Below are 115,343 nucleotides of genomic sequence, written 5' to 3'. Positions count from 1 at the left end.
GAAGTAAAGGTATCGTCCCGAAGCGTCAATGGCAGGGTGCGCCGCCATACGTAGCGAGTCCTCCCAGATGGGCACGCGCTCACCTTTGCCCCAGCCCCCTTGGCTAGACTTGGAGGCTTTGTAGATTTGCACGGTGCGGTCGTAGGTGGAGCTTTGCTCAGCATAGGAGTAGTAGAGCGTGTTGCCGTCTGATGTGATGGAGGGCGTACCCTCATCTTCGGCGGTGTTGATACTGCCCGGCACGCTGTCTGGGCGAGACCACTTGCCCGAGGCGTCCTGCTTGATCATGAAGAGATTGTTCGTCCCCAGTCCCGTCACCTCGCTCTCCTGTAGCATATCACGGAGAGGCACCCGGCTACTGGTGAAGTAGAGTGTCGTGCCATCGGGCGCATAGCAAGGGGCAAACTCTGCATAGGGCGAGATCAAGAGACGATCCGTCTCAACCGTGTGTCCCGTGGGGTGGGCGAGGAGCGAATCGGCCTGACGCACGCTCGCCAGACCTATACGTCCGAAGTAGTCGTGCGGGTAGTACTCCAGGAATTGTTCGTAAGCTTTGCCCGCCTCCCGCCAGCGTGCTAACTGTTGTAGCTCCTGAGCAATGCGTAGGTGGAGGATCGAGTCAGGATAGTCGCCCGAGAGGGCTAGGTTGTAGCAGTTGAGCGCGCGGGGCGTGTTGCCCAGTCGTCGGTAGTTCTCCGCTGCTTTGAAGGCTAGGTAAGCCCGTCGCTCAGGCTTCTTGCGAGAGGTGCGGCGGTAGAGCGTGTAGTAGCTATCGGCAGCGAGAGCGTAGCGTCCCGTATGGTCGTACAGCTCCGCCTTGCTCAGCGTCACACTCTTGCAGCTCATCAAGCTACAGAGCGCCATAGCGCACGGGAGTAGCACGAGCAACCAGCGAATATGTGACGACGAGACCTTCATAGCAAACCGTTTACTTAGCGAAACCCTAACAACTTGTGTAGCTGTACGCTGAGCCGCCACTCGGGGTGGGCTAGAACGAAGTCCATACAGCGTGCCACAACGGCCGACATCTCTACGCCCGTCTCCTCTACGGGGCTGACATAGTAACGACGTGCCTCGGCCAACTGCTCAATGGGTGGGGGTAGGGGAGCGCCCAACTGTAGGGGCCAGCGCACCTCATCGATGCCGTCAGGGTAGTTGTCTACAAAACGCTCCCGCAGGCCACTTATTGCTTCTGGCTTGGGCGAGCAGGTGACATAGTCCAGCCCCTGAGGCATGGGGCGGGTGCCATTTGTCTCGATAGACTGACGATAGCCATGCTCGTGAAAGAATGCTATATGCTCCTCCCGCAGCGCTAAGGTCGGTTCGCCACCAGTCCAAAGAATGTCACGGCAGGGATAGCTCCCCAGCTGCGCTAAGATCTCCGAAGCGGTCATAAGCTGATGCCCCGCAAAGTCTGTGTCGCAGTAGTCGCAAGTGAGATTGCATCCCGAGAGGCGCACGAAGAGCATCGCGCGTCCCATCTGTCCTCCCTCGCCCTGGAGGCTGTAGAAGATCTCGTTGACCGGTAGCGGCTGCATATTATATAGGTAGTGAGTAGGTAGCGCTGCATCGTGCCGTCTCCTCGACACGGCAACTGACGAGCGTCACGCCCGTGCCAGCCAATTGTGCGGGAGCAACCGTCTCGACGAGGTAATGCGCCATCGCTTCGGCTGTCGGGTTAAAGGGCACCACGACCAGATCTTCCGGCACCAGCTCCCGTAGCGAAGGGAGTAGTGGGTCCTCATCGTAGATCATCATCTTGTGGTCCCAATGCTCCTCCAGCCACATGCAGAGGAGCTCCTTGATCACGCCAAAGTCGATCACCCGCCCCAGCTCATCGAGCTGTGCTGCGGAGCAAGTGAAGTGTATTCGGTAGTTGTGTCCGTGTAGGTGGCGGCACTTCGACTCGTGTCCCACGACACGATGTCCCATGCTTATATCGTGATATCTCTCTACTGTCGTCATAGTTAAGTGTCACAAAGGTAAGGAAAAAGAAGACTGTCGCAAAGATCCCTCACGCTACGAAGCTCCCGCAAGTCTCACGAGTAACGATGTGTAGGGACGCACGGCTCGTGCGTCCATCCCCATTAAGATACTGCGACGCTGTAACCTTTGATACAACGGACGCCCTCCAGCTAGACACTCCCGTGCGTCCCTACATATCGTTACACGTTAAGTTGCTACTCGTAGTGCTTTGACACAGCTTTCTTTATGCTAGCCCTTGGGGCTGAACAGCAGACTCAATAGGACACCTCTACCCATAGCCAATAAAGCGACCCGAGCAAGATCGCGATCGTTAGGGTGAGGAAAACTGCTTGCTTCCCATTGAATGTGCAATCAGCGCTATGGCAACGTAAGAGCTCCAGAGCCCACCCTGTAAAAAGTCCAGGCAGGAAGGTGTTACTTATAAGTTTATATCCCAGAGGTACCCCGACCTCGTATAGTGACAGCGAAGACAAAGCTCCTAAAGCAACAAGAGATAGCACAATCAATAAGACCCCGTCACAGATATCTGCGCACTTCAGTTTAGAGGTGAGCGAGTTCGATCAAGTCTTCCCCCTTTTGAGATCGCTCCAAGAGAGCCCGAACAAGCGTAAGGTGTTGAGTCCCCTCGCTAGTGTATAATATGGAAGTAGCAAAAGAAAAAACAGAGCCATAACTTAGGGATAGACTTACTGACAGGTATTGATCTCTTTCGTTGCTCGGCAAAGGTAAAAAAAACAGACGTAAGAGGAGTTGTACCCATTTCCTCAATTCGTTAAGTCGCTATTGGTGTAGCTTGTTTTATTGTGCTGAACGTGTGATAGATACGAGTTCCAAAAGTAGTTCCTCTTTTGGAACTTTAAAGTTCCAAGAGAGGAACTCTTTAGTTCCAAGGGAGGAACTTTTCAGTTCCAAGGGAGGAACTTTTCAATCCCTACGTGGGGAATGAAAAATAGCCACGTAGGGATTTCGAATTTCCTACGTGGCTATCGTCTGTAAGAGTCGCTTAACTATAAAATACGATGCCTTTGCGACCGACGGCTTGCCATGCGTGGTTAGAGCTTGACACTCACTCGCTGCCCCTCAGGCGACTGGATCGTGAATAGGTAGGGCGTAGCGGTCTGCTCGGCTGATAGGGGGATCGTGACGGTGCTCGTGGACGTAGTGAACTCTTGCAGCGTGCGGCCCTCCATATCGTAGAGCGTGATGGTGCTGTGCGGCTCTAGCGCATCTAGTCTGATCGCTCCAGGCGTACGGCTGTAGGTCGGCAGCTGAGACGAGATGGGAGTGATGCCCACAGGCGAACCTTCGTAGGGGACTCCAGTCCAGTTTTGGGTATCTCCTGCTAGATCGTAAACGGCCCAGCCAAGGCTCTTGGCATGAGCCACGGCATTGACGTTGCATACGTTGCCCTCATGGTTGCTGTGCGTGTCGATCACCTGAATGGTCGGCTCGGGGATCTCTAGCTCGGGATCAGCAACGGGTGCTGCGTGCTGCAAGGTGCTAAAGGCCTTGGTCATAGCCTGCTCTGAGATCTGATTGTTGTAGAGCTCGATGAACCATAGCTTGCTACAGTTGGAGAAGTCTATCCCCTGCAGCTTGTTGTCTGCCAGCCAGAGATCTCCTAGTGGTAGACCAGCCGGTGTCGTGATCGAGGATATCTCATTGCGGTAAGCCTCTAGAGTCTTGAGTGCTGTGGCGTGTGTTAGGTCTACGTTGGTCACTTTGCAGTTAGGGATGAGGAGCTGGTCTATCTTGCCATAGATCGTGATCTGAGGTGATGTGACCTGAAAGGATACGAGGAAATGTCCTGGATCATTGAGGTCATCTTCAGGGTTGCTGGCCATCTCTTCTCTTTGGAACTGCCCATCGCCATTCTGATCTACCCAGACGCCATGCTCTATAGGACGTATGGTGAATGTGATGTCGTCAGCACGCTCTATGGCGGTGGTTAGGACGATGCGGTCGCCATCGGTAGAGACTGGCTTGAAGGGGTTCTGCCCGAGGGCTGGTAGTGCCAGTAGCGAGAGCAGGCAGATGAGATATGTGATATGATGTCGAGACATAGTGGTGTGCGGGTATGTGGTCGTAGTGGGTGGGGCATGCCACATTTAGGAGACACGCCCCACGTGGATCACTTCTCTGACCTAGATGTGGTAAATCTTGAAACTCTCGCCTCCGAGGTTGAGGATATAAGCTCCATCGGGATAGGCGGTCATCGCTATCTGACACTGACCGCTAGCGTCTAGAACCCCAGAGGTCAGCAGTAAGCCTGTCTCCGAGTATAGTGCGTAGGGAGCACCGGTGTTGCCAGCCAAGACTAGCGCATGAGTAGCTCCGTCGTAGTAGACGATGGGGGCGTCAGGAAGTAACTCATGGAGCGCTGAGGGAGAGCCTTTGTAAGGCACGCCTGTCCAGTTATCCTTGTCCCCGTGGAAGTCATTGACCTCCCAGTTCTTGTCTAGAGCGACCTTGACGGCATCTACTGAGCAGACGTTTTGCTCCTCCGGATTGGTCGTGTCGAGTGCTATGATGAATCCTTTCTTCTTTGTAGCACGGTCGGGGAGACTACGCATCAGGGCGTTCATCTCTCCCTCTCCGATTTGATTGTAGAAGCAACGTATGTCGCGTATCTCTTTACATGCAGAGAGGTCTAGCGAGGAGATCTGATTTTGAAAGCAAAAGAGCGTTTGTAGTCCTGTGCTCCCAGAGAGGTCTAGATGATCAATCTGATTGTTGAAGCACTGGATCTCTTTTAGCTTAGGCATCTTGGTGACATCGATCCCTATGAGGTCTAGGCCTCCAAAGCGGATGGCGTCTACGGGACCATAGATCGTGACGCTCGGCTTGACAAGCGTGATGATCATGATGTTTGTCTTACCAACGTTGTCCTTGGCTCTGCCCTCGCCTCTGTCGCAAATGCCGTTGCCATTGACATCTACCCAGACGGTCTCATCGTGCGGTATGAAGGCTATACCCAGCTGGTAGCCAGCGGGGTGGGTGGTCGTCAAGGTAAGACGAGGTCCGTCGATAGGTGCTGGCGTCACTTGAGCACGCAGCTGGGTGCTGAGCGGTAGCAACAAGAGCAGTGTGAGGGGTATGAGTCGTGTAGCTAGTTTGTTCATAGCTTAATATGCTTGATTGGTTCGATTGTGAGAGATAAACTTATAGGACTTGCAGTGTGGCTGTCGCTCCGCAGTGGGTGATGATGTAGCTACCTGCAGGTAATGCTATGGGATAGGTGGTCGTCTCCTGATCCCCTGCGAAAGTGGCTAGGAGGGCTCCCGAATAGTTGTAGATCTGTATAGGCTCATCGAGTGTAGTACCTATGAGAACGAGTGCCGAGCCTGAGTAGAGGGCTCTAAGCGCCGTCGGAGCGGCAGCTACCGCTGTGATTGCTGTAGGCTCGCCCATGTACTTGACCCAGTCATTACGAGACTTGTCCCAGGCCTGCACGTTCCAATACTTACCGTCAGCTATGGCGGCCTGGCGGTCGGTCATATAGTTCTTTTCGGTAGGCTCATTGAGCGTGAAGACGTATAGCTGGCCTTCGTTGAACTCGCCCTCACTACGCATCGGTAGCGCATTGACCAGTAGATCCATCGCCTCGTCTCGTATCGCATTGTGCGCTACTCCGACGAAGTAGAGATGCGGCTTCTGCCTAAGGTCTAGAAGGGTGAGCTCGTTGGAGATGACCTCTACTAGCTCTAGGTCGGGCTGGTGCGATAGGTCTAACTCGGCAAACCGGTTGTTGCGTCCCTCGAAGTTTTTGAGCTTGGTCAGTGCCGATAGATCGATCTGCTCCAGCTTACTATAAGGTACGCCTAGGTAGGTGAGCTGTGTCATACGACTGACGTCGATCTTGGAGAGTCTCCACTTACGTAGTATGATCTCGTTGAAGTTGCCATAGATCCTAAAGGTCTGTGCCGATAGGGTTACGGTAAATAGCTGTATGCCTTCGTCGGGTCCCTCGTCAATGGGCTTTAGCTTGAGCACCTCGCCTTCGTCTTGCTGTCCATTGGCGTTGAGATCAACCCAAGCATCTTTATTGATAGCGATAGGTACCTTCTCCCCTGCACCCAGCGTTGTGGTGAGCTCTATGTAACGGCTGGTGTCAAACGACTCTTGCCCATAACTGGTCACCGCTATGAAGGGTAGGATCAGGCATAGGAGTAGTGCCTTGTATGTAGTTGTCTTCATAATCTACAGATTTGCTGATGTATGATTAGGGTATGATGACAAGACGTGTCATCTCGCCGACTCTAAGTAGGTAGCGCCCAGAGGGTAGTGTGAGGCGTGAGGGGTGTGTCTCCTGAGCTGCGAAGTGGTAGAGCGTCTCGCCCTCCAGACTATACAGTGCTACGTCCGAAAGCGCACTCTCGGGGAGGAGGGTGATACCGGTCTCGTCGATCAGGCAGAGGCTCTCGGCACGCTCTAGGGACTCTACGCCGATGTTGATGCTACAGCCCTCTCCATTGCCGAAGATGTCTACGTTCCACCCTTTGTCGACGGCTAGGAAAGATTTGCTCGTTGTAGCGCCTGGATTGGCTGCAATGCGGAGCGGTGCGCTTTCCTCCTTCTCGGGAAGAGCTACGCAGAGGCTGTCGATAGCGCAGGCGGAGAGGTCATTCTTGACGATGGAGACTAGCTCTAACCGCGGCATGGAACTGGCTAGTTGTAGAGACTGCAGCTTGTTGTTGTCGCACTGTATCTCTCGGAGGTTGGGCGCTCCAGAGAAGTCTAGCGAGACGAGCTTGTTGTCAAAGCTGTAGAACTCCTCGAGGCTGGGCAGATCTCCTATCTTGATCTCTTTTAGTCCGCAGTCAGAGCAGAGTAGCGTGACGAGTCGCTTGAGTGATCTGATGTCTAGAAGACCTAAGTTGGGGTTGTGCTGTAGCGTCAGCTTGTCTAGGCTCTCGCAGCCCTTGAGATCTATGTTGTAGAGATCGTTTTGATAGCAGCTGAGCGTCTGAAGACTCTTACATCCACGAGCTTTGAACCGCTGGATGGGGGAGAAGGAAGTGTCTACGAAGATGAGATCTTCACACCCAGAGACATCAATATCAGTGATACCCGTACTAGCGCAGGTTAGTCCCACGAGCGCTTTGCAGGCGGAGAGGTCGAGGGTGGTGAGCTTCTTATTCATCTGTACGTTTATCTCGTTGAGCTTGGTGCATCCAGAGATATTGACCTTAGAGAGATCGTTCTTGCTACAGATGAGCTTGAGCAGGTTAGGGCATGGTGAGCAGTCTAGCTCACGGAGCACGTTGTACCCGACGTTGAGCTCTTGGAGTGCTGGCGTCTCAGCCAGAGAGAGCTCGGAGAGATTGTTCTGCGTCAGGTAGAGAGATCTCAAGCGGTCGCACCCCTTGAGATATAAGTCGTTAAGTCCACAGGAAAAAGCCGATAGCTCCTCTAGTGACTTCATACCGTCGACCTTTATCTCGTAAACCTTTTGGTCTACCATCTTGGCCGATACGATATTTCCATAGATCGTCGCTTCGTTGGTTGCCGAGGAGACTAAGAGTGTATAGTCCTCGCCCGCGGGCACTTTGTGCGTAACGAGAGAGCCGCGGTGCTCATCGACGTATACGGTTGCCTCCTTGTCTCCAGCGGTGATGACTATCGATAGTGCGCTCTGAGGTATGACTTGTAGCTCCATCTTCGGGAGGCTCTGCACGTCTTGAGAGAAGGCTCTCTGTGGCAAGAGAGCCACAGAGAGTAGTAGGGCGAATGCCCAGAAGTTGCGTACTATATTCATTGTATTGGTAGTAGACAGCGTTATGTTATTCCTTGACAATTGTCATAGCGGTGCTTGCGCTCGTGCTATCGGCAGTAACGCCAGTCACGACATATAGCCCAGCAGGTAGCTCAGAGAGGTCTGCACGGCTAGCGCCCTCTAGAGAGCGGATGAGTGTACCCGTAGCATCGTATATAGCTACGCTTGTGTAGCATGTCGGGATCAGTAGCTCCTGCGAGTCACTGAGGTAAATGATCTGCTCAGCGTGAGCTCGTGGTGCATCAATGGCTACATTTTCGGAGCCTGCGTAGACGTTTTTACCTTCGTTGGCACCGCTCTGGAAGTCGTAGCAGATCCAGCCTCTCTCGGCAAGAGTGGCTACCGCCTTCTTGCTGACTACGTTGCCGTCCTTTGGCTCGAGGGTTGTGTCGATGCCGTAAAACGCCTTCTTCTCAGCCTGCTCATTCTGTGGCAGTGAGCTAACCGTCTGTAGCATCTCCTCACTCTGTATCTGATTGCCAAAGAGGCTTACCTCTCTAATGACTTTACAGTTGGTGAAGTCGATAGCCGTGGCGATCTTGTTATTGTAGCAAGTCAGCTCCTCTAGGTCTGCGCAAGCTGTCAGGTCTAGAGCTGTGAGCTGGTTGTCTGCGCAAAGAAGGTTGGTCAAGTCCTCAGAGTGCGTCAGGTCAAGCGTCGTGAGCTTATTGCCTGTGCAGTCGAAGTACTTGAGCTGCGTAAGCATCGAGACGTCTAGCTGCGTCAGCTCGTTCCTACCACATCTGAGCTGTATCAGGTCGGGCGTCTTGGAGAGGTCTAGCTGGGTGAGCTTGTTCTTGTTGCAGTAGAATCGGAAGAGGTGTGGCGTGTGCGATAGATCCACCTCCGTAAGCATGTTGCCATGTAGAGTGAGAGCTCTGAGCTGACCATTTGCGCTCAGATCGATCGTGGCGAGTTTATTGTCAGAGGCGTCGAGGATCTCTAGGTCGGGGCACTGGGATATGTCGAGAGCTGTGAGGCTGTTGGCATAGCAGAAGAAGTTCTGTACGTTACCATATACCGTGATGACCTGTGCTTCGTGCGGGAAGTGTAGGCTCTTGTTGAAGTCTGTGACCTCCTCGCCCTCGTCGTACGCTCCATTCTCATTTCTATCGATCCAGACGGACTTCTTGTCGTCATCGTTTCTCATCTCGATCTGCAGATCCCACTGGCCCGAGGTAGCGTCACTCGTTAGGACGATCTTAGGCTGATCCGTGACGTATGGAGAGAGTGGCATGTCAGATGGTCTGAGTGGGTTGAGTCCATCCTTCTCCCCGTTTTTGTAGTCATAGGGAGCCCAGTTCTTGTCCATGATAGCGTGTAGCGTCTCGTCGTCGTAGGGGTTGAGTTCGCTCTTTTCGTAGCTATCGATGAGTATGAGGGTACCTTCTGATAGACCCGTGCGGTCATTGAGCGCCTCGACAAACTTCTTGATGCCATCGAGGAGCAAGTGGTTGTTGTGTATGTCGATGTACTCTAGCTGCGGATCTGTAGGCATATCTAGCTTCTTAAGCTGTGCGCGATCGCAGGTGAGCTTCTTGAGCTTGTTGTTTTGAGATATGTCTAGCGTCAGGATCATAGAGCCACTAGCGTAGAGCTCCTCAAGGTTGGGGAAGCCAGCCACGTTGAAGATGTCCAGCTTTGTATTGCTACAGTTGAAGACCTTCATACTCTCCGACTGCGGGCACTCTACATAAGTAAATGTAGATCCAGAGAAGTCAAGCTCCACCAGATTGGAGAGGTTAGATATCTGTAGCCCACCAGCGAATTGAGGTATCTGGTCCAGACCCCGTAGGTAGAGGTACTGAAGTGCTGTATTTTGAGATAGATCTATCGACTGCAACGAGTTTGCCGAGCAGTCTAGGAGGGTAAGCTGAGAGAGTGAGGAGAGGGATAGTGAGGATATAGCTCCGTTGTTACATCTGAGCTCTTTGAGTCCATCCGGTAGGTCTAGTCCACTCAGACTCTCATTGTAGCTACAGTCTAGCTTGGTGAGCGCTTCATTGTACGAGAAGTCGAGCCATTCGAACTGATTGTAGCTTACATTTACTACGGAGAGGCTCTCACACTCTGAGGCTTCAAAATCCTCGAGGTTGTTGTGAGCCAGGTCAATCTCAACGAGCGAAGTGGCCTGTGCGAGGTCTATACTCTGAATGTTGTTGCTCGGAGCACTCAACTTCTGAACCGCTCCATATATTTTGAGCGTGGCGGATGCGGTCGTTTGCTCAGCTGGCTGTCCAGAAGTGAGGAGCTCGTTGTCGTCCTTCTGTCCGTTGCCATTCCAGTCGGCCCAGACCTCGGTGTCGGCCTCTACGGTGATCTTCCACTGATTTTGCTCTGCGGCTGCAACGAGCATGATCTGCTCCTGAGCCTTGAGAGCTCCCATAGATGGAATGAGCGCGAGCGCTGTCAGTAAGCTCCCGATGAGCATTCGTCGAGCTTTGACTGATGATTGCCAAGTAGTAGTTTTCAAACCCATAGCGTTATTATAGTTTAGTGTTTATAGATTCGTGGTTATCGTCCTTTTTCAGGGCTATAAGGCTCTCTCTGAGGTTACTACCTTTAGGTGGAAAACAGCGCTACAAATATAGATAATAATTTATTCTAGCGCAATAGTCTCAGGGAATTGTGCTCCGCAAATCTCACAAGCTCGTGAGCTTTGCGGAGTTAAGAAACGACTTTTGCACGATAGCCACGTGGAAAATCTCAAATCTCCACGTGGCTATTTTTTATTCTCCACGTAGGGAAGAAAAATTTCCTCCGAAGTTTCATTTGATTCTTCCGAAGTTTTATTTCTCGCCTACGTAGAGATTTTTTATTTTCCACGTAGGGATTTGAGATTTTCCACGTGGGCATTCGCCCGATGAGCCGAGCAACGATGTCGAGGGTCGTGATACAACGGACGCACGATCCGTGCGTCCCTACATCTCGTTACTCGTTCCTTGCGTGGTACAAAAAAAGGTCACGGACTGATCCGTGACCTTTGTGGAAGATGCTTAGCTATGGTGAGCTTATTACAGAGTCAATGGACTCATAGTGTGTCGGCTCTGTGTAGAGGAGTTGTCGTGTCGTGGGTGCTAGAGGTCTATGGCTTGGCCGGTGGCGACGTTGACAGCGACCTGCGCTAGGCGCACAGCGACGAAGGTCTCGATGTACTGCATCTCCGACTCGAGCCAGTTGCGCTGTGCTAGTGAGAGCGTCTCAAGTGTGACGACGCCCTCCTTGTGTCCCTCGGTCGAGAGGTCGAGGTTGAGCTGCGCATCGGTCCGGATCTGCTCTGTCTCGGCGTAGCGGGCGAGTGCCTCGGTGAGCTGCCGTGAGGCTTGCTCGTTTTGCATCTGGATAGCACGCTCAGCATCTTGTAGCTCTAGCTGACGTACTTGCTGATTGGCAAGCGCTGCAGTGCGACTCTGCCAGCCTTGGTAAATGCCGGTGATGGGGATCTGCACGGCTACGCCAACCATCCAGGTAGAGCCAAACTGCTTCTTAAAGCCGTCCATAGGGTTGGGCGACATGGTGAGCAGCTGTGCTGTGAAGCCTACCTCGGGGAGCATCTCGCCGAGAGCCATCTGGGCACGCCGCCGCTCCGCCTCGACGGCTAGGTTGGCAGCTTTGATCTCGACACGCTCCATAGGATTGATCGTGCTGTATAGCTTGGGTTGGCATGGATCGATCGGTTGCTGGCTGGCGAGGGTGAAGTCGGGCGCAAGCTCTATGGCTTGGTCGGCTGGGATACGGCACTGATGCTTGAGTAGGATAAGCAGTGCCTGCAAGCCCTCTCGTAGCTTGCCCTCTTGTAGCTTGGCGTTGTTGCGATTGACCCGTACGGAGACCACCTCACGATCCGCTACGACCCCTTGCTCCTTCATGGCTGAGACGTCTGCGAGTGTTTTGTCTAGCATATCGTTGAACTGAGCGATCGCCTTGAGCTGCTCCTGTAGCTGGACTGCCTGCCAATAGGTCTTGGCGATCTGCTCCTCCTCGCTGCGCTGCTGTATAGTCCACTGGTACTCAGCCGCACTCTCTCCGATCCGTGCTAGGCGTACACCGTTATAGATGCGACCACCGGCGAAGATGGGTTGACGTAGCGAGAGGGAGCCGTAGAAGACGTGTCCTAGCTCGAGGCTCATCTTATCATCGAGCCAAGACTGAGCTTCGCCTAGAGTGGGCACTCCTGGTAGGTTTGGTGTCTGCATCGGTGGAAGCCAGGAGGAGAGGTCGACGGAGAAAGGCTTAAGCTTGGCTGGTGTGTAGAGCCATCCGCCCGAGAGGGAAATCTGGGGGAAGAAGTTACTCTGAGCCTTGAGCTGTGTAGCATGCGCTGCTTGTCGCTGTGCCTCTAGTTGTGCCGATGGTACTGGACTCGTCTGATGATAGCGAATGCAGTCATGTAGCGACAGCTTGAGTGAGTTGCCTTGCGCATAGAGGGAGCTGCTGAGTATGCAGCTGAGTGCGAGTACAAGCAAGCCTCGCAGGGGCGTCAATAGATATCTCATCATAAGGTAAAGGTGGTATGGCCAATGCGATGCCCATCGGCAAAAACGTCTGCTCGGTAGCTCCCTGAGAGGAGCGCCTGCGTAATCTGGTAGTAGATGGTGACGGGGGTGTCCTCACCTGTGTACTCGATGCTCTTGGAGGCTGTCGCCTGAAGGGTCTGCCCCTCGAAGCTAAAGGCGCCCCCCTCGCCACTCATCGGCATATCGTTGGGGTTGAGGATCCGTACGTAAATTGCTTTGTTGCCGACGGGGGCAGTGACATTCTTTTTGATCGTAAAGGAGACCGCCAGTGTCTCCACCTTGTCGATGCGTGAGGTGCGTTTGCCACGACCATTGAGCGAAGAGACTGTGAGCCCAGAGAGATCTAAGCGGGCTGCGATGGCGACACGGTCTGATAGCGCAGCCTTCTCCTCAGAGAGTCGTGAAGCTTCGCTGCTAATGCGGGAGTAGTCCTCCTTGACCTGCTGATTCTCGGCAACTAGTCGCTCATTGGTCGCATTGAGAGAGTCGATCTGTACGATGTAGCTACGGAGTAGAGCCCGGAGTGTGTTGATCTCGCCGGTTAGCTCACTGATACGCTTAGCGTTGGAGGCTTTGACGGTGGCTAGCTCTTGGCTTAGCTGCTTGACACGCTCCTGCTCGCTCTCAAGCTGAGCGAGTAGCTCATCATTGTCGAAGGAGAGGCTTGTCTCGCCTGACGATGACGCGAGCTTCTCGTACTGTAGCTGATACTGTGCTGCTAGCTCGTCTAGCTCTTGCTGCATGCGCTGCTTCTCCATGTCGACCAGTTCGCTCTGCACGCTCTGCATCTGCTGTCGCTCACTCCTTATATATATCCATGCACCTACGATGACGAGGAGCACCACGAGGGCAGCTCCTGCGATGATATACTTGATGTGCTTGTTGTCTAGTCTAGCCATGGGGTGATCTTACTTGATTCTTTTCAAGATGCCCCGCCGTGTCAATTGATAGGATAGGGGCGATGTACTGATGAGTGACTCGATGCGCTTGGTCTCCTCCTTTGTAGTCCAGCCCTCCAGGGAGGGAGTCGCACAGATCCTGACCGCTCGTCTGCCTTGCTCTGTGGCAAAGGTTAACACGAGCGGCATCTTTGCTAGCTGAGACAAAAGGGACTCGGAAGGGGAGAGGACGGGCTCTTTTTCCTTGGTGTGTATGAGCCAGTCTGTGTATGGGATAGTAGCGTCTAGCACCCACTGCTTCTCTTGCTTGGGGAGGAAGGCGGTGAGCTGACTCACTCGATAGGGCTGCTCGAGGGTGGTGATCTGTAGTAAAGGCTGCTCGCCCTGAGTGCGCCAGGGAGCGAGTAGTAGCTCGTAGGTGAGGAGACCTGATATGGAGATCGTGCAGCGGAGACGCGCTTTGTCTATCCGCATCTCCAGAGAGTCCTGTGCCTTGGTCTGCAAGGTGACGGTGGTCTCGGGGGCGTCTAGAGCTTTCTGTAGGAGTTGCTCCCAGACACTGTCGCTGACGGCGGGGGCTACGCCTAGCGGCCGCTCGAGGATCGGTTGATAAAGCTGCTCTAGAGCGGCTCGCTCCTGCGCTACGAGCGAACGACAAATGAATGCCAGTAAGACGATAAGAAGATATCTACTTTTGAGGTGCATAAAGCTTCAGAAAAAGTGCCACGCTAAGAGAAACTTAAACTAAGGCGAGACGATCGCATGACCTTGAATGGGCGCTATGTCTCTTTCCTACGCTCCGCAAAGGTAGTGAAATAAGCGATTGGAGCCTCTAGTCTTCAACTTCGAAAAGCTCATTATGAGCTGGCTTAAGATGCTAACGTGTAGCAATCTTCGTATGAACGCACGACTGAGTGTCTAGCAAGAGTGTGTCCGTTGTTGTTAAGTTTTTGACCTCATAGATACGAGGACGGACACTCTCCGACTCGACACGAGCCGTGCATCCTTACAAATCGTTACTCGTGAGATTTGTAAAGGAGGAGAGGTTTTTCAGAGCGCTTAGCGAAGGATGAAGCGAAGAGGCTTAAACTTTCTGCGAAGAAAGCCCTTTGCCATGCCTAGTCCTACGGTCCATAGGATTGGCTTAGCGAGAGACAAACCGGTATTGATGATTCGCTGTGTCACTCCTTGGGAGCTCTTTCCGTCTTGATCGCTCTGTGTCAGAGAACTATAGGTAGATTGCTTAGAGCCTCCAGTGAGCTTAGAGAGTAGAGAGTTCCCCTTACGTCGCTGCTTACGTGTCGATGGCGTGAGTAGGCGACCTAGTAGAGAGCCTGGAGGAGCTATCTGCTCTTTTGCCTCATTGATAAGTGTCTTCTTGATGCCTAGCCCTTTGATATATCCTAAGTCTCTCTGCCAGGCACGCTCAGCGATTACGAGATCAGCCTCGGCGAGTTTCTGACGTCTTTGGAAGTCTTGATATGATACTCTTTTCTTCATGTTAGATGGTCAGGTTAGCGGGTTTGCGTGGTGGATGCTTCGTCGGTAGGGGTGAGGGCTCCTTTGCTCTTAGGAGCAATGTAACTTGAGTCTTCCTCTTCGGATGCCATCGGCTGTGGGCGTAGTTTGTCATCTAGCTTGGCTAGCGAACTGTATACCTTGCGATAGATACTGGTACTGATGGTGCGCACGATGGCTTTGCGCAGTAACAGCGTGATGACTACTAATAGTAGTAAGACTCCAGCACCTATGAGGAAGCTCCACCCCCAACCTAGTTCTAGCCAGGCATTGATACCAGCTACTCCAGCGAAGAGTAGGAGGATCATCACGAAAGGCATTAACGACAGTACTAGAAGTATCGTAAGGAGATTTCCTGCGACCTTCATGCCCGCATCAGTGCTTGAGTAGATTACTCGGCGAGCGGATGCCTTGAGGTACTCCTTGGTATGGTAGATAAAGCGAGATATATTAAAGTCTTGCATAGGAAGTTAGAGCTTAGAGGTTAGAAGCTAGAGGTGAGAGGATAATGACCAAAAGGGTAGCGTACTCATCTGTCGTAAGTGACCTGCGGTCTCTTTGTGCGGATGAGCATGCTACCCTCTAAGTCCTATTGTGTATTCCTCAATGGAAATTGTCTCAGTCCGAGAACTTACTTGACCGCCTTCTTAGCTTCCTCGACAGTCTCCTTAGCTTTGCTGGCTGTCTCCTTAGCCTTGTCCACGGTCTCGTCGAACTGCTCCTCGACCTCTTCGGCAAACTTTGCGCCACGCTTTTGTAGCTTGTCGCGATAAGTCTCGAATCGATCCTTTGCCTCATAGTATCCCTCTACCAGCGAGTCACGCGTGCGATCTGCCGTGGTGCTGAGATCATCGTAGAGACGATCACGCTTGTCGCGGTCAGAGAGGTAAGTGATAGCTGCTCCTATGGCTGCTCCGAGAGCGATGCCTAATGCTATACGTCCTGTGTTATTCATATTTGTTCTGTTGTTTATATTGTGAATATAAGTTTGTTCTAGTTTGTGTAGTCTGTAAGTCTCTTCGGACCATCTCATAGTGTCTTGATGGACTCTCTTACCTCTACTACCATGTACTTAAGGACGAAGGTAGGAGAAATCATCCCGACACTCTAAAGGTACGAAAAAATAGTCATACGACAAGCAGAAAGGGTAGATTAACTTTTAGTTAAAGGAACCAATCCGCTGCTCTATTCGTCAGATACGCTCTAGAACGAGCTCGATGAGCCCATCGATACCTTGCTTGTAGTTGGTGTTCATATTCAGATTCTGACGTCCAGCGATGATGTAGCAGACGGTTAGCGTGTCGTGCCCGAGGAGGCTGCCGATACCACTGAGAGCAGCCGACTCCATCTCAAAGTTGGTGATGCGCTGTCCTTCGTACTCAAAGGCCTCGATCTTCTGATTCAGCGTTGGGTCAGCAAGAGGTAGACGCAGCTGTCGTCCCTGAGGTGCGTAAAATCCGTTGGCAGCGATCGTACAGCCACGCACGATGTCCCCATAGTCACCGACGATCTGCTGATAAAGAGACTCACTACAATTGACCACGTAGGGATCAAGTCCCTTGATCGGCCACTGTAGCTGCTCCTTGAGCGCAGCCTCAAAGGGGAGGTCTCTTATTGCCTCCGTATTGGCGTAGAAAAAGAGCGAACCCTCGAAGCCGATCGCCTTGTGTGCTGCGACGTAAGTGCCTATCGGGGTCTCAGGTTGCAGACCGCCACTGGTACCCACACGTACCATCGTCAGCTTACGGTGGTTAGGACGTACCTGACGGGTCTCTAAGTCGATATTGGCGAGTGCATCTAGCTCGTTGATGACGATCTCTATGTTGTCGCAGCCGATGCCGTGACTCTGCACGGTGATCCGCTTGCCGCGATAGGTGCCCGTGATGGAGTGAAACTCACGATTGCTTACCGAGCACTCCTGCGAGTCGAAGTGCGATGCGATCATATCCACACGCGCTGGGTCGCCACAGAGGACTATCTTGTCAGCTAGTTGTTCGGGTTTCAGGTGAAGGTGAAAGATCGAACCATCGTCATTGACGATCAGTTCGCTGGGAGGTATGATGCGGTTTTGTGTACTCATAGCTGTATTCCGTTTATAGTAAATGATGACTTCCCAAAAATACAAAAACTCCGCTACATCTCCTCGTCTTCTCGAAAAATCTTTTCGATAAACCGATGTTTGCGAAGTCTAAGAGATACGAGTGCCGCATACTTTCGATATAAAGTAAGAGAGCATAGATACAACGTCGTATCTATGCTCTCTGTATGGTATTCGCTCACCGAGTAGAGGAGGGTGTATGTTTGTAGCCCCGGCCTCTATGGTAGCGTCTCTATATGCTTATGCAGATTACTTCTTGAGGAAGTCTTGTACGTGGTCATTTGGTACCATCTCCTCTTGGAAGGTATAAGCACCAGTCTTAGGCGACTTGACCATCTTGATAACCTTCGAGTATGAGCGACCATCGCCCGTTCTAAAGGTTGCGACCGATTTCTTAGCCATTGTACTTAGTTCTTATTTTGTTAGTAGGAAGGGGAGAGATGATTACTTAATCTCACGGTGTAGTGTGTAGCGCTTGAGGATAGGATTGTACTTCTTAAGCTCTAGGCGCTGTGTGGTATTCTTTCTATTCTTTGTGGTGACGTAGCGAGAGGTGCCTGGCATGCCACTCTCTTTGTGCTCTGTGCACTCGAGTATTACCTGTACTCGATCGCCTTTACCTTTCTTAGCCATAGTAAATGAGTGTGATTAAAGGAGTGAGTGGTTTATTTGCTCTTGATGCTTAGGTAGCCCGCATCGCTAGCACGGCGCAGAGCCTCGTTGAGTCCTACGCGGTTGATGAGCCTGAGCCCAGCTGCTGAGACCTTGAGAGAGATCCAGCGATCCTCCTCGGGCCAGTAAAACTTCTTGCGGAAGAGGTTAACGTCAAAGGTGCGCTTTGTGCGACGCTTTGAGTGGGATACATTATTGCCCACCATAGCCTTCTTACCGGTGATCTGACATATCTTAGACATGACGGTGTGGTATTTCTTTTATACTTCTACGATGTTTCTGAGATCGACACAGCCCAGCCATTAGCATCATCTGGTGTGGGTCTGCAATCAGACTGCAAAGTAACGCAATTATTTTGACAAAAGCAAATGCTCATCGAATCTTAGCCCCGAAAATCGCATCGCAAGGCTAATTCCTATTTTGAGGTGCTGGGGGAGAAGCCACACGCAAAAAACTAACTGAAGTGAATTGATTAACTTGCACCCCCAAATGAATGAGGAGAGCTTTTCGCCCTCCCCCTTACCACCTCAAATATGACTAAAGAACTAGATTGGATTGAGCTATTCGCTCCACAAGAAATTCTCCGAGACTTTAACTTCGAGAAGTTGGTTGAAGAAAACGGCATTTACCGCATCTTTATGGTAGAGAAAGATGACGCTGCCCATATCCCCGCAGAGTTGAAAAAAGAGGTCAACGGAGATCTTTCAAAGATAGTCCTAGACGGCTATACGAACTACATTGAGTTGCAGACCTTCCCAGCTATGGGCAAGGAGGTCTTCCTCTACCTCAAGCGTCGTCGCTGGAAGGTAAAACAGGACCAGCGACAAGAGGAAAAGAGCTACTCCAACAGCTACTCATACAATGAAAAAGGCATGAAAGCGACCAAGGCTTTCGGCAATTTTTTAAAAGAAATTGATTGGGTCTAAGCCCACCAGTATCGGGCAAGTCGCCTACTGTATGGGGATGAGCTCGAAGAAACTCTTTCGCTGGTACAAAGATGTCTTGAGCGGATACAAAAGCCCAGGGCACCAACGCCATTTGCAGAAGACTGGAGCCTCACGATCTCTAGGGTCTTCTGCTAAAAGCCCTGTAAGTTCTGATCTAAAGATCCCCATTCTCAATGAGAAGAATATGGGATCCACCATCTGCATAGACGAAAAGAACATCAACGGGGATTGCTACACCATCGTGTCGAACCCAGAGACGAATAAAATCGTCCTGATGGTCAACACGCTCCGAGCCTCCCAGATCGTCTATCTAATGAGATCAAACATCTCCCAAGAAGCACTTTTCGCAGTCTCTTGCGTAACCCGTGATATGGCTCCAAACTACGACTGGGTGGCTCGTGAACTCTTCCCCAATGCCTATCAAATTGCGGACAAATTTCACGTTGTCAAAAACATCATTGATCAAGTCCAGTCAGTAAGAATACGCTACCGCCAAGAGCTTCTACGCAAGCAACGGGAGCTGGAGGAGGCGAGTCGCAAACGGTCTAAACTGCAGCCCGCCCCCAAAATCCAGCAAGAGCTCAAAGAGTTCAAAAAAGAGCTGTCCAATGGAGATACCCAGCTACAGCTCCTCCAGCGCAGCAAAGGGTTACTACACAAGCTTCACAACGAGCAGACAGCCAGTCAAAAGCTACGCGCTCGGCTACTCTTTAGACTTTTCCCAGACATCAAAGAAGCGTACAAATTCTCCGTAGCGCTACGGAAGTGGTACCAACGTCCTATGCGAAATGGTACCTCCATAACACCCTCCCGACACCTGTTGGAGTGTAAGAAAAAAGCACTTCTAGAGATCATCACTAATCACCTCAGTAGTCCATGTGAAGAGGTCAAGAACATCGCTCACTTTATGGTCAAGCACATAGGAGAGATCTGCAACTACTTCCTCGGCTATAAGACCAACGCTTCAGCAGAAGCACTCAACCAGAACCTCCAACGCTTTATCGCCATCAACTATGGAACCCGAAATAGTGACTTCTTCCTCTACCGCATCGCCGTTCACTTCAGTTAGTTTTTTGCGTGTGGCTTTCTCCCCAGCACCTCAAAATAGGAATTAGCCCATCGCAAGCAAGCTTAACGTGCTGATGTGTAGCAATGTATAGGGACGCACGGCTCGGATGCAGACCGTCGATACGTCCGTCCTCGCTGAAGTAATACGAGATACAATTTGCGGAATTGAGATGAGACCTAGAGAGTTACTACGTACCAAAATTGTATTACATTTGCTCTCTAGATAAAACGCCATATAATATGATCCAACGCTTTTCCCTCTTCCTAGTCCTAGGACTGGCTCTCTGTGTGAGTACGCTATGGGCTAAGCCTCGTACAGAGCAGCAGGCTCGTCTCATAGCCGAGCAATATACCACACAGCACTTTAGCCGTAGCGATTTGGCTGCACTACGCTCAGCAACCACGCCCTTGCTAACGCTCGTGTCCGCTCCAGCCGCTGACGCTGGCGAGGGGTCCGTACGTCACCAGACGACGGCTCCAGTCGTGCAGACGCTAGCCTCCGCCTATTACGTGTATAATATAGGTAGTAAGCGAGGCTATGTGATGATCTCGGGTGATGATCTACTGCCTGAGGTGATCGCTTACGCTGACGAGGGCGCTTTTATTCCAGACGAAAAGCAGCCAGAGCATATCGCCTCGTTTCTCGCTCAGGTACGTGCAGCGCTGCACGCTCTGGTAGAGCGTGGCAAGCCCGTAGTGAAGCCACGCACCTCACAGCTACGTCCTGATGGGGTCGCTCCTCTCCTTGGCGATATTCAGTGGGGGCAGGGTTACCCCTTCAACGCGCTTTGTCCCAGCAAGGAGGATGGTCGTGCTGTCGTGGGCTGCGTAGCGACGGCACTCTCACAGATCCTCCGCTATCACCAGTGGCCTAATCAGGGCGAGGGCATCTGCTCCTATACCGAGAAAGACGGCACCACCCATCGTGTAGACTTCTCACAGTACGTCTACGACTGGGCACATATGCCCGCACAGCCCGATCCAAACTTCCCAACTCAAGATGTCATCAGTGCACTCTCCACGCTATGCTATCACGTAGGAGTCATCTCACAGATGCAGTATAGTGCTCAAGGGAGTGGCACTTTCTCTCAGTATCCTAAAGAGGGACTGCAGAAGTACCTTAAGTATAAGAAAGGCATTCGGCTACTCAGTCGTATGAACTATACGATAGAGGACTGGATGGACATCATCGCTACAGAGCTCAACGAGGGACGACCTATCTACTACGCTGGTGCTAGTAGTACGGTCGGTCACGCCTTCGTCTGCGATGGCTATAAGCAGGACGGCTACTTTCATATCAATCTCGGCTGGGACGGTATGGCTGATGGATACTTCCTCCTTTATGCGATCAACCCCGATATGCTAGGTACTGGTGGCGGTACTTCATACGATGGGTTCAATAACTATCAAGAGATTATGGTCGGTATAGAGCCTGACCGTGATGGCTCCTCTAAGCCCGCTGGTGGCGAGTCTATATCGGCTCACTACCTAGAGGTGTCGTGTGAGGATAATGCAACTATCAAGCTCCAAAACGTAGTCCTCGAGCTAACCTCTGCACTGAGGTACAAGACGAAGTTCTGCCTCTCCATAACGCCCTCTGAGGAAGGTGCTCAGACCTATTACGGAGCCCTCAGTGATGAGCAAGAACTGGCGAATTTCAACTATTATGTCTACGTTCTCAAGCAACTACACAACATCTCCTCCGTTAACCTACCCGACCTGGGACTCCCCACACGGAGTGCGAGCTACGTTGTGTCCCTTGCTTACGAAGGCAATGACGGTAAGATGATCCCCGTACAGCACTACAACGGAGGTATCTCCGAGGTGCTCGTCACCTTCGATGCTGAGGGCAAGGCTAGCTACGAATTGCGAAATCTGGAGCCACAGCTTGCTTTGACAGATGTCCTAGATCCTGACCTGCGAGGTTACAGCAAGAGTTCGCTTACGCTCGGCATCGACAACCTTAGCAAGGAGGAGTACTACTCCACATGGACCTGCTACTTTGAGGATATGAAGGGCGATCTTACCCCTATCGGCTCCCTCTCAGCCTTGATGTCTGCCCAAAAGCAGCAGCAGGTGCCACTAAAGATCTCCAAGCTACCTCTCCCCGCTGGCACTAAGGGCAATATCATCCTCAAGGGGACCTATCTAGATGAAGCTGGCTTTGACAGTGACTACTCTTTACGCTCTTCGCAGCGTCTGGAGGTACTCCCGTCTCAGAGGTCGATCTCCGCTGCCACGCTCAAGTGCCTCGCTAGGCGATCCTTAAGGGGGGCAATAGAGTATACCCCTGGGATGACCTCTATGGATTTCGAGATAACCAATCAGGGAGATCAGACGAGAAGCTATGTCGTGCTAGACTGGGCACTCTTACAGCTTGCGAATGGAGGTACCTATCTACGGAGTAAAGGTCAGAATCTCTTTAAGGATCTAGAGGCTCATGGGTCGGTCCAGTATAGTATAGATCCCTCTCTTTGGGAGTCGATGATCGAAGGGAAAAAGTACTCCCTCCTAGTCCGACTGTCTGATGTCGTAGAGGATGATGGTCAGTTCTACTATGGAGAGCGAGAGTCCCAGTTAATCCTGCCCATAGTTACTGTAGACCAGCTCTCACCAGCTATTGACGAGGAGCATTACGTCTCTCTCGAGAAAGAGTTTGAGAATCCGTACATCCTCTCTGCACAGATCGCAGCTCCCGGTATGATCCGCATCTACGGGTGGCAGCCCTCGTCCATATCACACGAGGGTGGTGTCTACAAGATCTATGGAGCTGTCGATAAGGGGCGTACCGCTATCATCGGAGCTTTCACATCGCTGGTCTTTGACGATGAGATGGAGGCCAAAGAGATCGTCGAGGCTGACTTCTCGCACGCTTCGCCCGATCTAGAGCACGTCTCGCTCTGTCGCAGCAAGATCAGAGGTCAGGCGATGACCGAGATGCTCCAGTCCCTCCCCGATCGCTCAGCCACCACTCGTGGTACCATAGCACTTATCGACACCTCTAGGCCTGATCTAGAGGGCAACGTCTGTACAGCAGAGCAAGTAAAGATAGCTGCACGGCGTGGTTGGACGGTCACCGATCAGAGTGGCAACGCTTACCTAGCAGTCGATGACCCAACCTCACAGGACGACTGGATGCTCTACCCCATACCGGTACGTGATCAGCTCACAGTGGTAGGGCTACCTACTGCTAGCCCCGTGACGCTCTACACGCTGCAGGGAGAGCGACTGCTGCAAGCTGTCACACCCGTCAGTGGTCAGCTCCAGATCAGCCTGGCACATCTACCCAGTGGCACATACATCCTCACCACAGTACTGGGGAGCCGTCGTGTAGTCGTGGCGCACTAGACGTATCAGCGCTCAGCAAAAACAACTTCGACTGAACTGGCGTTAAGGCTTAGCCTTACTTTGAAAAAATGACTCGCAAGCTAGACAAGCTTGCGAGTCATTTTTTTAGCAAACGATAAGTTAGAGACTAGATATTAGCGGTTAGAAAGTAGGAGTCAGAGGTTTTAGTTGTTTTCCACGGGGCAAATCTCAAATCTCCACGGAGCTATTTTTTATCCTCCACGTGGAGACGAAATAAAACTTCGGAGGAATCAAATGAAACTTCGGAGGAAATGTTTCTCGCCTACGTGGAGAATAAAAAATAGCTCCGTGGAGATTTGAAATTTTCCACGTGGAGATTGCGAAGAGTGTCGGCGGTTAGCTAAAGAGTAGGCTCTAACATCTTTTTCGTACCTTTGGAGTGGAGTTGCGAGAGCGACTCCAGTTTTTAGAGTTAGACACTATAATATATAGCATAACAGATGCAGCAGATAGAGGGTCCGATCGGGGTTTTTGACTCAGGGTACGGAGGATTGACGATCCTACGTAAACTGCAGGAGCAATTACCTCAGTATGACTTCGTTTATCTTGGCGACAATGCGCGCTCGCCTTATGGTTCGCGGTCTATGCGTGTGGTCTACCAGTTTACGAGAGAGGCGGTCGAGAGGCTCTTTGACCTAGGCTGTCCGCTGGTCATCCTCGCTTGCAACACCGCCTCGGCGAAGGCGCTCCGACAGATACAGCAAGAGGATCTGCCTAAGCTCGATGGAGGCTCGATGCGTCGTCGTGTGCTGGGGATCATCCGCCCTACAGTCGAGTGCATCGACACGCTCACGGGTACCAAGCATGTGGGTATCCTCGCCACTGAGGGTACTGTCTCTAGTGAGAGCTATGTGACTGAGATACACAAGCTCTACCCCGATGTGACGGTCGTCCAGGAGGCTTGCCCGCTGTGGGTGCCTATCGTGGAGACGGGCGAGAGCGATAGTCCGGGGGCCGACTTCTTCGTGCGCAAGCATCTAGAGCGACTCTTGGCACAGGACGAGAAGATCGATACGATCATCCTGGGCTGCACCCACTACCCGATACTAATGCCTAAGATACGGCGTCTGCTCACTCCCACGATCAAGGTGGTGTCTCAGGGCGAGCTCGTCGCTAAGTCTCTCGAGGAGTACCTCGTACGCCACCCCGAGATGGCGGCTCAGCTCACACGTGGTGGCACGACACGCTACTACACGACGGAGCAGACGGAGCGATTCTCCCGTACGGCATCTATATTCTTTGACACACCCATATCGGTAGAGCATCTGTCTCTATCACAGTACTAATGAATAACAAATAGCAAACGAATCACTATGAAGAGAATCTATTTTGTAGCATTACTCCTGCTGACCTCGCTACTCTGCGTCAGCTGCGGTACTTGCAAGAACAGTAGCAAGATCAATCTGGCCTCGCTCGATGGCAGCTCTTGGGAACTCACTCATATGGATGGTATCGAGATCAATAAAGACGCAGTCCAGACAGCTACTATCAGCATCAGCAAAGCACGCATATCTGGACAAGCAGCCTGCAATAGCTATGGTGGCGAGTGTATGATGTACCCCGATGGTCGTATCAAGATCGGCGACATGATGTCGACTCGCATGGCCTGCTCCAACATGATGTATGAGCGGATCTTCCTAGCGGCTCTGCAGGAGGCTAAGGCCTTTCGTATGGATGGAGCAAACAGGCTCAAGATCTACTCTACGCACGACGCTTCGGGTCAGCCTAGCCTAACTTTCAAGCGCAAGTAACCCCTTCACTACATATCGCCATAGCGTAGATCCCCTCTCGCGGGGTCTACGCTGTGGTCTTGCCTCTAATCTCTAACCTCTAACCTCTCTTCCCCATGCGTAACCGTATCCTCTTTACCACCCTCATACTCCTCTGCTCGCTCACACTCGTTGCCCAGCAGCAGCGAGAGATCACCCTTCCTGAGGTCACCTCAGGCGCATTTGCTGCTCGTGGTGCTGGCAACGGCTTTCGCTCGCTACCCGATGGTAAGCACTACACGCTCATCAGCGATGACTACCAGCGTATTGTCAAGTACGAGTACGCTACGGGACGGGCCGTCGATACGCTCTTTGACATAGCGACTGCTCGTGAGTGCGATCTCAAGGCGATCTGGGACTACGACATTGCACCCTCGGGACATCATATCCTGATCTACACTGACATACAGCCTATCTACCGTCGCTCCTACACGCTACGCGCTACCCACTACGATGTGCGTCGCAACCTGTGTGAACCACTCACAGAAGGTGAGATCATGATCCCCACCTTTAGTCCTGACGGGCGGATGGTCGCTTTCGTCAGAGACAATAATATATACATCAAGAAGTTTGATTTCAACTCAGAGGTGCAGGTCACCACGGATGGTAAGCGCAATGAGGTGATCAACGGTACCACCGACTGGGTCTACGAGGAGGAGTTTAGCACGACACGCCTGATGGAGTGGAGCCCCGAGAGCGACTTCCTCGCCTTCGTACGCAGTGATGAGAGCCAGGTGAAGGCCTACTCGATGCCGATCTACGGAGATGATCTCTACCCCACGGACTATGTCTATAAGTATCCGAAGGTGGGAGAGCAAAACTCGACCGTCTCACTACACCTCTATAACCTCGAGCTCAAGCGCATCGACCGTGTGGAGCTACCGCTGGATGCGGACGGCTACATACCTCGCATCGTCTTCACTGGCTGGGGCAGCGATCTAGCCGCTGTCACGCTCAATCGTCTGCAGAACGATCTCAAGGTGTACCGCATTAATCCGAAGAGTCGTACGCCTCGGCTGACCCTTCGTGAGCAAGACCCGCGATATATCAACAATGAGTTTATCAACTCCATGCGCTTTGTCCCCGATGGCATCGTCATGCTGAGCGAGCGCGATGGCTCTACGCAGCTCTATAAGTATGGTACGAATGGAGCACTCCAGCAGCGCCTGACTCAGGGTGACTGGGACATTATCAACTTCTACGGCTGTGACAGCGAAGGCAACGTCTACTACCAAGCTGCCGACGAGACACCTACCCAGAGACGAGTCCTCAAGACGACCCCACGGGGCAAAACGACTGTCTTAGCGGGAGAGGCTGGCATCAATCGTGCTAGTTTCACGCAAGACTATAGTTACTTCATCAATAGCTATAGCAATGCTAAGACACCTACCATCACGACAATCCGCACGGCAAAGGATGGCAAGGTGATCCGTACGCTCGAAGACAATGCGCAGCTGGTCGCTAAGCTCAAGGGGTATGACTACAACGACAAGGAGTTCTTTACCATTGAGGTGGCTCCTGGACGCACGCTCCATGGCTGGATGATCCGCCCGCCACACTTTGACGCGAGCAAGCGTTACCCCACGGTGATGCATCAGTACAGTGGTCCCGACTCGCAGGAGGTGTTGGATCAGTTTTACATCGGCTGGGAGTACGCCCTGGCGCAGGCTGGCTATGTCGTAGTCTGTGTGGACGGACGTGGCACAGGTGGCCGTGGCACCGAGTGGCGCAAGTGCACCTATCGTGAGCTAGGTCTGCGCGAGAGTAGCGACCAGATAGCTGCAGCTGAGGCGCTGCCCAAGCAGTTTGCTTATATCGATGGAGATCGGATCGCTATCTTCGGCTGGAGCTACGGCGGGTACAATACGCTCATGTCGCTCTGCCGTGGCAAGGTATTTCGTGCTGGTGTAGCTGTGGCTCCTGTGACCGACTGGCGCTTTTACGATACGGTTTACACAGAGCGCTTCATGGCGACTCCACAGGTCAATAACAAGGGCTACGAAGCTTCTTCTGTCCTACCTATCGCACACAACCTACATGGTGATCTGCTGGTCATTCACGGCACGGCTGATGACAATGTGCATCTGCAAAACACGATGCGCCTAGCCACCGAGCTGGTTAAGGCGGACATTCCCTTTGAGATGGCGACCTATACAGACAAGGATCACAGCATCTACGGGGGCAACAACAGGCAGCACCTCTACAGTCGCATCATCGAGTTCCTCGATCGTAAGCTTAAATAACTTCTAGAGATAGAGCTGATGAAGCAACCCCACATACGTAAGCCTGAGTGGCTCAAGATCAAACTCGGTAGCGATGTAACCTACGACGAGACGCGTGCGGTGCTGCAGCAGCATTGTCTGCACACAATCTGTACGAGCGGTCGCTGTCCTAATCAGGGTGAGTGCTGGTCACGAGGTACCGCCACCTTTATGATCGGGGGAGCGGTCTGTACGCGAGCTTGTAAGTTTTGCAATACAGAGACGGGTCGCCCGCTACCGCTAGACCCTGAGGAGCCTCGTCACGTCGCTGAGAGTGTCCGTGCGCTAGGACTCAAGCATGCGGTGGTCACCAGTGTGGATCGCGATGATCTGCCCGACAAGGGGAGTGCCCACTGGGTCGAGACGATACGACAGATACGAGAGCTGTGCCCTGGCGTCACGATCGAGGTGCTGATACCCGACTTCGACGGGCAGGCAGAGCTCATTGCGCCGATCCTACAGGAGCGCCCCGAGGTGGTGGCGCACAATATGGAGACGGTGCGACGGCTCACGCCCGTGGTACGTAGCCGAGCTACTTATGACTGTAGTCTCTCCGTCTTGGCACAGATCGCTGAGGCGGGACTGCCCGCTAAGACGGGGCTGATGCTCGGTCTCGGCGAGACGCAGGAGGAGATCCTCGAGACGATGGACGATCTGCGTCAAGTAGACTGTAGTATTCTCACGTTGGGTCAATACCTCCAACCCACCCGTCGTCACTATCCCGTGCAGGAGTATGTGCATCCCGACCGCTTTGCCGAGCTTCGGGAGATAGCTCTAGGCAAGGGCTTCCGTCATGTGGAGAGCGGTCCTCTTGTACGCTCCTCCTACCACGCTGAGCGCCACCTGCTCTAGCGTCGTCGCTTCCAGAGGGTGCCCAATTCCGCACTGTCTAACCCTGTAAAAAGTAGACTCGTAAGTAAGATAATTATGAGTAGTACGATGAAACAGATAAAAGAGACGAAGGCAACGCCCGAACATTTATTGAAGAGACGCCCTTCCAAGGGACATGCCACAAACACCGAATGGCTGAGGATCTAAAGCGGCAGACAACTTCTACTCCCTAGCTTCGCTACAGCTACTTTTTGTTGCAAGGGGGCTTGGATGGTATAAAAAGAGAAGGCTCAATCGCTAGATAAAAGCAATTGAGCCTTCTCTTTTTCGGTCGTATCCCCAAAAGTGTGTATTTCGACCTTTCTGACTTTTATCGATCCGCTTTGTGGCGCAGACGGCGCAAGATCGGCGCAAACGCCTTGACCAGGTGCTCGCGCCAGACGATATACCCAGTGAGTGCGACTAAAACCACGGTACTGAGTAGCAGACGCATCCACATCGCAGGTATCGCACCATAAATCCACAAGACGAGCCCTACGGTGATGGCGCCCACGACGAAATAACCTGCCGTCGCTCCTAGTTGGTACGGCACGGGGTAGTACTTGCGCCCGAGGAAGTAGGAGACGAGGACCAGTAGGAGGTTGCTCACCACCGAGGCGTAGGCACACGCCATAAAGCCCCAGTGCGGTGCGCCCCACACGATGATCGCCACCGTCAGCAGACAGCCGGCCGTGGAGATGATACCACCCCAATAAGTGCGGTCGGTCAGCTTGTACCAGAGCGATAGATTGTAGTAAATGCCGAAGAGCACCTCCCCAAGCATTACGTAGGGCACGACCCGTAGCCCGTCGTAGTAGGCGGGGCTGATCAGCACCTTGAGTAGGTCGAGGTAGCACATCACAGCGACGTAGATAAAGATCGCCGAGAGCAAGTAGTAGTGCATCGCTTTCGCATAGGTGATGCGTCGCTCTTGCTCTGCAGCTGCCTCTTCGTCTGCCGAGAGTTCGCCCTCCTTACCTCGCTGGAAGATAAAGGGCTCGTAAGCAAAGCGGAAGGCTTGCGTAAACATGACGATGACGACCGCTATCTTGTACCCCGCACTATAGATGCCAAGTTGTGTATTGGCAAAGGTTTGATCCTCAAAGAGCATCGGGAAGATGATCTTGTCCGCCATCTTGTTGAAGTTGCCCGCTATGCCGAGCAAGACCATCGGCAGCGAGTAGTGGAGCATACGACGAAGCAGCCCCCAGTCGAAGCGTCCTCCACCACGTGCCTGCTTCATATAGGGTATCAAGACCAGTAGGAGGATGATATTGGCGATCATGTTCGAGAGGAAGATATATTCGACACCTAGCCCTGGTTCGTACCACCAGTCGACCGCTCCAGGCGCCACCCTCTGGAGCCAAGGGCAGACTAGTAGGAAGAAGAGGTTGAGCGCCACCGTGAGGAGTACGTAGCCTATCTTGATCAAGCCATATCGCAAGGCTTGATTGGTATAGCGCAGATAGGCAAAGGGGATACTGGTGAAGGCATCGATCGCGACGATCACGATCAGCATCGCCACGGGGCGCAGCATGTCGGCATACCCTAGAGCTGCTCCGATTGGCTTGACAAAAAGCAAGCCCAAGATGAGGAAGAGGAGCGAACTGGTGCCTAGCGTACGCAAACTATTGGCATACACTTTGCGCCCGTCACCCTCACGACTGAAGCGGAAGAAGCCCGTCTCCATCCCATACGTTAGGAGGATCAGGAGCAGCGCCACCCACGCATACAGATTGGTCACGATACCATAGTCGGCAGGCGAGGGCAGCTGATACACATAGAGCGGGAAGAGCGCCCAGCCGAGGAAGCGACTGAGCATAGTCGTCGCTCCGTAGATGACGGTATCCTTAAAGAGACTCTTGATACGGCTACTCATGGTTCTGTCAATTGCGTTTTGAGCAAAGCTTTATACTTCGTATAGATCCCCCTCTTGGGTTGTAAAGCTATTGGGAAAGACCTCTTGAGCCTCACTAAGCAACTTCGACAGGTCGTCATAGCGACCTGAGTAGTGCCCCAAGAGCAGTTGACCCACCTCGGCCGCCCGTGCCACCTCTGCGGCTTGTCGTGCTGTCGAGTGCCCATAGGTCTCCGCACGGTCACGAAACTCCTCACTGTAAGTGCTCTCGTGGTAGAGGAGGTCTACACCTCGTATCTGCTCTACCAGATGCCACGCTGGGAGCGTGTCTGAGAGATAAGCGTAGGAGCGAGATGGGCGACCCGGCTTCGTCAGTTCACGATTGGGGATAATGCGCCCTCCACCTGAAGGTACGTAGTCTAGCCCCATTTGTAGGGCATGCATAGCCGTGTGGGGAATTTGATAAAAGTCGGTAGCCATAGGATCTATCCGCCTCGGCATACAATGCTCACGGCAGAGGAAGCCGATGGCGCTCGTACGGTGCCGTAGTGGCAACGTGTCGACTTGTAGCCAAGGGTCGGAATAGATAGCCTGGGAGACCTCATCACTCGGAGCTATGACCACAGAGAGCTCGTAAGGACTCTCCTCGATGTGATGCTCCTCGATGTAGCGTATGTAGTCAGCCACCTCGGCTGTCGTCACGATGGTGAGCGGCTTTGTGCGCCCTACGTGTGCCATCGAGGTGAGTAGCCCTGGTAGTCCGAAGCAATGATCCCCATGAGCGTGAGAGATAAAGAGCGCCTCCAGCTGCGTGATCTTATAGCCCGCTAGGATCAGCGAGTGCTGCGCCCCTTCGCCAGCATCTATCAGGTAATGATGCCCTGCGACGGTCAGTACTTGTGCCGAGGGAAGGTGATGCCGTGTGGGACGTGCAGAGCCACAACCGAGGATCTTGACTTGCATCTCAAGCGTGTTGCTATAAAACGAGACTACTGTTACGACTGTTCCTCTTCCTCTGGGGTATAGCGGTAGAAGCCCACGCCTACCTTGCGCCCGAGCTGTCCGGCGCGTACCTTCCTACGTAGTAGTGGGTGCGGACGATACTTGCTATCCATAAACTCAGCGAAGAGCCCCTCCAAGATCTCCAGACAAGTGTCTAGACCGATCCAATCTGCCAGCTCTAGCGGTCCCATCGGGTGACTGGCGCCGATGCGCATCGCACGGTCTATATCTTCGATAGAGCCGATGCCTTGAGCCAGCTCGGTGATCGCCTCGTTGATCATCGGTATGAGCATACGATTGACGATGTATCCTGGCGAGTCCTCGACGTAGACCGTATCCTTGCCCATCGCATCGCACAGCTCTTGTATCTGCTCTAGCGTCTCTTGCGAAGTGTGCTGTGACGAGACGATCTCGACAAGGTCAATGAGCGGTACAGGGTTGAAGAAGTGCATCCCTGCCACAAGCGATGGACGCTGTGTAGCGTTGCCTAGCTCCGTGATGCTGATCGATGAAGTGATCGAAGCGATGATCGTCCCTTCGCTGAGGACAGCATCGAGGTCGCGGTAGAGGTCTTTGTGCTCCTCTAGGGTGCCACTGGTCGCCTCTATGACGAGGTTGGCGGAGACAATGTCTGCATTGTCCACAGTCACCTTGATGCGGCTGAGCAACTCCTGCTGCTCCTCTTCGCTCCAGTCGAAGAGCTCGCCACACTCCGCCAGTGACTGCTCGAGGAGTGGAATAGCCCGCTTCTGACGATCCAAAGATCGTGCCTGTATGACGGTAGGTATATGATGCATGGCCAGGCAGATGGCTATGCTGCGCCCCATGGAGCCGGCGCCTACGACGGCTACCTTCTTATCGTAGCTGACCGCAGCGGTATCGCGCTGGGTAGAAGTATTGTTTGTCATTTCTTTATAGTCTCTCTTGTAGGATCAAAGGTACGAAAAAGAGGTTAGACCTTAGAGATTAGAGATTAGATCCTAGTAGCACTAGAGCCAGCGCTAAGTCTTTTTTCGAACTAGCTACGCATAGGTTGGTGTAGCACAGCCTAGCACCAGCTCGGCAGAGAGTCCCAGTGCTTGACAGATGCGCCCCGCTAGCGAGAGCGATGGCTCGCTCTTGTCATTGACGAAGTCACTCACACGAGATGGAGAGATCCCCAGTTCACGGGCTAGCTCTGCCTGAGACTTGCCCTGTTCCTTGAGGGCATAGCTGATTAGTTCGCCTAGCGTTAGGCTCTCTAGCGGATAATGCTCCTCTTCGTACGAGGCGACCACATCACTCATAATCGCCAACTCCTGCTCTTCGGGCGCACTCATTGTCTCATCCTCCATACGAGGCAGGAGTGCCTCCACACGAGCTAGAGCATATCTATATTGTTCTTCTGTATACATGTCTCAAAGCGGTTAGATAGTTAGACAATCCACCTTGTCGTATCCTCTATAAACGACAATAGAGCGGCAATTGCCACTCTACTGTCGTTTTAAGCTGTCGTTTTAAGCTTTTCTGTCGGGGTACCAGGATTCGAACCTGGGACCCCCTGCTCCCAAAGCAGGTGCGCTAACCGGACTGCGCTACACCCCGAAGATTCTGATCGGTACATCGTGGGGAAAAATGCCCCCTTCGTGCCGTTCGTGGTGCAAAGATACGACATTTAATTGAATAAACAAGCAGTCCCACTTCAGAGTTTTCGAAATATTGGGGGAAACAGCAGTTGCTAGAGGGGCACTAGACGATTATTGGGAAGCGTTTGGCGATCTTTTAAGTGAAAGAGACCATCAGCTTCAGCTATTCAGCCGGTAGGACGGCACCTCCTGTGTCTAGCACATAGGTGAGGTGGTATGGTGCTGTCGTGATGCTACGAAGGAGGTAGCCTGTGAGGAGGGTGGGGCGGTCGCCCCCATCGTCGGCATAGATGGTGTAGCGGGCGATCGAATCGCCCCTCTCGTCACTATACAGGCTCGCAGAGACGGAGCCTTCGGGCGGTGAGACGATGTAGTTGGTCGCTAGGTGTCGCTTGACCTTTGGCGGGTAGGCTTTGTAAGCAGCCTCTTTGAGTCCCCACACCGTGTAGAGCCATTCGCAAGCAACCTGAGGCTCCTCGGGTGCAAGCAGGTGATGATAGTGAGTTAGCTCAGCGGGAGACATAAACCTCGGAGCTATCTGTGGCAACTTATCACTAGCAATTTGTAGATCTACGCCGATACCGTGCAGCCCCTCGCAAATGACGAGGGCAACGTAGCTACCGCTGTGGGATATAGAGATACTGTAATCACGGTCAGGCGAGACAAGACGGGGAGCACCCGAGGGTAGGTGCATCAATCGCCAAACTGTCTCTCTAGGAGCGATCTCGTTGAGGAGCTGCTGCGTCAGCGTACGGTAGTTAGATAGGCAGGGCGCGATGCCAGAGGGTAGCTCTGCGACGTAGAGTGCCCCGCCTAGCGGGAGGTCTAGCTGTGAGTAGGTCACGCCTGAGGCTCTGTCTGACTATCGCCCTGCGTCTCGCCTTGCTCTTTGGGATGCAGACGCATCTTGAGCTGCATGATACGGTGGCGATCCATGCGCGTCACGGTGAAGTCAATGTCTGAGATCGTTATCTGCTGACCCACCTGGGGAATCTCTTGTAGCACCTCTAGAAACAAGCCCCCGACCGTGTCGACCTCCTCGTAGTGTGGCGCAAAGTACTCAGGCTCTACATCGAGCAGCTTGCAAAGATCGATCAGCGACATACCTCCATCGATCAGATAGACCCCCTCAGCGAGACGTACGTAGGGTGGATCCTCATCGTCGTACTCATCGACGATCTCACCGACGATCTCCTCGAGGATGTCCTCTAGCGTGATCAGTCCTGATGTCCCGCCAAACTCGTCGATTACGATCGCCATGTGGATACGCTCCTGTTGTAACTCCTCCAGCAGCGTGTCGATCTTCTTATTCTCCGGTACGAAGTAAGCTTGCCGGATGATCTTCTGCCAGGGAAAGGTGTCCTCCTCGTGCATGTGAGGGAGGAGATCCTTCACATAAAGCACCCCACGGATACTGTCTTGCGACCCATCGTAGACAGGCAGTCGTGAGTAGCCCGTGTCGACCGCATAGCTCAGCGTCTGATGATATGCCCAGTGATAGTTGACGCCGACCATATCGACACGTGGCACCATGATCTCGTCGGCCGTCTTGTGGTAAAACTTGACAATCTCATGGATCATCTCCGTCTCCTTATTGTCCCCCTCGGTAGTCAGCGCGACAGCCTCCGAGAGATCGTCGACAGAGAGCTCGTGCCCCTTTTTCGCATTAGAGCCGAGGAGCTTAGAGGTTTTGATCAAGCCCTTGGAGCACCAAGCGATCCCTTTGTAAAGCCCTGATACGGCAGGAGCCGTCATACGTATGAAGGAGAGTGGGTGGCGCTGAGCGTAGATCTTAGGGATGATCTCGCCAAAGAGTAAGAGGAGGAAGGTGATGAGTACCGTCTGAATGATGAAGCCGGCAGCACGATTTGCCGAGAAGTCCCAATGCTCCCCCACGAACCACGCACAGAGGATCGTGATCGCCACGTTGACCGCGTTATTGCCGATCAGAATGGTAGCTAGTAGCTGCTCCGAGTGTGATAGGAGCTGGAGTAGTCGTGGGTCGTTCGGGTGCTCCTGCTCTTTGATCTGCTGCACCTCTTGCGGGGTGAGCGAAAAGAATGCCACCTCATTGCTCGACATAAAGGCGGAGCAAAGCAGTAAGAAGAGGATGATCAGGAGCGGTATAGCATCTATCCAAACGATTGGATTGCTGTACACAATTCCCCCGAAAAGGCTTAATAAGAAGGCATCACCCATTGCTGCTACTGTTGTGACTTATGCTGTTGCTGACCACGGGCGCTTGCTCCACTCGGGTCAAGCTTCGATGCAGGTCGCTCGGTAGCGGGACGAGCAGAGGCACTCTCCTGACTACCGCTCTGCTTGGGACGATCCACAAAGGTGACCTTGTCCGCCCAGATCTCCGTACGCGCCTGCGCCTGTCCCTGGCGATCCGTATAATTATTGTAGCGTATCTCACCCTCCACGAGAAGGTGAGACCCCTTGCGCACCCAGCGCTCGACAAACTGTGCCAGCGTGCCGAAGGTCACCACCGTGTGCCACTCTGTGCGATCAGGTATCTGCGTGCCATCACGCTTCGTGTAGCCTGATACAGAGGTCGCTAGGCGTAGTGTAGCCTGGCAGCTCCCCCGACGCGAATAGTGTACGTTGGGGTCTGCGCCTACGAAGCCTATCAAGATCGCTTTGTTGTAGTACATAGACCGAGCGGGGTGGATGACTAAGGCTGACCTTATATACGAACGAGAGAGACTTGTCTTACGTATGAGCAAGGCAAGCCCTCAACGATAGCCTTGGGACTGTATGCTAGGTCAGGAGTCCGTGCCAAGTCAGGCACTTGAAGAGAAGTTACTTCTTGATAGTTGTGATCCGCTTATTGAGGAAGATGTGGAGGAAAAATCCAGCAATCATCACGATACATCCGATGAGATTGTACACATTTCCTCCCTTGTCGAGCAGAGCGGGGATGATGAGTACGAGAGCCCCAACGAGGACTACCAGACTACCTACGGGATTGAAACTTTTCATATACTTGTGATTACTATCTAAGGTGATACTTGACAACGGAGGGTAGGGGAAGTCACCCCATAGGGCAACGCACCCTCGTACCGCAAAGGTAATACAAAATCAAGAGATAGCATACGACCGAAGCCTCGCATGGGGCTCACGCATATTGAAAGCTACTGAAAGAGATCTCGGGCTGACACCCTGTCTTCGAGCGCCTCTGACCCGATAGCCCCGTGGAAATTTCAAAATCTCCACGTGGAAAATGAAAATTCTTCACGTAGGCGTGAAATGAAACTTCGGAGGAATCAAACGATAAGTCCGAAGAATTTTTTCTTACCTCCGTGGAGAATAAAAAATAGCCACGTAGGGATTTGAAATTTTCCACGGGGCTATCGGGTCGGAGATTAGAGGTCGGAGATTAGAAGTCGGAGATTAGAAGTTAGAGACATGCATCCCTGCTGACGACTTGTGGCATCTAGATGCACGTGTAGCATAATTGAGATGAAATATCTATATTAGCAGTCGAAAACTATTAGGGCTTACAAGCCTACCTAGATCTATTGACGCCTATCCTAAAGGTATGAAACGAATTCTATCCCCTCTTCTGCTCATTGGCTTGCTGCCACTGAGCCAATTTGCGCAGACCCCAACCGAGGAGTCGCAGTACGTCTATTCAGTAAGCAGATCGAAAGGATATGAAGAGTAGAGTATCATATTGGAGTGGATTGATTCTGTCACTTTTATTTTGTTGTCTGGGAGCGAAGGAGCTGGCAGCTCAGGAGGAGATCTCCTTTGTGACTGCTCTTCCTGTGAATAGTGAGATCAGACTAGAGATCAATGCCGATGGGGAGGTGGTGACAGAGGGACTGCGCTTCGTGCGCGGTGAGCAGATGCAGGGGATTACGTTTTCGTATTACACGCTTCTCTCACAGGAGGTTAAGCTCAAGGGAGCAATATTGGAGCTTGACTGTAGTGACCAAGAGATTACACAGCTAGACTTATCGCAGGCTGCGAGGCTGCAGACACTCTTTGCGTACAAAAATAAGTTGACCTCCATAGATCTAGGCTCAAGCAGTGCATTAGACTTTGTAGATCTCTCATACAATGAGCTGACCACCGTGGAGATCCCAGCATTACCACACCTACAACGACTGGCTCTTTACAACAATCGGCTGGAGGAGCTATCTATCGGGAGCTGCCCACAGCTTAGCTACTTGGATATACATGGTAACCAACTTGCTCAGTCGGTGTGCGAAGCACTACCTAGTCACTTGCCACAACGGGACCAAGCAGGGACGCTCGTAGCAGTCGATAATACACAGCAAGAGGGAAATAAGTATTCTAAGCAAGCTGTCGAAACGGCTAAGGAGAAAGGTTGGGAGGTCTTTGATTATAACGGAAGCCCGTTTAGTATGAAGCCATATAGGGGCTTCGACTATGTGCCTCAAGTGTCGGATCGCTTGATCACGCTATCCTCGGCAAAGCCGCAAAGCAGTGAGATCTCTATCACGATAAGAAGTGACGAACCTTATCGCATTGAGGGAGCTGAGATCCTTTCGGAAGAGAAGTACTTCTCAGGAGAGGCTCACCTTAAGTTACGACTAGGGGGGAGTGGCACGATCCTGCTCTATGGAGACATCCTCTCTTTGGACTGCTCTCAGGCTGAGCTAACGCAGTTGACCTTCTCCACGGAGTCACTGATATCTTCGCTGATCTGTAAGGACAATGCTCTAGAGCGGTTAGATCTTACGGGCTTAAAGCTCCTGAAGCAGCTAGACTGTCGCAACAACAAGCTGGTAGAGATACAATTAAGTGCCGACCTGCCCCTGCTCCTCCTAAGTGTGGCCAATAATAAGTTGTCGGAGGCTAAGGTCGCATCGCTTGTTAGTGCATTGGCGACGAGCGATGACGAGAACCTATTTAGGAGAGCGATCGTCTTCGACAGCCGGGAGGCGGTAGGAGATGGTAATCGCTTTTCGGCAGATATCGTAAGCCAGCTCAAAGACAAGGGCTTTACGCCACTAGCCATCGTCAATGATGAGGAGCAGCTGATATACTACAAAGGCTGGGACTACACGCCACAGATTGCTTCGGGAAGGGGAGTCACCTTTAAGACGAACCGAGCTGTCGGGGAGATGCTCCTCGTGGAGATTACTCCCGTGGCGGGAGAGGATTGCTCCGTATCTGGGGCGACGCTACTCTATCTAGACGCACCTGGAGATACGCCCTACGAGGTCTATCGGGTAGATAAAGAACTGATAACCATAGCCGGTAGTGTCGCAAAGCTGGACCTTGGCGACTGTGGCGTGACCATGCTAGACTGCTCTCAAGCGCCCTCGCTGACGGAGCTGTTATTGGTAAAGAACCCACAGCTACAAGCTCTAGATCTCACTGCAAACAAAAAGATAGAGACGCTTCAGATTGTAGGGTGTGGTATCGCAACGATCGATGCGCGCTCACTGACAAACTTGCGACGGCTATACGCTGGTTATAGTGCGCTTAGGGAGGTAGACCTATCTCAGTGTGAGAAATTGGAAACGCTGAATATGGATAAGCTACAACTGACAGAGCTCTCGTTAGCGAGCAATAAGCGACTGAAGTCTCTCTCCTGCTCTGAAAACAACCTGACAGAGTTAGATCTCTCTGCACTTCCACATCTAGAGGATCTAGACTGCAGTCGCAATGCTCTAACGCGATTGACCCTGCCCCAAGAGGCTCCTCTCTTAAGGCTCGAAGCTTCGCACAATAAGCTACAAAGCATCCCCTTAGGAACTTATCCTAACCTACAGCAACTCGCTTGCTATGATAATAAGATCGATACGCTTCATGCCTCTAGTCTCTTCGCAAGCCTACCCAGTAGACCCGATGGAAGTCGTGGGCGACTACTCTTTTGCGATAGCTCGATAGAGACCGAGGGTAATAGCGCCTATCAGAGAGATGTAGCGCAGGGAGAGACAAAAAATTGGCTCGTCCTAGACTTCAATGGAAGTCCCACGAAGGCCAAGAGATACAAGGGAGTCCCCAATCCTAATCCCATAGAGCACCCCCTACAACAGAGCTGGGTGGTGGCACAAGTGGGACGAGAGCTTCAGATACGCCATATGCCCATAGGCGAGGAGCTCTTCATATTCTCTCCGATGGGAGCCCTACTCTATAGGACTACTGTCCGAGAGGAGGTCACTTCGATAGACATCACAGACTACCCGCCACAGATCGTACTCTCAGCCATGGGACATAGTCGCGTAGTCGCTCTTTCAAGAGGCGAGTAATCAGACGTACAACATGCATTAAACATCTATAGATATGAGAAAAGAACTACTAGCTATCGTATATGCCCTACTAGGGATCTGTATACCTCAGGCACTCCTCGCCTCAGAGGGAGAGGAGGTTACGCTCTCCTTCGAGAGAAACATCGGCACGGAGGTCTCCATAGAGATAGAGTGTGATACCGATCCAGCTGTCGAGGGCGCTTACTTCCTCCGTATCGAGCAGCAAGATGGGGTAAAGAACTATATCTACCAGCTCAAAGACTACACCATCAAGCTCTCTGGGGGCAACATACGAGCTATAGACTGCTCACACTCTGATCTAGCTCAGATTGATGTGACCCGACTGCCTTACCTACGAGAGCTACGTATCGAGGGAAACAATGTCGAGGCGCTTGATCTCTCTGCCTCTAAAGAGCTAGAGATCCTAGACGTCGGAGACAATCGCCTTTACGACCTGAACCTCGCAGGACTCAACAAGCTCAAGACCTTGCTCGTGAATGGAAATGGCCTTGCTCAACTCAACATCGCCGACTGTCCAGCTCTGACGCTTATAGCATGCTACAGCAATGAGATAAATTCGGACAATATGAAGCTCCTTGTAGAGTCTCTCCCACTCATATCGGACAGCAAACCTGCGCGCATGATAGTCATCGATACAGAGAGTGCCCTAGAAGGTAACAGTTGCTCGATGAGTCACGTAGCTATTGCTAAGGAAAAGAATTGGGAGATGTATGACTACAAGGGTAGTCCCCAAAAGATGGAGCCATACTACGGAAACGATTATGTCCCTGTCGTCTCATCAAACTATATAACCCTCAAGACAAACCTGATCGCTGGGGACCAAGTCAAGCTAATGTGGACGACCAAAGAGACGAATACACACGTAGAGCTAGAGGGCGCCACCATCGTGCGTACAGACAACTACGGCAATGGTCCCGTCTACGTATGTGAACTCTCAGGCTCTGAGGTCAAGGTCAAGGGGGATCTCACCATGCTTGACTGCAGTGATAATCTCATCTCATCACTAGACCTGTCTCACTGCACCATACTCGAAGAGGTGTACTGCCACAAGAATGGTTACCTCAAGAGTCTTGATGTCTCCATGCTACCAGCTCTAAAGCATATAGTTACTACAGACTGCTCGCTAGAAAAGCTAGATCTCACACACGCACCACTGCTAGAGACCGCTTACCTTGCCAATATGCCTCTTACGGAGATAGATCTATCTAACAATCCGCTGCTCAGAGTACTCAGTCTCAACTGGACACAGTTACAGCAGATAGACCTCTCTCATAATGCTAAGATCGAAGACTTACGACTGAATGGAACGAACATTCAGACCATAGATCTAAGCGCCCTGCCCCTCCTCAAGATGCTCTACATCAGTGAGGCTAAGCTTACGTCACTAGACGTAAGTCATAACCCGTTGCTCAGGCGTGTCCGAGTTGGTAAGAATGCACTCACAGAGGTGAAGCTGGGGACACATCAGCAGCTACAAGAGCTGGACGTGAGAAGTAATAAGCTCTCTGCCGCAGCTTTTCAGGAGATTGTCTCAGCGTTGTCTCCAAACAGCAACTCTACAGATCGTCGCTTGATCGCTGTCGACAAGAGTGATCCTCAGGAGGCAAACGTATGTACCGTAACTTGCGTCTCTAATGCCAAGGCTAAGGGATGGACGGTATACGACTTCAATGGAAGTAAAGACGAGATGAAGCCTTTCGAAGGTGATCCCGAGGAGGTCAAGCCGTATGCTCTCTTTAAGACAGAACTACCCAAGGGCGAAAAGCTCTTTATAACGGCCGTTACCAAAGATGGATCTCCCATTGAAGTAAAGGGGCTCACTTATCAAGGTAGCTTTACCGAGGGTGATCAAGAGATCGGCATTTATCTAGTAGCTGACTCGGTACAATACATCTACGGAGATGTCGTGCTACTGAATCTGCAGGAGAACTATCTCACCGCTCTAGACATTACCCATCTGCCTTCGCTAGAGAGCCTTACGGCAACAATCAATGAGCAGCTGACCGAGCTGGATCTCTCACACTCTCCACAGCTTAAGGAGCTTTATCTAGCTTCTACTGGGATCTCTAGCTTACTCTTCCCAGAGGGAAGTCAGCTGGAGCAGCTAAGCGTCCCTTCGACAGCTATCACTTCCCTCGATCTGACTCCTTGCACTGTTCTAAAAGGTCTCAACATCAACGCAACAAGCATCTCCGAGCTAGACCTAACACACTGTCCTCAGATTACTTACATATCGATGACACGTGTCCCTGTGACTGCTCTAGACCTCTCTCAGTGTACCTTGCTAGAGAGACTATATCTCGATGATTGCAAGCTCAGCACACTCGACCTCTCTCACAATGCCCAGCTACAGCACCTTTACTGTGGCAACAACGCCCTCACGCAGCTCATCATGCCTGTCTCTCAAGCACTAGACAATCTCTTCTGCTATGGCAATAAGCTGAGCAGTGCTGCTATGCATGCTATCGTAGAGGCTCTACCCGATAGGAGTGGTAAGGAGCAAGGGCGATTTGTCGTAGTCAATAATAAGGCAGCGACTGAAGCAAATGAGTGTACTAAAGAGCAGGTAGACGCCTCTAAACAGAAGAACTGGGCTGTCTACGACTACAATGGCGACTCTCTGAATATGCTACCTTACGAAGGGATCACCAGCAACACCCTCCTAACCGATCAAAAGGTGAAGGTCTACAGAGATCCTACTACGCAGATGCTCTACGTCACAGGACTAGAGCCTCTCGAGGAGGTGTCGCTATATCTTGCTACGGGTGAGCTCCTCGTGCGCACGCTTAGCGACGTGGAGGGCTCGAGCACGATCTCTCTCGCCACAATCCAGTCTACGCCGCTCATTATGGCGACAGCTCACCACACCATTCGGGTGATGTAAATGAATCCTCACGTGGAGATTCTCAAATCTCCATGTGGGGAATGAAAAATCCCTACGTAGGGAAGAAATGAAACTTCGGAGGAATCAAATGAAACTTCGGAGGAATCATTTCTCCCCTACGTAGGAAATAAAAAATAGCCACGTAGAAATTTGATGTTTTCTACGTGGCTATTCAGTAAAAGAGCGTTAGAAGAGATCTGAATGATCGGGGAAACTGTCAAATGGGTAGCACTATGACGGTGTATCGATCAGCTGATTCAGTGCCTGTGCAAGTAAAAAGCGAAGGATTATGCGTGAGCCTTGCGGGTGGACTAGAGCTCGCGGAGGAGGTGCTTGAGGGCGGCGAGGGGGTGGTGGAAGAGCATACGTGGACCGGCCCAGCGCATCACCGCCTGAATGCGGGCTTTCATATCGGGTCGGTAGCAGTGTATAGGGCATTTGCGGCAGGTGGGTTTCGTCGCACCATAGCGACAGCGCTCTAGTCGCCGTGTGGCGTACTCGAGTAGTTCGCGACAGCTGTCGCAGAGCGTCTCATTTCCCTCTTTCTGCCTGCAGTAGAGCTGGATCATCTGCCGAATGACCTGCTGCTCCTCTGCGATACGTCCCTGTCTCATACTACTTGCCGATGCAGAAGTGGGAGAAGATGAAGCCGAGCACCTCGTCGGAGGTGATGGAGGCGCCTGTGACGAGGCCGATCTCTTCGATTGCCTCGCGGAGATAGGGGGTAATAAGGTCGCTGGTCAAGCCGTTGTGGAGTCCCTCGGAGACTAACTCTAAGGCACGACTCGCCTTGGTGAGCGCCTCGTAGTGGCGCAGGTTGTAGAGCATCACGGTCTCCTCATCGCTGTGAAGGGTTTGGGTACTGGTGACCATCAGCTCTTCGAGGGTTTCGATGCCCTGAGCAGCTCGTGCTGAGATGGCTAGCGGAGAGGTAGTGTGCGGTTTGCCATTGGTGCGTTGCAACAAGGAGGAGCAGTTGCTGAGCCAGTCTGTGACCTCACGCTCGGTGAGTAGGTCCCGCTTGTTGAGCAGGAGCATGAGGGTACTCTCGGGGGAGGTAAGCCGAAGGATCTCGCTGAGCTGTGCCTCTAGCTCGTCCCACGTGGGTAGGGGCGGGGCGATGACCCAAAGGATGAGCCGTGCCGAGGATATCTGCTGGTAGCTGCGCTCGATGCCCAGCTGCTCCACAAGGTCGGTCGTCTGGCGCAGACCGGCGGTGTCGATGAGTCGGAAGAGTGTGCCTCGGATGGTTAGTCGCCCCTCGACAGTGTCGCGGGTGGTGCCAGGGATGTCGCTGACGATGGCTCGCTCGTGCTGGAGGAGGGCGTTAAGGAGGCTGCTCTTGCCCACATTGGGTGCACCAATGATGGCGGTCGGGATGCCTTGTTGTAGCTCTTGCCCTGTGCTAAAGCTTTGCGTGAGCAGGCGGAGCTGGTGCTGTATGGTGGCTAACGTTTCAACTAGAGTGGAGCGATCGGCAAAGGCGACATCCTCTTCGCTAAAGTCTAGCTCTAGCTCGAGAAGGCCGGCGAAACGTAGGAGTGTCGCCCGCAGTTCGTTGAGTAGATGACTGAGCCTGCCCGTATGCTGCTCCATAGCCATCTTGTGCTGTGTGGCAGTGGTCGCAGCGATGAGGTCAGCGACCGCCTCCGCCTCGGCCAGGTCTAGCTTGCCATGCGCTAAGGCACGACGGGTAAATTCGCCAGGATCGGCCATACGGCACCCCTCTTGCTGAGCGATCCACTCTAGTATGGAGCGTACGATGTAGGGGGAGGCGTGGCAGGAGAGCTCGACGACCTCCTCACCAGTGTAGGAGTGTGGCGCGGCGAAGTAGGTGGCTACGACGAGGTCTATAAGTTGCCCGTCAATTCGTAGTCCAGCGGTCGTAGCTTCACGAGGTGTGAGCCTTTTGCCAAGCAGCCTTTCGGCGATCTGCGGGGCTAAGCTTCCCGAGATGCGTATGACGGCAAGCCCTCCGCCTAGTGCGGTGGCCGGTGCGCAGATCGTTTCGCTCAGATCATGTATCATGAGGGCAAGGCTCCTAGTAGCTGAGCCACGGTAGCCCCCGTCGTGGGGATGGTGAGCTCAGGCGCTATGTCGCTGAGAGGCTGCAAGACGAAGGCTCGCTCACACATACGAGGGTGCGGGATCGTGAGCTCAAGTGTGGTCACGACCGACTGGTCGTAGAGCAGTATGTCTAGGTCTATGACTCGGTCGGAGTAGATGCCGTCGTGCGACTTGTGCCGTCGCCCCATCTCACGCTCGATAGCCTGGAGCTGTGCTAGAAGCTCTTCTGGCGTTGCTGTCGTGTGCACCGCCACAACGCTATTGAGGAAGAGATGCTCCGAAGCGAAGCCCACGGGGCGAGTCTCCATAAAGGGGGCTATGCTGTAGACTTGGAGTCCACCGAGACGCATCCGCCTAATCGCCTCTAGCAGCTGGTGGCGAGGATCGTCGAGGTTGCTACCGAGAGCTATGTAAGCAGTAGGCATAGGGTAGGGAGCAGGAGTTGCTGAGCGTGATACGGCTAGTCCATGATGAGGAGCGCATCTCCGTAGCAGCCGAAGCGGTACTTCTCCTTGACCGCTACATTCATCGCATTCATCACATTCTTCTCTCCGCCCATGGTGGCAGCGCACATGAGGTTGATGCTCTTCGGCGCATTAAAGTTGGTCAGCATGGCGGTCGGCAGGTGAATGTGGTAAGGCGGGTAGATGAACTCGTTGGTCCAGCCGCTGAACTCCTTGAGGTAGCCGTCCGTGCTGACGCCTGTCTCGAGGGCTCGCATGACGGTTGCTCCGACAGCAACGATCTGCGCCTTATCGTCGCGCGCTTGATTGACGATGTCGCAGCACTCAGCAGAGATATACATCTCCTCGTTTTCTACCTTATACTTGCTGATCGCCTCTACCTCGATCTCCTGGTAGCTGGAGAGGTTGTGGTGCAGTGTGAGGAAAGCGAGGTTGCAGCCCTGTAGGCGCAGCTTGTGCAGGATAATGTCGCTAAAGTGCAGGCTCGCTGCGGGAGCGCATACGGCTCCAATGTGCTTGGCGAAAACACTCTGATAGCGCTCTAGGTCGCTAGGCTCGGCAGGTCGCTTGATCTCCTCAGGCAGCGGAGCTTCGCCTAGGCTGTAGAGATCCTTGAGGAAGTCTTCGTGAGAGCCGTCGTAGAGGAAGCGCAAGATACGACCGCGCGAGATGGTATTGTCAATGACCTCGGCGACCAGCACAGGGGCACCGCCCTCCTCGCCAAACTCGAGCTTGTTGCCGATGCGGATCTTACGTGCTGGATCTACGAGGACATCCCATAGACGCAGCGACTCATTGAGTTCGCGCAGGAGAAAGACCTCGATCTTCGCTTGATTCTTCTCCTTGAGGCCATAGAGCCTTGCGGGAAAAACCTTCGTATCGTTGAAGACAAAGGTGTCCTTCTCGCCAAAGTAGTCGATGATATCCACAAAGTTCTTATGCTCGATAGAACCATCGGTACGGTGTAGCACCATCATACGAGACTGATCTCTGAAGGTGGTCGGGTACTGGGCAATGAGCTCCTCGGGGAGCTTGTAGTCAAAGTGTGATAGCTTCGCTTTATGTCGCATATTGGATCTTGTTTCTAATGGGATAGAGTGGGGATAGTAAGGGTGTTAGTTAGGGAAGCTTTTCCTCGTCAGGCGTTAGGGCGAGTAGCTCGTCCATCTGATCGAGGCTAAAGCAGTCCGCCTGAGAGATCTCGCCAGAGCGTGTCCGCACCAGCTTGGTGAGATAAGCTCCCGAGTCGAGAGCCGTGCCTAGGTCACGTGCCAACGAACGAATGTAGGTGCCTCTACTACAGACGATGCGTAGCTGTAGAGTGGGGGGCGTGAAGCTTACCAGCTCCAACTCGTGGATGGTGACACGCTTGTGTGCCAGCTCTACCTCTTGCCCCTGACGGGCTAGATCATAGGCTCGTATGCCGCCCACCTTGATCGCCGAGAAGCTCGGAGGTCGCTGATCGATCTCACCCGTGAACTGGCTCAAAGCGCTTCGCACCATCTCCTCCGTGATATGCTCGTAGGGATAGGTTGCGTCAATCTCGTGCTCGCTGTCGAAGGAAGGTGTGGTGGCTCCGAGCTGGAGCGTGGCGCAGTACTCCTTGTCGTGGTCCATCAGCTGCTCGATGAGCTTCGTGGCACGACCCGTGCAGAGCACCAGCACGCCTGTCGCCTGCGGGTCGAGTGTCCCAGCATGTCCCACCTTGATGCGCTTGATACCCGTCACCTGGCGCACCATGATACGCACCTTATTGACCACATCAAAGGAGGTCCACCCCAATGGCTTGTCCAGTGGTATGATCGCTCCCGTACGAAGTGTAAGGGGGCGATGGGCCTGTAGGTCAGCAGGCGTATAGAGCTTGGAGGAGACTTCCTGATTCATCTTAGTGCATTGCTAGAGGTACTCCGCAGAGTAGAAGGATGAGTACCAGTAGTCCGACCACGATACGGTAGTAGCCGAAGAGCTTGAAGCCGTAGCGGGTCACATAGTTGATAAAGAACTTGATCGCCAGCAGTGCCACCACGAAGGCAACCACGTTGCCCACGAGTAGTGCCGTCCAGTTTTCCTGAAGCATCTGACTAGAGACGGGATCAGCGAGCAGCTTGTAGCCCTTGAGCAGGGTGGCGCCTAGCATCGTCGGCACTGCTAGAAAGAAGGAGAACTCGGTCGCTGCTCGTCTCGTGAGTCGCTGCTGCAGTCCACCTACGATCGTCGCCATAGAGCGTGACACCCCAGGGATCATGGCGATGGTCTGAAAGCAACCTATGACGAAAGCGTTGCGGTACGACGGACGCTCCACAGTTTGTTTTTTAGCAGGCCAAATGCGATCGATGAAGAGCATAAAGATGCCACCCAAGAAGAGCATCGTGGCGACCACGTAGACATTGTCCAGAAGCTTGTCTATCTGCTCCTCTAGTAGTAGCCCGATGACGGCTGCAGGGATCAGACCGACGAGGAGCTTAATATAAAAAGAGAAGCGTCCTACCCACTGCCAGCGCTGAGGCAATGGTCGTGCGCCTTCCTCCACCCGAAAGGTGAAGAAGCGCTTGTAGTATAGTACCACGACCGATAGGATCGCACCAAACTGGATCATCACCGTAAAGGCTCGTAGGAAAGGGGTGCTCTCCATCCCGAGTATACCTTGTGTGAGGATCATATGCCCCGTGGAGCTGACTGGGAGAAACTCCGTCAGTCCCTCCACGATGGCTAGGATAATGGATTCGAGTAGCGTCATTTTAAGAGTATCGGCACAAGAGGGTTACTTGTTCTGTAGGGTTGTATCGCTATTCTTGCCTTTGCTTTTGTTGGAGCTTTTGGGCTTAGCCATGATAGCATAGATGATCATGAGGAAGCCGATCAGCGTGACGATAGGAGCTACCACGATACGACGTGTGCTAAAGATCTCAGCCGTAAACTCTGTACTGTCTGCACTACCTCCTCCCGACATCAAGAGGAGACCCAAGATGATGATCCCCACGGAGACCGCTAGGAGGATATAATTCTTCTTGCCAAATACCATAATAGATAAGTTGTGATGTATAAGATAATGACTAAGCCATGACGATACGTCCGCCATCCATACGAATGTATTTGCTCGTCGAGATCGAGGCCGTGATCCACGAGAGCAAGATGCCGAGACAGATGATCCCCCCAAGGATGATAGCCACCTCGCTGTAGCTGAGGTAGCTCTTGAGGAGTAGAGGGTTGCGCTGCGTCATGTAGCAGAGCGTGCCTAGGATCATACAGACCGCCAGCAATCCGCCCCACAGACCATTGAAAATGCTGTAAGTAGTGAAGGGCTTACGTATCAAGCTAGGCTTGGCGCCCAATAAGGTCATAGAGCGGATCAAGAAGCGTCGGCTGTAGATCATAATGTGGGTCATACTATTGACCTGTATGATAGCGATGATCAGCAGGATTAGTGAGACGATCAGTAGGATTGTGGAGAGATGCTGCATATTCTCATCGATCATGTGGAGCATATCTCCACGATAGCTCATCATCTGTACATTGCCCCACGAGGCAAAGTCTTGCTCTATCTGAGCCATACTATCGGCCACCGCATAGTGCGACTTGAGATGCACTTCCAGAGAGGGTTGTAGGGGGTTGAAGCCGAGGACAGCCACAGGGTCTTCGCCTATCTCCTCCTCGAGTTGTCGTGCAGCTTCGGCGGACGTTATGTAGGTCACATCCTTGACGTATGGAGCCTGGCTCACTTGCTGCATCAGTCGTATGCTATCCTGAGCGGTAGTCTCAGGATCTAGTAGGACGGTGAAGGTCATCTCCTCACGCACTGACTGCTCTAGGTGGCACTTGCCTACCTCCAGGAGAGCTATAGATCCCAGCAGAAAGAGTGGCAAGGCGATACATACGATCGCAATAATCCTTGAGGAGGGCAGTAACGATCGGCGCCGTGGACGAGGTGTGTGATGCGACATAGGCATGCGTGAATCTTAGCGGTGAAATGTGCGGGCTGCAGTATATACAGATAAAACAGGTCAAGCAGCAGTATGCGCTCTCCTCTTAGTCCCTATCAGAGACTATACAAAGAGCATCATACTGTATTTATGCAAAGGTACTCAAATATCTGAAGCGGAGCTAAGGTTGGCCGTTGGCTGTTGACTAATGTCACTGCGTCCCTATAGTAGTTGTATCGGCTTCGCCCTTTAGCTATTGGCTAGCTAAAGGCTAACAAGCAAAGGCTAACTAGCTCCCTCGATGGGACGCAAGTCTGAAGGCGAAGTTAGCATACAAAAAGCCCCTTGTCGATTTGAACAAGGGGCAGTAATTAGAATGGGTTTTATGCGTTACAGAATAGCGTCAAGTTCCCACGCCGAAATATGGTCAATCCCTTCATTTGTTGGAAGCTTGAAGTCATCCAAACTGACCACATACTTCTTGAAGTTGTCTTCTATCGACAGAAGAGAGCGGTACTCTCGCTCTATTGTCTCTTGCTCCGTTAGTTGTAGCGTGACTTGGAAATATAACCTCTTGCTACCTTTGACAGCGACAAAGTCTACCTCAGCCTCTTTGTTCGTGCCTACATAGATTTGATATCCAGCTCGTCTAAGGCTTAGATAGACGGCATTCTCCAATAAGTACCCCATCCCATAGCCAAATCCTGAATAGAGGTAATTGTGGTAGCACAAATCATTCAGATAGTACTTGTTATTGGCCGAAATAGTCTCCTTGCCCTTGATATTATATCTTTCTACCTTATGCACGAGGAAAGTACTCTCGAGATGAGAGATGTAGTTGGAGAGTGTCTCGTAGTTGGTTTTCCTATTTCGAGACTTAAAGAAGTTGACAATGTTGGCGATGGAGATAATGTTGGAGGCGTTATTGACTAGATACACAAAGAGGTCGTCTAGGAGCTTCACATCCTTTACTTTATACCTAGCGACAATGTCACGAAGCATAACAGTGTCCTTTATCGAAGAGACGTAGTTTTGCTTCATCTCATCATTGGGGAGGTTGAAAAGCTCTGGCAGGGCTCCAGTTTGAAGGAAATCAATATAACTCTCTCTATTAGGCACTCTCTGAGTGATGCCACAGAACTCTGAAAAACTAAAGGGGAGTATCTCAAACGCTACATATCTTCCCGATAGTAGCGTCGCAAGTTCACCAGATAGCAGACTAGAGTTGGATCCACTGATAAATACCTCACAAGGCTCAGCATAGTCTTGAGCATGTGAGTTGACAAACCGCTCCCACTCTTCAATGCCTTGTATCTCATCGATGAAGAGGAATACTTTCCCTTGCGGGTTGAGATCCTTCTTGTATTGCTGAAATAGGTTCTCGAGGTCTTGATAGTCAAGAACGTCTGAAAACTCCAGGTATTCCTTGTTGATGTAAAGAATGTTATTGGGACAAGTGCCGTTGGCAATTAGCTGTGAGGCTATTTGCCTTAGGATGTAGCTCTTCCCAGCACGTCTCTGACCTACCAATACTTTGATCAGTTTGTTATCAATGTATTGCCCTATCTTATCCGTGTAGAATATGCGTGGATGCCCTAAGTCTATAGGGTTCTCATCCCAAAAGTTGTATTTCCTTATCGGCGTGAGCATTTTCAGGTGTACTTGAAATTCTTCTGCAAATGTAGGTATTTTCAAGTACACTTGAAAACTCTGTCTACTTGAAGACGCTCAAGTAGACAGGCTAGCTCCTCTGTTGAGCTGCTGGAAAGAGAGCTAGGCTGGCGTATGCTAATCAACAGAGAGGATAAGAGACGACCTCTATGCGGGGACTGAACGTTTCCCCTTGTGGCTATCATCGATACCACAAGCTGCAGCGTCTAAGGGTAGAGTGGTCATACAAACAAAGGAGAGGAGCACCATACAGTGTCCATACTGTATGGTGCTCCTCGTATGTAGCGTGCGCTAGCTAGTGACGATCGCTACTGAGCGATGGTCGTCTCTGAGCTTAGCGACGGCGTAGCTGCTGTAGCTTGTGCTGCTTAAAGATCTTGCGAGACTGCATCTTCTCGTACTGCTTCATAGCTAGACTGCGCATCTGAGCTGCAGACTGAGTCTCCGTATCCTCGAAGATTTGAAGCATAGCTGCATCACCCTTTTTGTTGATGAAGACCTGAGCTATAATCTTGCCTGTAGCATCGTAGCCGTATGCGTAGCCATTCTGACTATTAGCTGTGAATTTGTCTCCATATCCGTTAGCTGTGAACCACTCCTTGAGCTTAGGATCATCGAAGTCTTTTGCATTCTTGACGAAGTTTACGACACTGTTGATGAATGGGCCACCTCCAGTAGGTGTGCATACGTAGAATACAAGATGGAAGTTGCTCTGAGCCATAGAAGACTCCGTGGTTACGAACATTAGGTTCTTCTTAGCTTCATCACTCTCCTTAGCGTAGAACTCGCGGAAGCCGAGTTTGGTTTCGAACTCCTTCATCTTAGCAACATCGCCTGTCATTAAGGTCTTGTAGTCAGGGAAGTCCTTAGCACCAGGGATGACAGGGTGTGCGATCTCAATATCCTTCTTAGGAGGTGTCTGGACGAACATAATTTGCAGCGTTGCGCCGTAATCATCTGTCGTACCAAGGTCTTGGAGTATTACAGTTACTGTCGGATCATCATCCTTCTGTGCTGCTTTGTATGACGTTCCATCGTCGAACTGTCCTTCTTGTAGATTCGTAAAGCCATACTCAGCAAGCATAGCAGTCGTCTTAGGACAGTCTGCTAGGGGCTCTTTACCGAGAGCGACGATGACTTTCCTGCCATCATCGAATGCGAGTCCATAGACAACGGCTGGTATCGTTAGATCTCTATTGACAAAGCCTCCGAACGGGCCCTGAGCTCCGATCTTAACATCTTCAGCCACACGACCGATCTTATTCTCGTGAGCGAGAACGTCAGCGTCCTCATCACTCTCTATGTCAAACTTAAGTAGAGGTAGCTCGTTACCTTCCGTGGTAGAGGAGCCTCCACCATCTTTTGTGACTGTTACGACACACTCTGCAGCAATCTTGCCTACAGTGGCGGTAACCTTTGCCGTACCCTCAGCAACAGCCTTGATGAGACCATTGGTATCGACTGTGGCTACTTCGGGCTTGTCGCTCTTGTAGTTGACGGTAAACTTTTGACCCTTAGGCTCTACGGTAGCTGTGAGCTGCTTGCTCTCTCCGACCTTGAGTGTGACGGAAGTAGCGTCTAGCGTAATCTTCGTTGGCACTGGGGTAGGCTCGTTTTTGTCTTTCTTACAAGACGAAAGCCCTACGACCATCAAGAGCATGGATAAAACGATTGTTAGTTTTCTCATAGGATATCAATTAGTTTGATTAGTTAGTATGCGATATAAAAGAGTGCAGATATGAGGCTCTCCGAAGTCATCTCCTGCTCTCTGCGTGCTAAGTTAAGAAAAAAATAATTCATAGACAAGCGATCCCGTAACAATCAACTCCCGCAAATTGGGTAGCACGATGAGACGAGTAACAATTTGTAGGGATGCGCGGCTCGTGCACTCTCTGTTACAAATGACACAGTGTCAGGTATTTGATGCTAAAGCTCGTCTCGATTTACTACAAAGGACACTCAAGTTGTGCGTTTCCTACAAATCTCACGAAAGCTAATTTTTATTGTGAAGTGCTGAGCAAATTTAGATCCGATACGCTATAGATCGGCTTTCTCACATTACCCCTTGAGATGCTTTTGCTCTAGATGGTGCTGATCCCCACGTGGGGATTTTCAAATCTCCACGTGGAAAAAGAAAAATCCCCACGTGGAGGCGAAATAAAACTTCGGAGGAATCAAATGAAACTTCGGAGGAAATGATTCACGCCCACGTGGAAAAAGAAAAATAGCCACGTGGGGATTTGAAATTTCCCACGTGGCTATCGTGTGCCGGAGTCGTGTGACTATAATGGGTTAACCCTAGATTGTCTCCAAGACCCCCAGATAGAAATTAGTCATAAAGCATGTGGTGCCATGTATGGTGTGGCTAGTCTATGGATGCTTAGTGATAAAGGATTAGCGAAGCGCCTTGAGACCTCTCACTGGTATAGGACGATACAATACTCTGTCGTACTGCTCACTTGCTAGACGACGTGTCACTCTAGCAGACTCAGTTGTCTCATTTCCGAAGACCCGGAGGTATGCACGATTTCGACCTGTGTCAATGTAGATCTCGCAGGCTACCTTACCTGTAGCGTCTAGGCTAGTGGCTACTCCCTGCTCAACATCGTATCGATAGTTCTCGCCGAAGCCGTTGGCTGTGAACCACTCTTTGATCTTAGGATTAGATAGATCCTCCCGACGCTTGATGAAGTTAACCATACAATTGACAAATCGAACGCCTCTCGTAGGTGTATAGACGTAATATGCGGTTTTGATATTTGTCTGAGACTCGAGATTATCTTTGGTAGCGAACATGAGATTAGCCTCTGGCTCATCGCTGACGCCTGACCAATACTCCCGTAGCCCGATCTGCTCCTCGGCAGCTTTGATCTTGGCTACGTCTCCAGTCATGAGAGCCGCATAGTTGGGGAAGTCCTTGACAGCTGGTAGGATGGGGTGATCTGTATCGATCTCCTTCTCTTGCTCACTCTTTATGAATGCTATCGACAGGATAGACTGTGTCTGGGATATAGGCTCATCGTAGAGCTGCACGCTGATAGAGGGGTCGTCGTTTTTCTTGCCTACCTTCGCTGGAGCGCCCCCCTGAAACTGCTCGTCCTGTAGACTTGTAAATCCGTACTCGGCTAGCATAGCCAGGGTCTTAGGGCAGTCTGCTATAGACTCCTTGCTCAAGGCTAGGATGGCATCCTCACCATCCTCAGTGGCTAGTCGGTAAGCGACAGCCGTGATAGTTAGGTCGGTATTGACAAAACTGTTAGTGATCGTTATAGCCTGACCATACTCATCCGTTCCGATCGTTATGGGCTGAGAGACACGCCCTAGCTGAGCCTCGTGGTCTAGTATCTCTGGATCACTGATTAGACCATCTCCAAAATTATACTCAGGATTGAAGTTTAGAATGGGGAGCTCATTGAGTCCCTGAGGGGTCTTGCCACCGCCATTGTCTGTTACGGTGACTGCTACCTGAGCCTCCTGACCTGCGGCGGCAAGGGTGATGGTCGCACTGCCTGCAGCGATAGCAGTCACGACACCTTGTGCATCGACGGTAGCGATCTCGGTCTTGTCACTCACGAAGGTGACGGGCGTATCTGCTGGTGTGACTGTGTAGTCTATCTGCGCAGTCTTGCCCTTTTGTATAGTTAGCGTGGGGGTGCGTAGTTCTAGTTTTATGCTTGGAGCTGAGTTTGATACAGTTACGGCGCACTGCTCTGTGAGACTGCCCACTCTGGCGGTGATACGGGCACGACCCTCAGCAACAGCCTTGACGAGTCCCTTAGCATCGACCGTGGCTACCTGCTCATTGTCGCTAGTGAAGGTGATGGTAAAGGTCCGATCCCTAGGCTCGACAGTTGCTGTGAGCTGTGTCGTCTCGTCTACCTTGAGTGTGACTGCTGTGGGTGTCAGCGTCAGACTGACTGGCTCAGTGGGAAGTGGGTTGATTGGATCATCGTCACAAGACGCAAGTCCTAAGACTAATAGACCTGCGAATAGAATGGCTGATAGTTTTCTCATAGCACTATTGATGTTAGTTAGTATCTTGCTTAAGAGGGGTGAGAGCTATGTCTCGTTAGGGTTTTAAAACCTATCTGAGGTCTAAGGTAATAAAATAACAACTCAAAAGCAAGTATTGCTAATATCTCTTGGTGCTAATGGGAGACTGTTGCATAAAGGCGAATCGCTGTGTTGCTTTCGGGATTCGGCTTCGGTCACATACGGAGGTATGCTCCCTTCAGTCCTCACCCTCAGCGCCTTGCGCTTCATCCTTTCTGCAAAGTCTAGACAATCTTGCTCGCAAGATTGTGAGACTGTTGACTTTGCAACAGTCTCAATGGATACAAAAAACGGGCGAACCCATAGATCCGCCCGTCATAGTAGTGTGCTGGTATGAAATCAGAGTGACCCAGTCAAAAGAAAAGTCTGCTGGATCACTCTGACTATTTGTTAGGATGCTTCCCGTCGATGTGTGCTAGCTGAGATCGATAGCGTAGTACTTCATAGAGCCACCAGGGTAGAAGCCCTTGAGTAGTATCGCTTTGTCTCCGAAGCGGGTCTTCTGAGCTGCATCAACCAGCTTGCGTGCTGCAGAGACACTGCGTACAGCCTTATTATTGATCGAGAGGATGATAAAGCCCTCCTTGACTCCTGCCTCCTGGAGTTTGCCCTTGCCAACCTTGACGACCTCCAGACCATAGCTGACGCCTTGCTTGCGTAGCTGATCGCCCGAGATCTCTCGTAGGGAGGCTCCGAGGAGGCTACTGCTGTCTCTCTTGACGATCTCTGTGCTACCCTCATCGTTTTTGAGCGTTACCTTGAAGTCTCGCTTAGTGCCCTTGCGGTCTACGGTGACGATGATAGTATCTCCAGGACGGCAACGACCGATGCGCTCCTGTAGCTCGCCCATCTCGGTGATCTTGTTGCCATCGATGGCGATGATGACATCGCCCTCCTCGATACCAGCAGCGTAGGCTGCGCTGACCTCAGAGAACTCATTGACGTAGACACCCTGAGAGACTTTGAGCTTTTTCTCCTTTTTGATATCCTCATTGACCGTTCCTCCGACGATGCCTAGGACAGCACGCTGTACGGAGCCATACTTCTTGAGGTCGCTAACTACTTTAGCTGCCGTATTGATAGGAACAGCAAAGGAGTAACCAGAGTAATTGCCTGTCTCAGAGAAGATCATGGTATTGATACCTATGAGTCGACCCTGAGCATCTACGAGCGCGCCACCACTATTACCACGGTTTACGGCAGCGTCTGTCTGTATGTAGCGGGCTATCTGGGCCGTCCCCTGAGGACCCTCGACAGCGGTGCTACGTGCCTTAGCACTGATGATACCCGCTGTGACGGTACCTGTCAGGTTGAATGGGTTGCCTACGGCAAGTACCCACTCGCCGAGCTTGATCTTGTCACTATCGCCAAAGGGAATGGTGGGCAGATCCTTAGCATCGACCTTGAGCAGTGCTATGTCTACGGTGGGGTCTGATCCGATGAGCTTAGCCTCAAAAGTGCGGCTGTCATTGAGTGATACGGAGATGCTCTTAGCACCCTCGACTACGTGATTGTTCGTAATAATGTACCCATCGGTGCTGATGATGACACCAGACCCGAAGCTGGTGACGGTGCGTGACTGCGGACGGTCGAAGCCTCGCCCCCCGCCAAAGAAAAACTCGAAGGGATCTATATAATCAATAGTCTGCTCGCCCTCTACCTTGATATGTACGACTGCTTGTACTGCTAGCTCCGCAGCGGGAGAGAGATCGGGGGCATTGCCTACAGTACGACTGGAGGTGAGCTCGTAGTCGGACTGCAGGAAGCCGTAGTCGTTTTCTGAGCTTGGGTAGTTGCCCTGACTTAGGGCGGAGTAGGAGGATCCGTCTGTAGATGTTGCATTTCCGAGGGTGGCACGTACTACCCCCCACGAGACGAAACCACTGACGAGGGCTATGCCTAGCGTCAGGAGTAAGTATTTGAGGTATTTGTTCATAGTATTGAAGGGTTATATCTTCTTGCTAATAGGTTCATCGTATGGATAGTCCTCATAGGCTGATGAGCTGAGCTTACAGTCACCCGGGCCTGGGAGGCGCTATATCCAATAGACGATTGAAGTGGCTAAATGTTGCATTAGAGAGCTTGTCGAGCACAAGCTTTACAAGAGAAATTCGCTTGAAATGAGAAGACGCACACCCGCTTGTCTACAGGTGTGCGTCTACTATATATTATGGAAGCGTACTTAGGGACGCTTATCTGTCGGGAGTCTTACCAGAAACGGTAGCGTGTATCCTCGACAGGAGTCTTCATGATGAGCTCTTGCATAGCTCTGTATGCCATCTGCTGTCCATAGGAGCGACGCTTCTGAGCTGTAGCTGCAGGGGATGGCTTCGTGACAGAAGCATCTACGTTCTCCGAGATAGGCTGGAGGACAACTACCTCCGTGCCAGCACGGAATGGAGCAGAGAGCTGACCGATAGCCGTCGTCATAGCCTTGCCCACAAGTGCTGAGGGTGTACTGGGCGCAGTGACGTAGCTGATGTTGTAGAGCGTGTCTACGCTGGACTGCATCTCCGTGGCATAGCTGTTCAGGCTCTTCAGCTGCTTGCCTGCAAGGTTAGATGCGAGTTGGTCGCCACGCTGCTCCATCAAGACGATGTCACGTACTCGATCTGCCACCTGCTCGAAGGGCTGGAAGCCTGCGGGGTACTTTTTCTCTACTTGTGCTACGACTAGGTAGTCGTTTTCACCACAGCGGAAGAGCTTGTCTGATACTGCACCAGCCTTAGAGCGTAGAGCCCAGCTGATGATCTCTCGAGAGTTGGGGATCGAGGCGAGAGCTGCCGATGAACTATTGACATACTCGCCACGAACGACTGATAGACCAGCTGCCTGAGCGTCTTCCATCATTTTGTCAAAGCTCTTGTCACTCGTAAAGATCTCGTTGATCTTAGCTTGCTCCTTCCGGAAGGTCTCCTCGGAGAAGTTGATGGGTACTGTGAGCTGTGCGATCTTGTAGTGATTGACAGACGCTGTGGGGGCTGTCCTACGAACGAGTAGCGTAGCTCCTGGTCTCTCCATCTTGACAAACTGGTTGATAGGCGTCTTAGTTAGTGTGTCTAGCCCCATGCCGAAGAGCTCTGCCTCGGTAAAGGTGCTGTCGGGCATACCGGTGTAGCTATCCTGGTTGATGAGATAACCGCCATTTGCCTTAACCTGCTCATCCATAGAGTAGGTGGCTACGATCTGAGCAAGCGTGGCAGATCCACTCTGGATGGCCGCTATCAGACTATCAGCCTTTAGCGCATTGGTTGTATCGAGCGGGATCAGATTGACCTTTACCTCCTCGGGAGCCTGCTTGCGATCGATGAGCTTGATAAGTGTGTAGCTGTCATTGACAACGACAGGCTCGTTGACACTACCTATGGCACCTTCGCGCAGCATAGTCATGGCATTAGGTATGGTAGAGAGATATTGCTCTAGCTCCTTGTCTGTGAAGTAGGTCTCGTAGGCGTTGCCATTGTCATAGTTGCGAACAACCTTAGCGGGAGTTGTCGTGGCTAGTAGCTGAAGACGTGCGGTGTCTACCTCCGCCTTGGCAGCTGCATAGTCAGCTTCGCTAGGACGTACTAGAGTACTGTAGTAGTTGACCTTAGCCTGCTCAAAGGGGAATGCATAAAGCTGCTTGTGGCTATCGTAGTAAGCCTGTACTTGCTGGTCTGTTACTGTAACCTGATCATTAGGCAGGATGGTACTAGGTGTGCGTACGACAGCAACGGTACGCGTGCCTAGCCCTACGGTGTACTTCTCATCGAGTGAGTTGATGGCGTAGCTACGAGTGAGTAGTGCGTTGACCTTCTCAGAGAGTCGCTGTGTACGGATCTGCTTCTCTGTCTCCAACCACTGATTGCGTACAGAGATCATCATGCTTTGCTGCTCTGCTGGAAGGCTCTTGATCTTGTCCATGTCCAGCTCGCTCATGATGCTGCGGATCTGCTCAGGATCTCCCATGTCTACTCCAAACTGTGAGAAGAACTGTGTCGCCCACTGTGACGTGGGTAGCCCCTCGCCAAAGATGAGTGCAGAGACCTCTGCAGGGGTGACACGTAGACCGATCGCTTTAGCCTCCTGCTCTAGGACGTAGTCGGCTATGAGCTCCTGTGCTAGCTGATTGCTGATCTGTACACGATCTTGATCCGTTAGCTTGCCTTGGCGCTGACGCTCGTACGGCTCCGTGCGCTGGGTGAGAAGCTGCTGGTACTCGTCGTACTTGACTTTCTTGCCGTCAATTTTGAGAGCAACCATCTTGTTGTCCTGAAGCAGTGACGAACCTGATCGTAGACCATCACCGATGATAAATGCTAAGAGTGCGACACCTACTACGATGATGAGCAGGCCGGCACGATTTCTAATTTTCTGTAGCGTAGCCATTATATAGTACTATCTGTTTTTTCTTCTCTAGGAGTCTTGCTTTCCGACTATCCTCCGTTGGGTAGAATAGGGCGTGAAAGCTATCTAGGTGGCAAAGGTAGTTAAATTTCAGTTATCAGAGGTCTTTCCACATCTTCACAAGTTCTATACGGGTGTCTGTCGACTTGATAATGTCAAAGTGTAGCTTGCCAATAAGTATCTGCTCCCCTGGCACAGGGATGCGCTCAAGATGATTGATGATAAGCCCAGCGATGGTGATATATTCGTCGCTCGTGGGGAGTGCGAGCTCCCACTGCTCGTTGGCATCGTCGATCTCTAGTCGTCCGCTGAAGGTGTAGGAGCCGTCTGCGTTGTGCTTAGAGACGATTTTGTTTTGATCATGCTCGTCCTCAATGTCGCCGAAAATCTCCTCCACGAGATCTTCGAGGGTGATGAGTCCCGAGGTGCCTCCCAGCTCGTCGATAACGATTGCGATGGACTTCTTGCGCTGCATGAGGATCCCCATGAGCTTCTGCCCATTCATACTCTCAGGAACAAAGACAGCGGTACGTACACGCCCCTGCCAGTCAGGACCTTTGAACATCTCGGCCGAGTGAATGTACCCTAGTACATTGTCAATGTTTTCTCTATAAACGATGATCTTGGTCAGTCCAGTAGAGATAAAGAGAGAGGTGAGCGTCTCAGCATCAGTGCCGATCTCACAAGAGACGATCTCGTTGCGCGGGATCATGCAGTCTCTCACCTGTGTGGTGGAGAAGTCGATGGCGTTTTGAATGATCTTGACCTCTGTGTCGAGATCGCTAGATCCTTCTCCACTTTGACTCATGTTGAGGTAGTTGTCTAGGTCTAGAGTCGTAAGCTTGGGGTGCTCCTCAGTGGCTGGCATAGCGTCTTTCGGTAATAGCAGCATAAAGAGCTTCGAGAGCCCTGTGGAGAGGAGCGTGATCGGGTAGAGGAGTATGTGAAAGAATCCCGACGGCAGCGCTTTACGATACATCTGCTGGTTGGGATTCATCCGATTACGTGCTTTGGGCAGATACTCTCCGAAGATAACGATGATAAAGGTAGAAACGAGCGAATTGATCGTGATCTGAAAGACCACATTGCTACTAATGGGAGCTAGTAGCGGGGCAAAGAGTCTCGTCATGACCATTCCGTAGATGACCAGTACGATGTTGTTGCCTACGAGTAGGGTGGTGATGAAGCGGTCTGGACGACGATAGAGCATCGAGAGCGTACGCCCGATGATGCCCCCTCGCTTAGAGTCGAGCTTGAGACGCAGGCGATCTGCCGAGAGGTAGGCAATCTCAGTCCCCGAGAAGAATCCCGAGAGGAGTAAGAGCAAGACTATGTAGATCAGTAGCCAAATCGTGTCAGCCATGTAGTAGATGCTTCAAGTGTTTGCAAAGATAGTGGAAATATACAGATCTTTTCTACTCGCTCATTGCGGGATCATCCTTTACGAGCGTCTGGCCACTGCTCCCGTGGAAAGTGTATCTGGTGAACTGCTCGTCGCTCTCGAAGTCGCACCCTTTGATGCTCCGCTCTGGAGTATCTATCCATACACTGTCTGGGGTGTAGATGCGCTTCTCCTCTTGATCCCAATAGAGAAGGTGGGAGTAAAAGCGCGAACCGATGCGATTGCGTACGTTGACCTCTCCATGTAGCTCCCATAGCTTACGATCAGTCCAGTAGAAAGCGGAGTCAGCCTCTACGAAGACGGTCGTACTGTCTCGCTCGTCAAACTGCTCCGTGTAGAGCCCATGAGGAAAGTACCAGTGAGCCTCTCTGCCCACTTTGTCGTTTTTGCTGTACACATACCACTCAGGCGTGATTAGCCTGTACTGCGTGATACCTGAGTCAGCAACGAGTGCTCGCACATCACGGGTGTACATTGAGTAAGCGGTCTCAGGATCTAGTCCTACGTCGGAGAGTGGTGGTGGATCCTTGCGTTGACAACTAGTCACAGCGAGAAAAGCCGCAGCTAGTAAGCTGAAGCATAGTAAGAGCATCTGTCGGCTCTGGCACGTGTGTTTTATCATCTAAGAGTGATAAAGCTAGTAGGTCAGCCAGCTTAGTGAACTCATGAAGTCCCACTAGCTGGCTGACCTATTTGTATATATGAAGTCTACTTAGGTAGATCCATTGTCAGAAGCAGTCTTAGCGAATGCGTGTAGACTCTCCGATCCACCCACCTACGTAGAAGGAGTCTCCCACGTTCAGGTTAGGCTCGAAGAAGATTTCCTGCTGAGAGGGCAGATAGCTTGAGTATTGGCTGATCAGTCTACCAGCCTCACCGGCGACGCTGCTGTCTATGCTGCGAGCTCTCTGTAGTTTGTCAATAGCAAGCCCGTACACGAGACGCTGTCTGAGAGGATCATTGGGGAAGATGCTCTTAGCAGAGGCTGCGTACATTTGTGCGATCAAGATAAGCGGGGCTCCAAAAGAAGGATTGGCGGCCATAGCTTTGTTGCAGTATTGACGTGCCGATGCGTAGCTGTGCGCCTTCATGTCGATGACACCGAGCGTGTAGTACACTGTAGCTTGGAGACGCTTGTCCGAGGTGAGCGAGACAGCATCGTTGAGGTACTGCTTAGCTTGGCTCATTTGCCCCTTATTGATGCAGTCAGAAGCTAGTCCCATAGCAGCAGCTGCTGTCGGCTTGATGTTGTATAGGTAGCGGCTTGCGGTAGCGTAGAGAGGGCTGTTTTCGCACTTAGCATAGCGAAACATATCAAGCATTGCCTGGAGATACTTGATGTTGTCCTTGTTTTTCTCTAGGCCATCACCATAGATCTTGATCAGCATATCACAGTCGGCTAGACCGCTTGTGGCGAATAGCTCATCGAGCTGCCCCTTAAGCGCTTGTATGTTTTGTAGCTTGACTGTGTCGCCAGCTTGAGTGAGCGCATCGACATCGTTCTGTAGGATACCATTTCCTGTCATGTAGTCATCGACATAGTGCTCGTGCCAGTCAGGGTTACCGATCGCCTTATTCATCGAGGCGAAAACAAAGAAGTAAACTAGCTGGCTCTCAGTCTCCTCGCCCATCTCCTCTACGACAGGCTTTGCCCATTCGTAGATCTTGTCGTAGCTAGCCTTATCACCATAGAGGCGCAGATAGTCGTTGATCTTAGCGGTGGTTATATAGTCCTTACCATACTTAGGATCGTCGCCAAAGTACTTGATACGCATATCGTATAGCTTGAGGAGCTTCTCGATAGCGTCCTGACGAGCAGCGTCATCTTGGGCGGTCTCGATCTTCCAGTTCATAATCTGCACTCCGTAGAGGTAGATGTTCTTTGTCGATGCAGGGCACTTCTCTAGAGCCTCAAGCCAAAATGGGTAGGCCTCCTTAAAGTTATTTCCCTTGACATAAGAGGTGAAAAGGCTGATGTTTTGTCGGCACTGAATGCTGTCATCCCCAGAGCCAAAAGGAGTACCCGTCTCCACACCAGTCTGAGCCCCAAGCGTTAGCGAGGTCGCTAGGAGGACTAGTATAGGGGTTAATAGATTCTTCAGTTTCATCATGATCGGTATGTACAAAAGGTTTTTAATCAAGTTTGATGGGCTTGAACCACGCTTCGTTAAAGCGTAGTGCTACACTCAGCGTCAGATAGTGCTCCGCAAGTCCCGTTCCACTGGAAGGACGCAGGTAGGAGTATCCAAGATTTACGTCCACATGTGATCTCTTGTCCACGAGTGGTAGTCCGAGTCCTAGATTAGCTCCTATCTGGTAGTAGGAGTTGTAGCCCCCCAGGCTGTTTGGAATACGTAGGTACGCATTCTCACCTTGCAGACCAGCGCGATAAGCTATACGCTGTCCGTAGCGTGAAGAGCGATCGTTAGGTACCCACGACATGCCTAGAGCCACTTGCCACTGGTCTACCCCCTGGTAGTCTAGTGATTGGTTATTGGCTAGAGCTTCGCCCCATCTGCTATATTTGACATCCGCCCCAGCGATAAGTTTATTCTCTATTTGGTATGCTATACCAGCGCTAAAGACGTGTGGACGGGCAAAAAGAGACTTGCTAGAGATCGTGTCGGCATGGATGACCTGAGCCCCTTTTCCTGTTATAGCCTCCGTCTGGAGGGATAGTTGTCGGCTCCACATAGGTAGCTTAGGCTCGTAGGTGAAGCCTATATTGATCTTGTGACCATCTGTCGAGATAGGGATGATACCTTGCGATCCGATACGAATACCTAGCGAGCGGATGCGAAGATGATCGAGGAACGTCGGGTTGAGACTCTCCTTAATGTCGTATGTGATGCGACGCTCATGTTGTAGATTACCAAAGAGATAGGAAGCGTTGACGCCGAGAGACCAGTAGGGTAAGACCTTCCACGCGAAGCCTAGATAAACCTCCTGTAGGTTGCCTTGCCCTTTGTAAGCGTGTGCAGCGTAGTGATCTTGCGTGTTAGGTACAGGCACTCGAGTGCCGTAGCGATAGCCGACGGTCGAGTAGGGGACGAGTCCAGCGCTGGCAGCGAAGTGCTTGCCAAGAGGTATCAGAGCCGTAGCGTAGTCAAAGTTACCCACCATACGTGCGTCTCTCTTTCCAGCCTCAGTGAGCATATTCATCCCCATAGAAAGTCCAAAGTCAAAGAGGAAGGTCATCGAGTCTACCGCCGTGTAGGAGGCTGGGTTGGCCGGATTGATGATCATATTGTCTCGTATAGCGGTAGTCAGTCCGCCCATACCTCTGAGGGCATGGGGTGTCTGCTTGTCTAGTCTGCCTAGGCCGAAACGACTGTAGGGAGACTCTGTAGTATTACTCTGAGCGGAGAGAGCGACTGGAATCAAGAAGGTAGTCGCTAGGAGCGCCAGTATGGTAGTGATGCGTGCTATGTGTCGAGACATATATGCTGTATTATAATAAGGGGTGGTATCTGTGACGATCTCAAGTCACGGATAGCTAACTGTCACAAGAACGCGCTACTTGATATTGTAGTATGTCACGTAGCCCTCGTTCGACTAAGTTTGACTCTACAAAGGTCGGATATTTTAGCCACTTGACAAAATCCGAAGCATATCCTCCCGTAATCCATATCTCTAGACTAGGGTAGTGCCGGCGTAGGGTCTCTATATAGGAGTCAATCTCGTGTACGATGCTTCGTGCCACACCGAGCCATATCGCTTGATCCGTCTGCTCTCCTAGCTCTTGCTGCCATAGGTCTAGATGTGTATGAATGCCAGACCATGGCACACGAGGTAGCCGAGCCGTGTAGTCGTGTAGTGCTTGTAGTCGTAGCTCAGGACCAGGCGAAATGTTGCCACCCATGTAGCGTCTCTCGGGTAGAAGCAGATCGTAGGTAATGGCAGTCCCTATGTCGATGATTAGAGCGGGAGCCGTGGTGAGCTGCGCTACCCCGACGACACTGGCTATGCGATCTACGCCTAGGCTCTGCCTGTCGTACTGTATCTCAGCTAGTGGTAGCGGCGTCTTTGCGTCAAGCGTGACAAAGAGCTGGCAGATGCTTTTGATAGCGTTAAGCCAAGAAGCTTCCCGCTCTCCCACAGAGCTGTAGATGGCGAAGAGGGGCTCTGCTGGTAGCTGGTGGGTATGTATCAACTTCAAAAGTTGGTCGCTAGTGGGCGGCTCGGGGTAGAGTCGTGTCGGGTAGAGCTGCTCGTCGGTCGCTAATGCGATCTTAAGGCGACTATTGCCCTGATCTATGAGAAGGTATGTGGGAGACATAGTGTCATATACTGCTGCTTGGCTCGCAAAGATACAGCTTTTAGAGATTAGAGGTTAGAGCCAGGGCTGACGCATTATATACAATGAGCTCGTTTACCTTTCTATTCCTCGTCTATCGTTGTGTGTAGCTCTTGAAAATCCGATTATGATGCGTCAGCCCTGTCTGGAAAAATCCAACGTCGGCTCGTTACAATAATTTAGACCCGACTACAAATCGATATGGTGCTGTGTCGAGGAAAACTGATTTCCACGTGGATATTTCGAAATATCTAGGTGGAGAATTTTTATTTTCCACGTGGGGAAGAAAAAATTCTTCGGAGGAATGAAATGAAACTTCGGAGGAAATGAATGACGCCCACGTGGAAAATAAAAAATATCCACGTGGAGATTTGAGATTTTCCACGTGGATATTCGAGAAAGGAGGGAATCGGATGAATTGCCTCGTAAAGATATGTAAATAGAGATTGGAGACTAGAGGTTAGAAATTAGGGGGCAGGGGTGACATATTATAGTGAGCTCATCTATGCCTCACTTGTCGCTAATGTGTAGCTCCTGACAGAGCGATTATAATGCGTCAGCCCTGAGGTTAGAGTTGTTTCTAGTGACACTAGCCGATCGTCAACAGCTAACCACTAATCACGGCACTATTCGGAAGATCCACATGGAAAATGTTTTATTCTTTCCTGACCATTCAGAAATGTCTTCATAGAGGTGCTCTTGTCTAGCAGCATAATGAGTACTCCAGAGCTGAGACCTCTATTGATTGATATGGTAAGAGTGTTTTTGTCTAGCATTCATAAGGTGTTAAGAGCGATCTCTACTAGAGTAAATAGATGCTCCTTCGCAGGGTCTCTTTTAGAGCATCTACCTGAGTTCCCTTGCATTTTGTTTCCCTATTTAGTAGCTCAGTTCGTTTAGGTCGTGGAGTCGATTTCTTGAGAAGAAATGTAAGATTAGAGACTATGCGATAGTGCCCGCCTAGAGTCCTTGAGGGATAAAAAAAACATCTATCCCGTTCGCCATTTGGTTAAGTCGATAAATAATACTACTTTTGCAGTGTATTACGTGCTCATATAGATAATCCTAGGGGTACGAGCGATACACTAACATACTATAAACTAATCAGAAACAAACCAGTAACAAGATAAAGTATAATTATGAAAGTAAAGCTCTTTCTGATCTCCCTCTTGTTGGGAGTAACGACTCTAACGCTGAGTGCTCAGGAGACTGTAGCACCTCAAGCTGGCACAAAGCCTGTCTACAAGACAACCTTTGAGCGTGGCACAGCAGCAGATCATTGGTTCCTTACACTACAAGGTGGTGTGGGAGCTCAGTTCGTAGGAAGTAATGAGGAGAAGCCCTTTGGGGATCGTCTTCAGATGTCTTACTCACTCTCTTTGGGTAAGTACCACACACCTTCCTTTGCTACACGTCTCAATCTAGTTGGAGCACAGGCTCACACCTACTATAAGGTAGGCAACGAAGTGAGGAACTACGAGACTAGCTTCGTAGGAGCTCACTACGACTTCATGTTTGACATCGTCAATCACTTCAGCCGTTACAACGCTAAGCGTGTCTTCCACATCATCCCATTTGCAGGTGTGGGTTATAACATGAAGTTTAACAAGGCATTTGAGGATCTTCATCACACTGCAGCTCTCGATGCTGGTCTACAGCTCCAGTTCCGTCTAGGTCGTCGTGCTGATCTAGTTGTAGAGGCTAAGGCTATCTATAACAACTTCAACTTTAACTACACCAATGATCCTAAGGAGAAGGTATGGAATCCTAATGCTTACAACGGTCTCTACGGAGCCCTCACCGGCGGTCTTAACTTCCGCATGGGTGGTGTCGAGTGGACAGAGGTGGTACCTATGGACTATGCTCTGATCAATGACCTAAACAGCCAGATCAGCTCACTCCGTGCAGAGAATGCAGAGCTCAGCAAGCGTCCTGTATCTTGCCCTGAGTGCCCAGAGCTAACTGCCCAGACTACTACGAAAGAGGTTATGTCTGACAAGACCATCCTCTTCAAGTTCGATAGCTCACGCATCGACAAGAACCAGATGATCACGCTCTACAACGTCAGCGAGTATGTCAAGGCAAACAATACGCCTATCCTAGTCATCGGCTATACCGACACAACTGGTGATGCTAACTACAACCTGGGTCTATCAGAGCGTCGTGCTAAGGCTGTCGCAAATGCCCTCATCAATGACTTCGGCGTATCTGCTGATATGATCACGACTCAGTGGGAGGGTGCTACGGACAAGCTATTTGACACCAAGTCTTGGAATCGCGTTGTCATCATACGCTCTAAGTAAGTCGCATAGCTCACTCAAATCATCAATCTACGAATTAAACACACTAGAAATATGAAAGCAAAAGTATTTATGCTATCACTCGTTGTCGCCCTAACAGCTTTCGTGGCTCAAGCTCAGGAGGCTCCTGAGGTCGACAACCGCCCCGCATATAAGACGGAGTTTGAGCAAGACCCTGCTGCTCATTGGTTTATTGAGCTACATGGAGGTGCTGCTATGCTACCTTTTGGCAACAAGGCTAATGGAGACGCTGAGTTTGTAGACCGCATCTCACCCGTTGTCAGTCTCTCTTTAGGACGCTGGCACTCACCATACTTTGCTACCCGCCTACGTGGCTATGCATGGAATGTATATAGCTTTGAGAAGCCAGCTAACGAGGTCGTTCGCTATCAGAACGTCTTCGGAGCAGCTTCACTAGAGTTTATGTTTGACGTAGTCAACTATTTCGCTCCATACAGAGAGAACCGTGTCTTCCACCTCGTTCCCTTCGTTGGTCTGGGTGCACACATGAAGTTCTACTCAGCTGATGATAAGAGCGGTGATAGAGTTGGTACAGAGAATGATCTTAGTGGTCTGTTCAATGGAGGTCTTGCGCTCAAGTTCCGTCTAGGCAAGCGCGTCGACCTCAACCTCGAGGGTCAGATGATGGTCTCTAAGAACAACTTCAAGGGTACTCTAACGGCTCATAATCCTGCAGACGTTACAGCTCTTGTATCAGCAGGTCTAACCTTTAAGCTCGGTCGTGTAGCCTTCCAGCCTATTACTCCTATGGACTACGAACTCGTTAATGACCTCAATGGTCAGATCAGCTCGCTACGTGCTCAGAATGCTGAGCTCAGTAAGCGTCCTGTATCTTGCCCTGAGTGCCCTGATGCTCTAGCTCCTGCAACGGCTGTAAACGTTATAGAGAACGTCGTAGCTTTCCGTATCGGCAGTGCTAAGATCGACAAGAACCAGATGATCAACGTATACAACTCTGCCGAGGCTGCAAAGGCAAACGGTGGTAAGATCTACATCGTCGGCTATGCTGATGAGCAGACTGGTACGCCAGAGATCAACATGTCACTCTCAGAGCGTCGTGCTGAGGCTGTTAAGAATGCCCTCATCAACAACTACGGAGTCAACCCTGACAATATCGTCATCGACTTCAAGGGTGACACTGTACAGCCATTTGCTACAAACGAGTGGAACCGCGTTGCTATCATCAGCATCAAGTAAGCGACAGCAACGATAGTTACTTCTTACATCGTCATGGCATAACTCTTTGCTAGATAAGGCTTGACATGTAGAGGTACAAAAATCTAAATATAAAGAGAGGTGGTGACCATGGTTGCCACCTCTCTTTATTTATACGTGTCCTCTTTAGTAAAGGAGGCACTTGATGAGCAGTGATCGTTGTATCAAAACGAGTTGTCGCCCTGCTTTCTAAGTTCATATGCAAGTAAAAAGCGAAGTTTTTTCTCGTTTCGCAAGCTCGGTCGACTGCTCGGCGGGGAACCGCTCGGCGGGGTGGGGGCTCCCACCGTAGGGGCGGACCTGTGTGTCCGCCCGTCCTCACCTGAGCGCAGTCTATTCTGCGGGCGGACACGTAGGTCCGCCCCTACACAAGCTACGTCAGCACGACAATTCCATTCATCAAACGCTGTAACCTCGATCTGTAGGGACGCACGGCTAGCATCTAGAGGGGGGCTGTCTTCGTTAAAAACCACAACGCAGACAAATCGTTACACGTCTCTAACTTCTAATCTCTAACTTCTAATCTCTGACTTCTAACCTCTAACCTCAGACTCGATAGTCACGTAGGGATTTGACATTTTCCACGTGGCTATTTTTTATTCTCCACGGAGGCGCGGATCATTCCCTCGGACATATCATTTGATTTCTCCGAAGTTTCATCTCGTCTCTACGTGGGGATTTTTTTTGTTGCTACGTGAAGGATGAAAAATTTCCACGTGAGTACGTCTCTTCTCTGGAATCGTCTCGACAGATATGAGCATCGGATTATCATGCGTAGCCCTGGGGAGCTGAAGCTTTGCTGAGTCTGTCGCTTTTCTGTACCTTTGTAAGAGATTGTGGTTAGTGGATAGGCATACCGCTCACTACACCTATGCGAGGTGTAGCGTATGTCACGCCACTCTAAGAGGGAATCAGGTGCAAGTCCTGAGCAAACCCGTTGCTGTAAAGCTCCCCACAGGCTAAGATGACATCTACCTAGATGAGACCACTGCCCTGCTAACGTTACTAGGGGTGGGAAGGAGACACCTTAGCGAGCTAAGCCAGAAGACCTTCCATGATCGTTGTACACATCAGCCTGCAACGTGGACTTTGCAGTACGATATGCTTCGAACTAGGGGCTTATACTTCCTCCCTATGCACTAGACGACTAGGATAGATGCTCCTAGTCGGTGGCTCGTTGAGCTACTGAGTTGTTGAGTCGTAGAGTCTACTATGCGGTACTGAGATAGTATCTTGAATCCCCTAGACTCTATTGATATGAGACATATCTACTTGCTTGTACTGCACACCCTCACCGGTTTACTCCTCCTAGGTGTGGCGACACTCTCTGCGCAGGAGAGTCGCATCACGGAGGTGCTCGCTTACCATCCAGCTCCAGGACAATTTATGGGTAGCGAGGCGATGGCGAGCCAAGATGTCACCACTTATGCTGATCTTCTTCGCAAAGCGCAGAAGCGCCTTGTCGAGGAGCACACCTTCCTCTCTCTCGGTGGGTGGGGTGGGTACATTGTCGTACGCATTCAGCCTGCATTGGTCAACCAGCCTGGTCAGGCGGACTTTGCCATACTGGGCAATGCTTTCATTGGCAATGCGGAGCCGGGGATCATCTATGTGAGCCAAGATGTCAATGGCAACGGACTAGCGGACGACCCGTGGTACCGCATCCGTGGCAGCGAGGACTATCGTAGCAACCTTGACTACACAATCACCTACTACAAGCCAAAAGATCCATACAACGACCCCATCGCCTGGAGCGACTCGGAGGGAGAGTCGGGACTCATACCGCGCAATAAGTACCACACGACCAATAGCTACTATCCGCTCTGGGAGGGTGATAAAGTGACCTTCATGGGGGTCCTCCTGCCGGACTGTATGAAGCTAGACTCCGCAAGTGGACAGTGGCAATCTGAGCCTTACGCTTATGGCTATGCAGACAATCACCCCAACGACTCCTCCGGTAGTCACATTGATATAGACAGTGCGGTCAATGCAGCGGGTGAGTTGGTACAGCTAGATCGTATCGACTTTCTCAAGGTGCAGACGGGTGTCCATCAGCAAAATGATGTGACGGGTGAAGTGTCGACCGAGTTCGCGGGTATCAGACCTCTCGCCAAGGGCTCCAGCATCGTTTCTCCTACGGCTACGCCAGCAGTACGTCTCTCTTATAGCGACAAGCAGCTACAGATCGAGAGTGAGGTGACTGGTACGCTATACCTATATAATATAGATGGGCAACTGATCCTAACGCATCCACTCTCTGTGGGTAGTGCGAAGGTCGCTTTGCCCGCTATGGGCGATTGCTATATCGTACTTTTACGCCTAGAGGGCGGAGCTACGACATCGCATCGTATATGCAGACAATAACAAACTATATATTCACTCAATTACTATGCAAAGAACAGTAACGACAACGCTCCTACTACTCTGCTGGTTACTCCTGCCACCGATCGTGTGGGGACAAGAGGACAACGAACTCTTGATGCCCACAGAGACTTGGAGCAGTAACGAGCATAAGGTGGGAGATACCCCGCTGATCCTCTACGATAGTGGAGGAGCCGACGGCAATGCTTTGGCAAGCAAGACGGGGAAGATCCTCTTCACGCCAGAGCAAGCTGGCAAATGTATCGAGATAGAGATACAGGAGCTTGCCTTAGACAATCAAGACGAGCTTTACATCCTCGAGGGTGCCGCACCTTTCTCTAATTGGTCCTCTCCTAACGAGAAATTAATTATCAGGAAGTTTACTAAGGAGGATAGACCGACGCTCCCCCTTAAGCTTCGCTCCAGTGACAAGTCTGGTAAGCTAACAATCGGTAGCAAGACGAAAGTTAATCCAGGTGCCGGCTTTAAGATCATCGTACGCACGGTCGATCAGCCTGCGATCCAGGTCGCCTCTGTCCTAGAGGACAAGAGTGCTAGCCACGACCCCTACATCGGCGAGCAGTCGCTCATCGTCTCTAACCTCAAGATAACAACCGAGGGACTAGCCAAGGCTCCCCAGCTGACGGCTCTGCACTACAAGCTCAGCGAGACAAAGCCGAGCGACATCACGGCAATATACCTCTACGAGGCAAACAGTCGTAAACCCAAACAGCTAGACGCTGACAAGCTACTCGGCAAGACGACAGAAGTCTCTGCCGAGGGTACGATCACACTCTCTAAGGAGTACACGCTCTCTGAGCCTAACTATGATCTAGTTTTGGTCGTTGACCTCAAGAGCGATGTGGAGGCTGGTAGCCGTATCGATGTTGCTACGACAAAGCTCACAACGACTCTGGGCGACCACGAGGTAACGCTCCAAGAGCCTAAGGCGCTCACCGTAGAGGATGCCTACGCACTCTCTAAGACTCCGCAGACCTATACCATAGGTGATAAGTCTCTGACGCTATACGATGATGGCGGTAAGTATGAGCCAATCAGCGAGAAGTTTGACGGATACGCTGTCTTCAAGCCTGAGACTGCTGGCAAGGTGATCCAGGTAGACTTTACGAAGCTAGATCTCTTTAGCTACTCTTCGATCGGTCGTGCTGATCTCGTTGAGGTGTACAATGGCTCAGAGGTCAATGCGGACAACCTCATCATCAAGCTCAACAAGGAGACGGCTTACAAAGCAACTTCGACAGCCCCCGACGGTAGTCTGACGATCCGTCTTGTAACGAATACGGGGACTCCTAAGGCTGGTTTTGAGGCACTGGTCTCTCAGATCGCTCCTCTGCCTATGGCGGTCGACTCGCTCTCGGGTAGAACCATCGAGGTCGACACTTTTGCGATGCCTATCAATGCGGGCGTCCAGCAGGTTGGCATGGTTGCCTTCACGCTCGTTGCTAAGGGGACCAAAGACCCTGTCACACTGCAGCGTCTAGACCTTAGCTCAATCAGCAAGACGAAAGACGTAGCTCAGGTGGCGCTCTATTACAGCCCGATCGTAGATGACTTTACGAAGGCTAAGGAGATCGCACGCTGGGACTTTGCCGAGGCACTCACCGCCACGCTCCCCATGCCTCAAGTACTGCGTGAGGGGGCTAACTACTTCTACCTAGCTGTAGACCTCCAGGAGACTGCTCACAAGGGCAACAAGGTCAACCTATCCATTGACAAGCTCTACCTCTCAGCAGGCGAGAAGACGCTACCCGAGCAGGAGCGCACCCGCACGGAGGCGCTAGAGGTAATGAATAAGATGGTGCTCACCCTCGGTAAGCATCATATCAAGGTGTACGAGCCTTGGGACTTTACGCCTCAGCTCAAGCACAGCCTTACCACGGGATATGACACTGACGCAGGCGAGCGCAGCGTCACCTTTGAAGCTACCACTCCAGACAACGTTATACAGCTTGACATCAATGAGTGGGACTTCTACTACTCCTCTTGGGGTAGCAAGCCTACGCTCCGAATCTATGACGGAGAGGATGCCACGGCTCCTCTGCTCTTTGAGCTAAAGTCCGATAGGGAAGCCTACAAAACGAAGCCTGCCGACTACATTCGCTCTACGCAGAAGGCTCTGACCTTCGTCTTTGACGCTAAAGGTGCATCAGGTTCGCTAGGCTGGCGTGGTCAGGTCAAGCAGTACCTGCCACAGGACATGAAGGTTGACTCAGCCGCTGCAAAGCAGCTCGAGCTACCCTTCGTCGCTGTCGGCTCTGAGCAGAACCAAGTCTTAGCTCTTGACCTCCATACGACTGGAGACCGCAATCCGATCCATATCGATGGGCTCACCGTAGACCTCAAGGGTGGAGCTCCTCAGATCGAGCGGGTGGCACTCTATGCCGCTACGGTTGAGGGTACACTCGATGCGAACAAGCTCATCGCAGAGGCTCAGGTGGAGCCGACGATGCAAAGTGTCGACCTGCCGACCGACTCACTGCAGAAGTACGGTATGCTGAGGGAGTTTGCCAATAGCTACATTCTCGCACTAGACATTCGCAAGGATGCTCCCTTGGCTGACAGCATAGATGTGGCTATTGCCAAGCTATCGGTCGCTGGTCAGACGGTTGCTGTCCGCGACGCTGATCCTAAGGGATCGTACAAGCTGGTCAACATTTTCAACCACCCAGCATCGGACGACAATAAAGAGGTGACCGTTACCACGCCGCTATCCTATTACGATGAGGGTGGTCCCAATGGCAATACGCTCAAGAACACAGGCTCGTACGTGACCTTCCTCCCAGCCCATGAGGGCGAGGTGATAACCCTCACGATCGACTCAATAGCTCTAAGAAGTGCCACCTTCGGCATCTACTCTGGGCGTGACCATACAGATGAGAGCAAGCTACTCTCCACAGGAGACAACAATATGCTCAAGCAGACTGGTGTCAAGACCTTTGTCTCGCAAGAGCAGGACGGCTCGCTGACGGTCTACTACAAGGGCTCAAATACTTACGCTTACGGCTGGGCTGCTCGTGTAGAGAGTGTCAAGCCTCGCAATCTATTTGTCGAGAAGGTCTCTGCGGAGGCTCTCCCCGTAGATGAGCAGGGTGTACTCTCGGGTAGCTCACTGCCCGTAGTACGTATCGACCTAACCACCGCTGGTGAGCAGGGCAAGACGACCCTCGAGAAGCTACAGCTAGAAATCTCTAGCGAAGGCATCGAGGAGCTCGCACTCTACACTACGGGAGCCATCAAGGAGTTTGACGAGGCACGTCTGATAGCTACAGTCAAGCCACTAGCGACACAGACAGATGTAGTCTTTAAGCTCGATCCCGCCGATACACTTACGCTATCGCGTACGCAGTACTACTGGGTCAAGGCGCAGCTCGCTGGCGACCTCAAGGCAGGTACACCTATCTCAGTCTCTGCCAAGGGTGTTACCGCTGGAGGTGCCAAGTACGATGTGATCCAGGAGAAGCCCTTTGACACGAAGACGCGCGAGGGCGGACTACAAGGCACACTCCGTGTCGGCTCTAGTAGCTCTGCTACTTACAAGAGCTTAGCTGCCGCTGCTAAGGATCTGACCAAGCAGGGTGTCTCTGGTGCTGTCACCGTAGAGGTCGAGCCTGGTGAGTATCCTGAGGCGGTCCTTCTAGAGCGTGTCCCCGGAGCTTCTGCCAAGAACAGCATCACCATCGTTGGTCTCGGCAACTCCCGTGACGAGGTCGTTCTCTCTGCCAATGGCTATGACAAGCCTATTGGGGACGATGCCTACCGACGTGCTTATGGTGTGATGACCGTACGCAATACCCCCTACGTGACGCTACGCAATATGACGATCCACTCGACAGACCTAGGTTTCCCAACGATGGTCTACGTACAGGAGAACTCATCGCACTTCACGATGGACAATTGCTATGTCTACACCAAGAACACGAGCAATACTGGCTACAATATGTCTCCGCACCTTGTCAAGATAGAGGGAGCTAGCCGTCCACACGCGCAGAGCTGTGACGTCGTGGTTGAGAACTCGCTCTTTGAGGGTGGACACATTGCTCTACAGATCGGAGGTACAACGACCGTTGCCAACCCCGTAGGTAAGGGCTACACGGTACGCAACAACCGCTTCGTAGATCATAGCGGTAAGGCTATCTACGTCACGCGTGCCTCGGAGGTCCTTATCGAGGGCAACGAGATGGTACAGCAGATCGCTCCTCAGAGAGAGTACATCGGTATCGATGCAACCTTCCACACGGATGTGAAGATCATCGGTAACGACTTTGACCTGACACAGCCTGAGGCGTATAAACTCAGCAACCTCATCGGTATCAACGTTCGTGAGGTGCAGGGTGAGGGACTACTTGTCGCCAACAATGTGATACGCATCACGCGTGGATCTGCTACTAGTCGAGCTTTTGCAGCTAGCAAGGTGACGGGACTGAACTTTGTCTTCAACACCGCTATAGCTCGTGACGGCAAGTGCACAGCACTCCTCATGCTCAATAACACGATTGCCTCGTCTCAGCTCTCTGACAATATCCTGCAGAACCGAGACGGTGGAGGCATCCTCTTTAGCAATCAAGCACTTCCCAACGAGCAGCTCACTTGCGACCGCAATGCGCTCTACACTTCTGACAGTGAGGGTATACTGATCACCGCCAAGGGTAAGAAGTACGACGAAACCAACTATCAGGAGGCGACGAAGAGCACAGCATCTAAGGTCGTAGAGGTTGCCTTTGTATCTGACAAGGTACTCTATCCGAAGGATATGACCGTACTACCACAGGGAGTACAGCACGCTGCTGTCACGACGGACATCCTCGGAGCAACTCGTGACAAAGAGCATCCGACCGTTGGAGCTTATGAGCAAGATCCTAATGTGACTGATGAGGCTCCCAAGCTCATCAACAAGGAGGTAGTTCGTGCACTGCATCAGTCTGCTACGATCTCTGTCGAGCCAGATCAGATGACCGACGTCTACCTGATGACGATCGCACAGGGTGAGGAGACTACGACAGCTCCAGACGCTGCTACGATACGAGACAAGGGTACGCACTTCACGGCTCTTGCCAAGCGTACGACCGAGTTCACCATTATGGGGCTAAAGCCTGAGACCACTTATGAGGTCTACGGACTGCTCCATGGTACGCTCAATAATAAGGAGACCGAGCCTGAGCTCCTCTTCACCTTTACCACCACCTATATGCCTACACGAGTGGCTACCTTTGAGAAGGACAACCGCACCATAGAGGGTGATGTCGTCTACTCAGGCACCAACAGCTTTGTAGGTATCAAGGTCGTCGAGGACTTCACCCGCTCACTCAATCAGATTGCTGAGATGGCGGGCGACAAGGTGACCATCACCGTGACCAACTCTAAGGGCAAGATACCACAGCGAGGCTTCTCGCTCATGGCTGACCGCCCCGTCTATATGCGCATCGATGGCGGTACACGTATCACGCTCCCCGCTACTGAGCAGGAGTGGGCTTACGTAGACCTCGCTCAGAGAGGCGACATACGTGAGGTGACTCTCGAAAGCCGTGGCAAGCTATGGATCGACGACTACAACGGCGATGCCCTTGCTATGCAGCTCGCTATTGCTCCCGTGACCATCAGTCTCGGACAGCAAGCTCAGTTGACGGCTGAGGTGATCCGTGGTGTAGCGCCTTATAGCTACGAGTGGTCACAGGGCGACTCGCTGCAGACTGTCTCTGTAGCTCCCACGCAGACGACACGATACAGTGTCACTGTGACTGACGCTGCGGGTAGCCAGGTTACTGAGAGCGTCTATGTCTACGTCAATGGACTACACGGCGATGCGATGGTGGCAACCTTTGAGGAGGAGCCACTCTCTAGCGAGGAGCCTTACAATCAGAAGGCTCCATTTGGCAGCGGTTCATTTGCTTTCTCCAACAGTTACAATGCTGAGTGGAATAGCTGGAGCGGCTTTGCCCTAGCAGCTAGTGCCGATACAACCTACACGGGCGCCTTTACGACGCAGCAGTACAACAACGTCGTCGGTGGTGGTCAGGAACTGGAGGGTCACTCCAAGCAGTATGTCGTGGCTTACTGTCCTGGCGACAATCCGGCATGGGGCACCTACAACCCCATCGTCACGGTCATGCCCGGTAGCGACCGCAAGGTTCAGCTCGATGGTGTCTATCTGACGAACACAGCCTGGGTCAAGAGCTTTGCTACCAAGGGCGACAAGAACTTCGGTCGTCCCGCCTTTGAGGAGGGTAGCTTCTTTATCGTGACCATCACGGCTGACAATGGCAACAAGGTCGAAGTGCCACTCATCGACTATCGCAATAAGAAGCGCGAACTGGTCAACGACTGGAAGTGGATCAATCTCTCCTCTCTCGGTGAGGTCAAGACGCTCAAGTTCTCCATCGAGTCGAGCGACAGCTATGCGCCTAGCTACTTCGCTATGGACAACCTGCACATCAAGCAGGATGCCTCTACCAAGCCTGCTAAGGAGCAGATAGCACTTGAGGTGATGGCAACGACCGAGACCACAGCGCAGGTACGCTGGCAGGCACTCCCCACGCAGGTGAGCTACACGGTAAGCTATCGCCCTGTAGGTGCTGACGCTAGTGCGACGCAGACGATGCGTCTCGATCCTACGCAGCAGCTACGCTCGCTAGAGCTTCGTGACGGTTATGTCTACACCACCCTCGAGGGGCTACAGACTGGCACACGCTATGAGGTCACCGTCGAGGCGACCATTATGCCAGCTATGCAGACGGTCGCTCAGGGTAAGACCACCTTCACGACTCAGGCTATCGATGGTAAGCTAGATGCTAAGCTCGTCGCAGGCTCACTGCAGGCTCAGAGCTTCTCCATCTCCTTTGCTACGATTGACAAGGCTGAGCGCTATATGGTTGAGCTGGCTAAGGTGGACAAGGAGGGTAACGCTACAGCTGTCGATATCATCAGCATCGCTGCTGACGGCTCGCCTCTAGGCGAACTCTCACCGTTCCAGGGTCCGCCCACGCTACAAGATGGTCGCATCACGCTACCGCTCGCCAATCTTAGCGAGCAGACCGCTTACCGTGTGACCATCACAGCGCGTCAGGGCGAGACGAAACTCTGCTCTGAGCAGCTCATCATCGTCACTCCACAAGCGACGGCACTCGCTGACGTCAATGGCGAGACTGGACGTGTCATAGCGACCCCCGCGGGTATCCTCGTGATCGGTCTACAGGGTGCGACCGTCGAGCTCTACACAGCTAGCGGTGCTCAGATAGGTCACTACCAGATCACTGAGCCTGAGCAATTCATCGCTGAGCCATTCCAGTCCGGTGTCTACATCGTCGTGGCTCACAAGGCAGGCGAGGTCAGCACCTTCCGACTGATCCTCTAGCGATAAACTCTACACGGAGCTAGCGCTCTATAAACTTCGTAGCCCCACTCGGTCATCGTACCAGGTGGGGCTACTGCTTTGTAAAAAAGTGAGCTGTTAGCTAGAAGCACTAGAGTCACTAGAAAATCTCTAACCTCTAATCTCTAACTCTTCGTCCTTTTGCTCGACAATCTTATGGGTGAAGTCTTGCCACGGCTCACTTTTCTCGTAGAGCTTGCGGCTCCCCTTAGGCACACGGAGCGTGCGGGGCGTACCAGCAACACTAAAGAAAGCCATCAAACCGACCTCTATCTGTGAGGGATCTGACACACGGATCTCCACATCGCGGAGCTGATCGCAGAAGGCAAACGCCATATCCCCGATCTTACGTACCCCCTCAGGTATCTTTAAGACTTCGAGGTCCTGGGCGTCGTAGCAAGCGTTCTCAGCGATCTCTCGCACCGTGTCGGGGACTTTGTAGAAGTCTTCAGACAGCCCTGCAGGGTACTGGATCAATTGCGTCTGATCCTTATTATATAGGACACCATCGATAGAGGAGTAGTATGGGTTGCTCGGGTCTACCTCAATCTCGAGGAGCATGGTACAGTCGTGAAAAGGGGAAACCCCGAGACGAGTCGTCTGCGCTGGCAGAGACATAAAGCTGAGACTAGAGCAGCGAGCGAAAGCATACGCTCCCACTTCCTCTAGATGATCTCCGAGCGTTACTTCCGTTAGAAAGTAGTTGCTCGCGAAGGCTAGCCCCGCAATCTTGCGCACCTCCTCAGGCAGTGTAAACTCCTGCTCCTCCTTACCAGTAGGATAGTGTAGCAGTGTACTCAGATCCTTACTATATAGGATGTTATCCCGCACGACAAAGTACTCACTCTCAGGGGCTACGGCGATCTGCGTCATAGCCAGACAGTCCGCAAAGACCCCATCACCTAGACGCTCTACCGAGGCGGGGAGTAGCACCTCCTTGAGGTCACTACAATTGCTGAAGGCCATCTCCTCAATCACCCGAATGCCCTCCGAAAGCGTGAGACTGCTGAGCTGGATGCTCCCATTGAAAGCGTTGTCCCCGATCTCCTGCACATTGCCTGGGATGACCAGTTCGTGGAGTGCCATAGTGCCCGCAAAAGCACTGCGCTCGATCCGCTCCACCGTGTCAGGTAGGACGAGCTCCCTGAGAGCGACACATTCGCTAAAGGCAAACGCCCCCACACACTTCAGTCCCGAGACAAGCTCCAGCGCCATCATACTGTCACAAGACTCAAAAGCGCCCTCGCCAATCTCCGTGACGCTCCCTGGGATCGTCACAGACTCTAGGCTCTGGCAGCAAGCGAAGGCACTCTCTCCGATTTGCGTCACCCCTTCGGGTATCTCAACGCTCGTGAGTGCCGTGCAGTCATAGAAGGCGTAGTCACCGATACGGGTCACACCCTCCCTTAGCACGATCGATTTGATCTGCTTTCTAAGCTCATGCCACGGGGCTTTTGCAATAGGGTAGTCGGGTATAGCACCCGCACCCGATAGCGTAAGTGACTGCTCCTTGGGGTCATATCGCCACAAGAGTTGCCCCGTCTCACCGATCTGTGGCATCTTAATCTTACTCATTGATTTAGTTCTTATTTAAGTTGGGTGATCCACTCAGCGATCAGCTCCAGCACCTCGGGAGCGATCGTCTCACTGATCTGATAGTATTCGCTCACGGCTCCTGTCGTCGCATGCTGGAAGAGGTGGTTCAGCCCCTCCAGTTTGCGCACTTGGCGCAGTGTCTTCGTTGGGAGACTCTGCTCGATGATCGCTAGATGCTTGTCCGCCAGCACCTGCTGGTCTAGCGAACCATTGAGCGCCAGCACAGGGCAGTGCGTCTGCGCTATATCCCCCTTTGGATCGTATTGCGTGAAGTAGATAAGCCAAGGCGTCAGCCCTTCGGCAACCTTCTTGAGATCCAAAACCAACCCGATAGGAAGTTGGTAATGTCCCTCCGAAAGGACCTTGGTGACCAAAGCCTCGCCACGCAGGTCGCTCTGAGCCGCTTGGTCAAAGGTCGCTACAGCAGCTCGCAGATACTCTGCGCGAAGCTCTTCTGGCACCTCCGCCCGAGTAAGGGCAAGGTCCATCTGGTCTTGCAAAACCTCCTTGCCAGGTAGCGTGCTACCCGCTAAGCTAATGATGAAGTCAGGGACGCCTCGAGCTGCTAGCATGAAGGCGATGGTACCGCCCTCGCTATGCCCCAGCACGCCCACCTTGTCGAAAGTCTTCCGACCACGTAGGTAGCGAACCGCAGCTGCAGCATCGTCAGCTAGCGTTGCCGTAGTCGCCTCAGCGACACTAATCGAGTCTATATCGTCGTGGTAACCGCGGTCGTCGTAGCGCAACGTCGCTACGCCATGCCGCGCTAGGTAGTCCGCCAGCACGGCAAAGGGCTTATGCTCTGCAAGAGTCTCATCACGATCCTGTATGCCCGAGCCAGAGACAAAGAGAACGACCTGGCTCACACGGCTCCCCGCCTGATGTCCGACAGGGTAGGTGAGCGTGCCGTGGAGCGGTGCTGTGCCATTGTAAAAGGTCACCTCCTCCGTCTCGTAGGGGTAGGGGGGCTGTGGCGTCTGCGGACGATCAGCCTTGGCGGGCTTGCTGGCTCGTACGAGTGTGAGCGGTAGCAACATACCGCCCTGAGCGAAGGTTCCCACGATGGTGTCGCTACTCGTTAGCTTTCCCTCATAGCGAACGTATAGGGTCGGTATGGTGATGACGATGCCCTCGGCAAGCTCGATCGTTGCCTCGATGCCGGTCGCCATCTGTGACGGACTATCCATCGTGCAGCAGACACGCTCTTGCTGATCCTTGAAGATGTTGAAGCGGAGCGGTAGCTCCGAGCCTGAGACTTGCAGGGTACCCTCCCAGATGCCGAGAGGAGCCGTTTGCCCTGTCTCTTGCTGCGCTGATAGGAGCAGTGCGCCACAGAGGTAGCAGCAGAGGAGTGTGAGTAGTTTGCGGATTGAGGTCATAGGTTCCGTTATAGATGTTATTCTGTTTCGCTTAGAGTCCGTGCACTTTGTTGGGGTTGGCTTTGATAAATTCCTTCCAGCTCTTGGCACTCTCGTTGGACGTAGCCACCGCATTAGAGGTTTGCAGGAAGTGGCAGTAGGCTACTGCCAAGCCGTCGGTCGCATCGAGCTTCTCCGGCATCAGTTCGGCAGGAATGCGCAGCACCCTCTGGAGCATTGTCGCGACCTGCTCTTTGGAAGCTTGACCCGTACCGGTGATCGCTTGCTTGACACGCATCGGCACATACTCCGCGATGGGTATGTCTCGGCTCAGGGCCGCCGCCATAGCGACCCCCTGCGCCCGTCCCAGCTTGAGCATCGACTGCACATTCTTGCCATAGAAAGGCGCCTCTAGAGCCATCTCATCAGGTAGGAACTCATCGATCAGCCCCGCCACACGCTTGTAGATACGCCCCAGACGGGTGTAGTGATCCTCGTATCGGCTCAGCTCGATCACCCCCATGGTGAGCATTTCGGCATGCTGCCCCCGCACAGAGAGCAACCCGTAGCCCATCACAATGGTGCCGGGGTCGATGCCTATCAGGATGCGCTCGCCACGTGACTTGCTCATAGTGCGATCTGTCTCATCGGGGTGACATGGTATAGGACGCGCTCGCCAAAGGTCTTGCCCAGTAGCTCCAGGCGCTCGCCCAGTACTTCAGAGAGGTAGTGCTCGACATCTTGCTCCTGCTCTAGAGAGATGAGCAGAGCTAGGACCATGTCATCCATCGGCTGCGCCATCTCCACGACGGGGGCTTGTGCCATCACCTCCAGGAGATCCACCTGCGCCACGCCCTCATCACCACGGAGCTGTGGCACCAGCGTAGTGCGTAGGAATTTGTCGAGGAGCTGATACTCCTGAGCTTTGATAAAGAGAGAGACGTTGACTCGATACATAGGATATTGTCGTTGATCTATAGAGGAGCCCTCGAGAGCCACCCCATGGTATGATGCAAAGATAACAAAAATGCCCCTGCGGAGCGCAGAGCGCTATCCTATATCTCGCAAATCTCACGAGTAGCATCCCAGCGAGACGACTTCTGTAGGTGCGTGCCTTCCTATAGCGGGTTACACATTGGGGGTGGAAATACGACAAATAGTCCGGAAATGCCGTCCCATCCTCATGGGACAAAAATATTCCACCCGGCATGGAACGAAAAAATCCCAAGGGCGGGATGAAAAGATCCCAAGGGAGGAACGAAAAGATCCCAAGGGAGGGATCAGAAAATCCCCACGTAGGGATTTTCAAATATCCACGTGGAAAATAAAAAATCCCCACGTAGGGACGAAACGAAACTTCGGAGGAATCAAATGAAACTTCGGAGGAAATGTTTTGCGCCCACGTGGAGAATCAAAAATAGCCACGTGGAGAATTGACATTTCCCACGTGGCTATCGTGTCATACTTTCGTCTGACTAGAATACGCAGACGCTAGACCGCTCTCAAACTGTGTCCAAGCGAGACGAGTAATGATATCTATAAGCTAGGAGGTCAGAAGTTAGAGATTTTTCTAGTAGCACCAGTATTCCTAGTAGCACTAGTAGCCAACAGCCCACAGGCGAGATCTATGGCTGATTAGTAGAGTAACCCAAACATCCATAAGGGGATCCGGTTGCCGCTACCGATCTCTATGTCGTCTACTGCGAGGTAGCTGTCGGGGGTATCTTTGATCTGCTCAAAGGTCTTGCTAGCGCCCCCCACCTCGAAGAGGTATCGACCATCAACGAGGAAGTCTCCCTTCGGAGGCAAGGTAACAGTGGCTACTGCTTGGAGCTGGTTGTTGAAGAAGGTCTCCCGTTTGTTCCCTACATTGACTGGCACCCCTAGAGCAGCCATCAGATTGGTGTTGCCGAGGTATATCTTTTCGGGAGAAGAGATGCGCTTGTAGCTCTTCTCCTCTTTTGTCAAGAGCGAGATAATCTGCGCCTTGTCTAGTGTGTAGAGCATCCTCAAGCAATTATCACGAGTGGTCTCTAGAGCTTGTCCTAGTTTGTTGACATTGGGTACCAGTGGTACGCTTTGCGCTATGATGGCTAGTAGCTTTTTGGTCTTCTCGACAGTGGCATAGGAGACGTTTTCGACAGCAGGCATGTCACTCTCGATGACGAGGGTGGCGATCGCTGCCAGCTTGAGCAGGTACTCCTCACCTGCCTCCAGGCTAAAGGGATAGCACCCGCTCGTCAAGTAGTCGTTGAACGCCTTGATAATCTTACAGCGAGAGACGATATCCATAGATATGGCGACATGATCCCTGAGCAACTCCTCGAGCGAGAGTGCCTCCATATCAATCAGCCCATAGAGTCCTAGATACTCTCTAAAGGACATCACGGGTAGCGTGTATAGCGATTGACGGCGCGAGAGGTCGACCTGCGAGTTGTCTATCTCTAACATCGAGGAGCCTGTGTATACGATGTTGAGATCGGGGTAGCTGTCGTAGAGGTTCTTGAGGATGATAGCCCAGTCGGGGTACTTGTGGACCTCATCAATGTAGAGATGTCTCAGCCCATGATTATACAGATAGGCTACAAGGTCGGTGAGACTATGAGTCTTGAACCATATATTGTCTAGGGAGATCCATAGCGCATCGTCTACGTGGCTAAAGCGCTGCTTGATGTGTTGCAAGAGGAGTGTCGTCTTGCCAGCGCCACGAGTACCCCGTATCCCTATGAGCCTCGACTCCCAGTGTATTTGGGCGTGCAGAGCACGCACGAAGTGGGTCTCTATCAGAGCCAGTCGGCGATGATAGGTGGCTAGTAGTGGAAGTATCTCTTGCTGCTCCATACGTTAGTTGAGTCATTGATAAGTACAGAGCTAAGGTACAAAATAACTTTTGGAAAAGCGACTTTTCGCACAAAAGTAGCTTTTCGAAAAGTGTTTTTTTGAGCGAAAGTAGCTTTTCGAAAAGTGATTTGGACGGAAGGCGGGGGACGATGTGCGCTAGAGCTGGGCGATGAAGTTGTGCAGGTAGCGGCGTCCGTGGTCGGAGATGTAGCTCTCCGGGTGAAACTGCACGCCCCACAGCGGCAGGCTGCGATGACGTAGCGCCATGATGGTGCCGTCGGACTCTGCGTGTGCTGTGACTTGTAGCGTGTCGGGAAGGCTGTCGGGCTGCACGACCCACGAGTGGTAGCGCCCGATGCGGCTCCCTGTGGGGATATCTCGTAGCAGTTCGTCGTGATGATCGATGATGAGTCGGTCTGTATGCCCGTGGAGGGGAGCTCGGAGCTGCGCTAGCTCGGCACCGCAGTAGCTGGCGAGTGCTTGATGTCCTAGGCAGACGCCCAGCATCGGCAGCTCCGTATGGTAACTGTCTATGAGCTGCATCAGGTGTGTCTGCTCACTTGGTATCCCAGGCCCTGGAGAGAGTAGGATGCCGTGACAGTGCGCGACCATAGCAGGCGTGATCTGCTCCGTATAGTGTATCTCCAAGGTGCACTCGTCGAGCTGCCGCAGGAGCTCTACGAGGTTGTAGACAAAGGAGTCGTGATTGTCGGCTATCAGTAGATGTTTCATTACAAGCCACGAAGATAGTATATTTGCAGATACTAATGGTGCAAGTGGTCACACTTGACGAGTAATGATTTGTCCAAACGCATCTGACGTGTAATGATTTGTCCAAACGCACTTGACGAGTAACGATTTGTAGGGACGCACGGTCTGTGCGTCCGTTGTATCAAGTGTTATAGCGTTAGGGTTTTAACGGGGACGGACGCACGAGCCGTGCGTCCCTACAAAGGGTTACTCGTCTCGTGGAGCGGATACATAATGCAGAAAGAGTGAATGATATGAAGCAATCGATGATTGATAGGCTCAACGAACTGGGAGGGCAGGGCAAGCCCTTTGTCTTCTGCCTAGATTACGAGATGAGTGAACTGATCCTCCTCGAAGATCCTCTGGCGCAGCAAGAGCTGCTCTTCGATATCGGGGGTGTAACCAATCTCTTGGCACACTCTGTGAGCGACACGCCTGCCGTGCTACACGCCACACCGATCAGCGAGGAGGCGTATGCGGAGCGTTTTGCTGTGATCCGTCATGCACTGGAGCGAGGCGACAGCTTTTTGGCGAATCTGACGGTGGCGACCCCCATAGAGCTAAACATCTCGCTGGAGGAGGTCTTCCTTCGTTCGCAGGCACGCTATAAGTGCTATCTGCCGGGACGGTTCGTTTGCTTTTCGCCTGAGACCTTCGTGCGCATCGTGGGGCGTGAGATCAGCTGCTACCCGATGAAGGGGACGATAGATGCGACCCTGCCCGATGCTGCTGCGACCATTCTCAGCGACTATAAGGAGACGGCCGAGCACTACACGATTACCGACTTGATACGCAACGACTTGAGCCGTGTGAGTCACCATGTCGAGGTGAGACGCTTTAGGTATATCGATGAACTGGTTACTAGTCGTGGACACTTGCTACAGGTGAGCTCGGAGATCGTTGGGCAGCTTGATCCTGATTGGCGCGCTCATCTCGGGAGTATCCTAAGCGAACTGCTCCCGGCGGGCTCTATTAGCGGGGCGCCTAAGGAGGCGACCGTACGGGCTATCGCTGCGGCTGAAGGGGAGCCGCGAGGCTTTTACACGGGCATCTGTGGATATTTCGATGGTGAGACGCTAGATAGTGGCGTGATGATACGATTCATAGAGCAGGGGGCCGATGGTGCGCTGCGCTACCGTAGCGGTGGCGGGATCACGATCAATAGTCAATGTGCGGAGGAGTATCGGGAGGTGTGTCAAAAGGTTTATCTACCATTCGTATGAGTCGAGTCCCATTATTACTAGAGAGCATCCGCTACGTAGATGGCGAGCCTGAGCTGTTGCCACTACACCAAGAGCGTATCAACAGGTCGCTCGCTGCGTATGGCGTCACGCCTCGCTGGCGACTGGCGGACTATCTGGCGCAGCACCCTTGTCCAGCATCGCTCGTGGGGGTGGTCAAGTGCCGTCTCCTATACGATGCTGAACCCCTGGAAGTGGGCTACGCTCCTTATCATCGTCGTACGATCGGATCGCTGAGAGCTGTCGCTGCGCCGGCGCTGGACTACCACCTCAAGTGGGCCGACCGGGAAGCCTTGCAAGCACTACTGGAGTTGCGTGGTGAGGCGGATGATATAGTAATCGTTAATGAGGAAGGCTTGCTCACGGACAGCTCCTACACGAATATCGCTTTGCGCCGAGGAAACCGCTGGTACACACCTCGTGTGCCACTCCTCGAGGGGGTGCAGCGCGCTCATCTGATTGCTGAGGGCGTACTGATACCTCGCGACATACCGCTCGCCGAACTATCCACCTACGATCGCATCGCGCTCATCAACGCCATGATGCCGTGGTCGGAGCGTATTGAATTAGAGGTTAGATATTAGCGGTTAGAGCCGTGCGTCCTTACAGGAGTCGTGGGCGTGCATGCCCGTTCTCGACAAAAAACAAGCTCACACCTAGAGCGCAATGTGTACTCTAGATGTGAGCCTGCACATACGCTAGATAGCGGGGCTATCTAGAGCATGCAACCTTATGGATTAAAAAAGGGGTGCGACAGGATACTAGTACTCGTCAGATACGGATAGCTTGCTGCGACCCTTGGCGCGACGCATAGCTAGTACCTTGCGACCTGATGCAGTCGCCATACGAGCTCTAAATCCGTGCTTGTTCTTTCTCTTGCGGTTTGATGGTTGGAATGTACGCTTCATATCGGTATGTCTCTGATGCTTATGATTACTATGGTGAAGAACTCACTCGTATGAGTAAAGGCTTCGGTTGGCAAAGGTACAAAAAATATCTTTACCAGTCACTATCCCGCTGAGAATTTCAACGCCGTACATCTTACGAGGACAATATGTGTCGCTCCCTCTTGTGATAAGTAGCGATCCGTAGGATAGCCCAACAGATAAACCAATGAGTAGGAACTAGACTACGAGTCTTCAGTGAGGAGCTCTCTGTAAGACAATCTCTCAAAAAAAGTCCTCCGACCTCTATGCCGTAACATGAGAGGTCGGAGGAATCTTATGATTGTCTAGCTGTTTGTATCCCTAGTTCATACTGATAGCGTATGGGAGGGGATACATCTCGCTAGTGTACCTTAACGGTTAGATAGCTTCTCGAGAGAAGAGATCTTGTTTAGATTTAGAGTCACACTCTGAGCAGACTGTTGATCTGACTCTATTAACTTGATCATAATAACTATAGAGTAACCAGACTTACCCTTATTGCTAAATAGAACAGCTTGGTAAGGACCTTCTGGGAACTGCTTTGTGTTAACTCCAACAAAAACGGGCTTTCCGTTGTCCAGCTTAGTAGAGCCTATGTTGTCAGAAAATCCATAGAGCGTGAGAACACTCTCGAGAGACTCCTTCATCTCTGCATCACCGTCAACAGCTGCAGCTACAGGATCCTTCTCTGAGAAGGTCTTGGAGAAGAAAGCCATGAAAGACTCTTCTTTTTTCCCTGGGATGAAAAAGTAGCTTAATTGACTGCCGAATCGCTTGTCGGTATACTTATTGCCATCGTTGGGAGCCATAAAAACAGCAGCTTTATCACCCTTTTCGAATGTAGCAACCTCCTTGAATTGCCACCCCTTTGCCTCATTAGCTACTTTTATAAGATCAATTTGCTCCTCAATCTTTGGCTGCTCTGCAATATAGAATGGAGCGATAAATTCACTTGCATTATCCTTGCCTGCATAGCGACTCTCGTCCATAGTGCCTGCCTCGATGACCTCGACATCAGCGGTCTTGGTAACATTGCCAGCCTTGACGGAGATAACGGTCTTGCCGATCTTGACACCCGTGATGACACCCTTATCGCTAACAGTAGCGATGTCTGCATTAGCGGACTCGAAGGTGTACTTTGTGTCTGCTGGCTCAACGGTTACGGTGAGCTGAGCTGTCTTGCCGACCATAACCTTTACTTCCTTGGGCTCAACTCGGAGCTTGACATCAGTTTTGGGGTTTTTGCCATTACCATTGTCGTCCTTCTTACAAGACGAGAAGCTCAGTGTAAGAGCTACGAGCGCGGTGAGCGCTAGTAAGATTTTTTTTTGTCATATAGTATTTGTTGTGTTGGTTATTAGTGAGTGCTTACTACACGTGAATAGATCCCGTGACTTCAGGTTCTCAGTGCAAAGGTAGTTATTTCCCTTGAATTAACAATAGGTGAAGGGTGTCGTGATTAGAGTAGCCGACTCCCTACAGATCGCTACTCGTCCGTTCGTTTTCGTTCTGGTGAAAAGCTAAATAGAGACGGGGGCGGGGATGTGTGGGTAGGGGTTGTAGTCGGTTAGCGTGAAGTCGTCATAGACGAAGTCAAAGAGCGACTGCCCACGGTCCCGTAGGGTCATCGTGGGGAGCGGGCGTGGCGTGCGGGTGAGCTGCAGGCGTGCCTGCTCGAGATGGTTCTTATAGAGATGCGCATCACCGAGGGTGTGTATGAAGCGTCCGGGACGTAGCCCCGTGACTTGCGCTGTCATCATGAGGAGGAGGGCATAGGAGGCGATGTTGAAGGGGACCCCGAGGAAGATGTCGGCACTGCGCTGGTAGAGCTGCAGGTCAAGCTTGTTTCCCACGACGTAGTACTGCATGAGGCAGTGACAGGGGGAGAGGTGCATGAGGGGTAGGTCGGCAACGTTCCACGCTGAGACGACGATGCGGCGGCTGTCGGGCTGATGGCGTATGAGGTCGAGGGCTTGCTGCATCTGGTCGATGGTCTGTCCCGTGTGTGGGTCGAACCAATGTCTCCACTGCGCCCCGTAGATGGGGCCTAGGTCGCCAGTTTCGTCGGCCCACTCATCCCAGATAGAGACTTTGTTGTCGTGCAGGTACTGGAGGTTGGTATCGCCCTTGAGGAACCATAGTAGCTCGTGAATGATGCTGCGCAGGTGTAGCTTCTTGGTGGTGAGCAAGGGGAAGCCGTCGGCTAGGTCGAAGGTCATCTGATGTCCGAAGACACCGACGGTACCAGTGCCAGTGCGGTCAGTGCGTTCGTTGCCCTCGGTGAGGACACGCTCTATCAGGTCAAGGTATTGCTGCATAGTAGATTGGAGAGAATCGGAATGAGTAGACGAGTAACGATTTGTAGGGACGCACGGCTCGTGCGTCCGTTGTGTCAAAGGTTACAGAATCGTGGTTTTGACGGGGACGGACGCACGAGCCGTGCGTCCCTACAAAGGGTTACTCGTCTGTGACCCGCTACGCCTCAGCGGGTGTAGAGGTCTGCACAGCGTAGTGCTGGAGCTGCTTGGGATCGAAGCGACGTATCTGTCCCTCGCACTTGTCCATCTCCCCACTAGCGTACTGTATATATACGTGTGTGGAGTGCTCGTAGAGGTCGGGACGATCCTGCGCTGCGATGAGTAGCAGGTGTGCGAAGATGCAGTGCCCACACATCTCGACGAGACGACGAGCGTGGTAGTCGAGGAGGGTCTGATCCTTAGCTTCGGTGACCAGCTCGGTGCATGCCTTAGCACGCTCTATCCAGGATGCTAGTAGCTTCTTCGTCTCTTGCCACTCGGGCGAGACAGCTACCTGCTGGTACTCCTCTAGGCGTGCGAAGTATGTGCCGGTGGTGACGTGGCGGATAGCCGCTACGACTTGTAGCTGCGTGGTACCCTCGTAGATGTTGGTGATACGCACGTCACGATAGAGACGCTCGCAGGTGTAGTCCTTCATATAGCCTGATCCACCATAGATCTGGATGCAGTCGTAGACATTTTGGTTGGCTAGCTCGGTACTCATACCTTTGCCGATAGGCGTATAAGCGTCGGCCAAGCGACTGTAGTACTTCTGCTCCTTGCGCTCCTCGGGGGTCAGCTTGCGCTCACGAGCTATGTCGTCGTAAGCCTTGTACATATCTACGAAGCGGCTCGTCTCGTAGAGATGCGCACGGGTCGCATCAGCCTTAGCACGTATGAGGGCTAGCATCTCATAGACAGCGGGGAACCTGTCGATGGCGTGTCCATACTGATGACGGTCGGCTGCATAAGCCTTAGCCTCACGATAGGCAGCCTCAGAGATACCGACCGCTTGCGCCATGATGCCTAGACGAGCGCCATTCATCAGAGACATAACGTAGCGAATGAGTCCTAAACGTCGCTCACCACATAGCTCGGCAGGAGCATCCTTAAAGACAAGCTCGCAGGTGGGGACCCCCTTGATACCCATCTTGTTCTCTATGCGGCGGACGGTCACGCCCCCCTTCTTAGCATCATAGATAAACATGGAGAGGCCACGTGCATCCTTGGTCCCCTCCTCACTACGTGCCAGTACGAGGTGGATATTGGAGTCGCCATTGGTGATAAAGCGCTTGACACCGTTGAGGTACCACTGCTGGTCAGCCTCGTTGTAAGTAGCCTTGAGCATAACCGCCTGCAGGTCACTACCCGCATCAGGCTCGGTCAAGTCCATAGACATCGTCTCGCCCGCGCAGACACGGGGGAGGAAGCGCTCACGCTGATCCTCAGAGCCAAACTCGTAAAGCGTCTCGGCGCAGTCTTGTAGTCCCCAGAGGTTCTCAAAGCCCGCGTCAGCACGTGAGACCATATCGGCAGCCATAATATAAGGAGTGATCGGCATGTTGAGACCTCCGTAGCGACGGGGGAGAGCCATACCCATGAGTCCAGTCTGTCGTACGGTGTCTAGGTTTTGCGCTGTGAGCGGATCGTAAGAAACACGTCCCTCGTGAAGCGTCGGACCCGTTAGGTCCACCTCGGCAGCGTTGGGCGCTATCACCTCGCCACACACCTCACCTACGACCTCTAGTACACGCTGGTAGCTATCCAGCGCATCGGCATAGTCTGAGGGGGCATAGTCATACTGGTCAGCATCGGCATAGTCACGCTCCTTAAGCCGTGCAATGCGCTCCATGAGTGGATGCTGGAGGTGGTACTGTATATGTGGGTTGTCTGTATAGAAATTAGCCATGATTCAGTCGTCTAGAGGGAATTACTTAGAGTTTTGCTTATAGTACTTGATGAGCTTAGGGATGACCTCCTCGATACGCCCCGTGATGACGTAGTCAGCGATTGTGTTGATCGGCGCGTCGGGGTCCGTATTGATAGAGATGATCATCGAGCTCTCTTGCATACCAGCCACATGCTGTATCTGTCCGCTGATACCGCAGGCGATGTATAGCTTAGGACGTACGGTCACGCCGGTCTGTCCTATCTGTCGCTCATGCTCGGTAAAGCCCGCATCGACAGCTGCACGCGTAGCACCTACCTCTCCGCCTAGGAGATCAGCCAGCTCGTGAAGCAGCTCAAAGCTCTCAGCACTACCGACACCGTAGCCACCCGACACGATGATCGGGGCTCCGCCTAGGTTGATCTTGCTCTTGGCAACGTGGCGGTCGATGATCTCGATGACAAAGTCCTCGTCACGGACGAAGTCAGCTACGGCGTGGTTGATCACCTCGCCCTTGTGGTCTGCCTTGTAGATCTCCTTCTTCATCACGCCTGGGCGTACCGTCGCCATCTGTGGACGATGCTCGGGGTTGACAATGGTTGCTACGATGTTACCACCGAAAGCTGGACGGATCTGGTAGAGAAGGTTCTTGAACTCCTTGTCCTTGTCGGTATAGTCACCGATCTCTAGAGAGGTACAGTCTGCGGTGAGTCCGCTACCCAGTGACGAGGAGACACGGGGTCCTAGGTCACGACCTATGGTTGTCGCACCGAGGAGGCAGATCTGCGGCTTCTCCTGCTGGAATAGCTTGATGACGATGCTCGCGTGTGGTAGTGTCTGGTAATGCTCCAGACGAGGGTCCACGAAGAGGTGTAGCTTGTCTACACCATAGGGCATGACCGTGTCGGCGATCCCCTCAGCGCGGTCGGTGATAGCTATCGCCTCTAGTGCCACGCCCAGCTGGTTGGCCAGTGAGCGCCCCTTGGTGAGTAGCTCTAGGCTGACGTCGTGTACGCTCCCATCTTCGATCTCTAGGTATACGAATAGATTGTTCATAGTCTGTCTTATTATATGGGTGTGCAAAAGCGGCACTCTTTCAGCCGATGGTGTGGTTTGCTAATAGGGTTTGTATCAAAGTCTCTAGATCGGCATCGCTGCTGGAGAGGTGCATCACCTCCTTAGCCTTAAAGACGACGCTCTCGATACTCTTCACCTTCGTCGGAGAGCCCGAGAGACCGCACTGAGCGATGTCTGCGCCGGTGCTTTCAGCCGTCAAGATGTCGATAGTTAGCTCCTCGGGATTGCGCTCGATACGCTTGCGCCAGGTCTCGGGCAGTGCGTCTAGCTCTAGGACCGAGGCAGCATACTTGTACTTCTGTACACGCTTAGCATTACGCAGGCGGCAGGGTGCTGCGCTCCCCGTGACTGTCAGCAGGAGTGGCTTGTGAGCACGTACCGTCTCCACGCCATGCTCCAGACGGCGGGTGATGGTGAGCTGGTCGCCCTCTATCTGGTCTATCTGCTCGCAGTAGGTGACCACGTTGATGCCGAGCTTCTCGCCCACCTGCGGACCCACCTGAGCGGTGTCGCCATCGATAGCCTGACGGCCACCGAGGATGAGGTCGGGCAGTCCACCATTGTAGATATGACGTATAGCGCATGCCAAAGCGTAGCTCGTGGCGAGCGTATCAGCCCCAGCGAAAGCTCTATCGGTCAGCAGGTAACCATGGTCAGCGCCACGGTAGAGCGCCTCACGGATGATCTCAGCAGCACGGGGAGGACCCATGGTGAGTATGGAGACACGGCAATCTGGATTCTGCTCCTTGATGCGGAGCGCCTGCTCGAGCGCGTTTAGATCCTCGGGGTTAAAGATAGCGTCGAGGGCGGCACGGTTCACAGTGCCGTCAGCCTTCATAGCATCTTTGCCGACATTACGTGTGTCGGGGACTTGCTTGGCAAGTACGATGATATCTTTGATCATATTTAGGTCGTAGTTGTGGTTTATGCTTGTTTAGATAGTTTGAGTCGCTCGAGGACTTTGTTTTGTCCCACGACCGCCTTGTAAGGCTTGACATAATTAGGCTCCCAGTAAGCGGTGTCGACATATTGCTCTCTCAGCCAGTAGCTGCGCGCCACAGAGGCGAGCGTCTCGGCCGTTGGCGGGGCGACAACAGTACCTTCTACGGGCAGCGAACCGACATAGACGATACGGTTCTCGGCGGGTGCATGCCACTCCGATGAAATGGTGACAAAAGTTGCCTTGTCTCGAGGCGACCCCTCAGCGTCGAAAGTCTGTTGATAAGCGTTTCCATGCCCCGCATCGAGCAGAGCCACAGTCTCTCCAGCGAAGCTCGGCAAGCCCGCCAGCAGGAGCTGCAAGGTGGAGACGGCGATGAGTGGGATGCTTCGCCCGAAGGCTAGTCCCTTGGCAAGCGAGGCGCCTATGCGTAGCCCCGTATAGGAGCCCGGTCCATCGGTCGTCGCTATGGCTGCTATCTGGTAGCCATGCTCTTGGCACCAGCTGATCGCCTCCTTAGTATAGCTGCCGATGAGCACGGCATTAGATATCTCGGTCTCTTGGTATACCTTATTATATAGTATCTGCTCGCTGTCGGTCACAGCGACGCTACACCCCTGTAGGGCGGTGTCGATAGCTAGGAGTACAGGTTTCGTTGCGTTCATAAGCACTAGGGTGCCAGACGATTGATAAGCCACGAATTATCTTCCTGACGCTCATAGAGGAAGCGATCGTGCAGACGACTAGGACGACCCTGCCAAAACTCTATGCGACTAGGCAATACGGCAAAGCCTCCCCAGTTGCCGGGGCGAGGCACAGTCTGTAGGGCAAACTTAGCGGCCTCCTTGGCAAAGTGCGTATAGATATAGTTGCGGTCAGGTATCGGGTGGCTCTGAGGCGATATGCGTGCACCGACACGGCTCTTGTAGGGGCGTGTAGCGAAGTACTGATCACTGATCTCAGGCTCTAGGTGCCGCACCGTACCCTCGACATGTATCTGTCGCTCCAGCTCGTGCCAGAGGAAGGTGAGGCTGACATGCGGGTTGGCAGCCATCTGCTGTCCCTTACGGCTCTCGTAGTTGCTGTAGAAGATAAACTCCTCGCCGAGAAGCTCCTTGAGCAGTACAGTACGCGAACTAGGATGCCCGTCGGGCGTACTGGTGCAGACCAGCACCGCCGTAGGCTCTAGGACCTTGGGATCGTCCACCGCCTCCTGCAGCCATAGTCTGACAAGGTCAAAGGGATCGTCCGTTAGATCCTTACGACTGAGGCTCCTGCGGCCGTAGTCACGTCGTATGTCTTCGTAATGTAGATCCATAACTAATATATTATAGGATAGGTGTTGCGGAGCTCCTGACGAGCTCGCTCACTCTTCATTCGCTTACAAAGATACGGAATTTCGCTCTTAACGCTTCGATCCTGTGAGCGCATTTTAGTTTCCTAGGTATGAAACTCCAAGATCTGCTTCAAAAGCAGCTGATCCCCACGTGGAGAATATTGAACGCCCACACGGATACTTACGATTTCCTCCGTAGGAACCGAAAAGTTCCTCCGCTGGAACTAAAGATTTCCTCCCTTGGAACTAAAAAGTTCCAAGAGGGGAATTGTTTTTGGAACTCGTATATACTATGGAATCAGTACGATAGTGTGACGACTTCTTTAGGGACGCACGGCTTGTATCTAGCGAGAGGGCGTCCGTTGTATCAAAGGTTACAGCATCGTGGTTTTAACGGGGACGGACGCCCTCTGACTAGACACGAGCCGAGCGTCCCTACATGGCGCAGTGACGGAGTGCTACTCGTCTCGGTGTACTACAATGGACGATCAGACCGAGCGTCCGTTGTATCAAAGGTTACTGCGTTGTGGTTTTAACGGGGACGGACGCACGACCGTGCGTCCCTACACATCGGGGTTACAGCGTTTGATGAGTGGAATTGTCGTGCTGACGTCGCTTGTGTAGGGGCGGACCTACGTGTCCGCCCGCAGACAGAATAGACTGCGCTCAGGTGAGGACGGGCGGACACATAGGTCCGCCCCTACGAAGGGAGCATCCACCCCGCCGAGCGGTTCACCCGAAGAGAAGTCGACCGAGCTTCCGAAACGAGAAAAAACTTCGCTTTTTACTTGTATATGAACTTAGAAAGCAAAGGGCTACACGTATTATTGCTACTCGTCACGCTGTGCTACAACGGACGCACTCCCGCTTGGTCTAAAGGTTTCCGCCAATAGCTAACAGCTAACAGCCAACCGCCGTTACCTAAAGGTTAGCCTCTAATATTATTGTACCTTTGTGGCTAGCTATAATTACGACAAACTAGATGGGTATAGATACGATAGCACTCATGAGTACTCTGATGCGGATCGGGCAGTTGCTCTTGGCGTTGAGTCTCTTGGTCTTTATACATGAGCTGGGGCACTTTCTCTTCGCGCGACTCTTTGGCGTGCGGGTGGATAAGTTTTACCTCTTCTTTGATGTCAAGGGTAAGGCACTTTGGCGTTATCGTCCTAAGGGTAGCGAGACGGAGTACGGTATCGGCTGGCTCCCGCTTGGTGGCTACTGCAAGATCCACGGCATGATCGACGAGAGCCTCGACACGGAGCAGATCAAGGAGCCTATGCGTGGCGATGAATTTCGTAGTAAGCCCGCATGGCAACGCTTTTTCATTCTGATCGGTGGGGTGCTCTTTAACTTTGTCCTGGCTCTCCTCATCTATGCGGGCATATCGTACCACTGGGGCGATGTGGAGATGTCTTCACGGTCGGTCACGGCGGGGATGATCTTTAGCCCTGCGGCTCAGGAGGTGGGCTTTCACGATGGAGACATTATATGGTCTATCGACGGCAAGGAGCGGGATGTGCTGCGTGCTGACTTCATGCGTGCGGTGATCGAGGCGAAGGTGGTGACCGTGCAGCGCGATGGTGAGCTGATCGATATAGTGATACCTGACGATATGATGCAGCGTATCTTGCGAGGCAATGAGGGCCTGATGACGATGCAGGTACCCTTTATCGCGGACAGTATCGTGCCAGGTAGTGCAGCTGCTGAGGCGGGGGTACTGCGTGGCGACAAACTGCTTGCACTGGACAGTATCCCGATGCCTCACCTACCTAGTGGGCGTCGCTACTTCTACACCCATGCGGGTGAATGGATTAGCTCTGAGTGGCTTCGTGGCGGAGATACGGTGCAGCTAGCGATACGTCCCGATACGACGGGTGTAATCGGAGTGATGCTCCGTCCGCTGCAAGACATTTACGAGGTGCAACAGGTGCACTATTCATTGCCACAGAGCTTTGTCGTGGGGTGGCACAAAGGGATAGGCACCCTCTCGGGCTATGCGCAAGATATGAAGTATGTCTTCACCCCAGAGGGCGCCTCTTCCTTAGGGGGCTTGGTCTCGATGGGCAAGCTCTTCCCCGCACAGTGGGACTGGTTCACCTTCTGGCAAATATGCGCTCTCCTCTCGATCATTTTTGCCTTTATGAATATCATCCCCATACCGGGACTGGACGGGGGGCACCTGCTCTTCGTCATCTGGGAGATGATCACAGGGCGCAAGGTAAAGGACGAAGTGCTGATACGAGCGCAGATGGTGGGGATGCTGCTCCTGATAGCTCTGGTGATCTATGCCAATGCCAATGACCTCTTCAAGCTCTTCTGACACGATGCCTAGCGATATAACCTATCCCTCGGACTATTTAGATAAAGTAGGCTACTACGACCTACTAGATCTGATCGCCTTGGAGTGTCACAGCTCTATGGGGCGGGAGATGGTGGGTGCGCTGACCGCCTCGACCCGTCCTGATGCTATCCGTCATCGTCTGGAGCGTGTGCGGGAGATGAGACACTTGCTGAGCGTTACGATGGAGCTACCCACACGACGTGTCGCTGACCTGCGGCCTACGCTCGGCACGCTACGTGCTGAGGGAAGCTATCTGACGGAGGAGGAGCTGGCGCAGGTGGCTCAGGCGATCGTGAGCTATGAGGCGTGGTCGAGGCTTCTGACAAAAGTGCAGGACAATGGAGCGGGAGAGGTCTCACCGCTCTATCCCAGTCTGTCTCGCCTTGTGGTGGGTAGTGAGGGTCTGCAGGAGATAGCGCAAACGATCTTGCGCAAGCTGGATCCGCATGGACGACTGGTGGACAACGCTTCGCCACGTCTTGCTGAGCTACGACTAGCCCTCCAGCGTGAGGAGCGTGCCATTGCGAAGTTGATGCGAGGCCTGCTCACGGCGGCGCAGGCTGCTGGCTATGTCGAGGAGGATGCGCAGGCGACGATGCGCTCGGGACGTCCCGTACTGCCTGTGACCGCCATGCACAAGCGTCAGATACCAGGGATCGTTCACGACGAGAGTGCCACAGGCAAGACACTATATATAGAGCCGCTCGAGGTGGTCGAGGCAAACAACCGCATCCGTGAACTGGAGAGCGAGGAGCATCGTGAGGTGATCGAGATCTTGCGTCAGCTTACGGCACCTATTCGGGAGCGCCGTGAGACGTTGTCCCAGCTTTACCTCTCGATGGGGCGCATCGATGCGGTTTGTGCGATAGCACGCTTTGCCGATGAGATGCACTGCTCTATCCCTGAGGTGCGCAACAAGCCAACCATTCAGTGGTACCAAGCGGTTAACCCGATACTTCAGCACACCCTTAGCCAAGAGGGCAAGAGCGTCGTGCCGCAAGACATCTTACTACGCTATCCCAACGAACGTATCCTCGTCATCTCGGGCCCTAATGCTGGCGGTAAGTCGGTCTGTCTCAAGACGGTCGGACTCCTTCAGTACATGCTGCAGAGTGGCATCCCGATCCCCGTACACCCTGACTCGGTGGCGGGTGTCTTCAAGCACCTAGCGATAGAGATCGGCGACAATCAGTCTATGGAGGATGATCTGAGTACCTACTCCTCGCACTTGAAGCATATGCGGGCTATGTCGGCTGCTTGTGGAGCTAATAGTTTGCTTCTGATAGATGAGTTTGGAGCAGGTACGGAGCCGGAGCTGGGTGGAGCCATAGCGGAGGGGCTTTTGGCACTCTTTAATGAGCAGCGGGCGTGGGGCGTCATCACGACACACTATCGCAATCTCAAGGAGTATGCGACTACGCATAAGGGCATCGTCAACGGTGCTATGCTCTACGATCAGAAGGAGATGAAGCCGCTCTACGAGCTTTCCATCGGTCAGCCAGGTAGCTCTTTTGCCCTCGAGATAGCACGTCAGCAAGGGCTGCCGCGCCAAGTGCTAGAGTACGCCACCGCACTGGTTGGCGAGGAGGTGATCCAGAGCGAGCGTTACGTGCAGGACATCGTACGCGACAAGCAGTACTGGCAGCGCAAGCGTACCGAGATAGAGCATCGTGAGCAGAAGCTCGAGCGTCTCCTTGCAGACTACGAGGCGCGTCTGTCGAAGCTTAAAGAGCAGCGTCAGGATCTCCTAACGCAAGCACAGCAAGAGGCGGCTCAACTACTGGATCAGAGCCGTGCTCAGATCGAGCGCACGATCCGTGAGATCAAGGAGAGCCAAGCGGAGCGTCAGCAGACGAAGGAGGCTCGCCAAGCACTCAGCGCCTACAGCGAGCAGCTGGCGCAGGCTGAGACGGTAGAGCAGACGGGCAGTGTGGAGCGTGAGCTGGAGCGACTCAAGCGTCGCAAGGAGCGTAAGGAGCGCAAGCGCAAGCAAGGCGACTCCCCAGAGCGTGGTGCGCAAAGTCAGTCGCCGGTAAAACTCTCTATGCCACAGCCTCCCAAGGAGGGTGACGAGGTGCGGGTCACGACGATGAATGTGGTGGGCGTCCTCTCTGAACTCTCGGACAATAGTGCCACGGTGGTGGTCAATGGTCGCATACGTATCACCTGCAAGCCTAATGAGATCGTACGGCTCGGCAGTGAGCGTAAGGAGGAGCAGGCGCAGGCCACTGCGCAACCGGCTCGTACGACCAATGTGGTGGAGCATCTGCATGAGCGTCGGCTAGACTTCTCCGACCGACTCGATGTGCGGGGTATGCGAGCCGCTGAGGCGATCCAAGCGGTTCAGTACTTCCTCGACGATGCGATCAGTCTAGGCTTTAACCGTGTGGAGATACTGCACGGCACGGGAACGGGTGCGCTGCGAGTCTCTATCCGTGAACTGCTCGATCACTACCCTGGGGTCAGTCATTATCATGATGAAGATGTGCGGTTTGGCGGTGCAGGCATTACGATCGTTCATCTGCAAGAGTAGGAGACGGCTTTATCTACCGCTCTTGCTTCTCCTTCCGTTGGCGGGGTGGGCGCAGAGCGACTCGCTCGTGACGGACGAACTGCCACTTGAGTGGCTCGTCGAGAGCTTGCCGAGTGATGATCTCGCCGAGCTAGAGGAGGACGACTTGTTAGAGCTATTCCCACAAGAGCCAGAGAGGCAAGAGACAAAGGCGCTGCTCGACCTGAACCGTGCTACCCAGCAGGAGCTGGAGGAGCGCTTTCCCTTTCTCACAAGCTACCAGATCTATCAGCTCAGGCGCTACCGTGATGAGCGCGGAGGCGAACTGCAATCGGTCTATGACCTCAAGTGGGTCACGGGGTGGGATCGTGAGACGATAGCTCGTGTGGCACCCTATGTGATGGTGCGCCCCTTCGCTGGGGAGCCTTACGCAAAGCCCAAGGCGCCACTCACTGGCGAAGCTTACGTAGCGATGAGTTACCATAAAGCTTCCGAAGCTGTCTCTGATGCGTGGTACGATCCGCTCAAGCTGCGCTCAGCTATATCGCTCAGGCAGAAGGGACAGTGGCAGGTGGCGGCTCAGTATCAGAGACACCCACAGGAGCTAGCTAAAGATGGCACCTGGCGTTACTTCGCTATGTATGAACCTCGCCTGGCTTACCTCGATAAGGTGGTAGTCGGACACTTTAAGGTGGGGTGGGGCGCTGGTCTCCTCGCCGCTCGATCCGTCTGGGCAAGTGCTAGTGCGCTGCCACAGCTCGCTCGTCCTAAGTCGATGCTCTCGCCGTCGCTCAGTGCACTGCGTGAGCGGACCTTGCGGGGCATTGCGAGTGAGGGGCATTGGGGCGCGTGGCATTACTCTGCTTTTTACTCATACAGCCGACTCGATGGCTCGATCGATGAGCGACAAGGCTTGATCCAGTCTATCAGACCCAATATGCGCTACGACACGCCTGAGCGACGAGCCCAGCATGCGCTCATACCGATGCAGACGGTGGGGGCGCAGCTTGCTTACACGATGCCACGAGCCTCCCTATCGCTGCAGACGCTTTACGCCGACTGGATGGGATATGACTTAGCTTTTATGCCTGGTTACAAAGCTCTAGAGAGCGACACTCCGCTGCAGTCGCATTGGCTCACATCGCTTGCCTACCAGTGGCAGAGCCAGTCGCGTCGCCTAGAGCTGCATGGCGAACTAGCCACTGAGCAGCTAGAGCATCTGGGCTTCATACAGCACCTGCGCTACCACACCCCTCGGCAGCGAGACCTCGGCTTGACACTATATTATATGTCTCCACGCTTCGCCTCCTATTATGGTCGTAGCGAAAGCCACTACGCCCGCCTAGGCAACGATATGGGGCTACGCCTCTACGGCACCACGCGCCTGCTGAAGCACTCCACCCTGCGTGCTATGCTGGAGCTATACGAAAGCCTCGAACCGCGCTATCGCAAGCTAGAGCGTAGTCGTGGACTCCTGACACGTCTCTACCTCACCACCCGCTACAACAATCAGCTCGAGCAACTCTGGTACGGGCAGCTGGGACGCTCCAATGAAGAGGCTCTACGCTGGCGGCTCAGTAGTACGCTACGTTATAGCCTAGAGCCCCTCTCCATGCAGCTTGTCGGCACCATACAGCAGCGTCGCTTAGAGGGGCAAGATGAAGCGCAGTGGGGTAGGTCGCTCACGGTCGTCGGTCGCTATCGTGCGGGTGTGCGCCATCCGCTGAGCATCGCGCTCTCGGGACATTACTACCATGCCGATCACGTGCGGGTCGCGAGCTACGCTTATCTGCCCACCACTCGTTACGCTTTCGGGCTATACAGCGCCACGGGTCAAGGCTTTGCCACAGCACTACTCCTGCAGTGGCAGCTAGCGCCGCACTGGACACTCTCAGCCTCCGTACGTTACGATCGCAACCTAGATGAAGGTATACCTCGCTGGCGCGCCGACAGCTACCTCGCCTACCGCTTCTAAGGTTTTTGAGGTCTCTGGGGTGATCCTCTCCGAGACCTTTTTTGTACCTTTGTGGCGGATCTATGGCGGTCACCAAGGTGGATGCCTTGAGTTTGTCCTCGTAGACTACAGATTGGGAAGGGTAGTGCCCTCCTCGTGAATTGTTTGCTCCTACTATATTCATCTATTTCATAGAGTGATATGATCAATCGGTCTATCGTACGCATCCGCGTCTTCCAGCAACTTTACCAGTCTATCTCTAGCGGCCGTCTAGATGTGGCACTTGCGGACAAGTCGCTTACGACCTCCCTACGTCACACCTACTACCTCTATTACTACTTATTAGATCTGATACGTGCGCTCGCAGCTTATCAGAGGGAGCTCTTAGAGATACGTGAGCGACGCTTCCTCAAGTCCTCGGACGAGGTAGCGCCTCGTAACCTCTCCGATATGACTCTCGTCAAGGAGATCGCTCGCTGTACGGAGATACAGAATCCGCTCGATGAGCTGCAGAAGCGCTGGGAGCAGGACGAGCAGTTGCTCCGCACACTTTACAATATAGTTGAGCAAGATCCCTCGTATAATGCGCTACCTGAGGATGTCTCTACACTCTCTATGCAGGAGCAGTGTGACTATTGGAGCAATCTACTCAAGCAGCTCTTTCGCACCGCAGAGCTTAATGAGCATCTTGCGGCAAACTCTTTCTACTGGGCCGATGCGACTGCTATCTGCGAGCGTCTAGAGGTCGAGGAGATGCCTCCTGTGGAGCAGGTGGAGACGACGGTAGAGCGTCTCAAGGGGTCAGAGGACTATCGTGTCATCCCCTTTACCAATCAGCCAGTGGTGACGATACAGGACTTTGCTCTGAAGACTTTGCGTCGAGGTGCTAAGGATGGCTTAGAGCTACCGGGCGACTTGCTTCCCATGTTTCACAGTGACCGTGATCGACTCTATGCGCATCAGTTGCTCTCGGAGACGCTCTTACACCGTGAGGATTATGATGCGATGCTGACGCCGCGACTAGATAACTGGGAGCAGGATCGTGTGGCGCTAGTCGATATGATCTTGATGGAGATGGCGGTGGCGGAGGCTCTCAACTGCCCTGACATAGCGCTCGTGGTGACGATCAATGAGTATATCGAACTAGCAAAAGTATACGACAACTCCAAGAGTGCCTCCTTTATCAATGCCGTCCTAGACAGACTCTTCACTGACTTGAAGAGTGAGGGCAAGCTCCTGAAGTAAAGATTACTCCTTTCCAATCCTACGATCGTGCAAGTAAGAGGTATGCGTCTGCGACCGAAGATCATGTACATCTTTATGGTGAGGTCTTTCTTGCCTCTCCTTCTGATGACCCTGCTGATCTGCTGGTTTGTCGTCTTGATGCAGTTCCTCTGGCAGCATGTCGATGACTTGGTCGGCAAGGGAATGGATGTGGGGGTGCTGCTGGAAGTGATCTTTTACGCAGGCCTCTACGTATTGCCTACGGCTGTGCCGCTGGGAGTCTTGCTAGCATCGCTGATGACTTTCGGTAATCTCGGCGAGCGACTGGAACTACTGGCCATGAAGTCGGCTGGCGTGCCTCTGAGCAAGATCATGAAGCCGCTGGTGATCCTCGTGACCTGTATCGCTCTGGGGCTCTTCGTCTATCTAGATAGGGGGGTGCAGAAGGCTAGTGTGCGAGTTTATCAGATACTCTTCTCCGCACGCTATGCGCGTCCTGAATTGGAGATACCGAAGGGGATCTTTTTCAATGGGATCGATGGTTACAGTATCTATGTCGGGGACAAAGATGCTGCGACAAGTACCCTATACAATGTAATGATCTATGACCTCTCTGAGCAGCACACGCCTCGCATCATACTGGCCGACACGGGACGATTGCTGATGGACGAGAGCAAGCTCTATCTCATCATGTCGCTCAGGAGTGGTGAAAGCTTTGAGCAGCTCAGTAGTCAGACGACGCTGATCCCAGGCAGTCAAGCGTCGGATGAGCGACCAGCCTCCTATATTAAGGAGCACTTTACGGAGAAGGTGATCTTCATTCCCTTTGATGCAAACTTTGAGATGATGGGCGATGACTACCTCAAGTCTCAGTTCGTAGGTAAGAACCTTCGAGAGCTTATTGTCTATAGCGACAGTACCCGCATGGCAGCAGACAGTGTGGGTCGGCAGGTGGGGAGTGATGTGCTCTTTGAGATCCATACCAAGCTCTCTCCGCCTGTCTCTACGGGGGTGAGCGCGACAATGCCAAACGCTAACCTACAAGCTGCTGCTTGGTTAAAGCAGGATCAACTCTCACATCGTCCCTTTGCAACAGTAACAGCTCGTCGGTTGAGCCATGATGAGTTGCTCGGTGCTGAGTCTAGTCACGCCTCGCCACCACCCTATACGCTAGACTCGCTGATGGATAGAGCGACTGATCAGGATAAGTTGCTAGGCTACAAGCAAGCGCTAGAGTGGCTCGAGAGCCTCTCCTCGTCGGTGCAGATTGCTGACACTTACTATGACGATGCCGCCTCGGACTACCGTGTCAATGCGCAGGAGATGCATCGTAAGTTCACCTTCCCTGTGGCTTGTCTGCTCTTCTTCTTCGTTGGAGCTCCGCTGGGAGCTATCGTACGCAAGGGAGGCGTGGGTACGCCGATGGTCTTGGCGGTGCTTATCTTCATTATCTACTACGTCATCGATACCTTCGGACTCAAGATGATCAATAGTGGGCAGATCCCTGTCTGGGCGGGTATGTGGCTGTCGAGTGCCGTGATCCTACCGCTGGGAGCTTTCCTCACCTACAAGGCTTCGCGAGACTCAGCTACGCTCAATTCCGATGCCTATGTGGTCTTCTTCCGGCGCATCTTCCACCCGAACTACTCAAGACAACTGGAGTACAAGGAGATTATCATGCAGCCCGCAACCTCTGAGGAGGTGCTGTGCGAGGTTCGTGAGTTACAACGGCAGATGGACGCACTGCTCGGTATGACTTATGCCCAGAGTAGGGGGCTGAGGCTGGATTGCCTGCCCGACTTTGCCAAGGCGTACCAGCAGCTCTACGAGCAGCTAGAAGAGACTGTCGAGACGCTGCACAACTATCCTGACAAGTATATCTTTGCTCAGCTCCTGAGCCTACCTATGCTGGGCAAAACCTTTGCAAATCCTCTTTGGCAAAATAGGTTATGTGTCTGGATTTGCATACCTTTGTTACCAGTCTCTTTGTTGGTGATGCTATACCTCGGCATCGCTTTGCGGCGCAACAAGAGACAGCTGCATCAGATGCCGCCTATATTGAACCATATTGTCAAGCAGATCGAGTCACAGACAGAGTGATCTGCTCCTTATATATAGTATTCCTAGAATATGAACCAAGACTTCAAACTAAACTCCATCGAGGAGGCTATAGAAGATTTCAAAGCGGGCAAGTTTGTCATCGTCGTCGATGACGAGGATCGTGAGAACGAAGGGGACTTCATCACGGCTGCCGAACTGATAACGCCCGAGAAGGTTAACTTTATGATGCGCTACGGGCGTGGTGTACTCTGTACGCCTATCTCTGAGGAGCGTGCAGCCCAGCTCGAACTCAATATGCAGGTGCATGAGAATACGTCGTTACATGAGACTCCCTTTACCGTGACGGTCGATCTCATCGGTCACGGCTGTACGACTGGAGTCTCGATGTATGATCGTGCTATGACGATCAAAGCACTAGCAGATCCCAATACCAAGCCTACAGATCTAGCTCGTCCTGGTCACGTCAACCCTCTGCGGGCGCGCAATCGTGGCGTGCTGCGTCGTGCGGGTCACACGGAGGCGGCTATTGATCTAGCGCGTCTCGCTGGTCTTCAGCCTGTTGGTGCGCTCATTGAGATCATCAATGAGGATGGCACGATGGCGCGTCTTCCGCAGCTTGTAGAGATCGCTAAGCAGTGGGATATGAAGATCATCTCCATTGAGGATCTCATCGCTTACCGTCTCAAGACGGACTGCATCGTCGAGGAGGGCGTGAGAGCCAAGCTGCCGACAGAGTGGGGGATGTTTGATATCATACCATTTCGCCAGAAGAGCAATGGTCTAGAGCATATTGCCCTCATCAAGGGTGACATCTCAGCCAATAAGCCTACGCTCGTTCGTATGCACAGCAGTTGCGCTACGGGAGACATCTTCGGTAGTCTGCGCTGCGAGTGCGGAGAGCAGCTGCACAAGGCTATGGAGATTATTGAGCAGGAGGGCGCAGGCGTTATCGTTTACCTCAACCAAGAGGGGCGCGGCATCGGCTTGATGGACAAGATCAAGGCGTACAAGCTTCAAGATGAGGGGCTCGACACGGTCGATGCTAATCTGCACCTTGGACACAAGGTCGACGAGCGTGACTATGGTGTCGGTGCTCAGATACTCCGTGCTATTGGTGTGACCGAGATGCGCCTGATGACCAATAATCCAGTCAAGCGCGTCGGTCTCGAGGCTTACGGACTGAAGGTCGTGGAGACTGTGCCTCTAGAGATCAAACCCAATCAGTACAATGCCCACTACCTGCATACCAAGAAGGTGCGTATGGGACATGACCTGCACAACGTCAAGTAAACAACGTATAATCAAACCACAATAGAACTATGAAGAAACTCATCCTATCCACCCTGCTACTACTCGGTGTGATGACCTCCGTCTTCGCACAGGAGAAGTATGATCTGCGTCTGAACCTAGAGAAGGGGCAGACCTTCACCTATCAGGTGACGCTCAACAATCCTATGACCATCTCTATGATGGGTCAGCAGATGGATATCAAGCAAAACCAGACCATCAACTATACCTATAAGGTACTGGACGTCAAGGATGGCAACTACCTGATGGAGATCAACATCGATCGCATGCAAGTCTCTACCAGCTCTATGGGACAAGAGATGAATCTGGATACAGACTCAGACGCTAAGGACGAGGCGACCAGCCAGCTACGTAAGATGGTCAATCAGAAGGTCACTCAGTGGGTGGACGCTAAGTATAATCCCATAGGTGAGCTAGAGGGGGATGCGGTAGATGACCTAGTCAAGAAGGGTGTGATCTCTATGGCAATGTCTCCAGCATTCTTCCCTGCAGAGCCTATAGCACAGGGGGAGTCCTTCACGGTCAATACCCCTCTCTTCACTGGAGAAGATGCTAGTACAAAGTATGAGGGTGTCGTCACACTGGTAGCTGTATCTGATACAGACTATACTTTCCGTGCCAATGGTAAGACGACCGCTACTGTAGAGGGCTTAGTCATTGAGGGCAATGGCATAGACAACATCGTCCTCGACCGCAAGACCGGTATGATCAAAAACACATTTGGTACAGTAGCACTCAAGGGTTCTGGCAACGTACAGGGTACCCAAGCAGAGCTCTCCTCAAATACGATCACCTCGATCCGCCTACTCTAGCGCTTCTGTATAATGCCCACTAGCCGTATACTAAGAAGGTTTGTATAGGGCATACTGTACACGACGTTAAGCAATCACAGACAATCCACACTCAAACGCGATGAAGAAGTTTATTCTACACACGCTACTCCTCCTCGGTGTGATGACCTCCGTCTTCGCACAGGAGAAGTACGATCTGCGTCTGAACCTAGAGAAGGGGCAGACCTTTACCTATCAGATGACGCTCAACTATCCTATGACCATCTCTGTGATGGGTCAGCAGATGGAGATCAAGCAAGCCCAGACCATCAACTATACCAATAAGGTATTGGACGTCAAGGATGGCAACTACCTGATGGAGACCAATATCGATCGCATACAAGTCTCTACCAGCTCTATGGGACAAGAGATGAATCTGGACACAGACTCAGACGCTAAGGACGATGCAACCAGCCAGCTACGTAAGATGGTCAATCAGAAGATCACTCAGTGGATGGACGCTAAGCTTAAGCCTCTAGGTGAGCCTGAGGGAGAACTTGTGGATGACCTAGTCAAGAAGGGTATCCTCTCTATGTCGATGTTTCCTTCATTTTACCCCGCAGAGCCGATAGCACCGGGTGAGTCCTTCGCGGTCAATAGTCCTCTCTTCACAGGGGAGAATGCTGATACGCAGTATGAGGGTGTCGTCACACTGGTAGCTGTATCTGATACAGACTATACGCTTCGTGCCAATGGCAAGACGACGACAACTGTAGAGGGCTTGGTCTTAGAGGGCAATGGCATAAACAACATCGTCCTCGACCGCAAGACTGGCATGGTCAAGAACACCTTCGGCACGATGGCTCTCAAGGGTAGTGGCAACGTACAGGGTGCCCAGGCAGAGGTCGCCTCAAACGCGATCACCTCGATCCGCCTACTCTAGCGCTGCGCCCACGCTGCGGGCATCAACGCCCCTTCGTGTGTACATAATATAATAAGGAAGGCATCTGCTCCTCGTCTAGGGCAGGTGCCTTCATTCGTTACGCTGTGTAAGTCTAAAGAAAACATTACCTTTGCAATACCATATGAGGCTGTTACAGTCAACAGTCTCACAAGATTGCAAGCAATGCCTGCATGCAGATAGACTTAAGAGACGAGATATGCAATTTAACTACTATTCGGACAACGATCTGTTGATGCCACCCATTAGGCGACAAATCGCCAATCGTTGGATGCGTCGTGTATGCGGCGAGATGAATCGTACGGTCGGGGAGATCAACTTTCAGTACACTGACGATGAGGGTATCCTGAGGGCAAATAGAGCATTTCTCCAGCATGATTACTATACGGACGTCATCACCTTCCCTAGAGAGAGTGAGCAGGAGGGCGACGATGTGATCTATGGTGACATACTCATTAGCATCGACACCGTTGCGACCAATGCACAGGAGCTGGGTGTACCGTTCCAGCAGGAGCTATACCGAGTGATGATACATGGCATCTTGCACCTCTTGGGCATAGATGATCAGACTGACTCCGAGCGGGAGCTGATGCATATGGCCGAAGACAGAGCACTCATGCAGCTGGTCGAGATGCTGGAGGAACGAAACTACTTCCTAGAGCAGGGTGGTGCGAAGTTCTTCAAATATGTCGACAAGGTATGCGCTGACTACCAGGCTGCCAACTAATCTCACGACACAGCATCATGACATCTTCATCTTCTCTAATCTTAGGTATCGAGAGCTCGTGCGACGATACCTCGGCAGCTGTGCTACGGGGTGGACTACTCTGTAGCAATGTGATCGCAAGCCAAGAGGTACACAGCAAGTATGGAGGCGTAGTGCCCGAGCTGGCTTCACGAGCTCATCTACAAAACATCGTCCCCGTCGTACAGCAAGCGGTAGCACGTGCTGGTGTCACGCTGGCCGACCTTGATGCGATCGCCTATACACGTGGTCCGGGGCTTCTCGGGTCGCTTATCGTCGGGACCAACTTTGCCAAGGGACTGAGCTTAGCACTCCAGATCCCACTCGTCGAGGTCAATCACCTGCAGGCACACGTCCTCGCACACTTCATCGCTAAGCCTGAGGAGCCACACACGCCACCCCCATTTCCCTACCTCTGCCTACTCGTCTCGGGCGGTAACTCTCAGATCGTACAGGTCAATGCCCCTGATGATATGCGCATACTGGGTCAGACGATCGATGATGCGGCCGGCGAAGCCTTTGACAAGTGTGCCAAGGTGATGGGACTTGGCTACCCAGGGGGGCCAATCGTCAATAAGCTCGCCAATGAGGGCGACGCTGAGCGCTTTCACTTTAGCAAGCCACAGGTGCCGGGGCTAGACTACAGCTTTAGCGGGCTGAAGACTTCTTTCCTCTATACGCTAAGAGATGAGCTTGCCAAGGATCCGGACTTTGTTGCGAAAAACAAAGCGGATCTCTGCGCCTCTCTCCAAAAGACTGTCATCGATATCCTCATGAGCAAGCTACTACGCGCCAGTAAGGAGACAGGCATCAAGCACATAGCTGTGGCTGGTGGTGTCTCCGCCAATACGGGTCTGCGTGATGCTTACCATGCTTATGCCGATCGCTACGGTTGGCAGGTCTACATACCACCTTTTGCCTTTACGACAGACAATGCCGCTATGGTTGCCATGGCAGGCAGCTTTGCCTATGAGCGAGGAGCGTACGGATCGATAGATGCCGTCCCCTTTGCCAAGACGACTATCTAAAACCCACGTCTTATGCCCACCCCTCAGACGACAGAAGAGCAGCTAAAGCATCTCATCGCGCACTGGTTAGAGCAGCGCGAGACTGTCTCGACCTGCGAGAGCTGTACGGGTGGCTACATAGCGAGCCAGCTGACGTCACATGCGGGTAGTTCGCACTGGTTTCAAGGAGCTATCGTGAGCTATCAGATAGAACTCAAAGAGCGACTTGTCCACGTGCCAGCCGCCACTATCGAGCAGTATGGCGTCGTGAGCCGAGAAGTCGCTGAGGCGATGGCCAGCGGAGTGCGTCAGGCTTGTCGTAGCACCATCAGCATAGCGACCACAGGTGTGGCAGGCCCTGCCGGGGGAACGGTTGAGACACCCGTCGGGACTGTCTGTGTTGCTATAGACACACCTCGGGGCATCTACTCGGCACGCTTACAGCTCACAGGCTCTCGACAAGAGATCATACAGCAGACCTATGGCGAAGTGATCGATCGTCTCTACCACTTGGAGCTACAGTAACCCTTATTATAAACACACTCAACGAATTGACAACAATGAAGCGACTATACCACACGACCCTGCTAGTTATCCTAGCACTTTGCTCCTTTGCCCTGACCATGCAAGCCCAGAAAGCGTACGTCGGTCTAGAGTACCAGTTGAGCTACAACGACAACTGGGGAGCCAATCGCCCCGTCATCCTAACCGTCTATCCCAATAGCCCTGCAGCGCAGACTGGACTACGAAGCGGTGATATCATTGAGGCTATCAATGGACAGGAGACCCATACGATGCCCGAGGAGGAGATGATCCGCCTGCTGCAAAGCGAGGGAGGAGCCTCCGTCGACCTGCTGGTCTCTAATTTTGCTTATCATCGTGTAGAGCGTCATCTCAAGCCGATGGCTCAGCCAGCCGGTGCACTTACGGAGCGTGACATAGCTCGTGCCTTTGGCATGTACAGTCTAGAGGACGAGTCCGATATATTGATCTCTTACCCCATCAGCACAGGTACGGAGGGTAAGACAGACCTAATCAACTATGAGACCTTTGGCTTCGTACGCACCAATAAGCAGCACACCAATCGGGATGCACTTATTGAGCAGCAGATCACTGAGGCGCTACAAGCTCTGGGGCTAACTTACGATCAGAAAAACCCCGACCTCCTCGTAGATACATACTATAGTATTGTCGAAAACAGCTCTTACGATGCCTCCTCCGCTCGTCGCTCTGCTACCGTGCAAACGTCGCTACGCATCGACCCCAAGGCGCATAAGCTTGTCGAGCTACCGATCCTACCGGTGGGAAGCGACAAGACGTTGGCTCGGTTCTATCTCAAGTTTGGCATTACCATATATAGTGGTGTCAACGAGCACAAGATGCTATGGACGAGCGAAGCCGAGGAGCTACTCTCTGACGACTATCTGCTGACCGACTACACCGCCCTGACGGTGCCGGTGATGCTCTTGCAGTTTCCCTTCACCCGCTACTTCAATTCACTTGTCGTGCGCTTTGCCACCCATAGGTATCTGTCGTTAGGGATCAACTATCAGGCAAATAATATCTCAACCATCCACTCGCTGTCTCCCCACTCACCCGCTGCCGAGGCTGGGCTACGTGCTGGTGACGAGATTGTAGCTATCAATGGTCGTCATATAGGCACGGCCGACGAACTCTCTAAGGGTTATCTAGCATTTGTCAAGAAGAGCATGTCCTGCCGCACACATGAGCGTCCCTTTGCGATCAAAGATGGACCAACCAATTGTCGCTATTGGGATGCGGAAGACTACGCCCGAGTTGCTAAGCTACTGGACAAGGATAAGTACTTCGGAGGCTTTAGCTACCTCTTTGCCTTCAATCCCTGGATCACGACAGCTCCCCGCACTGGTGTCGTCATCGACTACTTGCGTGACGGCGTGATGCAGCGTGTCGTCGTTGAGCCTAAGCTGCAGGAGTCTTGCTACGTGACGCTTGAGTAGTACCGCAAAAACAAATCAGAGGATCGAGAGTATGTGTGACAAGCCTCATACGCAGCACTGGGTCGATATAGATATCAACGACTACGACTACCCCCTCCCCGATGAGCGTATCGCAGAGCATCCGCTGGCGGAGCGTGACCAGTGCCGGCTCCTCATGAGCGATGCCACAGGGAGGCTAGAGGATCACACCTTTGCCGAGCTGCCACAACTGCTCCCGCCTCATGCGCTCCTCATTCGCAATAACACGCGGGTCATCAAGGCGCGCATCTTCTTTGTCAAAGCCACGGGTGCCCGCATCGAGATACTTTGCTTAGACCCATACAGACCTGTCAGCTACGAGGAGAGTCTATCATCACTCGGCTCATGCTCCTGGCACTGCCTTGTGGGCAACTCGAAGAAGTGGCGCCCCGAGCAGACTATCTCCTGTACGCTCCCATTAGCTGGAGGACAAACTATCACGTTACAAGCGAGTAGGGCGGTGGAGACGCCAGACGTAGTCACCTTCAGCTGGAGCGACGAGACCAAGAGCTTTGGCGAGATACTAGAGCTGTGCGGTCAGTTACCCATCCCCCCTTACCTCAATCGAGAGACCGAGAGCAGCGATCTCACCGACTATCAGACCGTCTACGCGCGTATTGAGGGCTCCGTGGCGGCGCCGACAGCGGGCCTGCACTTCACGCCAGAGCTCGATGACAGGCTTCTAGCCGAGGGGCATCGCATCACTGAGCTAACGCTCCATGTCGGTGCGGGTACCTTCCTCCCAGTCAAGGGACGTCAGGTCGCTGAGCATCAGATGCACAGTGAGTATTGCAGCGTGCCGACCGCAACGCTGGAGACTCTCTTAGAGCATATTGATAGCCCCTTTGTACCCATTGGGACGACCTCTGTACGCACCCTGGAGAGTCTCTACTGGTATGCCGTTGCGCTGCAGCAAGCTGCGCAGGAGGGTGGGGACGTGGCAGAGCCCTTTCACCTAGATCAGTGGTATAGCTATCGTATGCGTCAGAGTTGTGGCGCTGCGTTGCCGTCACGTCGTGAGGCTCTGGAGATCTTGCTCTGCTATGCTCGCCACAGAGGGCTTGGTCGGCTCACCTTCTCCACGGCGCTACTCATTGCCCCAGGCTATCAGTATCATATGGTAGACATCTTGGTGACCAACTTTCACCAGCCGAAGAGTACGCTCCTGCTGCTTGTCTCGGCACTTATCGGTCCCCGTTGGCGTACGCTCTACGAGCATGCCCTCGCTGATGTGCAGTACCGCTTCCTCAGCTATGGCGACGCCTGCCTGCTCTATCGACAAGACCTATAAATAGGAATCAAATCATACACACCCTTTCAGTATATCACACGCAAATGAAAGTCATTACAACGGTTGCTGCGCTACAGCAAGAACTCTCTAAGCTACGCCAAGAGAACCCCTCAGCCCATGTAGGGCTAGTGCCTACTATGGGTGCCCTGCATGCTGGACACTTGAGCCTAGTGGCAGCTGCTAGAAAGCAGTACGACATCGTCGTCGTATCCGTATTTGTCAACCCCACGCAGTTCAATAATCCCGAAGATCTGCGTACCTATCCTCGCAAGCCAGAGGAGGATCTAGCACGCCTGAGTGACGCTCAGGTGGACATAGCCTTCCTGCCCACCGTCGAGGAGATGTATCCCGAGGCGGACACCCGTCAGTTTGACTTCGGCTTCCTCGGAGAGACTATGGAGGGGGCTCATCGCCCAGGGCACTTCAATGGTGTAGCGCAGATCGTGAGCAAGCTCTTTATGCTCGTGCAGCCTGATGGCGCTTTCTTTGGCGAGAAAGACTTCCAGCAGATAGCCATCGTGCGCGAGATGGTTCGCCAGCTCGCTCTGCCCGTAGAGATACACAGTTGCCCCATTATCCGTGAGGCTGACGGACTAGCCCTGAGCAGCCGTAACCTCCTCCTCACCAGTGAGCAGCGTGACGTAGCGCCACGTATCCACGATACGCTCGTAGCGAGTCTGGAGCTGGTCCCAGAGCACTCACCACGTGAGGTCGTCGACTTCGTTGTCTCACGCCTCGCAGAGCACCCGCTACTGCGTCCCGAGTACTACCAGATCGTCGACGGCAAGACGCTGCGTCCTCTCGAGTCGTGGTCAGACAGCAGCGATCCTGTCGGCTGCATCGTCTGCTACTGCGGCGAGGTTCGTCTTATTGACAATATTCACTACAAGACCTCGGCTAAATAGATCAGCTGACCATGGACTAGGTCTCCTAAATCATCGATAGCCACGTGGAAAATCTCAAATCTCCACGTGGCTATTTTTTATTCTCCACGTAGGCGAGAAAAATTTCCTCCGAAGTTTCATTTGATTCTTCCGAAGTTTCATTTCACGCCCACGTGGGGAATTTTTTTTCTCCACGTGAAGAATTTTCATTTCCTCCGTGGAGATCCTGGACGATCTCAAAAACAAACGAGGCATCCACACCGTAACGTGTAGATGCCTCGCATTGTATGATCTCCTTTTACGGACGCTTTATCGTGCAGAGACGATAAGCTTGATGCTCCTTAGCGTATGATACGCTCAGTGCGGGTGCTGTGAGCTGAGGTGCTACGGAGTAGGTAGATACCAGCTGTGGGGAGGGCGAGCTGTGCGGTAGCGTGTGGTGCTAGCTCTAGCGTGGCCATGTGTATGCCATCTGTGCTGTAGAGAGCTACCTGTATAGCTGCCGCGCTCTGGCTCTCGAGATGTAGCATGCCATCGGGCTGATAGCTCCAGATGAGCTCTGTGGTCTGCTGCTCAGGCGATGCAATAGCTCTAGGCTCCTCTCCCGTGAGGTCGTCACCATGTAGGATGAGCTGCCAGTAGGGAGCATTCATATACTTCTGCATAGCCTCTGGGTAGACGTGTAGTTGCACGGAGGGGAGAGCGAGACCCATGAGAGACTCCTCTGTGAGGACGGGTGGCTCTATGGCGTAGCTAGAGATATCCTTGAGCTCCTTGCATCCATTGAGCACGAAGGCGCCCATACCGAGGAGCGTCGAGGGCAGACGTAGTGAGCTAATCTTGTGACACCCTGCGAGTGCGTAGTCTGACACGTAGCTAGTGCCGTAGGCGACGATTGCCTCGCCCTCAGCCTCTGAGGGGTGTGCCATAAAGACAATCTGCTCGCCAGCGCTGGTGGTTGCTTTGTAGTAGAGCGAACCCTCTTCGAGCCAATACTTATCATTGCCAGGGAAGGTAAACTGACGCATCCCATTGTTCACAAGAGCTGCGATGCCGATGCGCTTGATCGTCTGTGGTATGGTGATACCTTGAACCTCGGGACACTCGTAGAAGGCGTAGTGGTAGATGGTCTCTGTCTCTGCTGGTATCTTGTAGTCCTCGCTCTTGAGCTTGGCGGGAGCCTCATAGAGTGTCTTCAGATCGGCTGAGTAGAGTATGCCATCACGAGAGATAAAGTGCTTGCTTCCAGAGGATACGGAGATAGTTGTGAGCTCAGAACAGCGGCGGAAGAGCTTAGCACCGACACGCTCTAGGCTGGCTGGCAGGGTGACGGTCTCGAGGTTTTCGCAACGCATGAAAGCACTATCAGCGATCGAGCGTACCCCCTCGGGGATCGATAGAGAGAATAGTCCAAGGTTCTTATAGAATGCTTTTGTCGCGATGGAGTCGAGGGTGCTAGGCAGCTTCACTTGCATCAGGTTCTCGCAGCCTGAGAATGCGTTCTCGGCGATGACCTTCATGCCTTCGGGCAGGCTCATCTTGCGCAGTGCTGTACAGCCTTGGAAGCAATACTTGGGTAGCGTGTCGAGGGTCGTAGGGAGTGTAACCTGCTTGAGCGACTCATTGAGCCAGAAGGTACGTACGCCCATTTGCTGAAGTCCCTCGGGAAGTGCTATTTCGACCAACTTAGGGCAGTCGCTAAAAACATCGTCTCCGATGCGCTCTAGCTTGGAGCCTGCGGCAAAGGTGATGCGCTCGAGGTTCATACAGTTTTGAAAAGCTGCGTTGCTGATCTCCTGAACATTCTTGCCGATTACCACCTCGGTAACAGACGAGGAGAAGAATGCGAAGTTGTCGATCTTGGTCACTTCGTCAGGTACGACATATCGTCCCGAGAGACCCATACAGCCAGATAAGACACCATCCACGATGGTCTGAGCTGAGATAGAAAGGGGTAAGAGTAGCACGCCAATGAGTGCGAGCAGGTAGTAATGTTTCATAAGCAGGTGGTTATGTATGAAGTTTGGAACTGCCAACAAAGGTAAGCTTTTGCGGTCACTTGACACTATAAGGGATAAGCGAGCAATAGGAGCGTGTGGAGCGACTGGATAAGTAAAGGGCTGAGCCCGTTGTGACGGACCCAGCCCTCTGCTTCGAAAGTCTTCGCTTTGCTTCGTGAGAAGCTTTATCTGATGATAAGAGGCAGAACCTCCTCACCGACAGATAGGTAGTAGATACCAGAGGGGATTGCGTCAGGGCTAATGACAGCGGTGCCTGAGCTAGCCGCTAAGCTATATACGATCACTCCCGACAAGTCGTATAGCGTGATGGTCTCTCCGTGTGGAATGCCCTCTATGCGGACTTCCTCAGGGGTTACGTAGAGAGATACGGCAGAAGTCGGGCAGAGTGATATGTGATCTCCTTGCAGTCCTGAGTAGGGAGACTTATTGTAATCCATATCTACGGATAGAACCGCCCAATTCTTTGCTGTAGCAATCTGTACGTCTGAGGTCATACAGCGGTTTTTGTCTGCTTCTGGCTGGTTGTCCGTGCGGAAGATTATGAGCTCGGCTTGCTCTGGTGCGTCTGGATCAGCTCCAGTCTCAAAGGTCGGGAGACTCTCTACCAGGTGGGTCATCTGCTCTCCGCTGATCTCATTGTCGAAGGCGATCACGCTATAGAGCTTGTCAGAAGCGAGAGGTAGCTCTCTAAGGTAATTGACATGTACCTGAACCTCACGAAGGTTGGGACAATGCGTGAGGTCTACTTTCAATAGTCCACACCCGGCTGCGAATAGCTTTTCGAGTTGAGTGGCTTGAGAGAGGTCTAGCGTGCTCCAAGCATTGCCCGAGCAGTTTAGCTCTTTGAGCTGTGTCAGAGAGGCCAGAGAGCGAGGAGGCACTTGACTATTTCTACAATAGAGGTACTCGAGGGAGGGGAGGAGTGAGAAGTCTATATCTCCGACGGGCGAGTCGGATGTGTTGAGCGTTTTCAGCTTATGGGGCGTCCCTAGGACGAGTGACTGAAGCTGCTTGTTGTCGTCACATAGGAGGGTCTCCAGCTCAGGATTGCCACTGATGTCTAGATGCGTCAGGTAGGTGCCTCCACAATTTAG

General features: G+C 52.6%; 89 protein-coding genes, 1 tRNA gene and 1 riboswitch (2 of these 91 running past the window's edge). Of the genes, 29 read left to right on the top strand and 61 right to left on the bottom strand.

The features are described 5' to 3' along the window. The 18 genes from porE to rpmB form a co-directional block, all read right to left on the bottom strand. A protein-coding gene (gene porE / locus PORAS_RS08360) for a PorE family type IX secretion system protein (protein ID WP_013760919.1) crosses the window boundary here: on the bottom strand, nt 1–918 show its beginning. The gene continues 1,080 nt to the left of window position 1, outside the view; the window shows 918 of its 1,998 coding nt (coding positions 1–918); it begins with the start codon at nt 916–918; the stop codon falls past the left edge of the window. A gap of 14 nt (nt 919–932) precedes the next feature. Beyond that, the gene (locus PORAS_RS08355; protein ID WP_013760918.1) at nt 933–1,538 is read right to left on the bottom strand and encodes a 7-carboxy-7-deazaguanine synthase QueE; all 606 of its coding nucleotides are present in this window, start codon (nt 1,536–1,538) and stop codon (nt 933–935) included. 1 nt (nt 1,539) lies between these two features. Further along, the gene (locus PORAS_RS08350) at nt 1,540–1,965 is read right to left on the bottom strand and encodes a 6-pyruvoyl trahydropterin synthase family protein (protein WP_004330923.1); all 426 of its coding nucleotides are present in this window, start codon (nt 1,963–1,965) and stop codon (nt 1,540–1,542) included. Between the two features lie 1,073 nt (nt 1,966–3,038). Then, the gene (locus PORAS_RS08345) at nt 3,039–4,049 is read right to left on the bottom strand and encodes a hypothetical protein (protein WP_013760917.1); all 1,011 of its coding nucleotides are present in this window, start codon (nt 4,047–4,049) and stop codon (nt 3,039–3,041) included. Between the two features lie 81 nt (nt 4,050–4,130). Beyond that, on the bottom strand, nt 4,131–5,108 hold the full coding sequence (locus PORAS_RS08340) for a hypothetical protein (protein WP_013760916.1): 978 nt from the start codon (nt 5,106–5,108) through the stop codon (nt 4,131–4,133). A gap of 40 nt (nt 5,109–5,148) precedes the next feature. Next, the gene (locus tag PORAS_RS08335; RefSeq protein ID WP_013760915.1) at nt 5,149–6,183 is read right to left on the bottom strand and encodes a hypothetical protein; all 1,035 of its coding nucleotides are present in this window, start codon (nt 6,181–6,183) and stop codon (nt 5,149–5,151) included. Between the two features lie 25 nt (nt 6,184–6,208). Beyond that, a complete protein-coding gene (locus PORAS_RS08330; RefSeq protein WP_013760914.1) occupies nt 6,209–7,744 on the bottom strand; it encodes a leucine-rich repeat domain-containing protein in 1,536 nt (511 codons plus the stop codon). 25 nt (nt 7,745–7,769) lie between these two features. Then, nucleotides 7,770–10,241 (bottom strand): hypothetical protein, encoded by a 2,472-nt coding sequence (locus tag PORAS_RS08325; protein ID WP_013760913.1) that lies wholly within the window; start codon nt 10,239–10,241, stop codon nt 7,770–7,772. 598 nt (nt 10,242–10,839) lie between these two features. Further along, nucleotides 10,840–12,261 (bottom strand): TolC family protein, encoded by a 1,422-nt coding sequence (locus tag PORAS_RS08320; protein WP_013760912.1) that lies wholly within the window; start codon nt 12,259–12,261, stop codon nt 10,840–10,842. Next, nucleotides 12,258–13,178 carry a hypothetical protein gene (locus tag PORAS_RS08315; protein ID WP_013760911.1) on the bottom strand — a complete coding sequence of 307 codons (921 nt, stop codon included), beginning with the start codon at nt 13,176–13,178 and terminating at the stop codon, nt 12,258–12,260. Before PORAS_RS08315 ends, PORAS_RS08320 begins: the two co-directional genes overlap by 4 nt. A 9-nt stretch (nt 13,179–13,187) precedes the next feature. Next, complete coding sequence (locus PORAS_RS08310; RefSeq protein WP_013760910.1) at nt 13,188–13,883, bottom strand: hypothetical protein; 696 nt, start codon at nt 13,881–13,883, stop codon at nt 13,188–13,190. Between the two features lie 354 nt (nt 13,884–14,237). After that, the gene (locus PORAS_RS08305) at nt 14,238–14,678 is read right to left on the bottom strand and encodes a hypothetical protein (protein ID WP_004331833.1); all 441 of its coding nucleotides are present in this window, start codon (nt 14,676–14,678) and stop codon (nt 14,238–14,240) included. Between the two features lie 14 nt (nt 14,679–14,692). Beyond that, nucleotides 14,693–15,160, bottom strand: a complete 468-nt coding sequence (locus tag PORAS_RS08300; protein ID WP_013760909.1) for a hypothetical protein — start codon at nt 15,158–15,160, stop codon at nt 14,693–14,695. A 167-nt stretch (nt 15,161–15,327) separates the two neighbouring features. After that, nucleotides 15,328–15,651, bottom strand: a complete 324-nt coding sequence (locus tag PORAS_RS08295) for a YtxH domain-containing protein (protein WP_004331864.1) — start codon at nt 15,649–15,651, stop codon at nt 15,328–15,330. 237 nt (nt 15,652–15,888) lie between these two features. Then, nucleotides 15,889–16,776: a nucleoside phosphorylase gene (locus PORAS_RS08290; protein ID WP_013760908.1), complete on the bottom strand. Its 888-nt coding sequence runs from the start codon at nt 16,774–16,776 to the stop codon at nt 15,889–15,891. 267 nt (nt 16,777–17,043) lie between these two features. Next, nucleotides 17,044–17,196, bottom strand: a complete 153-nt coding sequence (locus PORAS_RS08960) for a DUF4295 domain-containing protein (RefSeq protein ID WP_004331849.1) — start codon at nt 17,194–17,196, stop codon at nt 17,044–17,046. A gap of 42 nt (nt 17,197–17,238) precedes the next feature. Further along, nucleotides 17,239–17,427: a 50S ribosomal protein L33 gene (rpmG, locus tag PORAS_RS08285; RefSeq protein WP_004331841.1), complete on the bottom strand. Its 189-nt coding sequence runs from the start codon at nt 17,425–17,427 to the stop codon at nt 17,239–17,241. 32 nt (nt 17,428–17,459) lie between these two features. Further along, complete coding sequence (gene rpmB / locus PORAS_RS08280; protein WP_004331861.1) at nt 17,460–17,708, bottom strand: 50S ribosomal protein L28; 249 nt, start codon at nt 17,706–17,708, stop codon at nt 17,460–17,462. Between the two features lie 291 nt (nt 17,709–17,999). On the opposite strand from rpmB, the gene PORAS_RS08275 reads away from it, so the two are divergent. The 7 genes from PORAS_RS08275 (at nt 18,000) to lipA (ending at nt 27,732) form a co-directional block, all read left to right on the top strand. Beyond that, complete coding sequence (locus tag PORAS_RS08275; protein ID WP_013760729.1) at nt 18,000–18,392, top strand: ISAon1 family transposase N-terminal region protein; 393 nt, start codon at nt 18,000–18,002, stop codon at nt 18,390–18,392. A 37-nt stretch (nt 18,393–18,429) separates the two neighbouring features. After that, entirely contained in the window at nt 18,430–19,482 is a 1,053-nt protein-coding gene (locus tag PORAS_RS08270) for a transposase (protein ID WP_245528025.1), read from the top strand. Between the two features lie 239 nt (nt 19,483–19,721). After that, entirely contained in the window at nt 19,722–22,829 is a 3,108-nt protein-coding gene (locus PORAS_RS08265; protein ID WP_013760906.1) for a thiol protease/hemagglutinin PrtT, read from the top strand. 461 nt (nt 22,830–23,290) lie between these two features. After that, nucleotides 23,291–24,136 (top strand): glutamate racemase, encoded by an 846-nt coding sequence (gene murI, locus PORAS_RS08260; RefSeq protein WP_013760905.1) that lies wholly within the window; start codon nt 23,291–23,293, stop codon nt 24,134–24,136. Between the two features lie 27 nt (nt 24,137–24,163). Further along, nucleotides 24,164–24,601 carry an META domain-containing protein gene (locus PORAS_RS08255; RefSeq protein ID WP_013760904.1) on the top strand — a complete coding sequence of 146 codons (438 nt, stop codon included), beginning with the start codon at nt 24,164–24,166 and terminating at the stop codon, nt 24,599–24,601. Nucleotides 24,602–24,696: 95 nt separating this feature from the next. Continuing rightward, a complete protein-coding gene (locus PORAS_RS08250; RefSeq protein ID WP_013760903.1) occupies nt 24,697–26,862 on the top strand; it encodes a S9 family peptidase in 2,166 nt (721 codons plus the stop codon). Between the two features lie 18 nt (nt 26,863–26,880). Next, a complete protein-coding gene (lipA, locus tag PORAS_RS08245) occupies nt 26,881–27,732 on the top strand; it encodes a lipoyl synthase (RefSeq protein ID WP_013760902.1) in 852 nt (283 codons plus the stop codon). 349 nt (nt 27,733–28,081) lie between these two features. Here the strand turns inward: lipA and PORAS_RS08240 are convergent, their stop codons facing one another. From PORAS_RS08240 to PORAS_RS08200, 9 genes are all read right to left on the bottom strand, one after another. After that, nucleotides 28,082–29,629: a lipopolysaccharide biosynthesis protein gene (locus PORAS_RS08240; RefSeq protein ID WP_013760901.1), complete on the bottom strand. Its 1,548-nt coding sequence runs from the start codon at nt 29,627–29,629 to the stop codon at nt 28,082–28,084. A 30-nt stretch (nt 29,630–29,659) separates the two neighbouring features. Then, nucleotides 29,660–30,571 carry a ribonuclease Z gene (locus tag PORAS_RS08235; RefSeq protein ID WP_013760900.1) on the bottom strand — a complete coding sequence of 304 codons (912 nt, stop codon included), beginning with the start codon at nt 30,569–30,571 and terminating at the stop codon, nt 29,660–29,662. A gap of 32 nt (nt 30,572–30,603) precedes the next feature. Next, on the bottom strand, nt 30,604–31,518 hold the full coding sequence (locus PORAS_RS08230) for a 3-hydroxyacyl-CoA dehydrogenase family protein (protein WP_004331839.1): 915 nt from the start codon (nt 31,516–31,518) through the stop codon (nt 30,604–30,606). A gap of 114 nt (nt 31,519–31,632) precedes the next feature. Next, nucleotides 31,633–32,004: a helix-turn-helix domain-containing protein gene (locus PORAS_RS08225; protein ID WP_004331867.1), complete on the bottom strand. Its 372-nt coding sequence runs from the start codon at nt 32,002–32,004 to the stop codon at nt 31,633–31,635. 115 nt (nt 32,005–32,119) lie between these two features. Further along, nucleotides 32,120–32,194 (bottom strand) — tRNA-Pro (locus tag PORAS_RS08220). 204 nt (nt 32,195–32,398) lie between these two features. Further along, nucleotides 32,399–33,079: a 4'-phosphopantetheinyl transferase family protein gene (locus PORAS_RS08215; protein ID WP_013760899.1), complete on the bottom strand. Its 681-nt coding sequence runs from the start codon at nt 33,077–33,079 to the stop codon at nt 32,399–32,401. Then, entirely contained in the window at nt 33,076–34,434 is a 1,359-nt protein-coding gene (locus PORAS_RS08210) for a hemolysin family protein (RefSeq protein WP_013760898.1), read from the bottom strand. Before PORAS_RS08210 ends, PORAS_RS08215 begins: the two co-directional genes overlap by 4 nt. A 5-nt stretch (nt 34,435–34,439) precedes the next feature. Beyond that, on the bottom strand, nt 34,440–34,892 hold the full coding sequence (locus PORAS_RS08205) for a single-stranded DNA-binding protein (protein ID WP_013760897.1): 453 nt from the start codon (nt 34,890–34,892) through the stop codon (nt 34,440–34,442). Between the two features lie 148 nt (nt 34,893–35,040). Further along, nucleotides 35,041–35,220: a hypothetical protein gene (locus PORAS_RS08200; RefSeq protein ID WP_004331828.1), complete on the bottom strand. Its 180-nt coding sequence runs from the start codon at nt 35,218–35,220 to the stop codon at nt 35,041–35,043. 788 nt (nt 35,221–36,008) lie between these two features. Between PORAS_RS08200 and PORAS_RS08195 the strand changes: the two genes are divergently transcribed. After that, the gene (locus PORAS_RS08195) at nt 36,009–38,468 is read left to right on the top strand and encodes a leucine-rich repeat domain-containing protein (protein ID WP_245528024.1); all 2,460 of its coding nucleotides are present in this window, start codon (nt 36,009–36,011) and stop codon (nt 38,466–38,468) included. A gap of 34 nt (nt 38,469–38,502) precedes the next feature. After that, the gene (locus PORAS_RS08190) at nt 38,503–41,373 is read left to right on the top strand and encodes a leucine-rich repeat domain-containing protein (RefSeq protein WP_013760895.1); all 2,871 of its coding nucleotides are present in this window, start codon (nt 38,503–38,505) and stop codon (nt 41,371–41,373) included. Between the two features lie 311 nt (nt 41,374–41,684). Here the strand turns inward: PORAS_RS08190 and PORAS_RS08185 are convergent, their stop codons facing one another. From PORAS_RS08185 to PORAS_RS08100, 18 genes are all read right to left on the bottom strand, one after another. Then, nucleotides 41,685–41,987 carry a nitrous oxide-stimulated promoter family protein gene (locus PORAS_RS08185; RefSeq protein ID WP_013760894.1) on the bottom strand — a complete coding sequence of 101 codons (303 nt, stop codon included), beginning with the start codon at nt 41,985–41,987 and terminating at the stop codon, nt 41,685–41,687. 1 nt (nt 41,988) lies between these two features. Continuing rightward, nucleotides 41,989–43,401, bottom strand: a complete 1,413-nt coding sequence (gene mnmE / locus PORAS_RS08180; RefSeq protein WP_013760893.1) for a tRNA uridine-5-carboxymethylaminomethyl(34) synthesis GTPase MnmE — start codon at nt 43,399–43,401, stop codon at nt 41,989–41,991. Further along, complete coding sequence (gene folK, locus PORAS_RS08175) at nt 43,398–43,865, bottom strand: 2-amino-4-hydroxy-6-hydroxymethyldihydropteridine diphosphokinase (protein WP_013760892.1); 468 nt, start codon at nt 43,863–43,865, stop codon at nt 43,398–43,400. The genes mnmE and folK overlap by 4 nt, the downstream gene beginning before the upstream one ends. Before the next feature lie 35 nt (nt 43,866–43,900). Beyond that, on the bottom strand, nt 43,901–44,974 hold the full coding sequence (gene queA / locus PORAS_RS08170) for a tRNA preQ1(34) S-adenosylmethionine ribosyltransferase-isomerase QueA (protein WP_004331863.1): 1,074 nt from the start codon (nt 44,972–44,974) through the stop codon (nt 43,901–43,903). A gap of 49 nt (nt 44,975–45,023) precedes the next feature. Beyond that, entirely contained in the window at nt 45,024–45,788 is a 765-nt protein-coding gene (gene truB, locus PORAS_RS08165; RefSeq protein WP_004331869.1) for a tRNA pseudouridine(55) synthase TruB, read from the bottom strand. Nucleotide 45,789: 1 nt separating this feature from the next. Next, the gene (locus PORAS_RS08160; protein ID WP_013760891.1) at nt 45,790–46,641 is read right to left on the bottom strand and encodes an undecaprenyl-diphosphate phosphatase; all 852 of its coding nucleotides are present in this window, start codon (nt 46,639–46,641) and stop codon (nt 45,790–45,792) included. A gap of 24 nt (nt 46,642–46,665) precedes the next feature. Next, the gene (locus tag PORAS_RS08155) at nt 46,666–46,926 is read right to left on the bottom strand and encodes a DUF3098 domain-containing protein (RefSeq protein ID WP_004331857.1); all 261 of its coding nucleotides are present in this window, start codon (nt 46,924–46,926) and stop codon (nt 46,666–46,668) included. A gap of 31 nt (nt 46,927–46,957) precedes the next feature. Next, nucleotides 46,958–47,845, bottom strand: coding sequence for a cell division protein FtsX (locus PORAS_RS08150; protein WP_013760890.1), 888 nt, complete (start codon nt 47,843–47,845; stop codon nt 46,958–46,960). A gap of 369 nt (nt 47,846–48,214) precedes the next feature. Continuing rightward, on the bottom strand, nt 48,215–49,474 hold the full coding sequence (locus PORAS_RS08145; RefSeq protein WP_013760889.1) for an ATP-binding protein: 1,260 nt from the start codon (nt 49,472–49,474) through the stop codon (nt 48,215–48,217). 355 nt (nt 49,475–49,829) lie between these two features. Next, the gene (locus tag PORAS_RS08140; RefSeq protein WP_013760888.1) at nt 49,830–51,182 is read right to left on the bottom strand and encodes an Ig-like domain-containing protein; all 1,353 of its coding nucleotides are present in this window, start codon (nt 51,180–51,182) and stop codon (nt 49,830–49,832) included. Between the two features lie 707 nt (nt 51,183–51,889). Further along, the gene (locus PORAS_RS08135) at nt 51,890–53,509 is read right to left on the bottom strand and encodes an Ig-like domain-containing protein (RefSeq protein ID WP_013760887.1); all 1,620 of its coding nucleotides are present in this window, start codon (nt 53,507–53,509) and stop codon (nt 51,890–51,892) included. A 454-nt stretch (nt 53,510–53,963) separates the two neighbouring features. Continuing rightward, on the bottom strand, nt 53,964–55,484 hold the full coding sequence (locus PORAS_RS08130; RefSeq protein WP_013760886.1) for a Do family serine endopeptidase: 1,521 nt from the start codon (nt 55,482–55,484) through the stop codon (nt 53,964–53,966). A 272-nt stretch (nt 55,485–55,756) separates the two neighbouring features. Then, nucleotides 55,757–57,919, bottom strand: coding sequence for a peptidylprolyl isomerase (locus PORAS_RS08125; RefSeq protein ID WP_004331865.1), 2,163 nt, complete (start codon nt 57,917–57,919; stop codon nt 55,757–55,759). A gap of 115 nt (nt 57,920–58,034) precedes the next feature. Continuing rightward, nucleotides 58,035–59,300: a hemolysin family protein gene (locus PORAS_RS08120; protein WP_004331848.1), complete on the bottom strand. Its 1,266-nt coding sequence runs from the start codon at nt 59,298–59,300 to the stop codon at nt 58,035–58,037. 52 nt (nt 59,301–59,352) lie between these two features. Then, the gene (gene lptC / locus PORAS_RS08115; RefSeq protein WP_245528023.1) at nt 59,353–59,961 is read right to left on the bottom strand and encodes an LPS export ABC transporter periplasmic protein LptC; all 609 of its coding nucleotides are present in this window, start codon (nt 59,959–59,961) and stop codon (nt 59,353–59,355) included. A gap of 118 nt (nt 59,962–60,079) precedes the next feature. Beyond that, nucleotides 60,080–61,450 carry a tetratricopeptide repeat protein gene (locus PORAS_RS08110; RefSeq protein ID WP_013760884.1) on the bottom strand — a complete coding sequence of 457 codons (1,371 nt, stop codon included), beginning with the start codon at nt 61,448–61,450 and terminating at the stop codon, nt 60,080–60,082. 22 nt (nt 61,451–61,472) lie between these two features. Continuing rightward, nucleotides 61,473–62,780 (bottom strand): BamG family beta-barrel-assembly machinery protein, encoded by a 1,308-nt coding sequence (bamG, locus tag PORAS_RS08105; protein ID WP_013760883.1) that lies wholly within the window; start codon nt 62,778–62,780, stop codon nt 61,473–61,475. A 55-nt stretch (nt 62,781–62,835) separates the two neighbouring features. After that, nucleotides 62,836–63,618: a type III pantothenate kinase gene (locus PORAS_RS08100; RefSeq protein ID WP_013760882.1), complete on the bottom strand. Its 783-nt coding sequence runs from the start codon at nt 63,616–63,618 to the stop codon at nt 62,836–62,838. A 1,157-nt stretch (nt 63,619–64,775) separates the two neighbouring features. Here PORAS_RS08100 and PORAS_RS08095 point away from each other — a divergent pair. The 4 genes from PORAS_RS08095 (at nt 64,776) to PORAS_RS08080 (ending at nt 76,902) form a co-directional block, all read left to right on the top strand. Further along, nucleotides 64,776–65,939: an OmpA family protein gene (locus PORAS_RS08095; protein ID WP_013760881.1), complete on the top strand. Its 1,164-nt coding sequence runs from the start codon at nt 64,776–64,778 to the stop codon at nt 65,937–65,939. Between the two features lie 51 nt (nt 65,940–65,990). Next, nucleotides 65,991–67,154 (top strand): OmpA family protein, encoded by a 1,164-nt coding sequence (locus tag PORAS_RS08090; RefSeq protein WP_013760880.1) that lies wholly within the window; start codon nt 65,991–65,993, stop codon nt 67,152–67,154. Nucleotides 67,155–68,030: 876 nt separating this feature from the next. Next, nucleotides 68,031–68,243: riboswitch (cobalamin riboswitch) on the top strand. A 186-nt stretch (nt 68,244–68,429) separates the two neighbouring features. After that, on the top strand, nt 68,430–69,536 hold the full coding sequence (locus PORAS_RS08085) for a hypothetical protein (protein ID WP_013760879.1): 1,107 nt from the start codon (nt 68,430–68,432) through the stop codon (nt 69,534–69,536). Nucleotides 69,537–69,561: 25 nt separating this feature from the next. Then, nucleotides 69,562–76,902: a DUF4465 domain-containing protein gene (locus tag PORAS_RS08080; RefSeq protein WP_013760878.1), complete on the top strand. Its 7,341-nt coding sequence runs from the start codon at nt 69,562–69,564 to the stop codon at nt 76,900–76,902. A gap of 129 nt (nt 76,903–77,031) precedes the next feature. Here PORAS_RS08080 and PORAS_RS08075 read toward each other — a convergent pair whose 3' ends face one another. The 6 genes from PORAS_RS08075 to PORAS_RS08050 all read right to left on the bottom strand — a co-directional run bounded on the left by PORAS_RS08075 (nt 77,032) and on the right by PORAS_RS08050 (nt 83,447). After that, on the bottom strand, nt 77,032–78,495 hold the full coding sequence (locus PORAS_RS08075) for a leucine-rich repeat domain-containing protein (protein WP_013760877.1): 1,464 nt from the start codon (nt 78,493–78,495) through the stop codon (nt 77,032–77,034). An 11-nt stretch (nt 78,496–78,506) separates the two neighbouring features. Then, entirely contained in the window at nt 78,507–79,895 is a 1,389-nt protein-coding gene (locus tag PORAS_RS08070; RefSeq protein ID WP_013760876.1) for an alpha/beta hydrolase family protein, read from the bottom strand. Between the two features lie 31 nt (nt 79,896–79,926). Continuing rightward, on the bottom strand, nt 79,927–80,505 hold the full coding sequence (ruvC, locus tag PORAS_RS08065) for a crossover junction endodeoxyribonuclease RuvC (protein WP_004331386.1): 579 nt from the start codon (nt 80,503–80,505) through the stop codon (nt 79,927–79,929). Continuing rightward, complete coding sequence (locus tag PORAS_RS08060) at nt 80,502–80,831, bottom strand: hypothetical protein (RefSeq protein ID WP_013760875.1); 330 nt, start codon at nt 80,829–80,831, stop codon at nt 80,502–80,504. The genes ruvC and PORAS_RS08060 overlap by 4 nt, the downstream gene beginning before the upstream one ends. Before the next feature lie 678 nt (nt 80,832–81,509). Then, complete coding sequence (locus tag PORAS_RS08055; RefSeq protein WP_013760874.1) at nt 81,510–82,715, bottom strand: AAA family ATPase; 1,206 nt, start codon at nt 82,713–82,715, stop codon at nt 81,510–81,512. Between the two features lie 156 nt (nt 82,716–82,871). After that, a complete protein-coding gene (locus tag PORAS_RS08050) occupies nt 82,872–83,447 on the bottom strand; it encodes an anthranilate synthase component II (RefSeq protein WP_013760873.1) in 576 nt (191 codons plus the stop codon). A 272-nt stretch (nt 83,448–83,719) separates the two neighbouring features. On the opposite strand from PORAS_RS08050, the gene PORAS_RS08045 reads away from it, so the two are divergent. Both PORAS_RS08045 and PORAS_RS08040 read left to right on the top strand, forming a co-directional pair. Then, nucleotides 83,720–84,688, top strand: coding sequence for an aminodeoxychorismate synthase component I (locus PORAS_RS08045; protein WP_013760872.1), 969 nt, complete (start codon nt 83,720–83,722; stop codon nt 84,686–84,688). Beyond that, entirely contained in the window at nt 84,685–85,290 is a 606-nt protein-coding gene (locus PORAS_RS08040) for an aminotransferase class IV (RefSeq protein WP_013760871.1), read from the top strand. Before PORAS_RS08045 ends, PORAS_RS08040 begins: the two co-directional genes overlap by 4 nt. A 177-nt stretch (nt 85,291–85,467) precedes the next feature. On the opposite strand, the gene rpmH is transcribed toward PORAS_RS08040, so the two are convergent. The 8 genes from rpmH to pdxH all read right to left on the bottom strand — a co-directional run bounded on the left by rpmH (nt 85,468) and on the right by pdxH (nt 93,152). Next, nucleotides 85,468–85,614, bottom strand: a complete 147-nt coding sequence (gene rpmH, locus PORAS_RS08035) for a 50S ribosomal protein L34 (RefSeq protein WP_004331411.1) — start codon at nt 85,612–85,614, stop codon at nt 85,468–85,470. Between the two features lie 389 nt (nt 85,615–86,003). Continuing rightward, nucleotides 86,004–86,918, bottom strand: a complete 915-nt coding sequence (locus tag PORAS_RS08030) for an Ig-like domain-containing protein (RefSeq protein WP_281032297.1) — start codon at nt 86,916–86,918, stop codon at nt 86,004–86,006. 234 nt (nt 86,919–87,152) lie between these two features. Then, a complete protein-coding gene (locus PORAS_RS08025) occupies nt 87,153–87,950 on the bottom strand; it encodes a thymidylate synthase (RefSeq protein ID WP_013760869.1) in 798 nt (265 codons plus the stop codon). Nucleotides 87,951–88,107: 157 nt separating this feature from the next. Further along, nucleotides 88,108–89,838 carry an acyl-CoA dehydrogenase family protein gene (locus PORAS_RS08020; protein ID WP_013760868.1) on the bottom strand — a complete coding sequence of 577 codons (1,731 nt, stop codon included), beginning with the start codon at nt 89,836–89,838 and terminating at the stop codon, nt 88,108–88,110. A gap of 21 nt (nt 89,839–89,859) precedes the next feature. After that, nucleotides 89,860–90,873, bottom strand: a complete 1,014-nt coding sequence (locus tag PORAS_RS08015) for an electron transfer flavoprotein subunit alpha/FixB family protein (protein WP_013760867.1) — start codon at nt 90,871–90,873, stop codon at nt 89,860–89,862. A gap of 40 nt (nt 90,874–90,913) precedes the next feature. Next, complete coding sequence (locus tag PORAS_RS08010; protein ID WP_013760866.1) at nt 90,914–91,798, bottom strand: electron transfer flavoprotein subunit beta/FixA family protein; 885 nt, start codon at nt 91,796–91,798, stop codon at nt 90,914–90,916. 20 nt (nt 91,799–91,818) lie between these two features. After that, the gene (tsaB, locus tag PORAS_RS08005; RefSeq protein WP_013760865.1) at nt 91,819–92,499 is read right to left on the bottom strand and encodes a tRNA (adenosine(37)-N6)-threonylcarbamoyltransferase complex dimerization subunit type 1 TsaB; all 681 of its coding nucleotides are present in this window, start codon (nt 92,497–92,499) and stop codon (nt 91,819–91,821) included. A gap of 5 nt (nt 92,500–92,504) precedes the next feature. Then, nucleotides 92,505–93,152, bottom strand: coding sequence for a pyridoxamine 5'-phosphate oxidase (gene pdxH, locus PORAS_RS08000; RefSeq protein WP_013760864.1), 648 nt, complete (start codon nt 93,150–93,152; stop codon nt 92,505–92,507). Between the two features lie 1,000 nt (nt 93,153–94,152). Here pdxH and rseP point away from each other — a divergent pair. The 14 genes from rseP to panC all read left to right on the top strand — a co-directional run bounded on the left by rseP (nt 94,153) and on the right by panC (nt 112,249). Continuing rightward, nucleotides 94,153–95,493, top strand: a complete 1,341-nt coding sequence (gene rseP, locus PORAS_RS07995; protein ID WP_013760863.1) for an RIP metalloprotease RseP — start codon at nt 94,153–94,155, stop codon at nt 95,491–95,493. 4 nt (nt 95,494–95,497) lie between these two features. After that, complete coding sequence (locus PORAS_RS07990; RefSeq protein WP_013760862.1) at nt 95,498–98,047, top strand: endonuclease MutS2; 2,550 nt, start codon at nt 95,498–95,500, stop codon at nt 98,045–98,047. Further along, on the top strand, nt 97,989–100,001 hold the full coding sequence (locus tag PORAS_RS07985; RefSeq protein ID WP_013760861.1) for a transporter: 2,013 nt from the start codon (nt 97,989–97,991) through the stop codon (nt 99,999–100,001). The genes PORAS_RS07990 and PORAS_RS07985 overlap by 59 nt, the downstream gene beginning before the upstream one ends. A 180-nt stretch (nt 100,002–100,181) precedes the next feature. After that, nucleotides 100,182–101,225 carry a transcription antitermination protein NusB gene (locus PORAS_RS07980; protein ID WP_013760860.1) on the top strand — a complete coding sequence of 348 codons (1,044 nt, stop codon included), beginning with the start codon at nt 100,182–100,184 and terminating at the stop codon, nt 101,223–101,225. A gap of 42 nt (nt 101,226–101,267) precedes the next feature. Next, entirely contained in the window at nt 101,268–103,304 is a 2,037-nt protein-coding gene (locus tag PORAS_RS07975; protein ID WP_004331401.1) for an LptF/LptG family permease, read from the top strand. 30 nt (nt 103,305–103,334) lie between these two features. Continuing rightward, entirely contained in the window at nt 103,335–104,555 is a 1,221-nt protein-coding gene (locus tag PORAS_RS07970; protein WP_004331412.1) for a bifunctional 3,4-dihydroxy-2-butanone-4-phosphate synthase/GTP cyclohydrolase II, read from the top strand. A gap of 29 nt (nt 104,556–104,584) precedes the next feature. Then, entirely contained in the window at nt 104,585–105,385 is an 801-nt protein-coding gene (locus PORAS_RS07965) for a hypothetical protein (protein ID WP_013760859.1), read from the top strand. 100 nt (nt 105,386–105,485) lie between these two features. After that, nucleotides 105,486–106,286: a DUF6263 family protein gene (locus PORAS_RS07960; protein WP_013760858.1), complete on the top strand. Its 801-nt coding sequence runs from the start codon at nt 105,486–105,488 to the stop codon at nt 106,284–106,286. A 217-nt stretch (nt 106,287–106,503) separates the two neighbouring features. Beyond that, the gene (ybeY, locus tag PORAS_RS07955) at nt 106,504–107,031 is read left to right on the top strand and encodes an rRNA maturation RNase YbeY (RefSeq protein WP_013760857.1); all 528 of its coding nucleotides are present in this window, start codon (nt 106,504–106,506) and stop codon (nt 107,029–107,031) included. Between the two features lie 17 nt (nt 107,032–107,048). Then, complete coding sequence (gene tsaD / locus PORAS_RS07950) at nt 107,049–108,077, top strand: tRNA (adenosine(37)-N6)-threonylcarbamoyltransferase complex transferase subunit TsaD (RefSeq protein ID WP_004331402.1); 1,029 nt, start codon at nt 107,049–107,051, stop codon at nt 108,075–108,077. A gap of 12 nt (nt 108,078–108,089) precedes the next feature. Then, nucleotides 108,090–108,581 carry a CinA family protein gene (locus PORAS_RS07945; protein WP_004331414.1) on the top strand — a complete coding sequence of 164 codons (492 nt, stop codon included), beginning with the start codon at nt 108,090–108,092 and terminating at the stop codon, nt 108,579–108,581. 35 nt (nt 108,582–108,616) lie between these two features. Then, nucleotides 108,617–110,035 (top strand): PDZ domain-containing protein, encoded by a 1,419-nt coding sequence (locus PORAS_RS07940; RefSeq protein ID WP_013760856.1) that lies wholly within the window; start codon nt 108,617–108,619, stop codon nt 110,033–110,035. 31 nt (nt 110,036–110,066) lie between these two features. Continuing rightward, a complete protein-coding gene (locus PORAS_RS07935; protein ID WP_013760855.1) occupies nt 110,067–111,344 on the top strand; it encodes an S-adenosylmethionine:tRNA ribosyltransferase-isomerase in 1,278 nt (425 codons plus the stop codon). A 44-nt stretch (nt 111,345–111,388) separates the two neighbouring features. Then, entirely contained in the window at nt 111,389–112,249 is an 861-nt protein-coding gene (panC, locus tag PORAS_RS07930; protein ID WP_013760854.1) for a pantoate--beta-alanine ligase, read from the top strand. 320 nt (nt 112,250–112,569) lie between these two features. Here panC and PORAS_RS07925 read toward each other — a convergent pair whose 3' ends face one another. Further along, nucleotides 112,570–114,228: a leucine-rich repeat domain-containing protein gene (locus tag PORAS_RS07925; protein ID WP_004331424.1), complete on the bottom strand. Its 1,659-nt coding sequence runs from the start codon at nt 114,226–114,228 to the stop codon at nt 112,570–112,572. 185 nt (nt 114,229–114,413) lie between these two features. After that, nucleotides 114,414–115,343, bottom strand: partial view of a leucine-rich repeat domain-containing protein gene (locus PORAS_RS07920; protein ID WP_013760853.1) — the end only. 951 nt of this gene lie beyond the right edge of the window; only the last 930 of its 1,881 coding nucleotides appear in the window; its start codon lies beyond the right edge, outside the window; it ends in the stop codon at nt 114,414–114,416.

It is taken from the genome of Porphyromonas asaccharolytica DSM 20707 (assembly GCF_000212375.1).
In the GTDB taxonomy this organism is placed as follows: Bacteria; Bacteroidota; Bacteroidia; order Bacteroidales; family Porphyromonadaceae; genus Porphyromonas; species Porphyromonas asaccharolytica.
Note: the sequence above shows the minus strand (reverse complement) of the source record. Positions and strands in the feature narration are given on the sequence as shown.

Excerpts from the sequence above, each read along its gene's own strand:
- PORAS_RS08335 (WP_013760915.1), bottom strand. The coding sequence starts at position 6,183 with ATGAAGACAACTACATACAAGGCACTACTCCTATGCCTGATCCTACCC.
- PORAS_RS07965 (WP_013760859.1), top strand. The coding sequence starts at position 104,585 with ATGAAGAAACTCATCCTATCCACCCTGCTACTACTCGGTGTGATGACC.
- PORAS_RS08200 (WP_004331828.1), bottom strand. The coding sequence starts at position 35,220 with ATGAAAAGTTTCAATCCCGTAGGTAGTCTGGTAGTCCTCGTTGGGGCT.
- PORAS_RS08355 (WP_013760918.1), bottom strand. The coding sequence starts at position 1,538 with ATGCAGCCGCTACCGGTCAACGAGATCTTCTACAGCCTCCAGGGCGAG.
- PORAS_RS08315 (WP_013760911.1), bottom strand. The coding sequence starts at position 13,178 with ATGGCTAGACTAGACAACAAGCACATCAAGTATATCATCGCAGGAGCT.
- PORAS_RS08110 (WP_013760884.1), bottom strand. The coding sequence starts at position 61,450 with ATGATGAAACTGAAGAATCTATTAACCCCTATACTAGTCCTCCTAGCG.
- PORAS_RS08235 (WP_013760900.1), bottom strand. The coding sequence starts at position 30,571 with ATGCAAGTCAAGATCCTCGGTTGTGGCTCTGCACGTCCCACACGGCAT.
- PORAS_RS08210 (WP_013760898.1), bottom strand. The coding sequence starts at position 34,434 with ATGGGTGATGCCTTCTTATTAAGCCTTTTCGGGGGAATTGTGTACAGC.
- tsaB (WP_013760865.1), bottom strand. The coding sequence starts at position 92,499 with ATGAACGCAACGAAACCTGTACTCCTAGCTATCGACACCGCCCTACAG.
- rpmH (WP_004331411.1), bottom strand. The coding sequence starts at position 85,614 with ATGAAGCGTACATTCCAACCATCAAACCGCAAGAGAAAGAACAAGCAC.
- PORAS_RS07990 (WP_013760862.1), top strand. The coding sequence starts at position 95,498 with ATGCCTAGCGATATAACCTATCCCTCGGACTATTTAGATAAAGTAGGC.
- lipA (WP_013760902.1), top strand. The coding sequence starts at position 26,881 with ATGAAGCAACCCCACATACGTAAGCCTGAGTGGCTCAAGATCAAACTC.
- PORAS_RS07980 (WP_013760860.1), top strand. The coding sequence starts at position 100,182 with ATGATCAATCGGTCTATCGTACGCATCCGCGTCTTCCAGCAACTTTAC.
- PORAS_RS08275 (WP_013760729.1), top strand. The coding sequence starts at position 18,000 with ATGACTAAAGAACTAGATTGGATTGAGCTATTCGCTCCACAAGAAATT.
- PORAS_RS08060 (WP_013760875.1), bottom strand. The coding sequence starts at position 80,831 with ATGTATCGAGTCAACGTCTCTCTCTTTATCAAAGCTCAGGAGTATCAG.
- PORAS_RS08270 (WP_245528025.1), top strand. The coding sequence starts at position 18,430 with ATGAGCTCGAAGAAACTCTTTCGCTGGTACAAAGATGTCTTGAGCGGA.
- PORAS_RS08160 (WP_013760891.1), bottom strand. The coding sequence starts at position 46,641 with ATGACGCTACTCGAATCCATTATCCTAGCCATCGTGGAGGGACTGACG.
- PORAS_RS08135 (WP_013760887.1), bottom strand. The coding sequence starts at position 53,509 with ATGAGAAAACTATCAGCCATTCTATTCGCAGGTCTATTAGTCTTAGGA.
- PORAS_RS08185 (WP_013760894.1), bottom strand. The coding sequence starts at position 41,987 with ATGAGACAGGGACGTATCGCAGAGGAGCAGCAGGTCATTCGGCAGATG.
- PORAS_RS07960 (WP_013760858.1), top strand. The coding sequence starts at position 105,486 with ATGAAGAAGTTTATTCTACACACGCTACTCCTCCTCGGTGTGATGACC.
- rseP (WP_013760863.1), top strand. The coding sequence starts at position 94,153 with ATGGGTATAGATACGATAGCACTCATGAGTACTCTGATGCGGATCGGG.
- PORAS_RS08205 (WP_013760897.1), bottom strand. The coding sequence starts at position 34,892 with ATGTACTACAACAAAGCGATCTTGATAGGCTTCGTAGGCGCAGACCCC.
- PORAS_RS08320 (WP_013760912.1), bottom strand. The coding sequence starts at position 12,261 with ATGATGAGATATCTATTGACGCCCCTGCGAGGCTTGCTTGTACTCGCA.
- PORAS_RS08190 (WP_013760895.1), top strand. The coding sequence starts at position 38,503 with ATGAGAAAAGAACTACTAGCTATCGTATATGCCCTACTAGGGATCTGT.
- truB (WP_004331869.1), bottom strand. The coding sequence starts at position 45,788 with ATGAATCAGGAAGTCTCCTCCAAGCTCTATACGCCTGCTGACCTACAG.
- bamG (WP_013760883.1), bottom strand. The coding sequence starts at position 62,780 with ATGTCTCGACACATAGCACGCATCACTACCATACTGGCGCTCCTAGCG.
- PORAS_RS08070 (WP_013760876.1), bottom strand. The coding sequence starts at position 79,895 with ATGACCTCAATCCGCAAACTACTCACACTCCTCTGCTGCTACCTCTGT.
- queA (WP_004331863.1), bottom strand. The coding sequence starts at position 44,974 with ATGCGACATAAAGCGAAGCTATCACACTTTGACTACAAGCTCCCCGAG.
- PORAS_RS08350 (WP_004330923.1), bottom strand. The coding sequence starts at position 1,965 with ATGACGACAGTAGAGAGATATCACGATATAAGCATGGGACATCGTGTC.
- PORAS_RS07970 (WP_004331412.1), top strand. The coding sequence starts at position 103,335 with ATGAACCAAGACTTCAAACTAAACTCCATCGAGGAGGCTATAGAAGAT.
- PORAS_RS08040 (WP_013760871.1), top strand. The coding sequence starts at position 84,685 with ATGAGTCGAGTCCCATTATTACTAGAGAGCATCCGCTACGTAGATGGC.
- PORAS_RS08340 (WP_013760916.1), bottom strand. The coding sequence starts at position 5,108 with ATGAACAAACTAGCTACACGACTCATACCCCTCACACTGCTCTTGTTG.
- PORAS_RS08265 (WP_013760906.1), top strand. The coding sequence starts at position 19,722 with ATGATCCAACGCTTTTCCCTCTTCCTAGTCCTAGGACTGGCTCTCTGT.
- rpmB (WP_004331861.1), bottom strand. The coding sequence starts at position 17,708 with ATGTCTAAGATATGTCAGATCACCGGTAAGAAGGCTATGGTGGGCAAT.
- lptC (WP_245528023.1), bottom strand. The coding sequence starts at position 59,961 with ATGATAAAACACACGTGCCAGAGCCGACAGATGCTCTTACTATGCTTC.
- PORAS_RS08305 (WP_004331833.1), bottom strand. The coding sequence starts at position 14,678 with ATGAAGAAAAGAGTATCATATCAAGACTTCCAAAGACGTCAGAAACTC.
- folK (WP_013760892.1), bottom strand. The coding sequence starts at position 43,865 with ATGCCTACTGCTTACATAGCTCTCGGTAGCAACCTCGACGATCCTCGC.
- PORAS_RS08055 (WP_013760874.1), bottom strand. The coding sequence starts at position 82,715 with ATGGAGCAGCAAGAGATACTTCCACTACTAGCCACCTATCATCGCCGA.
- mnmE (WP_013760893.1), bottom strand. The coding sequence starts at position 43,401 with ATGATACATGATCTGAGCGAAACGATCTGCGCACCGGCCACCGCACTA.
- PORAS_RS08225 (WP_004331867.1), bottom strand. The coding sequence starts at position 32,004 with ATGTATACAGAAGAACAATATAGATATGCTCTAGCTCGTGTGGAGGCA.
- panC (WP_013760854.1), top strand. The coding sequence starts at position 111,389 with ATGAAAGTCATTACAACGGTTGCTGCGCTACAGCAAGAACTCTCTAAG.
- PORAS_RS08100 (WP_013760882.1), bottom strand. The coding sequence starts at position 63,618 with ATGTCTCCCACATACCTTCTCATAGATCAGGGCAATAGTCGCCTTAAG.
- PORAS_RS08345 (WP_013760917.1), bottom strand. The coding sequence starts at position 4,049 with ATGTCTCGACATCATATCACATATCTCATCTGCCTGCTCTCGCTACTG.
- PORAS_RS08090 (WP_013760880.1), top strand. The coding sequence starts at position 65,991 with ATGAAAGCAAAAGTATTTATGCTATCACTCGTTGTCGCCCTAACAGCT.
- PORAS_RS08015 (WP_013760867.1), bottom strand. The coding sequence starts at position 90,873 with ATGAACAATCTATTCGTATACCTAGAGATCGAAGATGGGAGCGTACAC.
- PORAS_RS07945 (WP_004331414.1), top strand. The coding sequence starts at position 108,090 with ATGCCCACCCCTCAGACGACAGAAGAGCAGCTAAAGCATCTCATCGCG.
- PORAS_RS08095 (WP_013760881.1), top strand. The coding sequence starts at position 64,776 with ATGAAAGTAAAGCTCTTTCTGATCTCCCTCTTGTTGGGAGTAACGACT.
- PORAS_RS08140 (WP_013760888.1), bottom strand. The coding sequence starts at position 51,182 with ATGAGAAAACTAACAATCGTTTTATCCATGCTCTTGATGGTCGTAGGG.
- PORAS_RS07935 (WP_013760855.1), top strand. The coding sequence starts at position 110,067 with ATGTGTGACAAGCCTCATACGCAGCACTGGGTCGATATAGATATCAAC.
- PORAS_RS07975 (WP_004331401.1), top strand. The coding sequence starts at position 101,268 with ATGCGTCTGCGACCGAAGATCATGTACATCTTTATGGTGAGGTCTTTC.
- PORAS_RS07925 (WP_004331424.1), bottom strand. The coding sequence starts at position 114,228 with ATGAAACATTACTACCTGCTCGCACTCATTGGCGTGCTACTCTTACCC.
- PORAS_RS08295 (WP_004331864.1), bottom strand. The coding sequence starts at position 15,651 with ATGAATAACACAGGACGTATAGCATTAGGCATCGCTCTCGGAGCAGCC.
- PORAS_RS08330 (WP_013760914.1), bottom strand. The coding sequence starts at position 7,744 with ATGAATATAGTACGCAACTTCTGGGCATTCGCCCTACTACTCTCTGTG.
- PORAS_RS08290 (WP_013760908.1), bottom strand. The coding sequence starts at position 16,776 with ATGAGTACACAAAACCGCATCATACCTCCCAGCGAACTGATCGTCAAT.
- ybeY (WP_013760857.1), top strand. The coding sequence starts at position 106,504 with ATGCAATTTAACTACTATTCGGACAACGATCTGTTGATGCCACCCATT.
- PORAS_RS08080 (WP_013760878.1), top strand. The coding sequence starts at position 69,562 with ATGCAAAGAACAGTAACGACAACGCTCCTACTACTCTGCTGGTTACTC.
- PORAS_RS08085 (WP_013760879.1), top strand. The coding sequence starts at position 68,430 with ATGAGACATATCTACTTGCTTGTACTGCACACCCTCACCGGTTTACTC.
- rpmG (WP_004331841.1), bottom strand. The coding sequence starts at position 17,427 with ATGGCTAAGAAAGGTAAAGGCGATCGAGTACAGGTAATACTCGAGTGC.
- PORAS_RS08240 (WP_013760901.1), bottom strand. The coding sequence starts at position 29,629 with ATGAGTAGCCGTATCAAGAGTCTCTTTAAGGATACCGTCATCTACGGA.
- pdxH (WP_013760864.1), bottom strand. The coding sequence starts at position 93,152 with ATGGATCTACATTACGAAGACATACGACGTGACTACGGCCGCAGGAGC.
- PORAS_RS08120 (WP_004331848.1), bottom strand. The coding sequence starts at position 59,300 with ATGGCTGACACGATTTGGCTACTGATCTACATAGTCTTGCTCTTACTC.
- PORAS_RS08150 (WP_013760890.1), bottom strand. The coding sequence starts at position 47,845 with ATGTCGCATCACACACCTCGTCCACGGCGCCGATCGTTACTGCCCTCC.
- PORAS_RS08300 (WP_013760909.1), bottom strand. The coding sequence starts at position 15,160 with ATGCAAGACTTTAATATATCTCGCTTTATCTACCATACCAAGGAGTAC.
- PORAS_RS08130 (WP_013760886.1), bottom strand. The coding sequence starts at position 55,484 with ATGAACAAATACCTCAAATACTTACTCCTGACGCTAGGCATAGCCCTC.
- PORAS_RS08020 (WP_013760868.1), bottom strand. The coding sequence starts at position 89,838 with ATGGCTAATTTCTATACAGACAACCCACATATACAGTACCACCTCCAG.
- PORAS_RS08155 (WP_004331857.1), bottom strand. The coding sequence starts at position 46,926 with ATGGTATTTGGCAAGAAGAATTATATCCTCCTAGCGGTCTCCGTGGGG.
- PORAS_RS08145 (WP_013760889.1), bottom strand. The coding sequence starts at position 49,474 with ATGCTCACGCCGATAAGGAAATACAACTTTTGGGATGAGAACCCTATA.
- PORAS_RS08250 (WP_013760903.1), top strand. The coding sequence starts at position 24,697 with ATGCGTAACCGTATCCTCTTTACCACCCTCATACTCCTCTGCTCGCTC.
- PORAS_RS08325 (WP_013760913.1), bottom strand. The coding sequence starts at position 10,241 with ATGGGTTTGAAAACTACTACTTGGCAATCATCAGTCAAAGCTCGACGA.
- PORAS_RS08125 (WP_004331865.1), bottom strand. The coding sequence starts at position 57,919 with ATGGCTACGCTACAGAAAATTAGAAATCGTGCCGGCCTGCTCATCATC.
- PORAS_RS08025 (WP_013760869.1), bottom strand. The coding sequence starts at position 87,950 with ATGCAGCAATACCTTGACCTGATAGAGCGTGTCCTCACCGAGGGCAAC.
- PORAS_RS08255 (WP_013760904.1), top strand. The coding sequence starts at position 24,164 with ATGAAGAGAATCTATTTTGTAGCATTACTCCTGCTGACCTCGCTACTC.
- PORAS_RS08050 (WP_013760873.1), bottom strand. The coding sequence starts at position 83,447 with ATGAAACATCTACTGATAGCCGACAATCACGACTCCTTTGTCTACAAC.
- tsaD (WP_004331402.1), top strand. The coding sequence starts at position 107,049 with ATGACATCTTCATCTTCTCTAATCTTAGGTATCGAGAGCTCGTGCGAC.
- PORAS_RS08045 (WP_013760872.1), top strand. The coding sequence starts at position 83,720 with ATGAAGCAATCGATGATTGATAGGCTCAACGAACTGGGAGGGCAGGGC.
- murI (WP_013760905.1), top strand. The coding sequence starts at position 23,291 with ATGCAGCAGATAGAGGGTCCGATCGGGGTTTTTGACTCAGGGTACGGA.
- PORAS_RS07940 (WP_013760856.1), top strand. The coding sequence starts at position 108,617 with ATGAAGCGACTATACCACACGACCCTGCTAGTTATCCTAGCACTTTGC.
- PORAS_RS07985 (WP_013760861.1), top strand. The coding sequence starts at position 97,989 with ATGATGAAGATGTGCGGTTTGGCGGTGCAGGCATTACGATCGTTCATC.
- PORAS_RS08960 (WP_004331849.1), bottom strand. The coding sequence starts at position 17,196 with ATGGCTAAGAAATCGGTCGCAACCTTTAGAACGGGCGATGGTCGCTCA.
- PORAS_RS08310 (WP_013760910.1), bottom strand. The coding sequence starts at position 13,883 with ATGCACCTCAAAAGTAGATATCTTCTTATCGTCTTACTGGCATTCATT.
- ruvC (WP_004331386.1), bottom strand. The coding sequence starts at position 80,505 with ATGAGCAAGTCACGTGGCGAGCGCATCCTGATAGGCATCGACCCCGGC.
- PORAS_RS08075 (WP_013760877.1), bottom strand. The coding sequence starts at position 78,495 with ATGAGTAAGATTAAGATGCCACAGATCGGTGAGACGGGGCAACTCTTG.
- PORAS_RS08010 (WP_013760866.1), bottom strand. The coding sequence starts at position 91,798 with ATGATCAAAGATATCATCGTACTTGCCAAGCAAGTCCCCGACACACGT.
- PORAS_RS08230 (WP_004331839.1), bottom strand. The coding sequence starts at position 31,518 with ATGACAAACAATACTTCTACCCAGCGCGATACCGCTGCGGTCAGCTAC.